The organism is Nocardiopsis sp. NPDC057823 (assembly GCF_042797335.1).
Classification (GTDB): Bacteria; Actinomycetota; Actinomycetes; order Streptosporangiales; family Streptosporangiaceae; genus Nocardiopsis; species Nocardiopsis changdeensis.
In genome coordinates, this window is the sequence record NZ_JBHVLR010000001.1 from 552,243 (window position 1) to 665,097 (window position 112,855).

At 73.5% G+C, this 112,855-nt stretch carries 107 protein-coding genes and 2 tRNA genes (1 of these 109 running past the window's edge); 67 read left to right on the top strand and 42 right to left on the bottom strand.

The genetic code is table 11. The features are described from left to right. Window positions 1-51: 51 nt before the first annotated feature. The 3 genes from ACFVNO_RS02580 to ACFVNO_RS02590 all read right to left on the bottom strand — a co-directional run bounded on the left by ACFVNO_RS02580 (window position 52) and on the right by ACFVNO_RS02590 (window position 3,785). Window positions 52-1,383 (bottom strand): UDP-glucose/GDP-mannose dehydrogenase family protein, encoded by a 1,332-nt coding sequence (locus ACFVNO_RS02580; protein WP_355256463.1) that lies wholly within the window; start codon window positions 1,381-1,383, stop codon window positions 52-54. 237 nt (window positions 1,384-1,620) lie between these two features. Continuing rightward, window positions 1,621-2,247 carry a YIP1 family protein gene (locus ACFVNO_RS02585; protein WP_378888644.1) on the bottom strand — a complete coding sequence of 209 codons (627 nt, stop codon included), beginning with the start codon at window positions 2,245-2,247 and terminating at the stop codon, window positions 1,621-1,623. A 23-nt stretch (window positions 2,248-2,270) separates the two neighbouring features. Continuing rightward, window positions 2,271-3,785 carry an LCP family protein gene (locus ACFVNO_RS02590; protein WP_378888647.1) on the bottom strand — a complete coding sequence of 505 codons (1,515 nt, stop codon included), beginning with the start codon at window positions 3,783-3,785 and terminating at the stop codon, window positions 2,271-2,273. 306 nt (window positions 3,786-4,091) lie between these two features. On the opposite strand from ACFVNO_RS02590, the gene ACFVNO_RS02595 reads away from it, so the two are divergent. The 3 genes from ACFVNO_RS02595 (at window position 4,092) to ACFVNO_RS02605 (ending at window position 6,485) form a co-directional block, all read left to right on the top strand. Next, window positions 4,092-4,319 carry a TM2 domain-containing protein gene (locus tag ACFVNO_RS02595; protein WP_220564952.1) on the top strand — a complete coding sequence of 76 codons (228 nt, stop codon included), beginning with the start codon at window positions 4,092-4,094 and terminating at the stop codon, window positions 4,317-4,319. 130 nt (window positions 4,320-4,449) lie between these two features. Further along, on the top strand, window positions 4,450-5,457 hold the full coding sequence (locus ACFVNO_RS02600; RefSeq protein WP_355256472.1) for a glycosyltransferase family 2 protein: 1,008 nt from the start codon (window positions 4,450-4,452) through the stop codon (window positions 5,455-5,457). A 29-nt stretch (window positions 5,458-5,486) separates the two neighbouring features. Further along, the gene (locus ACFVNO_RS02605; RefSeq protein ID WP_355256475.1) at window positions 5,487-6,485 is read left to right on the top strand and encodes a DUF4429 domain-containing protein; all 999 of its coding nucleotides are present in this window, start codon (window positions 5,487-5,489) and stop codon (window positions 6,483-6,485) included. Window positions 6,486-6,510: 25 nt separating this feature from the next. Here the strand turns inward: ACFVNO_RS02605 and ACFVNO_RS02610 are convergent, their stop codons facing one another. Both ACFVNO_RS02610 and ACFVNO_RS02615 read right to left on the bottom strand, forming a co-directional pair. Continuing rightward, window positions 6,511-7,290, bottom strand: coding sequence for a glycerophosphodiester phosphodiesterase (locus ACFVNO_RS02610; RefSeq protein ID WP_220564955.1), 780 nt, complete (start codon window positions 7,288-7,290; stop codon window positions 6,511-6,513). Beyond that, window positions 7,287-8,069 carry a 2-C-methyl-D-erythritol 4-phosphate cytidylyltransferase gene (locus ACFVNO_RS02615; protein WP_378888652.1) on the bottom strand — a complete coding sequence of 261 codons (783 nt, stop codon included), beginning with the start codon at window positions 8,067-8,069 and terminating at the stop codon, window positions 7,287-7,289. The genes ACFVNO_RS02610 and ACFVNO_RS02615 overlap by 4 nt, the downstream gene beginning before the upstream one ends. Before the next feature lie 469 nt (window positions 8,070-8,538). Between ACFVNO_RS02615 and ACFVNO_RS02620 the strand changes: the two genes are divergently transcribed. From ACFVNO_RS02620 to ACFVNO_RS02655, 8 genes are all read left to right on the top strand, one after another. After that, complete coding sequence (locus ACFVNO_RS02620; protein ID WP_355256481.1) at window positions 8,539-9,387, top strand: ABC transporter permease; 849 nt, start codon at window positions 8,539-8,541, stop codon at window positions 9,385-9,387. Beyond that, window positions 9,387-10,265, top strand: a complete 879-nt coding sequence (locus ACFVNO_RS02625) for an ABC transporter ATP-binding protein (RefSeq protein ID WP_355256484.1) — start codon at window positions 9,387-9,389, stop codon at window positions 10,263-10,265. The genes ACFVNO_RS02620 and ACFVNO_RS02625 overlap by 1 nt, the downstream gene beginning before the upstream one ends. Window positions 10,266-10,495: 230 nt before the next feature. Further along, on the top strand, window positions 10,496-11,323 hold the full coding sequence (locus tag ACFVNO_RS02630) for a hypothetical protein (RefSeq protein ID WP_378888657.1): 828 nt from the start codon (window positions 10,496-10,498) through the stop codon (window positions 11,321-11,323). Next, window positions 11,320-12,033: a DUF5941 domain-containing protein gene (locus ACFVNO_RS02635; protein ID WP_355256490.1), complete on the top strand. Its 714-nt coding sequence runs from the start codon at window positions 11,320-11,322 to the stop codon at window positions 12,031-12,033. The genes ACFVNO_RS02630 and ACFVNO_RS02635 overlap by 4 nt, the downstream gene beginning before the upstream one ends. Before the next feature lie 30 nt (window positions 12,034-12,063). Beyond that, the gene (locus tag ACFVNO_RS02640) at window positions 12,064-12,795 is read left to right on the top strand and encodes a phosphocholine cytidylyltransferase family protein (RefSeq protein ID WP_355256493.1); all 732 of its coding nucleotides are present in this window, start codon (window positions 12,064-12,066) and stop codon (window positions 12,793-12,795) included. Between the two features lie 5 nt (window positions 12,796-12,800). Further along, the gene (locus ACFVNO_RS02645) at window positions 12,801-13,850 is read left to right on the top strand and encodes an iron-containing alcohol dehydrogenase family protein (RefSeq protein WP_355256496.1); all 1,050 of its coding nucleotides are present in this window, start codon (window positions 12,801-12,803) and stop codon (window positions 13,848-13,850) included. Then, window positions 13,828-14,598 carry a CDP-alcohol phosphatidyltransferase family protein gene (locus ACFVNO_RS02650; RefSeq protein ID WP_355256499.1) on the top strand — a complete coding sequence of 257 codons (771 nt, stop codon included), beginning with the start codon at window positions 13,828-13,830 and terminating at the stop codon, window positions 14,596-14,598. The genes ACFVNO_RS02645 and ACFVNO_RS02650 overlap by 23 nt, the downstream gene beginning before the upstream one ends. A gap of 288 nt (window positions 14,599-14,886) precedes the next feature. Beyond that, entirely contained in the window at window positions 14,887-15,717 is an 831-nt protein-coding gene (locus ACFVNO_RS02655; RefSeq protein ID WP_355257091.1) for a glycosyltransferase, read from the top strand. A gap of 43 nt (window positions 15,718-15,760) precedes the next feature. On the opposite strand, the gene ACFVNO_RS02660 is transcribed toward ACFVNO_RS02655, so the two are convergent. Beyond that, window positions 15,761-16,021 (bottom strand): hypothetical protein, encoded by a 261-nt coding sequence (locus ACFVNO_RS02660; RefSeq protein WP_355256501.1) that lies wholly within the window; start codon window positions 16,019-16,021, stop codon window positions 15,761-15,763. Next, window positions 16,018-16,383, bottom strand: a complete 366-nt coding sequence (locus ACFVNO_RS02665; RefSeq protein ID WP_355256503.1) for a hypothetical protein — start codon at window positions 16,381-16,383, stop codon at window positions 16,018-16,020. The genes ACFVNO_RS02660 and ACFVNO_RS02665 overlap by 4 nt, the downstream gene beginning before the upstream one ends. Window positions 16,384-16,542: 159 nt before the next feature. Between ACFVNO_RS02665 and ACFVNO_RS02670 the strand changes: the two genes are divergently transcribed. Further along, on the top strand, window positions 16,543-16,782 hold the full coding sequence (locus tag ACFVNO_RS02670) for a hypothetical protein (protein ID WP_378888664.1): 240 nt from the start codon (window positions 16,543-16,545) through the stop codon (window positions 16,780-16,782). Between the two features lie 82 nt (window positions 16,783-16,864). On the opposite strand, the gene ACFVNO_RS02675 is transcribed toward ACFVNO_RS02670, so the two are convergent. The 4 genes from ACFVNO_RS02675 to ACFVNO_RS02690 form a co-directional block, all read right to left on the bottom strand. Next, window positions 16,865-17,467, bottom strand: a complete 603-nt coding sequence (locus ACFVNO_RS02675) for a malonic semialdehyde reductase (RefSeq protein ID WP_355256509.1) — start codon at window positions 17,465-17,467, stop codon at window positions 16,865-16,867. 93 nt (window positions 17,468-17,560) lie between these two features. Beyond that, window positions 17,561-18,733 carry a glycosyltransferase gene (locus ACFVNO_RS02680; protein ID WP_220564966.1) on the bottom strand — a complete coding sequence of 391 codons (1,173 nt, stop codon included), beginning with the start codon at window positions 18,731-18,733 and terminating at the stop codon, window positions 17,561-17,563. A gap of 365 nt (window positions 18,734-19,098) precedes the next feature. After that, window positions 19,099-20,463, bottom strand: a complete 1,365-nt coding sequence (locus tag ACFVNO_RS02685) for a nucleotide sugar dehydrogenase (RefSeq protein ID WP_378888669.1) — start codon at window positions 20,461-20,463, stop codon at window positions 19,099-19,101. A gap of 108 nt (window positions 20,464-20,571) precedes the next feature. Next, the gene (locus ACFVNO_RS02690) at window positions 20,572-22,320 is read right to left on the bottom strand and encodes a glycosyltransferase family 4 protein (protein ID WP_378888672.1); all 1,749 of its coding nucleotides are present in this window, start codon (window positions 22,318-22,320) and stop codon (window positions 20,572-20,574) included. A 206-nt stretch (window positions 22,321-22,526) separates the two neighbouring features. Between ACFVNO_RS02690 and wecB the strand changes: the two genes are divergently transcribed. The 3 genes from wecB to ACFVNO_RS02705 all read left to right on the top strand — a co-directional run bounded on the left by wecB (window position 22,527) and on the right by ACFVNO_RS02705 (window position 28,019). After that, complete coding sequence (wecB, locus tag ACFVNO_RS02695) at window positions 22,527-23,639, top strand: non-hydrolyzing UDP-N-acetylglucosamine 2-epimerase (protein WP_355256519.1); 1,113 nt, start codon at window positions 22,527-22,529, stop codon at window positions 23,637-23,639. 368 nt (window positions 23,640-24,007) lie between these two features. Then, complete coding sequence (locus ACFVNO_RS02700; RefSeq protein WP_355256522.1) at window positions 24,008-25,765, top strand: hypothetical protein; 1,758 nt, start codon at window positions 24,008-24,010, stop codon at window positions 25,763-25,765. Between the two features lie 58 nt (window positions 25,766-25,823). After that, entirely contained in the window at window positions 25,824-28,019 is a 2,196-nt protein-coding gene (locus ACFVNO_RS02705) for a glycosyltransferase (RefSeq protein WP_355256525.1), read from the top strand. 93 nt (window positions 28,020-28,112) lie between these two features. Here ACFVNO_RS02705 and ACFVNO_RS02710 read toward each other — a convergent pair whose 3' ends face one another. Together ACFVNO_RS02710 and ACFVNO_RS02715 are read right to left on the bottom strand one after the other, a co-directional pair. Then, a complete protein-coding gene (locus ACFVNO_RS02710) occupies window positions 28,113-29,399 on the bottom strand; it encodes a HAMP domain-containing sensor histidine kinase (RefSeq protein WP_220564970.1) in 1,287 nt (428 codons plus the stop codon). Between the two features lie 58 nt (window positions 29,400-29,457). Next, complete coding sequence (locus tag ACFVNO_RS02715; protein ID WP_017570862.1) at window positions 29,458-30,126, bottom strand: response regulator transcription factor; 669 nt, start codon at window positions 30,124-30,126, stop codon at window positions 29,458-29,460. A 451-nt stretch (window positions 30,127-30,577) separates the two neighbouring features. Here ACFVNO_RS02715 and ACFVNO_RS02720 point away from each other — a divergent pair, with 451 nt between their 5' ends. Beyond that, entirely contained in the window at window positions 30,578-30,985 is a 408-nt protein-coding gene (locus tag ACFVNO_RS02720) for a hypothetical protein (RefSeq protein ID WP_355256528.1), read from the top strand. Window positions 30,986-31,056: 71 nt separating this feature from the next. Here the strand turns inward: ACFVNO_RS02720 and ACFVNO_RS02725 are convergent, their stop codons facing one another. Then, a complete protein-coding gene (locus ACFVNO_RS02725) occupies window positions 31,057-33,177 on the bottom strand; it encodes a 5'-nucleotidase C-terminal domain-containing protein (protein WP_355256531.1) in 2,121 nt (706 codons plus the stop codon). Between the two features lie 252 nt (window positions 33,178-33,429). Between ACFVNO_RS02725 and ACFVNO_RS02730 the strand changes: the two genes are divergently transcribed. Then, a complete protein-coding gene (locus ACFVNO_RS02730) occupies window positions 33,430-33,963 on the top strand; it encodes a hypothetical protein (RefSeq protein ID WP_355256534.1) in 534 nt (177 codons plus the stop codon). Here ACFVNO_RS02730 and ACFVNO_RS02735 read toward each other — a convergent pair. Then, the gene (locus tag ACFVNO_RS02735) at window positions 33,948-34,973 is read right to left on the bottom strand and encodes a serine/threonine-protein kinase (RefSeq protein WP_355256536.1); all 1,026 of its coding nucleotides are present in this window, start codon (window positions 34,971-34,973) and stop codon (window positions 33,948-33,950) included. The genes ACFVNO_RS02730 and ACFVNO_RS02735 overlap by 16 nt on opposite strands. 123 nt (window positions 34,974-35,096) lie before the next feature. Here ACFVNO_RS02735 and ACFVNO_RS02740 point away from each other — a divergent pair, with 123 nt between their 5' ends. The 8 genes from ACFVNO_RS02740 (at window position 35,097) to ACFVNO_RS02775 (ending at window position 44,244) form a co-directional block, all read left to right on the top strand. Beyond that, a complete protein-coding gene (locus tag ACFVNO_RS02740; RefSeq protein ID WP_378888678.1) occupies window positions 35,097-36,146 on the top strand; it encodes a hypothetical protein in 1,050 nt (349 codons plus the stop codon). Window positions 36,147-36,237: 91 nt separating this feature from the next. Then, a complete protein-coding gene (locus ACFVNO_RS02745; RefSeq protein ID WP_355256542.1) occupies window positions 36,238-36,618 on the top strand; it encodes an MmcQ/YjbR family DNA-binding protein in 381 nt (126 codons plus the stop codon). Between the two features lie 15 nt (window positions 36,619-36,633). Continuing rightward, window positions 36,634-38,874, top strand: a complete 2,241-nt coding sequence (locus ACFVNO_RS02750; RefSeq protein WP_378888681.1) for an ATP-dependent RecD-like DNA helicase — start codon at window positions 36,634-36,636, stop codon at window positions 38,872-38,874. Next, a complete protein-coding gene (locus tag ACFVNO_RS02755) occupies window positions 38,856-39,308 on the top strand; it encodes a (deoxy)nucleoside triphosphate pyrophosphohydrolase (protein ID WP_355256548.1) in 453 nt (150 codons plus the stop codon). The genes ACFVNO_RS02750 and ACFVNO_RS02755 overlap by 19 nt, the downstream gene beginning before the upstream one ends. Before the next feature lie 168 nt (window positions 39,309-39,476). Further along, a complete protein-coding gene (typA, locus tag ACFVNO_RS02760) occupies window positions 39,477-41,369 on the top strand; it encodes a translational GTPase TypA (protein WP_378888684.1) in 1,893 nt (630 codons plus the stop codon). A gap of 101 nt (window positions 41,370-41,470) precedes the next feature. Then, on the top strand, window positions 41,471-42,130 hold the full coding sequence (locus ACFVNO_RS02765; protein ID WP_355256554.1) for a DUF6758 family protein: 660 nt from the start codon (window positions 41,471-41,473) through the stop codon (window positions 42,128-42,130). Window positions 42,131-42,215: 85 nt separating this feature from the next. After that, window positions 42,216-43,091, top strand: coding sequence for a PHP domain-containing protein (locus ACFVNO_RS02770; protein WP_355256557.1), 876 nt, complete (start codon window positions 42,216-42,218; stop codon window positions 43,089-43,091). Between the two features lie 109 nt (window positions 43,092-43,200). Beyond that, window positions 43,201-44,244, top strand: coding sequence for an MBL fold metallo-hydrolase (locus ACFVNO_RS02775; protein ID WP_378888688.1), 1,044 nt, complete (start codon window positions 43,201-43,203; stop codon window positions 44,242-44,244). Between the two features lie 81 nt (window positions 44,245-44,325). On the opposite strand, the gene ACFVNO_RS02780 is transcribed toward ACFVNO_RS02775, so the two are convergent. Together ACFVNO_RS02780 and ACFVNO_RS02785 are read right to left on the bottom strand one after the other, a co-directional pair. After that, complete coding sequence (locus tag ACFVNO_RS02780) at window positions 44,326-45,234, bottom strand: alpha/beta hydrolase (protein WP_355256563.1); 909 nt, start codon at window positions 45,232-45,234, stop codon at window positions 44,326-44,328. A 158-nt stretch (window positions 45,235-45,392) separates the two neighbouring features. After that, window positions 45,393-46,952: a DEAD/DEAH box helicase gene (locus ACFVNO_RS02785; RefSeq protein ID WP_378888691.1), complete on the bottom strand. Its 1,560-nt coding sequence runs from the start codon at window positions 46,950-46,952 to the stop codon at window positions 45,393-45,395. Window positions 46,953-47,528: 576 nt separating this feature from the next. On the opposite strand from ACFVNO_RS02785, the gene ACFVNO_RS02790 reads away from it, so the two are divergent. From ACFVNO_RS02790 to ACFVNO_RS02800, 3 genes are all read left to right on the top strand, one after another. Then, a complete protein-coding gene (locus ACFVNO_RS02790) occupies window positions 47,529-48,224 on the top strand; it encodes a ferritin-like fold-containing protein (protein WP_355256568.1) in 696 nt (231 codons plus the stop codon). Window positions 48,225-48,458: 234 nt separating this feature from the next. Next, the gene (locus ACFVNO_RS02795; protein ID WP_220564986.1) at window positions 48,459-48,770 is read left to right on the top strand and encodes a DUF6401 family natural product biosynthesis protein; all 312 of its coding nucleotides are present in this window, start codon (window positions 48,459-48,461) and stop codon (window positions 48,768-48,770) included. A 405-nt stretch (window positions 48,771-49,175) separates the two neighbouring features. Next, a complete protein-coding gene (locus ACFVNO_RS02800) occupies window positions 49,176-49,418 on the top strand; it encodes a hypothetical protein (RefSeq protein ID WP_220564987.1) in 243 nt (80 codons plus the stop codon). Window positions 49,419-49,547: 129 nt separating this feature from the next. On the opposite strand, the gene ACFVNO_RS02805 is transcribed toward ACFVNO_RS02800, so the two are convergent. From ACFVNO_RS02805 to ACFVNO_RS02815, 3 genes are all read right to left on the bottom strand, one after another. After that, window positions 49,548-50,360 (bottom strand): hypothetical protein, encoded by an 813-nt coding sequence (locus tag ACFVNO_RS02805; RefSeq protein ID WP_355256572.1) that lies wholly within the window; start codon window positions 50,358-50,360, stop codon window positions 49,548-49,550. A 280-nt stretch (window positions 50,361-50,640) separates the two neighbouring features. Beyond that, window positions 50,641-51,291: a TetR/AcrR family transcriptional regulator gene (locus ACFVNO_RS02810; RefSeq protein ID WP_355256575.1), complete on the bottom strand. Its 651-nt coding sequence runs from the start codon at window positions 51,289-51,291 to the stop codon at window positions 50,641-50,643. A gap of 193 nt (window positions 51,292-51,484) precedes the next feature. After that, complete coding sequence (locus tag ACFVNO_RS02815) at window positions 51,485-51,703, bottom strand: hypothetical protein (protein WP_355256578.1); 219 nt, start codon at window positions 51,701-51,703, stop codon at window positions 51,485-51,487. A gap of 302 nt (window positions 51,704-52,005) precedes the next feature. Here ACFVNO_RS02815 and moeZ point away from each other — a divergent pair, with 302 nt between their 5' ends. The 6 genes from moeZ (at window position 52,006) to ACFVNO_RS02845 (ending at window position 61,645) form a co-directional block, all read left to right on the top strand. Continuing rightward, window positions 52,006-53,169 carry an adenylyltransferase/sulfurtransferase MoeZ gene (moeZ, locus tag ACFVNO_RS02820; RefSeq protein ID WP_355256581.1) on the top strand — a complete coding sequence of 388 codons (1,164 nt, stop codon included), beginning with the start codon at window positions 52,006-52,008 and terminating at the stop codon, window positions 53,167-53,169. Window positions 53,170-53,310: 141 nt separating this feature from the next. Further along, window positions 53,311-53,697 carry an SPW repeat protein gene (locus ACFVNO_RS02825; RefSeq protein ID WP_378888700.1) on the top strand — a complete coding sequence of 129 codons (387 nt, stop codon included), beginning with the start codon at window positions 53,311-53,313 and terminating at the stop codon, window positions 53,695-53,697. Between the two features lie 92 nt (window positions 53,698-53,789). After that, a complete protein-coding gene (locus ACFVNO_RS02830) occupies window positions 53,790-54,116 on the top strand; it encodes an MGMT family protein (protein WP_220564993.1) in 327 nt (108 codons plus the stop codon). Window positions 54,117-54,202: 86 nt separating this feature from the next. After that, complete coding sequence (locus ACFVNO_RS02835; RefSeq protein WP_378889208.1) at window positions 54,203-57,343, top strand: ATP-dependent helicase; 3,141 nt, start codon at window positions 54,203-54,205, stop codon at window positions 57,341-57,343. Beyond that, window positions 57,336-60,719 carry an ATP-dependent DNA helicase gene (locus ACFVNO_RS02840; protein ID WP_355256588.1) on the top strand — a complete coding sequence of 1,128 codons (3,384 nt, stop codon included), beginning with the start codon at window positions 57,336-57,338 and terminating at the stop codon, window positions 60,717-60,719. The genes ACFVNO_RS02835 and ACFVNO_RS02840 overlap by 8 nt, the downstream gene beginning before the upstream one ends. Before the next feature lie 41 nt (window positions 60,720-60,760). Further along, the gene (locus tag ACFVNO_RS02845) at window positions 60,761-61,645 is read left to right on the top strand and encodes a phosphotransferase family protein (RefSeq protein ID WP_378888704.1); all 885 of its coding nucleotides are present in this window, start codon (window positions 60,761-60,763) and stop codon (window positions 61,643-61,645) included. Window positions 61,646-61,722: 77 nt separating this feature from the next. On the opposite strand, the gene ACFVNO_RS02850 is transcribed toward ACFVNO_RS02845, so the two are convergent. Beyond that, a complete protein-coding gene (locus ACFVNO_RS02850) occupies window positions 61,723-62,349 on the bottom strand; it encodes an NAD(P)H-binding protein (protein WP_355256594.1) in 627 nt (208 codons plus the stop codon). A 102-nt stretch (window positions 62,350-62,451) separates the two neighbouring features. On the opposite strand from ACFVNO_RS02850, the gene ACFVNO_RS02855 reads away from it, so the two are divergent. Next, complete coding sequence (locus ACFVNO_RS02855; protein WP_378888708.1) at window positions 62,452-62,811, top strand: winged helix-turn-helix transcriptional regulator; 360 nt, start codon at window positions 62,452-62,454, stop codon at window positions 62,809-62,811. 54 nt (window positions 62,812-62,865) lie between these two features. Here the strand turns inward: ACFVNO_RS02855 and ACFVNO_RS02860 are convergent, their stop codons facing one another. Beyond that, window positions 62,866-63,411, bottom strand: a complete 546-nt coding sequence (locus ACFVNO_RS02860) for an EF-hand domain-containing protein (protein ID WP_378888711.1) — start codon at window positions 63,409-63,411, stop codon at window positions 62,866-62,868. A 114-nt stretch (window positions 63,412-63,525) separates the two neighbouring features. Here ACFVNO_RS02860 and ACFVNO_RS02865 point away from each other — a divergent pair, with 114 nt between their 5' ends. From ACFVNO_RS02865 to nudC, 9 genes are all read left to right on the top strand, one after another. After that, entirely contained in the window at window positions 63,526-64,305 is a 780-nt protein-coding gene (locus tag ACFVNO_RS02865) for a GntR family transcriptional regulator (protein ID WP_220564997.1), read from the top strand. 138 nt (window positions 64,306-64,443) lie between these two features. Further along, entirely contained in the window at window positions 64,444-65,562 is a 1,119-nt protein-coding gene (locus ACFVNO_RS02870; RefSeq protein WP_355257097.1) for a TIGR03364 family FAD-dependent oxidoreductase, read from the top strand. Then, complete coding sequence (locus tag ACFVNO_RS02875) at window positions 65,559-66,230, top strand: phosphonatase-like hydrolase (protein WP_378888715.1); 672 nt, start codon at window positions 65,559-65,561, stop codon at window positions 66,228-66,230. Before ACFVNO_RS02870 ends, ACFVNO_RS02875 begins: the two co-directional genes overlap by 4 nt. 3 nt (window positions 66,231-66,233) lie before the next feature. Then, complete coding sequence (locus ACFVNO_RS02880) at window positions 66,234-67,298, top strand: ABC transporter ATP-binding protein (protein WP_378888718.1); 1,065 nt, start codon at window positions 66,234-66,236, stop codon at window positions 67,296-67,298. Further along, on the top strand, window positions 67,295-68,215 hold the full coding sequence (locus ACFVNO_RS02885; RefSeq protein ID WP_355256618.1) for a 2-aminoethylphosphonate ABC transporter permease subunit: 921 nt from the start codon (window positions 67,295-67,297) through the stop codon (window positions 68,213-68,215). Before ACFVNO_RS02880 ends, ACFVNO_RS02885 begins: the two co-directional genes overlap by 4 nt. Beyond that, window positions 68,202-68,999, top strand: coding sequence for an ABC transporter permease (locus ACFVNO_RS02890; protein ID WP_378888722.1), 798 nt, complete (start codon window positions 68,202-68,204; stop codon window positions 68,997-68,999). Before ACFVNO_RS02885 ends, ACFVNO_RS02890 begins: the two co-directional genes overlap by 14 nt. 40 nt (window positions 69,000-69,039) lie before the next feature. Next, complete coding sequence (locus ACFVNO_RS02895) at window positions 69,040-70,086, top strand: 2-aminoethylphosphonate ABC transporter substrate-binding protein (RefSeq protein ID WP_378888725.1); 1,047 nt, start codon at window positions 69,040-69,042, stop codon at window positions 70,084-70,086. Between the two features lie 163 nt (window positions 70,087-70,249). Next, on the top strand, window positions 70,250-71,626 hold the full coding sequence (locus ACFVNO_RS02900) for a dipeptidase (RefSeq protein ID WP_355256627.1): 1,377 nt from the start codon (window positions 70,250-70,252) through the stop codon (window positions 71,624-71,626). Between the two features lie 133 nt (window positions 71,627-71,759). Continuing rightward, window positions 71,760-72,740, top strand: a complete 981-nt coding sequence (nudC, locus tag ACFVNO_RS02905; protein ID WP_355256630.1) for an NAD(+) diphosphatase — start codon at window positions 71,760-71,762, stop codon at window positions 72,738-72,740. Window positions 72,741-72,818: 78 nt separating this feature from the next. On the opposite strand, the gene ACFVNO_RS02910 is transcribed toward nudC, so the two are convergent. After that, the gene (locus tag ACFVNO_RS02910; protein WP_255647067.1) at window positions 72,819-73,307 is read right to left on the bottom strand and encodes an ANTAR domain-containing protein; all 489 of its coding nucleotides are present in this window, start codon (window positions 73,305-73,307) and stop codon (window positions 72,819-72,821) included. 106 nt (window positions 73,308-73,413) lie between these two features. After that, window positions 73,414-73,674, bottom strand: coding sequence for a mycoredoxin (locus ACFVNO_RS02915; RefSeq protein ID WP_220565553.1), 261 nt, complete (start codon window positions 73,672-73,674; stop codon window positions 73,414-73,416). A gap of 295 nt (window positions 73,675-73,969) precedes the next feature. Between ACFVNO_RS02915 and ACFVNO_RS02920 the strand changes: the two genes are divergently transcribed. The 6 genes from ACFVNO_RS02920 (at window position 73,970) to ACFVNO_RS02945 (ending at window position 79,231) form a co-directional block, all read left to right on the top strand. Further along, window positions 73,970-76,096 carry an ATP-dependent DNA helicase UvrD2 gene (locus tag ACFVNO_RS02920; RefSeq protein ID WP_378889211.1) on the top strand — a complete coding sequence of 709 codons (2,127 nt, stop codon included), beginning with the start codon at window positions 73,970-73,972 and terminating at the stop codon, window positions 76,094-76,096. After that, window positions 76,093-77,007 (top strand): acyl-CoA thioesterase II, encoded by a 915-nt coding sequence (gene tesB, locus ACFVNO_RS02925; protein WP_355256633.1) that lies wholly within the window; start codon window positions 76,093-76,095, stop codon window positions 77,005-77,007. The genes ACFVNO_RS02920 and tesB overlap by 4 nt, the downstream gene beginning before the upstream one ends. Before the next feature lie 181 nt (window positions 77,008-77,188). Then, window positions 77,189-77,605, top strand: a complete 417-nt coding sequence (locus ACFVNO_RS02930; protein WP_355256636.1) for a hypothetical protein — start codon at window positions 77,189-77,191, stop codon at window positions 77,603-77,605. A gap of 206 nt (window positions 77,606-77,811) precedes the next feature. Next, window positions 77,812-78,090: a WhiB family transcriptional regulator gene (locus ACFVNO_RS02935; protein ID WP_220565007.1), complete on the top strand. Its 279-nt coding sequence runs from the start codon at window positions 77,812-77,814 to the stop codon at window positions 78,088-78,090. A 57-nt stretch (window positions 78,091-78,147) separates the two neighbouring features. Continuing rightward, window positions 78,148-78,309: a hypothetical protein gene (locus ACFVNO_RS02940; protein ID WP_355256639.1), complete on the top strand. Its 162-nt coding sequence runs from the start codon at window positions 78,148-78,150 to the stop codon at window positions 78,307-78,309. A 349-nt stretch (window positions 78,310-78,658) separates the two neighbouring features. Further along, the gene (locus tag ACFVNO_RS02945; protein ID WP_255647068.1) at window positions 78,659-79,231 is read left to right on the top strand and encodes a M48 family metallopeptidase; all 573 of its coding nucleotides are present in this window, start codon (window positions 78,659-78,661) and stop codon (window positions 79,229-79,231) included. 48 nt (window positions 79,232-79,279) lie between these two features. On the opposite strand, the gene ACFVNO_RS02950 is transcribed toward ACFVNO_RS02945, so the two are convergent. Both ACFVNO_RS02950 and ACFVNO_RS02955 read right to left on the bottom strand, forming a co-directional pair. Next, on the bottom strand, window positions 79,280-79,837 hold the full coding sequence (locus ACFVNO_RS02950) for an NUDIX hydrolase (protein WP_220565009.1): 558 nt from the start codon (window positions 79,835-79,837) through the stop codon (window positions 79,280-79,282). Further along, a complete protein-coding gene (locus ACFVNO_RS02955) occupies window positions 79,838-81,286 on the bottom strand; it encodes a zinc-dependent metalloprotease (protein ID WP_355256642.1) in 1,449 nt (482 codons plus the stop codon). A 123-nt stretch (window positions 81,287-81,409) separates the two neighbouring features. On the opposite strand from ACFVNO_RS02955, the gene ACFVNO_RS02960 reads away from it, so the two are divergent. From ACFVNO_RS02960 to ACFVNO_RS02970, 3 genes are all read left to right on the top strand, one after another. Beyond that, window positions 81,410-82,474 (top strand): NAD-dependent epimerase/dehydratase family protein, encoded by a 1,065-nt coding sequence (locus ACFVNO_RS02960; protein WP_220565011.1) that lies wholly within the window; start codon window positions 81,410-81,412, stop codon window positions 82,472-82,474. A 97-nt stretch (window positions 82,475-82,571) separates the two neighbouring features. Beyond that, complete coding sequence (locus ACFVNO_RS02965) at window positions 82,572-83,009, top strand: molybdenum cofactor biosynthesis protein MoaE (RefSeq protein WP_220565012.1); 438 nt, start codon at window positions 82,572-82,574, stop codon at window positions 83,007-83,009. Between the two features lie 51 nt (window positions 83,010-83,060). Then, entirely contained in the window at window positions 83,061-84,122 is a 1,062-nt protein-coding gene (locus ACFVNO_RS02970; RefSeq protein WP_355257103.1) for a PDZ domain-containing protein, read from the top strand. Between the two features lie 68 nt (window positions 84,123-84,190). Here ACFVNO_RS02970 and ACFVNO_RS02975 read toward each other — a convergent pair whose 3' ends face one another. Beyond that, window positions 84,191-84,697, bottom strand: a complete 507-nt coding sequence (locus ACFVNO_RS02975) for a PPA1309 family protein (RefSeq protein ID WP_255647069.1) — start codon at window positions 84,695-84,697, stop codon at window positions 84,191-84,193. A gap of 308 nt (window positions 84,698-85,005) precedes the next feature. On the opposite strand from ACFVNO_RS02975, the gene ACFVNO_RS02980 reads away from it, so the two are divergent. From ACFVNO_RS02980 to ACFVNO_RS02990, 3 genes are all read left to right on the top strand, one after another. Next, the gene (locus ACFVNO_RS02980; RefSeq protein WP_378889214.1) at window positions 85,006-87,951 is read left to right on the top strand and encodes a UPF0182 family protein; all 2,946 of its coding nucleotides are present in this window, start codon (window positions 85,006-85,008) and stop codon (window positions 87,949-87,951) included. A gap of 146 nt (window positions 87,952-88,097) precedes the next feature. Then, a tRNA-Met gene (locus ACFVNO_RS02985) sits at window positions 88,098-88,174 on the top strand. 202 nt (window positions 88,175-88,376) lie between these two features. Next, window positions 88,377-88,450: transfer RNA gene (locus ACFVNO_RS02990), tRNA-Met, on the top strand. Between the two features lie 210 nt (window positions 88,451-88,660). Here ACFVNO_RS02990 and ACFVNO_RS02995 read toward each other — a convergent pair. The 5 genes from ACFVNO_RS02995 to hisN form a co-directional block, all read right to left on the bottom strand. Beyond that, complete coding sequence (locus tag ACFVNO_RS02995) at window positions 88,661-89,290, bottom strand: ABC transporter ATP-binding protein (RefSeq protein WP_355257105.1); 630 nt, start codon at window positions 89,288-89,290, stop codon at window positions 88,661-88,663. A gap of 86 nt (window positions 89,291-89,376) precedes the next feature. Beyond that, entirely contained in the window at window positions 89,377-90,426 is a 1,050-nt protein-coding gene (locus ACFVNO_RS03000; RefSeq protein ID WP_355256649.1) for an efflux RND transporter periplasmic adaptor subunit, read from the bottom strand. 9 nt (window positions 90,427-90,435) lie between these two features. Further along, entirely contained in the window at window positions 90,436-91,686 is a 1,251-nt protein-coding gene (locus ACFVNO_RS03005) for an ABC transporter permease (protein ID WP_355256652.1), read from the bottom strand. A 191-nt stretch (window positions 91,687-91,877) separates the two neighbouring features. After that, window positions 91,878-92,399: a hypothetical protein gene (locus ACFVNO_RS03010; RefSeq protein WP_378888738.1), complete on the bottom strand. Its 522-nt coding sequence runs from the start codon at window positions 92,397-92,399 to the stop codon at window positions 91,878-91,880. An 81-nt stretch (window positions 92,400-92,480) separates the two neighbouring features. Beyond that, complete coding sequence (gene hisN, locus ACFVNO_RS03015) at window positions 92,481-93,287, bottom strand: histidinol-phosphatase (RefSeq protein ID WP_355256659.1); 807 nt, start codon at window positions 93,285-93,287, stop codon at window positions 92,481-92,483. A 136-nt stretch (window positions 93,288-93,423) separates the two neighbouring features. Between hisN and ACFVNO_RS03020 the strand changes: the two genes are divergently transcribed. Next, window positions 93,424-94,002, top strand: coding sequence for a TetR family transcriptional regulator (locus ACFVNO_RS03020; RefSeq protein ID WP_378888742.1), 579 nt, complete (start codon window positions 93,424-93,426; stop codon window positions 94,000-94,002). Next, entirely contained in the window at window positions 93,999-94,250 is a 252-nt protein-coding gene (locus tag ACFVNO_RS03025; RefSeq protein ID WP_355256665.1) for a DUF2087 domain-containing protein, read from the top strand. The genes ACFVNO_RS03020 and ACFVNO_RS03025 overlap by 4 nt, the downstream gene beginning before the upstream one ends. 6 nt (window positions 94,251-94,256) lie before the next feature. Here ACFVNO_RS03025 and ACFVNO_RS03030 read toward each other — a convergent pair whose 3' ends face one another. Beyond that, a complete protein-coding gene (locus ACFVNO_RS03030; RefSeq protein ID WP_378888746.1) occupies window positions 94,257-95,150 on the bottom strand; it encodes an NAD(P)-dependent oxidoreductase in 894 nt (297 codons plus the stop codon). 91 nt (window positions 95,151-95,241) lie between these two features. On the opposite strand from ACFVNO_RS03030, the gene ACFVNO_RS03035 reads away from it, so the two are divergent. Beyond that, a complete protein-coding gene (locus ACFVNO_RS03035; protein WP_355256670.1) occupies window positions 95,242-95,583 on the top strand; it encodes a helix-turn-helix domain-containing protein in 342 nt (113 codons plus the stop codon). On the opposite strand, the gene rsgA is transcribed toward ACFVNO_RS03035, so the two are convergent. Together rsgA and aroA are read right to left on the bottom strand one after the other, a co-directional pair. Further along, a complete protein-coding gene (rsgA, locus tag ACFVNO_RS03040; RefSeq protein ID WP_378888750.1) occupies window positions 95,580-96,596 on the bottom strand; it encodes a ribosome small subunit-dependent GTPase A in 1,017 nt (338 codons plus the stop codon). The genes ACFVNO_RS03035 and rsgA overlap by 4 nt on opposite strands. Beyond that, a complete protein-coding gene (gene aroA / locus ACFVNO_RS03045; protein ID WP_355256676.1) occupies window positions 96,593-97,867 on the bottom strand; it encodes a 3-phosphoshikimate 1-carboxyvinyltransferase in 1,275 nt (424 codons plus the stop codon). The genes rsgA and aroA overlap by 4 nt, the downstream gene beginning before the upstream one ends. Window positions 97,868-97,918: 51 nt before the next feature. On the opposite strand from aroA, the gene ACFVNO_RS03050 reads away from it, so the two are divergent. Then, complete coding sequence (locus ACFVNO_RS03050) at window positions 97,919-99,106, top strand: cysteine desulfurase family protein (protein ID WP_355256679.1); 1,188 nt, start codon at window positions 97,919-97,921, stop codon at window positions 99,104-99,106. Between the two features lie 16 nt (window positions 99,107-99,122). Here the strand turns inward: ACFVNO_RS03050 and ACFVNO_RS03055 are convergent, their stop codons facing one another. Beyond that, a complete protein-coding gene (locus tag ACFVNO_RS03055; RefSeq protein WP_355256682.1) occupies window positions 99,123-99,752 on the bottom strand; it encodes a peptidylprolyl isomerase in 630 nt (209 codons plus the stop codon). 84 nt (window positions 99,753-99,836) lie between these two features. Next, window positions 99,837-100,220 (bottom strand): PLD nuclease N-terminal domain-containing protein, encoded by a 384-nt coding sequence (locus ACFVNO_RS03060; RefSeq protein ID WP_378888759.1) that lies wholly within the window; start codon window positions 100,218-100,220, stop codon window positions 99,837-99,839. 187 nt (window positions 100,221-100,407) lie between these two features. Here ACFVNO_RS03060 and ACFVNO_RS03065 point away from each other — a divergent pair, with 187 nt between their 5' ends. The 3 genes from ACFVNO_RS03065 to ACFVNO_RS03075 all read left to right on the top strand — a co-directional run bounded on the left by ACFVNO_RS03065 (window position 100,408) and on the right by ACFVNO_RS03075 (window position 102,897). Next, on the top strand, window positions 100,408-101,226 hold the full coding sequence (locus ACFVNO_RS03065) for a helix-turn-helix transcriptional regulator (protein WP_220565025.1): 819 nt from the start codon (window positions 100,408-100,410) through the stop codon (window positions 101,224-101,226). A gap of 74 nt (window positions 101,227-101,300) precedes the next feature. Further along, window positions 101,301-102,515, top strand: coding sequence for an amidohydrolase (locus ACFVNO_RS03070; protein ID WP_355256689.1), 1,215 nt, complete (start codon window positions 101,301-101,303; stop codon window positions 102,513-102,515). A 196-nt stretch (window positions 102,516-102,711) separates the two neighbouring features. Next, window positions 102,712-102,897, top strand: a complete 186-nt coding sequence (locus ACFVNO_RS03075) for a hypothetical protein (protein ID WP_355256692.1) — start codon at window positions 102,712-102,714, stop codon at window positions 102,895-102,897. Between the two features lie 192 nt (window positions 102,898-103,089). On the opposite strand, the gene ACFVNO_RS03080 is transcribed toward ACFVNO_RS03075, so the two are convergent. Beyond that, window positions 103,090-103,908 carry a TIGR03089 family protein gene (locus ACFVNO_RS03080; RefSeq protein WP_355256695.1) on the bottom strand — a complete coding sequence of 273 codons (819 nt, stop codon included), beginning with the start codon at window positions 103,906-103,908 and terminating at the stop codon, window positions 103,090-103,092. A gap of 285 nt (window positions 103,909-104,193) precedes the next feature. Here ACFVNO_RS03080 and ACFVNO_RS03085 point away from each other — a divergent pair, with 285 nt between their 5' ends. From ACFVNO_RS03085 to ACFVNO_RS03095, 3 genes are read left to right on the top strand one after another with little or no spacing between them, the layout of a single operon-like run. Next, on the top strand, window positions 104,194-106,233 hold the full coding sequence (locus ACFVNO_RS03085; RefSeq protein ID WP_378888765.1) for a hypothetical protein: 2,040 nt from the start codon (window positions 104,194-104,196) through the stop codon (window positions 106,231-106,233). A 43-nt stretch (window positions 106,234-106,276) separates the two neighbouring features. Further along, complete coding sequence (locus tag ACFVNO_RS03090) at window positions 106,277-107,221, top strand: glycosyltransferase family 2 protein (RefSeq protein ID WP_355256700.1); 945 nt, start codon at window positions 106,277-106,279, stop codon at window positions 107,219-107,221. After that, window positions 107,218-108,330 (top strand): glycosyltransferase family 4 protein, encoded by a 1,113-nt coding sequence (locus ACFVNO_RS03095; protein ID WP_378888768.1) that lies wholly within the window; start codon window positions 107,218-107,220, stop codon window positions 108,328-108,330. The genes ACFVNO_RS03090 and ACFVNO_RS03095 overlap by 4 nt, the downstream gene beginning before the upstream one ends. A gap of 46 nt (window positions 108,331-108,376) precedes the next feature. Here the strand turns inward: ACFVNO_RS03095 and ACFVNO_RS03100 are convergent, their stop codons facing one another. The 4 genes from ACFVNO_RS03100 to ACFVNO_RS03115 all read right to left on the bottom strand — a co-directional run bounded on the left by ACFVNO_RS03100 (window position 108,377) and on the right by ACFVNO_RS03115 (window position 112,374). Continuing rightward, window positions 108,377-109,423, bottom strand: coding sequence for a hypothetical protein (locus tag ACFVNO_RS03100; protein WP_378888770.1), 1,047 nt, complete (start codon window positions 109,421-109,423; stop codon window positions 108,377-108,379). A 186-nt stretch (window positions 109,424-109,609) separates the two neighbouring features. Next, entirely contained in the window at window positions 109,610-110,740 is a 1,131-nt protein-coding gene (locus tag ACFVNO_RS03105; protein ID WP_378888772.1) for a CU044_5270 family protein, read from the bottom strand. Beyond that, window positions 110,737-111,342: a sigma-70 family RNA polymerase sigma factor gene (locus tag ACFVNO_RS03110; protein ID WP_355256711.1), complete on the bottom strand. Its 606-nt coding sequence runs from the start codon at window positions 111,340-111,342 to the stop codon at window positions 110,737-110,739. Before ACFVNO_RS03110 ends, ACFVNO_RS03105 begins: the two co-directional genes overlap by 4 nt. A 69-nt stretch (window positions 111,343-111,411) precedes the next feature. After that, a complete protein-coding gene (locus tag ACFVNO_RS03115) occupies window positions 111,412-112,374 on the bottom strand; it encodes a lysylphosphatidylglycerol synthase domain-containing protein (RefSeq protein ID WP_355256714.1) in 963 nt (320 codons plus the stop codon). A 157-nt stretch (window positions 112,375-112,531) separates the two neighbouring features. Between ACFVNO_RS03115 and ACFVNO_RS03120 the strand changes: the two genes are divergently transcribed. Continuing rightward, window positions 112,532-112,855 carry the 5' end (the start) of a bifunctional FO biosynthesis protein CofGH gene (locus ACFVNO_RS03120; RefSeq protein ID WP_355256717.1) on the top strand. It continues 2,292 nt past the right edge of the window, so only the first 324 of its 2,616 coding nucleotides appear in the window; its start codon is at window positions 112,532-112,534; the stop codon falls past the right edge of the window.

Consider the following 112,855-nt stretch of genomic DNA (forward strand, 5'->3'; position numbering starts at 1 on the left):
GGCCGGGACCCCGCGGGGTCCCGGCCGTCGCCGTTCGAAGAAGGGGATGGGCTACTGGCGGCCCAGCGCCCGGTAGGTCCAGCCCGAGGCCCGCCAGAAGGTCGGGTCCAGGGCGTTGCGCCCGTCCACGATCCGCTTGCGCGCCACCAGGCCGCCCAGCTCGTCCGGGTCGGCCTCGCGGAACTCCGCCCACTCGGTGAGCAGCAGCACCACGTCGGCGTCGGTGACCGCCCCGCGCATGGAGTCGGCGTAGTTCAGCTCCGGGTGCGCCGCGCGGGCCCGCTCCAGCGCCGCAGGGTCGTACACCGTCACCTGCGCGCCCAGCGAGGCGATGGTGGCGGCCACGTCCAGGGCGGGCGAGTCGCGGATGTCGTCGGAGTTGGGCTTGAAGGCCGCGCCCAGCACCGCCACGCGGCTGCCCGCGAAACCGCCGCCGATGAGCTGGCGGGCGATGTCGATGGTGCGCGCCCGGCGCCGCTGGTTGATGGCGTCCACCTCGCGCAGGAACGACAGCGCGGGCTCCACGCCCAGCTCGTCGGCGCGGGCCATGAACGCGCGGATGTCCTTGGGCAGGCAGCCACCGCCGAAGCCCAGGCCCGGGCCCAGGAACTTGCCGCCGATGCGGTCGTCGTAGGACAGCGCCTGCGCCAACTGGATGACGTCGGCCCCGGCCACCTCCGACACCTCCGCCATCGCGTTGATGAAGGAGATCTTGGTCGCCAGGAAGGCGTTGGCCGCCACCTTGACCAGCTCGGCGGTCTGGAGGTCGGTCACCAGGAACGGGACGCCGCCGTCGATCTGCTTGTGCCACAGCGCCCGCACGGCCTTCTCGACCCGCGGCGAGTCGGTGCCCAGCACGATCCGATCGGGCTTCAGGGTGTCCTCCACGCCGAAGCCCTCGCGCAGGAACTCCGGGCTCCAGCCCAGCTCGGCCTCCTCGCCCGCGGGCGCCAGCGCCGCCAGCCGGGCGGCCAGGGTCGCGGCCGTGCCCACCGGCACCGTCGAGCGGCCCACCACCACGGCGGGGCGGCTCAGGTGCGGCGCCAGCCGGTCCACGGCGGAGTTCACGTAGCTCAGGTCCGCGGCGCCCGACTCGTCCTTCTGCGGCGTGCCCACGCAGATCAGGTGCAGGTCCGCGAACTCGGCGACCTCGGCGAACGAGGTCGTGAAGCGCAGTCTCCCGGACTCCAGACCCGAGACCACCAGGTCCTCCAGCCCGGGCTCGAAGAAGGGCACACGACCGGAGCGGAGCATCTCGATCTTGGCCTCGTCGACGTCCAGGCCCAGCACCTCGAACCCCAGTTCGGCCAGGCAGGCCGCTGTGGTGGCGCCCAGGTAACCGGTACCGATGACGGAGACGCGCATACGGTCCGCTTCGATCACTGGTTGAGTCCTTCCTCGCTTTCGTCCGCGCCCGTATCCCATGGTTGTTCCCGCTCGTGGCGGTGAGCACCCGGGGGAGGGCGGAAAGGCGGACATGAGTCGGCGTCGGGGGAGACCCGCACGCGGAGCCTCACCCTACGCTCCGGGACATGGCCCGTACCCGAACAGGGCGTGAACACATCAGGCGCTCAGGTTACCGGTGCGCACCCGGTACCGGACACAGGGCCCCGGAGCGCCTCAATCCCGGCGTCCGGACTCCCCGTCCAGCGGTGTCCACCCGCCCTCGCCCCGGGAGAACGGCGTGGTCGTCCTGGCCGGATCGCCCTCCCGCGGCTCCCAGACCTCGGTCGCGGTCCGGCGGCCGGGGACCTCGGGCACGGTGTCGCCGACCGGCGGTTCCGGCAGCTCCTCCCGGGGCCCGTGCACGCGTTCCCAGGGGGCGGCCATCATGGCGGGCCCGGCCTCCGCGGGGGAGCGCCAGCGGCCCGGCAGGGCCGCCGAGAACAGCAGCAGCGCGCCCAGCGGCAGCGCCACGGACACCCCGGGCCCGCCCGGGTACACGAAGCTCTCCGGATTGAGCCATGACAGCGCCGACCCGAGCGACGCCGGGTGCACCGCAGGCCACAGCGCCAGTGCGGCCAGCGGCAGCCCGGCGGCCCCGGCGGTGAGCGGCGAGACCCGGGCCGCGGCCAGGTACGCGCAGGCGAAGCCGACGAGGACCAGCAGCACCGCGGCCGCGACCGGGGCGACCGACACACCGCCCTCCAGGAGCCCCGGGAGTTCGCCCGCCGACCAGGACACGGAGATCCACAGCAGGGGGGCCAGGGCGATGCCGACCAGCAGGCCGAGCAGGTGGCGGAGCACGGGAGCACCTTCCTTCGCGGGGATCACCCGCAGATGTTGTCCCGGGCGGTCGAGGTGGTCAGCGGGGCGTCCCCGGCCGAGGGGGACTCCTCCGGCTCGGGGGCCTCGACCTCCGGAGCGTTGAACGTCGTGTAGTTGAAGCCGATCACGATCTGGATCTCGCCGTCCAGGGTGGTGTCCTCCACCACCTCGGCGCCCGGGATCGTTCCGGCCACGTACTCGGCGGCCGCGGCGTCGCCGGCGCCGTGCCGGACCTGGGTGGCGGGCACGTCCCTGCTGCTCCAGTCGGAGGCGGGGTCGGGCACCTGGAACCCGGCACCGGCCAGGGAGCCGTCCAGGGAGGCGCCCAGCCCGGGGGTGCCGGTGCCGTTGAACACCCGCACCCGGATGTCGGCCGGGACGGGCTCCGCCGCTTCCTCCTCCTGCGCGGAGGGCTCGTCGGAGGGCCCGGTGATCGGGCGGTCGGCGTTGATGTCGGCGAACAGGTCGCGGGCGGCGGGCTCGTCCCACAGCAGGGCGACGTCGCCGCGCGGGGTCCAGAAGTCCATGTCGGCGATGGGCACCTGCGCGAAGGTCACCGCCGCCATGTCCAGGTCGCGCATCTGGTAGGCGAGCTCGTTGATGGTGGAGGTGTCCAGCCCCTCGTCGACGGTCACCGACGACAGGGCGCTGTCCAGGAACGCGGTGAGCTTGCCGGGGTCGGACAGGGTCTCGCTGCTCAGCGCCTGGTCCAGCATGGCCGCCAGCACCTGCTGCTGCCGGTCGATGCGGTCCAGGTCGCCGCGCGGGGTGGCCCGGGTGCGGGCGAAGGCCAGGGCCTCGGTGCCGTCCACCCGGTGGGTGCCCGCCGCCATGTCCAGGTGGGCCTTGGGGTCGTCGATCGCCTCGGGCAGGCACACCTCGATGCCGCCCAGCGCGTCGACCACGCCGACGAACCCCGAGAAGTCGACCTCCACGTAGTGGTCGATGCGCACGTCCGTGACCGTTTCCACGGTGCGCACGGCCAGCTGCGGGCCGCCGTAGGCGTAGGCGGCGTTGATCTTGTCCTCGCCCTCGCCGGGGATGTCCACCCACAGGTCGCGGGGGATGCCGACGACGGTGATCCGGTCGCGCTCGTGGTTGAGCCGGACCAGCATCATCGTGTCGGAGCGGCGCCCGGGCGTGGAGCCCACGCTCAGCGCGCTGCGGTCCTCCTCGGCCAGGGTCTCGCGGCTGTCGGAGCCGATGACCAGGAACGTCAGCCCGCCGGTCTCCTCGGGGCGGTCCCCGTCGGCCAGGCCGCCGAAGACGTCGAAGCGGTTGAGGGCGCCCGACATCCACCCGGTGATCGCCCAGGAGGTCCCCGAGGCGAGCAGGACCAGCACGGACAGGACCGACATCACGACCAGGCCCGCGCGGCGGCGGCGGACGGCGGGGGAGGGCACGGTGATCCGGCCGGACCGGGAGGAGCGCCGGTCCCCGGGCGGGATCGGCCGGGACCGCTCACGGCGGAACTCGCCGCCGCCCGGTCGATTCCGTCCCCCGTTGTCGTCGTTCATCGGTTTCCCCGTCCCGCCCCGGTCAACGGTGTCCTCAACCCTTAGGTTGTCACCCGATCCCCCGCATCGTGTGAGATGTCGATCCTCGGCGTGTTGTTCTCGGCTTGGGGCGTCACCGTCGGGATGGGGGAGAAAAGGGGCGGGGTCTCCACTGCAGGTCGAAGACCCGGCTCTGTGGTACTTTGTCGCCGATCTGACCGGTACCCGGCGCCGCCCCGCACGGCGCGGGACTCCCCGCCACCGGTTCCCTTCCCGGACACGGACGCCTTCATGTCCGCCGTTCCCCCTGATATTCCGGAGAAACCGATGACGCATCCCCCCGTTTCCCCCAAGAACTGGCTCGTCACCGTTCTGCTGTCCTTCTTCCTGGGCTACCTCGGCGTCCACCGCTTCTACGCGGGCAAGATCGGCACGGGCGTCCTGATGCTCGTCACCTGCGGCGGTGTGGGCGTGTGGGCCCTCATCGACTTCATCATGGTGCTGCTCGGCAGGTTCCAGGACTCCGACGGCCTCCCGATCAAGAACCAGGCCTGAGACCCCGCCGGCCGCGCCGGGAGACCGGCGCGGCCGCCGCCCGCGGTGCAGTACCTTGGACGCGCGCGGGCGTCGATGCCCCCACGCATCCGCCGCGCAGTCCGACACGTCTCGATCTTGGGAAGTGCCCGTGTCCTGGCCGCCGGTCTCCGTCGTCATGCCCGTCCTCAACGAAGAGCGCCACCTCGCCGCCGCGGTGGAGCACGTCCTCGCCCAGGAGTACCCGGGCGAGCTGGAGGTCGTGCTCGGCGTGGGGCCCTCCGAGGACCGCACCCGCGAGGTCGCCGACGGCCTGGCCGCCGCCGACCCCCGGGTCAAGGTGGTGGACAACCCCACCGGCAGGACCCCCTCGGGCCTGAACGCCGCCATCGGCGCCTCCTCCCACGACATCGTGGCCCGCATCGACGGCCACGCGATGATGCCCTCCGACTACCTCCGCGTGGCCGTGGAGACCCTGGAGGAGACCGGGGCCGACAACGTCGGCGGCATCATGGCCGCCGAGGGCACCACCCCCTGGGAGAAGGCGGTCGCCGCCGCCATGACCTCCAAGGTCGGCGTGGGCAACGCCCGCTTCCACACCGGCGGCGAGGGCGGCCCGGCCGACACCGTCTACCTGGGCGTCTTCCGGCGCTCGGCGCTGGAGCGCGTGGGCGGCTACGACGAGGCCTTCCTGCGCGCCCAGGACTGGGAGATGAACCACCGCATCCGCGAGAGCGGCGGAGTGGTGTGGTTCCAGCCGCGCATGCGCGTCTCCTACCGCCCGCGGCGCAATGTCAGGCTGCTGGCCAAGCAGTACTTCCACTACGGCCGCTGGCGGCGCGTGGTGGCCCGCCAGCACAAGGGCACCATCAACCTGCGCTACCTGGCGCCGCCCGTCGCCCTGACCGGGGTGGTCCTGGGCCTGCTCGGCGGCCTCCTGTGGTGGCCGCTGTGGCTGGTGCCCGCCGCCTACCTGGCCCTCGTGGTCGCCGCGTCGCTGCCGCTGGGCCGCGGCCTGCCCGCCGCCTCGCTGCCGCTCATCCCGGTCGCCCTGGCCACCATGCACATGTCGTGGGGCGCGGGCTTCATCACCAGCCCGCCCGGTCTGGGCTCGGACTCCCGTACCGCACGGGCCTCCCGGGGCGCCCAGGCCTCCTGAACCGGGCCCGGTTCCGGCATGATGTCCCCATGGACGAATTGCGCGGAGACCAAGCGGATTGGGGCTTCGACGGGGAGACCGTCGACATCGTCTACAAGAAGTCCTGGACCGGCAGCGCGCTCCTGAAGGAGCTCGGCCGCCTGAGCGTCCCGGTGGGAGCGATCGCCGAGGTCGAGTTCACGCCGGGCGGCGGCCGCCGCAAGGGGTGGCTGCTCCGGCTCTCGCTGCGCGAGCGCATGGACCCCTACGCCGCCGTCGGCGCCATGCTCCGGGACGACCTCCAGCCCTTTCGGCTCACCGGTCCCGCCAAGACCGAGCTGGTCGCCGAGTACCTCGCCGACCAGATCCGGTTCGCCGCCGAGCAGGCCGAGGGCGACCCGGCCCCGGAGACCGTGACCCGGCTGGTCCCCGCCGTCCCCCTGCACATCAAGACGCGGGAGGGCACCGCCACCCTGGACGGCTCCACCCTGCGCCTGGTGTGGTCCGGCGACTACGCGAGCGCGGCCAAGCGCCGCGCGGGCCGCCGCGAGTACGACCTGTCGGAGATCTCCAGCGTGGACTGGGGGCCGCCGGACGGCTGGGGGTGGGGCTTCCTGCGCGTGGTCCCCGCCGGCGAGCCGACACGGGACGGGCGGCCCAAGCACGACCTCGGCATGCTGCGCTCGGCCGACGACGGCGGCGAGATCTACAAGGTGTTCCTCATGGCCGCCACGGTCACCGCGCACGTGTGGGCCCGGGGCGGCCCGGCCCCGGCGGGCCCCGGCGGCCGCTGGCGGGAGATCGCCCGCGGCACCGTCCGCGCGCTGACCGGGGCGCCCGCGCTCCTCGGCGCCGACACCGGCCGGGACGCTCGGCCGGACCCGGACGCGCGGGCGGAGGAGGCCCCGGACGGGGCCGAGGGGGAGCGCGGCCCCGACACCGCGTGGATCTTCGCCCAGATCGAACGGCTGGGGGAGCTGCACGCCAAGGGACTGCTCACCGACGAGGAGTTCGCCGCCAAGAAGGCCGAGCTCCTCGACCGGATCTGACCCTCGGCCGGCCCCGGCCGGCGCCTCAGGCGGCGCCGTTGAGCTCCGCCTCGCGCAGCGCGGCCACCGCGCCGGGCACGTCGTCCACCACCACCGCGTCCATCCCGGCGGCCGCGAACATCGCCGCGTCCTCCGGGGCCGGGCACCAGGAGGCCACCTCCAGGCCCGCCTGGTGGGCCAGGTCCACGGTGTACTCCACCGAACGCCGACCGGGCAGCGGGCCGTCGTCGGTGAGGCCGAACGACCGCACGTCCACGGCCACGATCGGGCAGCCCAGCCCCACCGCGCCCGCGACCGCCTGGTCCAGCGGGTTGCGCACGAACGGCATCCACGCCGTGGGCACCTCCGGGGCGCCCTCGTGGACGGCCAGCAGCACACCGGGGTCGAACGAGCACACGAACACCCGGCGGCGCTCGGCCTCCCGCCGCAGGTACGGCATCAGCAGCGAGGCGGTCCTGCGGGCGGGGGCGTCCACGGCGTCCTCCATCACCGTCTTGACGTCCACGTCCAGGCCCACCTGCGGGGGGATGGCGGCCAGGCCCTCCTCCAGGCCCACCAGCCCGGCCCGGGCGCACTCGGCCGCGGTCAGGTCCACCACCGCGCGCCCGTCGTCCAGCGCCGCGTTGTGGTAGAGCACCAGCTCGTCGTCGGCGGTGCGCCGCACGTCGATCTCGATCCAGTCGGCCCCGGCCGCGACCGCGGCGCTGAAGGACTCCGGTGTGTTCTCGCGGGCCTGGTCGACCACTCCGCGGCCCACGCCGCGGTGGCCGATGACCTCCGTCGTCCCGCCGAAGACCCCGCTCACGGCGCCGCCTCGTGTAGGGGGGCGTCCCCCCGGGACCGGCGCAGCAGCGCTTCGGCCACCTCCACGTCGCCGGGGTTGGTCACCTTGATGTTCGTCTCTTCGCCCGACACGATCCGGACCTCCTTCTCGGGCAGGTAGCGGAGCACGACCCCGCAGTCGTCGGTGGCGACCAGGCCGGGGTCGGCGGTCGCCAGGGCGTAGGCGCGGCGCACCGTCCCCAGCCGGAAGCCCTGCGGGGTCTGCATGCGGCGCAGCGAGGAGCGCGCGGGGACCTCGGCGACCGCCTCGCCGCCGGGGCCCTCGACCACGCGCACCACCGTGTCCGCGCTGGGCACCGCCACGCCCACGGCGTCCGCTCGGGCCAGGGCGGCCACACAGGCGGAGACGGTCGCGGGGGAGACGAGCGGCCGGGCGGCGTCGTGCAGCAGCACGAGGTCGTCGTCGGCGGCGCCGGACACCGCGGCCAGGGCCGCCACGGAGGTGTCGGTGCGGGTCGCGCCGCCCGGCAGGACCCGGGTCAGCTTGGCGAACCCGGCGTCGGCCAGCAGCTTCTCCGCCCGGGGAACGTACTCGTCCACCATGAGCACGATGATCTCGTCCACGTCGGGGCACGCCTCGAACGCGGCCACGGCGTGTTCCAGGATCGTCCGGCCGGCCAGCGGCAGGAACTGCTTGGGGGTGTCCGCGCCCATGCGCGCCCCGACCCCGCCGGCCAGGACCGCCGCGATCACCCGCGGGCGCCCGGCGCCGTCCACCTCGTCCACCGATCTCCTCCTCATGGCGGTCTCCCCGCCGGCGGCGAACCGGCGGGGCCCGTACGCGGAACGGAGGGTGACGCGGCGCGGACGCGACGGTTCCGGCTCCCGGCGGGGACGCCCGCGGCCGCGGCGGCCCGGATGTTGCGCGCGTGTTTCCGTTCCCTAGGAGCCGAGGCTAGTCGACCGGCCCCGGGCACGCATGGTCACGGTCCGGACACGGATGTGCGGCAGGTTGGTGGGCGCGCCCCGTCCGTCGCAGCGGTAATCTATGCACGCCTGTTCAATGTGCCCGGTCCGACCGCGACCCACAGCGGTCGTCGAGCCGGGCGCGGTCCGTGACAATCCCCCGGTCGCCCGGACACGTCCCCCCGTTTCCCCGGTCGTCGTCCGACCGGGGCCGTGGACCGCGCGTGTCGACCGGTGCGCGCAGGCACGAGCACCCACCTGTCCGGTGGCGCGAGCGTGGACCGGACGGCAATTCTTTCGATCCTTGGAGGTGGCGGTGGCGTCAAGGGCGCTGGCCGTCTGGGAGCACCGGAAGGTCGTCGGCCTCCTGGTCCGACGCGACCTGAAGGTCAAGTACCAGCAGTCGATTCTCGGATACGCCTGGACGATGTTGGAGCCGCTGGCTCTGACCCTGGTCTACTTCTTCGTCTTCGGGGTCATCCTGGGGGCCGACCGCGGGATGCCCGCGAACGCGATGGAGTACGGCGGTTTCCTGCTCTTCCTGGTGGCCGGGATCCTGCCGTGGAACACCTTCGGCGCGATCCTCAGCGAGGCCCCGCGCGCGATGATCACGCACTCCAAGCTGATCACCACGATGAAGGTGCCCCGGGAGATCTTCCCCACGGCCACGGTGGGCACCAAGTTCATCGAGTACCTGCTCACCTGGCCGGTGCTGATCCTCTTCGTGATCTTCCTGGGCGGCCGCCCCTCCTGGGAGGGCGTGCTGGTCTGGCTGCCGCTGGCCATCCTGCTCCAGTTCACCATCGGCCTGGGCCTGACCCTGCTGCTGTCCTCGATCAACGTGCTGGTGCGCGACGTCGAGCGACTCGTGCGCATCGCCTCCCGCATCCTGTTCTACGGATCGGCGATCCTGTACCCGGCGTCCATGGTCCTGGAGTCGGCCCGGGTGCCGGAGTGGCTCAAGGTCGCCTACCAGTTGAACCCGCTGCTGGGTATCTTCGAAATGCACCGCGCGGTGTGGTTCGCCGGGTTCGAGCAGCTGACCCCGGGGCCGATCGCGATCACCTCTGCGGTCGTCGGTTCGCTGCTGATGCTGGTCATCGGATACTGGACGTTCCGCCGCCTGGAGATGTCCGTCCTGAAGGAGTTGTGATGGCCCAGACCGACTACGGCACCGACCTGGCGAGCGGCCCGGTCATCGAGGCCAAGGGCCTCGGTGTCAAGTTCGCGGTCAACCGCCGTCGCAAGCGCAGCCTGCGCGAGATGTTCATCCACGGCACCAAGCGCGACCCCAACGCCGAGGGGGACGAGTTCTGGCCGCTGCGCGACGTGTCCTTCGAGGTCGCCCGCGGCGACTGCGTCGGCATCGTCGGCAAGAACGGCACCGGCAAGTCCACCCTGCTCAAGATGATCGCCGGGGTGCTCATCCCCGACGAGGGCGAGGTGCACGTGCGGGGCAAGGTCGCGCCGCTGCTGGAGCTGCGCGCGGGCTTCAACGACAACCTCACCGGCCGCGAGAACGTGTACCTGGTGGGCTCGCTGCACGGGATGACCGAGAAGCAGATCGACGAGCGCTTCGAGGAGATCATCGACTTCGCCGAGATCAAGCAGAAGTTCGTGGACACCCCGGTGCGCCACTACTCCAGCGGCATGAAGGTGCGGCTGGGCTTCGCCCTGATCTCCCAGCTGGAGCACCCGATCATGCTGGTCGACGAGGTGCTGGCGGTGGGCGACAAGGCCTTCAAGCGCAAGTGCTACGAGGCCATCGAGCGGATGCTGGCCAACCACCGGACCATGGTGCTGGTCTCCCACAACGAGGGCGACCTGCGCCGGTTCTGCAACCGCGGCCTGTACATCAAGGGCGGGGCGCTGGCGCTGGACACCGACATCGACGCCGCGCTGGCCGCCTACAACGAGGACACCAAGGCCGAGATCGCCAAGCGCAAGAAGGCCGAGGAGGCCAAGAAGAAGCGCGCGGAGGAGGCCGAGAAGAAGGCCGGCGGCGACAAGGACGGCGGCCAGGCCGCCTGACCCCCGTCGCGCCCCGAGGGCGCCCCAGGGGGCTCTCAGGGCTCGGAGAGGACACACGGTGCGCACTGCCGGAGGATTCCGGCGGTGCGCACTTTGTCATCTGACCCGACCGAAATGGCGCCACGCCGCTCTGAACAGGCCAAACGGACACCTGTGGCGTGTCAGTGATTGATTGACCACAGAGCGTGGGTGACGGTTGCTCTCACCGAGAACTCGAGAGGGACACGCCCATGGCCAACGGCACCGTGGCGCGCTCGACCGCGCGCCTCCTCGAACGCAGGCACGTCACCCGGGCGGGGATGAGCCGGATCGCCGTGATGGTCTCCGTCGGCGCCGCCGTCTGGTTCACCCGCCCGGACACCGTCGGCGGGCTGGCCGGCTCGGCCTTCCTGGTGGCGGTGCTGTTCTGCGACTCCGTCCGCGAGCGCATGCGCGCCGGGCGCTACGACGCCCTCACCCTGTGGCTGTCCGCCATGCTCTCCCAGCTGCGCGAGTACATCGTCTACCTGGGCCTGGCCGTGGGCGCGGTGCTGGCCGGGGCCGGCGGGGCCTGGGGGTGGGCCGCCGGGGCCCTGGTGGCCCTGGCGCTGCGCGACGCGCTCCTGGTGGCCCGGGAGGCGCCTCCCGCGCCCCCGGTGCCGTCCCGGCGCGTCCGGGGCGCGGGGACGGCGGCCGGGGAGGCGGCGGTGGCGCCCGCGGCGGCCGGACTCGTCCCGCGCCCGGCCACCGGGGGCCACGACCGGGACGGGGCCGCCGCGCCGTCCGGCCACCGGACCTCACGGCCGGGCCCCCGGCCCGCGTCCGGGGCGGTCCCCGGGGGCGCCCCGCGGCCCCGCCCCGCCGCGTCGCCGGGGCAGGGGGCGCGGCGGCGGGCGCCCGCCGCCGACCTCGCCCGGCGGCTGCTCGCCTTCCCCCAGCCGGTCCGCTTCCTGGCGATCGCCGTCACGGCCACGCTGTGGGACCCGCGGATCTCCTTCGTCACCCTGATCGTCGGCTGCGCCATCGCCATCACCACCGCGCTCGTCGACCCCGCTGCGGCCCACGGGGGGCGGCGGTGAACGGGGCGCAGAGGGCCGCGGGCACCGCCGGGACCGTCCCGGACCTGCGCGCGCTCCGTGATGACGGTCACTTCTGCCGCCTGGTGGGGCGCGTGGCCCCGGGCCTGATCCCGCCGCTCCCGACCGCGGCGGCGGCCGCGATGGTCGTCCTCGTCCTCCTGGCGGCGGACCGCGGGCTTCCGGCAGGCATTACCCTGTTCGCACCGGTCGCTGCCCTGCTACTGTCCGGAACGGCCTCGGGCCACCCCCACGACGGACGGTTCGACCGACTCGTTCCGCCCGTTCTGCGCGTCATGGAGTACGCGTACCTGATGGTCGTGGGGCTCGCGTCCGGTGTACCCGGTCCCCTGGTGTTCGTACTCTTGATGACGGTGGCCTGTCACCACCGCGACGACGCCGTCCGCCCCCCGGTCGGTGTGGCGAGGTCGCCGCGGACGCGCGCGGCCGCCCTCGGCTGGGACGGGCGCATGCTCGTCGTCGCGGCGGGGAGCGCGCTGCACGCGCCCGTTCCGGTCTACGGCATACTCGCCGGATACCTGGCGGTGCTGCTCGTCACCGAGGCGGTGCGCACCTGGAGCGCCACGCCGGTGGCCGACGTGCTCCCGGCCGGCACCGTCCCCGAGGACGGCGCCGGGCCCGGACACCCCCGGCCCGGGTACGGCCAGGAGGGCGACCCTGCACCGGTCGCCGAAACGTTCGGGGAGGCGTAGGACCTCCCCGCTAAGGAGGAACACGCCCGCATGCTCGGAATGGTTCTCGCCGCAGGCGCGGGGCGGCGTCTGCGCCCCTACACCGACACGCTGCCCAAGGCCCTGGTGCCCGTCGACGGTGAGACGACCATCATGGACATCTCGCTGCGCAACCTGGCCGCGGCCGGCCTGACCGACGTGGTCGTCGTCGTGGGCTACCGCGCCGAGGCCGTGGAGGCCCGCAAGGAGGCGCTCGAGGAGCGCCACGGCGTGAAGCTCACCCTCAGCTACAACGACAAGGCCGAGGAGTGGAACAACGCCTACTCCCTGTGGACCGCGCGCGAGTTCTTCTCCGAGGGCGTCCTCCTCGTCAACGGCGACACCGTGCACCCGGTGAGCGTCGAGGAAACGCTACTCGCCGCCAGGGGTCCGGAACTCCTCCTCGCGGTGGACAACGTGAAAAGCCTCGCCGACGAGGAGATGAAGGTGACCCTCGACGACGACGGCCACCTCGCCACCATCACCAAGCTCATGGACCCGGCCACCGCCGCCGGCGAGTACATCGGCGCCACCCTGTTCGAGGGCTCCCTGGACGCCCGCCTCGCCGACGCCCTCAAGGCCACCTGGGAGCGGGACCCGCAGCTCTACTACGAGGACGGCTACCAGGAGCTCGTCCGCCGCGGCGAGAAGGTCTCGGTCGCCCCCATCGGCCGGGTGGAGTGGGTCGAGGTCGACAACCACGACGACCTGGCCAAGGCTCGGGAGATCGCGTGCCGCTACTAGCCCGAATGCTGCCCTCGCCGGTGGCCATCGACGTCCGGCGCGGGGCCATCGCCTCGCTCGGCTCGGTGCTCGCCGACCGGCGCATCGCCACCGAGGGCCGGATCGCCGTCGCGGTCGGCCCCGGCCAGGGCGAGCAGATCGCCGCCGACCTCGACCTGCCGCACTGCGAGGTGTTCCGGGTCGAGGAGGGCACCGTCGACGCCGCCAACGAGCTGGGCAGGAAGCTCCGCTCGGGCGCCTACGAGGCGGTCGCCGGGATCGGCGGCGGCAAGACCATCGACGTCACCAAGTTCGCCGCCACCATGGCCGGCATCCCGATGGTGGCGGTCGCCACCAACCTGGCGCACGACGGCATCGCCTCCCCGGTCAGCTCCCTGGAGCACGAGGGCGGCAAGCCCTCCATCGGGGTCACCATGCCCATCGCCGTGGTCATCGACGTGGACTACGTCCGGGCCGCGCCCTCCCACCTGGTGCGCTCGGGCGTCGGCGACGTGGTCAGCAACATCTCGGCCATCGAGGACTGGGAGCTGTCCGGGCGGATCAACGGCGAGCCGGTCGACGGCATGGCCGTCACCTTCGCCCGGGTCGCGGCCGAGGCGGTCCTGCACCGGCCCGACTCGATCGAGTCCGACGCCTTCCTCACGGTCCTGGCCGAGGGCCTGGTCCTGTCCGGGATGGCCATGTCGGTCGCCGGGTCCAGCCGGCCCGCCAGCGGCGCCTGCCACGAGATCCTGCACGCCGTCACCCAGCTCCACCCGGGCAAGGGCAACCACGGCGAGCTCGCCGGCCTGGGCGCGCTGTACGCGTCCTTCCTGCGGGTCCGCCACCTGGGCTGGTCCGAGGCGCGGATGGGCGAGATCCGGGACTGCCTGGTCCGCCACGGGCTGCCCGTGGTGCCCTCCGACGTCGGCCTGGACGATGAGGCGTTCGCGCGGGCCGTGGTGCACGCGCCGGACACCCGTCCCGGCCGGTTCACCATCCTGGAGCACCTCGGCCTGTCCGAGAGCGAGATCGGACGGAGCGTCGCGGACTATGTCAAGACCGTCGGTCGCTGAGGTCCGCGCGGGTGGCCAGCCCGCGGGGATCAAGGAGCGCACGAACGAGGAGCACTGGGCGGGCCGCCTCTACATGAGGGACCTCTCGCCCTACGTCAGCACCTTCTTCGTCCGGCTGGGCGTGCCGCCGAACCCCATCACCTACCTGATGATGGCGTTCGGCGTCCTGGCCGGCGTGGTGGTCGCCTTCGGCGGGCTGTGGTCGGCCCTGGCGGCCGCCCTGCTGATCCAGGTCTACCTGCTGCTGGACTGCTCCGACGGCGAGGTCGCCCGGTACACCGGCCGCACCAGCGTCACCGGGATCTACCTGGACCGGATCGGGCACTACGTGGCCGAGATCGCCCTGCTCATCGGCCTGGGCGTGCGCGCCCAGGGCGGGCTGGAGCCGGGCGGCTGGGTGATCCTGGGCATGGTCGGCGCGATCGGCGTGGCCCTCATCAAGGCCGAGACCGACAACGTCGTGGTGGCCCGAGCCAAGGCGGGGCTGCCCGAGAAGGTGACCGACGAGGCGATGCGCCCGCGCTCGTCCGGGCTGAGCCTGGCCCGGCGGCTGGCCTCCGCCCTCAAGGTGCACCGGCTGATCCAGGCCGTCGAGCTGTCCCTGATCGTCGTGGTGGCCGCGGTGGCGGACCTGTTCCTGGGCGACCTGCTGGCCACCCGGGTCCTCGTCGCCGCCTGCGCGGCGGTGGCGGCGCTGATGAGCGTCGCGCACTTCGTGAGCGTGGTGGCCTCGCGCCGCCTCGAATAACGCGTCGATGACGTTCGCGTCACATACGGGGCCGCGGCCCATACCCCGCCCGCGGCCCCGTACACCGGGCTTTTATTCTTTCGTTAGCCTGTTCCTGCGAATGTCGGTCTTCGTCAACCTGCAAGAAGCCTGTCGTCCACTGATACGGTCCCGAACATGACCACACCCGTGATTCCGCCCCGGACCGAGGGGTCCGCGACGGAGGTCTCCCGAGGGCCCAGAGCCGAACGGAGCCGTCCCCAGGTGTCCGGTGCCAGCAAGCCCACCCTCTCCTGCGTTCTGCTCACCATGGGCAACCGCCCGGCCGAGCTGCGCCGCGCCATCACCAGCGTGTTCGAGCAGGAGGGCGCCGACGTCGAGGTCGTCGTCGTGGGCAACGGCGCCGACCTGCCCGAGCTTCCCGAAGGCGTGGTCACCGTCCGCCTGCCGGAGAACGTGGGCATCCCCGAGGGCCGCAACCACGGGGTGCGCGCCACGAAGGGCGACGTGATCCTCTTCCTGGACGACGACGGCTGGTACCGCTCCACCGACCTGGCCCGGCACGTGCGCGAGCGGTTCGCCGCCGATCCGTCCCTGGGCGCCCTGTCCTTCCGTATCGCCGACCCGGACGGCGGCCCCGACCAGCGCCGCCACGTGCCGCGGCTGCGGGTGGGCGACTCCCGCCGCTCCAGCGTGGTCACCACGTTCCTGGGCGGTGCCAGCGCGGTCCGCCGCACCGCGTTCGAGGCGGGCGGCGGCCTGCCGGGCGACTTCTTCTACGCCCACGAGGAGACCGACCTCGCCTGGCGGATCATGGACGCCGGGTACACCATCGAGTACGACGCCGACGCGGTCATGTACCACCCGGCGGTCGCCCCGACCCGGCACGAGAACTTCTACCGGCTCAACGCCCGCAACCGGGTGTGGCTGGCCCGCCGCAACCTGCCCTGGCCGCTGGCCTTCGCCTACCTGGGCACCTGGGTGGCCCTGACCGTGCTCCGCGAGCGCGACCGCGCCTCCCTCAAGGCCTGGTTCGCCGGCTTCCGCGAGGGCTGGCGCGAGGACGCCGGCCCGCGCACCCCGATCCGCTGGTCGACCGCCTGGCGCATGACCCGCGCCGGCCGCCCCCCGATCATCTGAGCCGCCTGAGAGCGGCGGGCCGACCGGAAGGGGCCCGCCACTCTCAGACGTGCGGCCACAGGGTGACTTGCACGATCACGATCTCTCGCAGGTGCCGGGCCACGATGAACTTGAAGAATCCCACATCGTCGCCGAGTGGGAACTCGCGTAGACCCCCCGACCGGTCGTGCGGTCTACCCGCCTGCTCGGCGTCGGGGCCGAGGGCGGACAACTCGGTGGCGAGGCGTTCGATCTCGGCCACCGCCCCGACGGGCAGCCCTGAGGAGAGGTCGGGCGGCTCGAAGCACCAGGTCCAGTCGTTCACTCGTCAAGCCTGGCATCAGCCCAGGCTTGGATACGGGAGATCTCCGAAACAGCCTCTTTGGTCTCGGGGGAGCCGGAGTCGACCAGGGCGAGGAGTTCGCTCCGACGGCGCGCCACCGCCGGATGGCGTTCGACCTCGATGAACTGGGCCCAGGAACGGCAGAAAAGCCACAGCGGGCCGATGCTCTCACTGGTCTGGGCTCGGGTGCTGGCCTCCAGGAGCCTGCGGTCGAACTCGGGAACCTGCGATGGTGCGATCCTGGTCAGGGCATCCCGGAGCGCCGCCGGTGTCGGCTCGGGCCTGCGGATCGTCGGTTCCTCGGAGTTCCAGACCACGGGCTGCTCGGACATCACTGCTCCCACCCAGGTGGCGACCCCTGTATATACAGGATTCCTGATGTTCTGTAGCTACAGATTATCCCTTGGGGCGCCGTCGAGGAGGCGCTCTGAGAAGTGGCCGGGCGTGCCATGATGGGCGTCCCCGCCCCGTGAGCCTCGGGGCCGTACCCCCTGGGAGGCAGTGTGGCTTCCAGCCTGCTCGGTCTCATCATCCTGGTCGTGGTCGCCCTGGGCGGCCTCGCACTGGTCGGCGGACTGGTCTTCTTCATCGTCCGGGCGGCCAGGCCCAAGACGCCGCCCGCGCGGCAGTACCACCCGGGCGCCCCGCAGCGGCCCCATCCGGGACAGGGCGGGCCGCAGTACCCGCAGGGCCCTCCCGGACAGGGGTGGGGGCCGCCGCCGGGCGGCCCCGGACCGCGCTGAACACGGCGACGGGCCCCTCGCGGTGCGAGGGGCCCGTCCCGTTCCCTCCCCGGCCGGGTGGCGGTCCGGTCGGGGACGGGGATCAGACCTCGGTGACGACGGCGTCCCGCTCCAGGCGCGGCAGGCGGTCGAACCAGGCGTCCGGCCCGGGGCGGCCGATGTTCATCACCACGACCGGGCGCAGCGGCGAGTCCTCGCCGAAGAACTCCTTGCGCACGCCCTCGGCGTCGAAGCCGGTCATCGGCCCGGCGGCCAGCCCGGCCGCGCGCACGCCGATGATCAGGTAGGCGATCTGCAGGAACGCGTTCTTGACGGCCATGTCCTCGCGGGCCCCGACCGGCATCTGCGCGAAGTTCTCGCGGGCGTCGGGGGCGACCGGGAAGGTCGTCGGGAAGTTCTCGTGGAAGTCGGTGTCCGCGGACAGGATGAGCGTCAGCGGGGCCGCCGCGGTCTTGGGCGCGTTGTTGCCCGCCATGTGCGGGACCAGGCGCTCGCGGGCCTGCTCGGAGCGGACCGCGGTCACCCGCAGCGACTGCAGGTTCATCGCGGTGGGGCCGTACTTGACCAGTTCGTAGATCTCTCCGAGCTGCTCCTCCGTCACCGGCTCGTCGGTGAAGGAGTTGGCGGTGCGGGCGGCCCGGAACAGAAGGTCCTGGGCGTCCTTGTCGAGCAGCAACTGGGTCATGGTCGTACCTCGGTCGGTCGTGGGGTGTGACCGGCACGAACGTGCGCCGGTCGGTACACCCGCACCCAACCTGCTTGACCAGGAAGATATTTCCTATGCCAAGTAAGTGTGGTCGCCCTCACTCGCCGGAGCCCGCTCGTCACTGCGCTGACGCGGTATCCGCGGCGTCGGACCGCCCGCCTCGTCCACCCACTCCTCGAGCTGCTTGACGAACGCCCGGGCCTGGACCGGCCAGTGGTACGAGGTCTGCGCGATGCGGTGGCCGGTCCGCGCCAGCCGGCCGCGCAGGCCCTCCTCCGCGCGCAGGCGCAGCACCGCGTCGGCCGCCGCGGCCGGGTCCTGGAACGGCACCACCAGGCCCGCGGGCCCCTCGGGCCGCTCGGTCACCAGCCGGACCGCCACCGGGCTCGGCGAGGTGACCACCGGCAGCCCGTGCGCCATGTACTCCACGACCTTGGTCGGCATCGAGTGCCGGTAGTTGGGGGTGTCGTGCAGCAGGCTGATGCCCGCCATCGCCCCCGCGCACATCCGCAGCGCCCGGTCGTTGGGCACGAACCCGTACCAGGTCAGCGCGTCCTCCTGCTGCGCCTCGCGCAGCAGCGGCCGCACGCCCGCGTCGGCGCCGCCGATGATCTCCAGGCGGACCCCGTGCGGCTGGAGCAGGCGCCCCAGCTCGACCATCTCCCGGGCGCCCCGGGCCAGGGACACGTGCCCCAGGTAGACGACCCGGTCGTCGCCCGGAAGGCGGGTCGGGGAGTCGGGGACGTCGGTGGTGTTGGGCACCACCGGGTGCGGCCGCCGGAACCGGTCCCGGTACCCCTCCTCGGCGAGCAGCAGCTTCATCCGCCGCTCCGCCCGCCGCTCGAAGGAGCGCACCAGCATCCCCAGCGGGCGTCGCGCCGGCCGGGGCACCCACGGCTTGGTGAGGACCGCCGCGGCGGTGTCCTCGTGCACGTCCCACACCGTCACCGGGCGCTCGGCCGGCAGCGCCAGCAGCAGCTCGGGGTCGTGGAAGAGCAGCAGGTCGGCCTTGGGCGCGTGCTCGGCCAGCACCGCCCGGGCGGCGCGCAGGGCGGACAGCCGCTCGCGCCCGGAGGCGCGCGGGACGTCCACGGAGCGCAGCTCGCTCCACGGGGTCACGCCGCACTCGCGGAACGGCGCGACGTAGGTCACCGTGTGTCCTGCGTCCAGCAGGGCGCGGATCTGCCGGTGCAGGATCCGGGCGTCCTCCGGGTGGTGGACCACTGTGGCCACAAGCGCGTGCATCACATCACCTACCTGTGTCGCCGGTAAGGCGCATCTGAGAAGATGATCCGCTTTTGGGCAGCGGTACCGGCTGTGCGACACGGTATTCATCTGCGGAAACACGCAAAGGTCGGCGGGGTGGACGCCCGGGGGGCAACCGGTGAACCTTGGTGCGACGGCGAGTGAACACGCGAGGGCACGCCGTCGGACACCGGGTGTCCGGGACGGCGCGCCCCCGTTCGTCGGGCCCGTGTACGGGCTCTCGGGCGTGTTCGGTGGATGCTTTCGTGAGCCTCGGCGCTCGCGCCGAGTGCCGGGAGCGGTCGTCGGGCGATCTCTCGCGAGCCGCCCGGCGGCCGCGACCCGGGATGATCCGCCGAACAGCCCTAGAGGACCTGGATACCCTCGCGCTGGACGTAGCGGCGGGCCTGCGCGGGCACCACCGTCGGGTCCTCGTCCTTCGGGGTGCGGCGCAGCACGCCGCGGGTGTCCAGCAGCAGCCGCGCGTACTCCTCCAGCAGCTTGGGCCGGTACTCGCTGTGGTCGGTGAGCAGGATCACCAGGTCGGCCTCGGCCAGCGCCCGGTCCAGATCGGTGGACCGCTCGATGTCCTGCCCGTCCACCTGCCAGGACTCCACGTGCGGGTCGTGGTAGGTGAGGGTCGCGCCCTTGGCGAGCAGCTTGCGCGCCACCGGGCGGGCCGGCGACTCGCGCTGGTCGGCGATGTCGGCCTTGTAGGTCACGCCGAGGAGCAGCACCTTGGACCGCGACAGCGCCAGCCCGGACTCGTTGAGCAGCTCCTGGGCGCGCTGGATGACGTAGGACGGCATCCGGCTGTTGATCTCCTGGGCCAGCTCCACGAACCGGAACGGGTAGCCCAGGGTCTTGACCTTGTACGACAGGTAGTTCGGGTCGATCGGGATGCAGTGCCCGCCCACGCCCGGACCCGGGTAGAAGGCCTGGAAGCCGAACGGCTTGGTGGCCGCCGCCGCGATCGAGTCCCACAGGTCGACGCCCAGCTCCTGGCAGAAGATGGCCATCTCGTTGACCAGGGCGATGTTGACGTGCCGGTAGGTGTTCTCCAGCAGCTTGGCCATCTCGGCCTCGCGGGTGCCCCGCGCCCGGACCACGGTGTTCACGAACCGGCCGTAGAACGCGGCCGCCGCCTCCCCGCACTCGGGCGTGAGCCCGCCCACGACCTTGGGGGTGTTGGCCACGCCGAAGGTCGGGTTGCCCGGGTCGATCCGCTCCGGCGAGAACGCCAGGTGGAAGTCGGCGCCCGCGACCAGCCCGGACTCCTCCAGGATGGGGCGCACGACCTCCTCGGTGGTGCCCGGGTAGGTGGTCGACTCCAGGATCACCAGGGTGCCGGGGCTCAGGTGCGCGGCGATCGACTTGGCCGCGGAGGTGACCGCGCCCAGGTCGGGGCCGCCCTCCGGCGACAGCGGGGTCGGCACGCAGATGACGATGGTGCGGGCGGTGGCCAGGACCGACGGGTCGGTGCTCGCCGTGAACCCGCGGTCCAGCATGGCGCGCACGTCCTCTTCGGACAGGTCGTCCACGTGCGACACACTGCTGTTGAGGCCGCGGACGACGCGCTCGTTCACGTCGAGTCCGGTGACCTTGAGACCGGCGGAGCAGGCTTCGGCGGCCAAGGGCAGACCGACGTAACCGAGACCGATGATGACAAGGTCGCCGGTCACCGCGGACTGCTCGGCTGCAAGGGCTGGGTTGGAGGCTGCGGCATCCACTTCGTGGTCACACTCGCATTCGTTTCGTGAACGGGCGCACTTCATCGAGGACAGCCGGGAACGTCACTGCAAGCGGGACGTTCGAGTGTAGATAGCCGTTGTCCGCGATCACGGGATCTGGCCTGGTTCGGACATTCTCCGGATAAGGGCCCGGTACGCGTGGTTGTAGCGGTATACGGCCCCGGTCCATGTTCGGTTCGCCCCGATAAGGCTGCGACCTGCGAGACCGTAGGCCTCTCGCCTTTCCCGACTGTAAGCGAGTTTTGTCAGGACATCAGCGAGACCTGCCGATTCGCCTGGAGGAATTAACTCACCGGTCACCCCAGGTTCCACGATCTCTCGCAGAGCCGGAAGGTCACTGGCCACAACCGGCAATCTTCCGGCCATGGCCTCCACGGGTTTGAGCGGTGTCACCACCCGGCACACGCGGTCGTCGCGCCGCGGCACGGCGAACACGTCCATCGCGGCGTGGTGCTCGCGCACCCGGTCCGCGGGGACCCGGCCGGGGAAGTGGGCGGCGCCGGCCAGCCCCAGCTCCTCGGCGCGGGCGCGCAGCGCCGCCAGCTCGGGGCCGTCGCCGACGATCAGGGCGTGCGCCCGCTCGCCGGCCCCGCGCATCCGCGCCACGGCCTCCAGCAGGGTGTCCAGGCCCTCGTAGCCGTAGCAGCTGGTGGTGGTGCCGACCACGAACTCCTCGGGGCCGATGCCCCATTCCGCCCGCACCGCGGTGCCCGGCGGCAGCGGCTCCAGGAACGACTCGTCCACCGCGTTGGGCACCACGAGCAGCCGCTCGGGCGGCACCCCGCGCGCCTCGATGTCGGCGCGCATCGCCTCGCCCAGCGTCACCACCAGGTCGGCGGCGAGCATGCACTCGGTCTCCTGTGCCCGCTCGTGGCGGTAGAAGGCGTCGTCCACGCTCCGCGAGGGGTCGCGGGACAGCCACGACTCCTCCAGGAAGCCCCGCACCTCGTACACCACGGGCAGGCCGAACCGCTGCCCCAGGGCCAGCGCCAGCCGGGCGTTGCGGTGGTTGCTGGCGGCGTGCAGCACGTCCGGCCGCACCTTCTCCACCAGCTCGGACGCCAGCTTCAGCCCGGACGCCAGCTCCTGCCCGGGGTCGGCCGGGGCGGTCCACGGCAGCAGCCGGTGGTAGGGGATCCCGTCCACGCGCACCAGGGTGCGCGCGTCCCTGCTCCCCTTGTCCAGGGGGTGCCCGACCCGGCTCACCACGTGCACGTCCATGCCCGCCTCGCGCTGGGCGACGGCGATGCGGTGGGTGCGCTGGGTGTACCCGGCGTTGGTGTGCGGCAGTGCGTTGGTGACCAGATGCAGCACCCGCACACCCGACCCGTCCACCGGACCCTCCGGAGGCGATGCGAGACGTTCACCTGCGGGGCTTTCCGGTCGCCGAGCGTTCACCGTGTCTTCGGGCCGCGTTGGGGCATCGCGGGTTAACGTGATCCCGTGGTGGACGGGCGACGGGGACGGGGACGCGGCGACGGCCCGCCCCGTGGCCAGGTCCGTCCGGTGGACGGCCCGGTCGCGGACCGGCCCCGGAGGAAGGCGTTCGAGCAGTTCGCGCGCCGTCCGGGTGTCCCCGGCGGCCAGGCAGGCCGCCACCAGGCGCCCCACCCTGCGGGGCCCGGCACCGGACGCGGCGGCGAGCACCGCCTCGCGCGCCTCGGCCCGGCGCCCCTCGTCCCACAGGGCGTAGGCGCGGGCCTGACCGCCCACCCGGGCGGCCGCGCCGCGCGCCGCGCGCCGGGCCGGCCCCGGCATCAGCCGCAGCGCGAGCAGCGGCGTCCGGGCGGGGTCGGAGCGCAGGTGGCGCCAGGCCGTCGACGCGGTGAACGTCACCGCCCGCAGCCTGCGGGTCCGGGGACGGGGCGCTTCGGAAACAGGGATGTCATGCACGGTCAGTCACCCAACCACGCGGATGTGGCCGGATGGTGACACCACGGCGACACGGACGGGACGTCCCGGCGAGGAACGCCCCACCGGACCGCCACGGCCCCACCGGAACCGGTGGGGCCGAACGACGAACAGAAGGAGACCAGAGAGCCGTGGCAGCGAGCGCCCCCCTGGGCAGCCGGGACACCGCGATCGTTCACGTGGTCGGTGCCCGCCCCAACTTCGTCAAGGCCGCCCCCGTCGTCTCCGCCCTGCGCGACCGCGGAGCCCACCAGGCGGTGGTGCACACCGGCCAGCACTACGACGACCGCATGTCCGCGGTGTTCTTCCGCGACCTGGGCCTGCCCACCCCCGACGTCGACCTGGGCGTGGGCTCGGGCTCGCACGCCGCGCAGACGGCGGCGCTCATGGTCGGACTGGAGCAGGAGTTCACCGCCCGCGAACCCGGGATCGTCGTCGTGTACGGCGACGTGAACTCCACGGTCGCCGCGGCCCTGGTCTCCGCCAAGCTGCACATCCCGGTGGCGCACGTCGAGGCGGGCCTGCGCTCCTTCGACAACACGATGCCGGAGGAGGTCAACCGCCGGGTCACCGACCAGCTCAGCGACCTGTGCTTCGCCACCTCGCCGGAGGCGATCGGCCACCTGGCCGCCGAGGGAATCTCCCCGGACCGGGTCCACCTGGTCGGCAACCCCATGATCGACACCCTGCTGGCCAACCTCGACCGGTTCGACGCCGAGGCCCTGCGCGCCCGCCTGGGCCTGCCCGAGCGCTACGTCGCCGCCACCCTGCACCGCCCGGCCAACGTCGACGACCCCGACACGGTGGCGCTGCTGGTCGCCCGCCTGCACGAGATCGCCGACCTCGTGGACGTGGTCATGCCGGTGCACCCGCGCGGCAAGGCGGCCTTCGACCGCGCCGGGCTGGGCGACCACCCCCGCGTCCACCTCCTGGAGCCCCTCGGCTACCTCGACTTCGTCGCCCTGGTCCGCGGCTCCGAGGCCGTCGTCACCGACTCGGGCGGCGTGCAGGAGGAGACCACCGTCCTGGGGGTCCCCTGCCTGACCCTGCGCCCCAACACCGAACGGCCCATCACCATCACCCACGGTACCAACCGCCTCGTCACCGAGGCCGACCTGCTCCAGGCCGTCACCAAGGTCCTGCACGGCCACGGCTCCGAGGCACTGCTCGACACGACCCCGCCCCTGTGGGACGGCCGCGCCGGTGAGCGCATCGCCGCCGTCCTGACCCAGTGGTCCAGGTGATCCCATGCCCCGTCCCCTTCCTTCCCGAAGAGCCCCCGGCCCCCGTCCCCCGGCGGACGACGCCGGGTCCGGCGGTGCGCCGCGGCGGTACCCGGCAGGGCACCCGGCCCAGGGCCCGACACGACACAAGGCGGGCGAATCCACCGTTCCGCCCTCTTCCGGCGGTACCGTTCCCCGACAGAGGGGCAGGTGAGCCGCCGTGTCGTACCAGCACACACCACCGACCGCGCCCCGCGAGCCCGCGACACGGCTCACCAAGGGCATCCGGACCCGTCCCGGGACCCGGCGCGGACCCCACCCGACGGGGTGCTCCCGCACGGTGACCCCGGCGGTTCCGCCGATCCGATCCGAACACAAGGTGGCAGACCGTGAAACGGCGTGAACAGAGCCAGACCGAACAGCTCAGGCAGGCCCTGGCCGAACGCGAGGCCCAGCTCCAGGAGGCCCGCGCCCGCCTTGCGGCGCTGGAGGACTCCACGTCGCTGCAGGTGGGGCGCGCGCTCACCGCCGCGGCCAAGAAGCCCGGCCGTTCCCTGGTCCGCCTCCCGCGCGACCTCTACCGCCTGTGGCGGCGCAGCGGCACCACCCGCCACTCCCAGCAGCAGCGGCGCCCCGGCGCAGAGCCGGTGCGCTCCTTCGACGCCGACCGCCAGGAGGCCCGCCTGCTGGCCGGGGCCGCCGGTGGGGCCTCCGACCTGCTCATCGCCGCCACCGCCCTGGGGCCGCAGGTCCAGCGCGCCCTGGACCCCTACATCCGCTCGATCCCGCTGCGCCCCCACGACGCGCAGATCGTCATGGACGGCGTCGACGTCGACCTCGTCCTGGTCTCCGCCTCCGCCGCGGCACCCGGCTCGCCGTGGGCGCACGTGGGCGACCCCGCCGCGGCGGACCGCACCCGCGCGCTGCACTGGGTACTGGAGTCCGCGGCCGCCCGCGGCATCCCCACCCTGCTCCTGGACGACGCGCCCACCGCACCGGGCCTGCGCGCCCTGGGCTTCACCCGCGTCCACCGGGGCGACGCGGGGGTGCCCCTGCACCTGTTCAACCCGGTCGCGGCCGAGCTGGCCGAGGGCCCCGAGACCGTGTTCGTCCGCGACACCCCGGCCGAGCCGGTCCCCGACATCCTCACCGGGCTGGGCGCCGGGGCGGTCGACGCCGACGCCCCCGGCCTGGCCGACGCCCTGCGGGCCGCACGCGTCGCCGTGGTCCCCGCCCGGGGCCCGCGCGCCGAGGCGCTGGGCCGCCGCGCCCAGGCCTGCGGTACCCGGCCCGTCCCGCACGACCCGGTCGCCGAGGAGACCGGCGAGACCGAGGGACTGGCCGTCACCGTGCCCCGGCTGCGCGCCGCCGCGCCCACAGCCTCCGAGCAGCGCACCATGCTCCGCGAGGTCTTCCTCGCCGACGCCACCCCGGTCCGGCTCGCCGAGATCCTCGCCGGGCTGGACTTCCCGCCCGGCACGCCCGGCCCCGAGCTGCCCCTGCGCGGCCGCGCCGTCGCCGTCCTGGCCGACCCGGCGGGGGAGTCCGAGGCCGAGGACCTGGCCGACTCCCTGCTGGCCTCGCGCCTGCGTCCGGCCGAGGTCGTCGTCCCCGACACCGCCGGCCGCCTGCCCGGCGTCCAGCGCCTGCGCTCCGAGGGCGTCACCGTCCGCACGGCCCGGTTCAGCACCCCGGACACCCCCGAGGAGCTGACCCGGGGCGACGACCGCACCGTCCACCTGGGCGGGCTGGGCCCCGAGCGGTGGGCCGTCCTGGCCGACCGCGCCACCGCGCCCTGGGCCCACCTGTGGACCGGTCCGGTGGGTCCGGACCGCCTGGTGGACCTGGTCTGCGCCGTGGAGTGCTCCGACGCCGACGCCGTGGGCACGGTCGCCGCCCCGGCCGCCGCGGCGGGGGACCGCGGCCTCTTCGACCGCCCCACCGGCGAGCAGTACGTCTTCGTCAGCTCCCTGACCCCGGAGCTGGCCCGCACCGCCCTGGTGCGGCGGGGCTGGAACCCGGCGGAGTGGAACCGCCGCGGCACCCGCCTCCTGGCCCTGGGCCCCGACCACGGCCCCGGGACCGACCGGGACGCCAGGGGACCCGCCCACACCGCGGCGGACGCCCCGACCGGCGCCGTCGGATGACCCCCGGCCGCCTCGACCGCCCGGTACGGGCCATCCGCAAGCATCCGAAGGGAAGAACGTGAGCACACCTCCTCCGCGCGCACTCTTGTACGGGGACGTGGACCTGAACATCATCGACGGTTCAGCGATCTGGGCGCAGTCGATGGCGCAGGCCCTGGCCGCCGCCGGATGCGAGGTCACCCTGCTGTTGAAGGCCCCCGTGCGCACCGACCGCCTCATCGCGCCGCTGGCGGGGGCGCCCGGCATCCGCCTGCTGCGCCCCTACGAGGACAAGCTGGTCCCCGACGCCGGGCCGCGCGGCCTCACCCCCGAGCAGGCCGTGTCCCTGCTGGTCTCCCGGCACGAGCGGACCCCGTTCGACCTCGTGGTCGTGCGCGGCAAGCGGCTGGCCGGGCTGGCCGCCCAGGAGGAGTCCCTGGCCGGACGGCTGTGGACCTACCTCACCGACTTCCCGCACGCCGTGGACGGGCTCACCGCCACCGCGGTCGCCGAGCTCACCGAGATCGCCCTGGCCTCCCGGTTCCTGCTCTGCCAGACCGAGGAGCTGCGCGCCTTCCTGGAGTCGTCGGTGCCCGCCGCCTGCGGCCGCTCGGTGCTGTTCCCGCCGGTGGTCGTGGTCCCCGAGGACGCCCGCGCCGACGGGCAGGTGCACGCCCGCGCCCGCCTGGCCTACACCGGCAAGTTCGCCCCGGCCTGGAACACCCTGGAGATGACCGGGCTCCCGGCCGCCCTGGAACGCCGCGGTGTGGACGCCGAGCTGGTGATGATCGGCGACAAGGTCCACGCGGACCCCGCCGACTGGTCCAAGCGCATGCGCAAGGCCCTGGAGAACACCCCGGGCGTGGACTGGCGGGGCGGCATGCCGCGCGCCGACGCGCTGCGCGCCTCCGCCGAGTGCGACTTCGGCCTGTCCTGGCGCGACCCCTCCATGGACGCCAGCCTGGAGCTGTCCACCAAGGTCCTCGAACTGGGCGCGCTGGGCCTGCCGGTGATCCTCAACCGCACCCCCATGCACGAGGCCATGCTGGGCGCCGACTACCCGCTGTTCGCCGGGGCCGACCTGGACTCGGTGGCCGAGGCGGTCGCCCGCGCCTACCACGACCGCTCCGTGTACGCCGACGCGGCCGCCCGCTGCCGGGCCGCCGCCGAGGACCACACGCTGGAGCGCGCCGCCGAGCGCCTGCGCGGCCACCTCGCCGAGGCGCTGCCGCCCGCCCCCGCCGGCGCGGACACCGAGCGCCCGCTCAAGGTGGTCGTGGCCGGGCACGACATGAAGTTCTTCACCCGGCTCGCCGAGTACCTGTCCTCGCTGCCCGGCCTGGACGTGCGCATGGACGAGTGGGAGGGGCTGGGCACCCACGACCAGTACCGGTCCCGGGAGCTGGCCGGATGGGCCGACGTGGTCATCTGCGAGTGGTGCGGGCCCAACGCCCTGTTCTACGCCAAGTGGAAGCGGCCCGACCAGCGGCTCATCGTCCGCCTGCACCGGTTCGAGCTGTACGCGGAGTGGCCGCGCAAGCTCGACATCGACAAGGTCGACGCGGTGGTGTGCGTCAGCCCGCACTACGCCGACCTCACCCGGGAGATCACCGGCTGGCCCGCCGACAAGGTCGTGGTGGTCCCCAACTGGGTCGACGACGAGCAGCTGGCCCGGCCCAAGCTCCCGGGGGCGGAGTACTCCCTGGGCATGATCGGCATCGCGCCCTCCCGCAAGCGGCTGGACCGGGGCCTGGACGTGCTGGCGGAGCTGCGCCGCATGGACCCGCGCTACACGATGTCGGTCAAGACCAAGCAGCCCTGGGACTACTGGTGGATCTGGAACCGCCCGGAGGAGCGCGCCTACTTCGAGCGCGTCTACCGGCGGATCCAGCGCGACGAGAACCTGGCCGGGGCGGTGGTGTTCGACCCGTTCGGCCCCGATGTGGCCACCTGGCTGCGCCGGGTCGGGTTCATGCTCTCCACCAGCGACGACGAGTCGTTCCACCTGGCTCCGGCCGAGTGCGCCGCCTCGGGCGGCGTGCCCGCCCTGCTGCCCTGGCCCGGGTCCGACACCATCTACGACCCGCACTGGATCCACGGCGACGCGGTGGCGATGGCCGAGGCCATCCACGCGACGGTGCGGGAGGGGCGGTTCGCGGCCGAGGCCGAGCGGGCCCGCGCCGAGGTGGTCAAGGCGTACGGCCTGGGCCGGGTCCGGTCGCTGTGGACCGACCTGGTGGTGCGGGGCAAGGTCCCGGTCCCGGCCGGAGCCTGAGCACGCCGTCCGCCGCCGCACGCCACCGCTCCCGGCGGGTCCCGCGGCCCGCGGGACCCGCCGGGAGCGGGCCGTCCGCGGCCGCGGGGCGGGTCATACGGGGCCGGTCATCTTGGACAGGCCGCCGGCCCCGGCGGGCAGGAACAGCGCGAAGGTGGTCGGCCGGGCCTGCACCAGCTCGATCCGGGCGCCCTCGGACTCGGCGATGTGCCGGGCCAGGGCCAGCCCCAGCCCGGTGCCGCCGCCCCCGCTGACCTCCCGTTCGAAGATCCGGCCGGACAGGTGCTCGGGCACGCCCTCGCCCTCGTCGCTGACCTCGATGCGCACCGACTGCCCGGTGTCGATGCGGCGGATCGTCACCGTGCCCGCCCCGTGCTTGTAGGCGTTCTCCACCAGGGTCGCCAGGATCTGGGCCAGGTCGGTGGGCACGGTCATCGCGGTCAGCCCCGGCGACCCGGTCACCAGGAGCTTGCGGTTCTCCTGCTGGAAGACCGGGGCCCACTCGGCCTGGAGGTGGTTGAGGACCGGGTCCAGCTGGACCGCCTCCACCTCCGGGTTCTGGCTCTTGCGGGCCCGGCCCAGCAGGCTCTCGACGGTCTCCACCAGCCGCTCGGTCTGGGCGAGGGCGGCCTCGCCCTCCTCCCGGACCACGTCGGGGTCGTCGGCCTCGGCGACGATCTCCTCCAGGCGCATGGTCAGCGCCGTGAGCGGGGTGCGCAGCTGGTGGGAGGCATCGGTGGCGAAGTGGCGCTCGGTCGCGATCAGCCCGGCGATGCGCTCGGCGCTGCGGTCCAGCACCTCGGCGACCCGGTCGGCCTCCGGGATGCCGTAGCGGTGGCCCCACGGCGTGGTCACCCCCGACCCCAGGCGCTCGGCGGTGGCCGCCAGGTCGACCAGCGGCAGCGTGAGCCTCCGGGCCTGGAACATCGACAGGCCCACCGCCACGCCGATCGCCAGCAGGGACAGCGAGGCGATGCCCAGCCAGGCGCGCACCACGCTCTGCTGGACCACCTCGCCGCTCATCCACACCTCGACCACCGTGCCCCGCCCGGTCGTGGCCGTGGCCCGCAGCAGGGGCGGGGCCTCCGGCGCGTTCGGGTCCAGGGCGGGGTTCCCGGCCGTCACGGTGCTCGAACCGTCCGCCGTCGTGATCCGGATGAACCGTTCGGGGTGGTCCCGGTCGAACTCGGCGAGGTTGATCTCGCCGTGGATCTCCAACATGGTGTCGCTCTCGGCGCCGATCAGCTCGGCCTCGCCCAACAGGGCGCGACTGCTCTCGTCGTGCACCAGCTTGTAGGTGAGCGCACCCAGGGGCAGGCCGAGCAGCATGACGGCGATGACGGTCACCACCAGGGTGGAGAAAACCATCCGCCTGCGCATGTCACCTCATGTTCGTCCGACCGGGAGACGGCCGAGGCGCGTCGGACACACGGTCCGATCAGTCCCGCTCGAAGCGGAAGCCGACGCCCCGGACGGTCGTGATGTACGACGGCTGGTTGGCGTCGTCGCCGAGCTTGCGCCGCAGCCAGGAGATGTGCATGTCGAGGGTCTTGGTCGAGCCCCACCAGTTGGTGTCCCACACCTCGCGCATGATCTGCTCGCGTGTGACGACCTTGCCCGCGTCGCGCACCAGCACGCGCAGCAGGTCGAACTCCTTGGTGGTGAGCTGGAGCTCGCGCTCGCCCAGCCAGGCCCGGCGGGAGTCGTTGTCGATGCGCACGCCGTGGACGACGGGCACCTCCGCCCCGCCCCGGCGCAGCAGCGCGCGCACCCGGGCCAGCAGCTCGGCCAGCCGGAAGGGCTTGGTGACGTAGTCGTCGGCGCCGGCGTCGAGGCCGACCACGGTGTCGACCTCGTCGGCGCGGGCGGTCAGGATGAGGATCGGCGTTCCGTGGCCCTCGGCTCGCAGCCGACGCGCCACTTCGAGCCCGTCCATCTCGGGCAGACCCAGGTCGAGGACCATCAGATCGATGTCCCCCGCACGGGCACGGTCGAGTGTCTCAATGCCGTTGACGGTCACGTCCACCGTGTAGCCCTCGCGTCGGAGTGCGCGCGCGAGAGGCTCGGAGATCGAGACATCGTCTTCGGCCAGCAAAACGCAGGTCATGATGTCGATCGTAGGTCCGGGGTCACGCATTTCCCTATTATGCGCGCCGGATGGCCCAAGGTTGGCCGAAAATACGGTATTCGCATACCGGACAAATAGTTCAGTTGCTCAATTCGTGTGCTTTCTTTGCCCTTGCTTGGTGAAAACCCGGTTCTTGGTGAAGTGGTGTGCGTTCGGTGGCCGGTGTGCGCCGTGGGGTCACCGTTTCCCGGAGTCGGCGGTCGTTTCCTGGGGCAAGGGGTGATCCGGAAGGAAAAGCGGCGCCATCCCGGCGGCCCGGGTTCACGGGGAGAACGCGCGGGCCGAAGTCGTGCACGTGTCGCGACGGGGGAATTGTTCACTCTGAGTGACAATATGGTGATGGATGGTTATCGCCGTCCGTCGTCCCATTCCAGCAGGATCATCCGCCCCGCGCCGGCGACCGGTGCCCGGGGAGCCGAGGAGCATTCCGATGACCCGAGCAGGCACTCTGCGCGCCGCGGCCGCCGCCGTCGCCCTGGCCCTGCCCCTGACCCTGGCGGCCCCGGCCACCGCCGCACAGGACGCCCGGGAGCCGGCCGGCACGGCCGCCGCGGAGCGCGGCGCCCTCTCCGTCCGCCACTACTACACGACCTGGCGCGACGCCCGCTCCTACTGGTCGGCGGACACCCGCTACGCCACCAGCGGCTGGCTGTGGGCCGGCCGGCACTACTTCTTCTGCCAGACCGAGGGCACCGCCCACTCCGACGGCGAGGGCGCGTTCTCCACCTGGTGGGTGCTCACCGACGACGACACCGGCAACCGCGACGTGTTCGTCAGCGCCACCGCCCTGCGCGTCGCCGAGCCGTGGAAGCCCGTCGAGGGCCTGCCCCGCTGCTGACCCGGGGCACCGGCCCCGGAACGCGGAAGGGCCCCGCCGGACGGATCCGGCGGGGCCCTCGGCTCACGGGGTCAGGCGTCCGGAGCGGTGTCGTCCGCCGGCGCCGCCTTGCGCTTGCGGCCCAGGTACAGGGCCGCGCCGCCCGCACCGGCCGCGACCACGGCCGCCGCGACCAGGCCGAGGACCGCGGTGCCGGTCCTGGGCAGCGAGCCGTTGCCGTTCCCCGGCTTGGGGCTCTGGCTCGCCGGGTCGGAGGGCTTGCCGCTCGGCCCGTCGGTCGGTCCGGCCGTGGGGCCGTCCGTGGGGGAGGGCGACGGGGACGGGGAGGGGGACGGGCTCGGCCCGGTGCCCGGCTCGGGGACGGTCGCCTCCTCGCCCACGATGATGCGGCCGGAACCGCCCTCGGGGTAGGCGGCCTCGGTGATCCGGCCGTCCAGGGTGCCGGTGACCAGGCGCTCCAGAGCACCCTGGTAGGTGGAGCCCACCACGGTGTAGTCCGCCCCGCGGAAGGGGTACAGGTCGCCGCCCCGGGCGGAGAAGTCGTTGGTCACCACGGTGACCGGGTCGCCGTCCACGACCTCGCCGTCCTCCACGATCACCGTTCCGTCGTGCAGGATCACGTTGCGGACCCGCTCGCCCGGTGTCGTGATGGTGCCGTCCGCCGCCGCCACCTGGGCGGTCCGCTCCGGGTCGTAGGCGAAGTTCACGCCCGCCACCTGCATGAAGGCGCCGCTGGCCGTCGGGGCGGCGGCCACGCCCTGCTCCAGCAGCTCCTTGATCTGGGAGCGCGGGAGGTCGGGCACCACGGCCACCTGGTTGGCGAACGGGGCGATGGCGTAGGTGTCCAGCGCGGTCAGCGGCCCGGCCGGGATCACCGAGGCGTTGCGGATGCCGCCGCCGTTCTGGATGCCGATCTGCGGCTCGGGCACCCCGTACTGCGCGGCGTTGCGGACGCCGGTGTCCAGCAGCCCGTCGGCCACCAGGTTCCCCAGGTTGGTCTCCTGGGTCCGGACGCCCGGGTTCTGGACGCCGTTGAGGTCCACCTCGCTCTGGGCGACCACGGTCTCGGCCAGCTCGGCCACGTGGTCGGAGACCGGCTTGGTGACCTGCGCCTCGACCTCGGGGTGCGGGGCGACCGCGTCGTCGCCGGTGCCCGAGACGCGGACGGCGCCGGAGCGGTCCGACACCGACGTCACGTTGCCCTCGGCGTCGAAGTTCAGGACCAGCAGGCCCACGTACTTGTAGTTGGAGCCCGCGGTGACGATCGGCACGGTCTCGCCGTCCGGGTTCGTGGCGAGCAGCGGGTAGGACAGCGGCTGCCCGGTGTCCGGGTGGACGGTGACCTCGTCACCGGGGACCAGGGCGTCGTCCGCGTTGGCCATGACCTCGTGGCCGCCGCCCGAGACGATCGCGTCGATCCCGGTCAGCTCCCGGGCGACCCGCTCCTCGTAGGTGATGTTCTGCAGGTGCGAGATCATGATGATCTTGTCCACGCCCGCCGCGTCGAGGCGGTCGACCTCGGCCTGGACCGGGGCGACGAGGTCCTCGACCACCACGCCGCGCGGGCTGGTGATGGTGGCCAGCGGCGGGTACAGCGCACCGACGATGCCGACCTGCTCCCCGCCCGTCTCGACGACGGTGCTGGGCGCGATCCGCCCGGCCTCCTCCAGGGCGGCCAGCGACGGCTCCTTGGAGACGTCCACGTTGGCGGCCACCACCGGGACGTCCGGCAGCTGCTCGATGAACTCGGCGTACACGTCCGGGCCGAAGTCGAACTCGTGGTTGCCCATGGAGACCGCGTCGTAGCCCGCGTACCGCGCGGCCACCGCGTCGTAGAACGGGGCGCCGTCCTCGCGGGAGGCGGCGAACTCCGGGCCGGGCAGGTACATGTCGCCGGAGTTGACGGTCACCACACCGCGGTCCTCGGCCTCGTCCGCACCGGCCAGGGCCCCCGACTCCTCCGCCGCGCGCAGCTCGTTGACGAGGGTGGTGAACCGGGCGGCGCCGCCGAAGTCCTCCTGTCCGGAGGCGGCCAGCAGCTGAGACTCCGGGTCGTTGGCGTGCAGGAGCGACAGCGTGAACGCGGTGTCGCCCGCGGGCTCCATCGGGGCGGCTCCCGCCGCGGGGGCCAACGGCACCGTGAAAGCGCCGGTCAGCATCAGTGCGGCCGAGGCGCGCACGAGTCTGGACATGGGTTCCGTGCTCCTTCGTGGGGGATCGGGGGATCGTCGTGATGTGCCGCTCGGGGTGGAAGCGGGCCCAGAGACGCAACCCTAGATGTGATCGCTCCGGGGGTCATGGGCCCCAGGGTTACGATTTGTAGAATCTGTCGGACTGAAGCAGATTTTTCGACCCGTCCGTATCACCGGGTCCTGCACCTCGTCCCACCCCCGGCCCCTACCATGAGGGGTGCCGGTGACCCCGAAACCCCTTGGAGGACGGTCGTGGCTCCCCCTGGCAAGGACCCCTACGAGCCCGAGCATGGGGGCCTTCCCGACTTCGAGGCGAGCTTCGCCGCCCTGCGCCCGGACGCGCCCCTGCCCCGGCGGGTGGCGGTCGTGCGCATCCTCATGTTCATCGGCGGGGCCTGCGGCATCGCGATGGCGCTGCTCTTCCTCCAGGGTCTGGTCCTGCCCCAGGAGCAGATGGAGGAGGCGCTGGCCGTCCAGGCCGAGGCGCTCGCCCAGCAGGGCGTGCGACTGGAGCTGGGTGTGGAGGCCATGCGGGCCATGATCCTCGTCCTGGCCCTCGTCACCGGCGTCTACGGGGTGCTGTCCACCCTGCTGGCCGCCCGCATCAGGCGGCGCACGGTCGGCGTCTTCTGGGGCGTGGTGCTCTTCCACGGCGCCGCGGGGGCGCTGCTCGCCTGGAACCTGTTCGCCGGCGCCTGGGAGGCCGTCGTGCCGCTGGGCTTCGCGGTGTACATGATCGCCGTCATGTTCGGGCGCGACGCCCGCGCCCACTACGGCCTGCTCTGACCGAAGAGGCGCAGCCCCTGCCGGGGCGGCTCCGGCGGGCGCACCGCCACCTCCGTCCAGGACCGCTCCAGCAGCTCGCGCACCGTCGCCGCACCGTCCAGGGCCAGCACCCCGCGCAGCAGCCCGCCCGCGTCCGGCCGCTCCCCGGGGTCCTTGGCCACGGCCGCCTCGACCACCTTCTTCAGCCCCGGCGGCAGGTACTCCAGGTCGGGCTCCTCGAACAGCACCCGCCGGGCCATCTCCCTGGCGTCGGCCCGGCCGAACGGGTCGTGGCCCAGCGCGGCGAACGCCACCGTCGCCCCCCACAGGAACACGTCCGAGCCCTGCGTGGTGGGCTGGCGGGAGTACTGCTCGGGGCTGATCCACCCGGGGGTGCCCAGCTTGTCCACCCAGGCGGCGACCCGCCGGTCGGGCAGGGTCTCGGGCGAGGGCAGCCCGAGGTCGCGGTAGGCGCGGCGCATCCGCCGCAGCCGGATCCACTTGGTGGGGTCGGGGTCCTCCACCGGGTGCGCGATCCCGAAGTCCACCAGCTTGGGGCCCTTCGCCGACAGCACCACGTTGCTCGGCTTGAGGTCCCGGTGGACCACCCCGGCGGCGTGGATGGCGCGCAGGGCCTCGGCGGTGCCCGCGGCGACCCCGAGCAGCATCCCCTTCTTCAGCCGGCCGAACCGCTCCACGTGGTGGCGCAGCGTCGGGCCGGGCACGTACTCGGTGATCATCCACGGCAGGTCGGCCTGCACGTCGGCGCGCACGAACCGCGCCACCGAGGGGCTGTTCACCCGCGCCAGCAGCCGCGCCTCCAGGGCGAACCGGTCCCGGAACCGGTGGTCGGACGCCTGCTCGGGGTGGATCACCTTGACCGCCATGTAGCCGCCGCTCCCGGGGGAGGCCGCGGCGTAGACGGTGCCCATGCCCCCGGAGCCGACCCGGCCCACGATCCGGTGGCCGCCGACCTCCTCCGGGTCGCCGGGTTCCAGGGGGTGGAGCCTGCGGATGCCGCGCGCCTTCATGGGGACTCCGATCACGGGGGACGTGGCGGGAGTCTATCCGCGGGGCCCCGTCCGAAACCGGGACCGCGGACCGCCCGTTCGATATAAAGGAGGACGGAATCCCCCTTCCCCCAGAGGAACCGCTTGGACGTCACACTCGCCGACGGTCGCACGATCCCCCTGAGCCGCGGGCTGGCCGAGGCGGTGCTGGGAGCCTCCCCGCTGCCGGACGCCCCGCACGTGTGGTCGCCGGTGTACCTGGGGGCGCCCGGCAACGCGGCGCTCATCGACCTGGGCCTCGCGGAGCGCACCCGCCAGGGGTTCCTGGGGCTGACCCCCCTCGGCCACGAGGTCCGCGCGCGCCTCCAGGACCCGCGCCCGGAACGGGTGACCCTGGACCCCGGGCTGTCGGGCGACCGGAAACGGGCACTGCTGGTGGCGCTGGCCGACCCCGGAGCGGGGCCCGGACCCCGGGGGAGGCGCTGGACCGCCCCGCGGGTGGTCTACGCGGCGGCCATCGCATTCCTGGCCGTTCTGCTCCCTTCGGCGGATCCGCCCCTTATCGCGTACATCCCCGTGGCCGCGGTCCTGCTCGCCGTCATCACGGTCTCCTCGCACCTGGCCGACCGGGAACGCGAGCGCCGCGATCCCCGTCGTGTCCTGGAGTCCCTGGCCGACCACTACGTCCTCCAGGAGCAGGTGGAGGGGGAGTACCGGGTGCTGCTGGAGCGCACCCGCGCCGCCGTGGACGCCGTCCTGGAGTCGGCGCCGCACCGCGAAGGGCTGCTCCTCGACACCGTTCGCAACCGGGTGGTGCTGGCCGAGACCGAGTGGACCATCGCCCGCGGCCTGGCCCGCCTGTCCGGCGAGGCGGCCCGCGCCGACGGCACCCCGATCGCGGGCGAGCGCTCCCGGGCCGCGGCCGAGCGGGCCCGCGCCGCCCTGGCCGAGGAGCGCGGCCACCTCGAAAGGCGGATCGGGCTCCTGGAGGAGTACGCGGCGGGTGTGCGCTCCTTCGAGGCCGAACGCGCCGACGCTGCCTCGGCGCGCGAGTTCGACGCGATCACCGACCGGGTCCTGGAGTCCGGCGCCGCCCACGGCCTCCACGACGAGGCACTGGCCTCCCTGGTCCGCGCCCAGGAACTCGCCCTGCGCCTGTCCGACCTCACCGGCCCCGAACGGCCCCGCCCCTGACCGCGGCGGCACCCGCCCCGGCCCGGGGGTCGGGAGGCGTTCCCGAACGTCGGCGGGGTCTGGCAGGCTCGGGGGAGGAGAGGAGGCCGCCGTGAAACCCGCCCGTTTCGTCGACGCCGCCCTGTGGTTCCCCGAGGCCGTGGAGACCGAGCCCTTCGGTCCCGGCATCCTCGTCCACAAGGTGTGCGACCGGATGTTCACCCTGCTGTGGGAGGGGGAGGACCCCCGTGTCAACCTCAAGTGCGACCCCCTGCACGCCCTGGAGCTGCGCGACCGCTTCCCCGGCGTCACGCCCGGCTACCACATGAACAAGGACCACTGGAACACCGTCACCCTGGACGGCACCGTCCCCGAGGACGAGATCCTGGAGATGCTGCGCGACTCCTACGTGCTGGTCGCCCGCGGGCTGCGCAGGGCCGACCGGGAGCGCGTGCTGGCCGCGCTCGGCGACGGCCTGCCCGAGGCCGGCTGACGGAGAGGAGCCCGGGTGCCCGAGGAGAAGCGCGCCCCCGCCGTCGTCCAGGGCGTCCTGGAGCGCATCACCTACGCCAACGAGGAGACCGGCTACACCGTCGCCCGCGTCGACACCGGGCGCGGCTCCGCCGACCTGCTCACCGTGGTCGGCGCCCTCATGGGCGTGCAGCCGGGCGAGGCCCTGCGCATGCACGGCCGGTGGGGCTCCCACCCCCAGTACGGCCGCCAGTTCCACGTGGACGACTACACCACCGTGCTCCCCGCCACCGTCCAGGGCATCCGCCGCTACCTGGGCTCGGGCCTGATCAAGGGCATCGGCCCCAAGATGGCCGAGCGCATCGTCGGGCACTTCGGGACCGACGCCCTCGACGTCATCGAGCAGGAGCCCGGGCGCCTCATCGAGGTGCCCGGACTGGGTCCGAAGCGGACGAGGCTCATCGCCGAGGCGTGGGAGGAGCAGAAGGCCATCAAGGAGGTCATGGTCTTCCTCCAGGGCGTCCAGGTCAGCACCTCGCTCGCGGTGCGCATCTTCAAGAAGTACGGCGAGGCCTCCATCGAGGTCGTCCAGAAGGAGCCCTACCGCCTGGCCACCGACGTGTGGGGCATCGGCTTCAAGACCGCCGACACCATCGCGCAGGCCGTCGGCATCCCCCACGACAGCCCCCAGCGCGTCATGGCGGGCATCCAGTTCACCCTCTCGGAGTCCACCGGCGACGGGCACTGCCACCTGCCGGAGGAGAAGCTCATCTCCGCCGCCGTCAAGATCCTGGGCGTCGACTCCGGCCTGGTCATCGAGTGCCTGTCCCGGCTGGTGGAGGAGGAGGGCGTGGTCCGGGAGGAGGTCCCCGGCCCCGACGGGGAGCCGGTGCGGGCGATCCACCTGGTGCCCTTCCACCGCGCCGAGGTCGGCGCCGCCGCCGGACTGCTCACCCTGCTGAACCACCCGCACGACCGCATGCCCGCCTTCGCGGACGTGGACTGGGACGTCGCCCTGGACTGGCTGCACAGGCGCACCGGAACCGAGCTCGCCGAGGAGCAGCGCGCCGCCGTGATCCAGGCGCTCACCCGCAAGGTCGGCGTCCTCACCGGCGGCCCCGGCTGCGGCAAGTCCTTCACGGTCGCCTCCATCGTCACCCTCGCCGCCGTCAAGGGCGCCAAGGTGGTGCTGGCCGCCCCCACGGGCCGGGCGGCCAAGCGCCTCACCGAGCTGACCGGGCACGAGGCCGCCACCGTCCACCGCCTGCTGGAGCTGCGCCCGGGCGGCGACGCCTCCTACGACCGCGACAACCCCCTGGACTGCGACCTGCTCGTGGTGGACGAGGCGTCGATGCTGGACCTCATCCTCGCCAACAAGCTCATCAAGGCCGTCCCGCCCGGCGCCCACCTGGTGCTGGTGGGCGACGTCGACCAGCTGCCGTCGGTGGGCGCCGGGCAGGTGCTGCGCGACCTGCTCGCCGAGGACTCGCCCCTCCCCAGCGTCCGCCTCACCCGGGTGTTCCGGCAGGCGCAGCAGTCCGGGGTGGTCACCAACGCCCACCGGATCAACCGCGGCGAGCCCCTGCTCTTCGAGGGCATGCGCGACTTCTTCCTCTTCCCCTGCGAGGAGTCCGAGGACGCCGCGGCCATGGCCGTCGACGTGGTCGCCCGCCGCATACCGCGCACCTTCGGCCTGGACCCGCGCCGCGACGTGCAGGTCCTCACCCCCATGAAGGGCGGGCCCGCCGGGGCCGGCAACCTCAACACCGCGCTCCAGGAGGCCCTCACACCGGCGGGGGAGGGGGTGCCCGAGCGCCGCTTCGGCGGCCGCGTCTTCCGGGTCGGCGACAAGGTCACCCAGATCCGCAACAACTACGACAAGGGGGCCAACGGCGTCTTCAACGGCACCCTCGGCGTCGTCACCGGCCTGGACCCGGTCGCCCAGGAGCTGACCGTGCGCACCGACGAGGACGAGGAGATCGCCTACGACTTCGCCGAGCTCGACGAGCTCGCCCACGCCTACGCCATCACCGTGCACCGGTCCCAGGGCAGCGAGTACCCGGCCGTGGTGATCCCGGTCACCACCAGCTCGTGGATGATGCTCCAGCGCAACCTGCTCTACACCGCCGTCACCCGCGCCAAACGCCTGGTCGTGCTGGTCGGCTCGCGCCGCGCCCTGGCCCAGGCGGTCCGCAACGCCTCCTCCGGGCGCCGCCACACCGCACTGGCGCACCGGCTGCGCGGATACGCTCAGGGATCGTGGACCGAGACACCCTGATCGTCGTGGGCGCGGCCATCATCCGAGATGGCCGCATCCTGGCCGCCCAGCGCGCCGAACCCGCCGCCCTGCGCGGCCGCTGGGAGTTCCCCGGCGGCAAGGTCGACCCCGGCGAGAGCCCGGCCGACGCCCTGGTGCGCGAGTGCCGGGAGGAGCTGGGGGTCACGGTCCGAGCCCGGGAGGCGGTCGGCGCCGACGTCCCCTTCCCGGCGACCCCGGGGCGCACCAGGCCCGCCGTGCTGCGGCTGCTGCGCGCCGACCTCGTCGAGGGCGAGCCCCGGGCCCTGGAGCACCTGTCCCTGCGCTGGCTCGCCGCCGCCGACCTGGACGGCCTCGACTGGCTCCCGGCGGACGTGCCGTTCCTGGGGACGATCGGGGACCTGCTCGCCCCCCGCGACACACCCCGCGGCGAACCTCCGTCCGCCGCCGGGTGAACTCTCGGCGTCCGCGGGATGATTCGGCCCCGCGCCGCCGTTGACCCTGTGGGCGTGAGTCGGGGTGACCTGTGCGTTTCCCGACCAGCCCCCCATGACCGCATAAACTGGCAACGGGCCGTGGCATCCTGCGGTCTCTACCCGGTATCAGGAGATCGAGACTTTTCCATGTCCACCGTCACGCCCGTCCAGGGCTCCGCCCGCCGTAGCGACCTTCGCAACGTCGCCATCGTGGCCCACGTCGACCACGGTAAGACGACCCTCGTGGACGCCATGCTCTGGCAGTCCGGTGTCTTCCGCGAGAACCAGGACGTGGACGACCGCGTGATGGACTCCAACGACCTGGAGCGCGAGAAGGGCATCACCATTCTCGCCAAGAACACGGCCGTCCACTACACCACGCCCGAGGGCGAGGACGTGGTCATCAACATCATCGACACCCCGGGCCACGCCGACTTCGGCGGCGAGGTCGAGCGCGGCCTGTCGATGGTCGACGGCGTGGTCCTGCTCGTGGACGCCAGCGAGGGCCCGCTCCCGCAGACCCGCTTCGTGCTCCGCAAGGCCCTCAAGGCCAAGCTCCCCGTCATCCTCGTCATCAACAAGGTGGACCGGCCCGACAGCCGCATCGCCGAGGTCGTGGACGACACCTACGAGCTGTTCATGGACCTGGACGCCGACGAGTCCCAGATCGAGTTCCCGATCGTCTACGCCTGCGCCCGCGACGGCAAGGCCTCCCTGGAGCGCCCGGCCAACGGCACCGTTCCGGACAACGACAACCTGGTGCCGCTGTTCTCCACCATCCTGGACACCATCCCGGCGCCCGAGTACGTCCCGGACGCGCCGCTCCAGGCCCACGTCACCAACCTCGACGCCTCCCCGTTCCTGGGCCGCCTGGCGCTGTGCCGCGTCCAGCAGGGCGAACTGCGCAAGGGCCAGCAGGTCGCGTGGATCCGCACCGACGGCACCACCCAGCAGGTCAAGATCACCGAGCTGCTCATGACCGACGGCCTGGAGCGCAAGCCCGCCGAGAAGGCCGGCCCCGGCGACATCGTCGCCATCGCGGGCATCGAGGACATCATGATCGGCGAGACCCTCGCCGACCTGGAGAACCCGGTCCCGCTGCCGCTCATCACGGTGGACGAGCCGGCCATCTCCATGACCATCGGCACCAACACCTCGCCGCTGGTCGGCAAGGTCAAGGGCGCCAAGGTCACCGCCCGCCTGGTCAAGGACCGCCTCGACAAGGAACTGGTCGGCAACGTCTCCCTGCGCGTGCTGCCCACCGAGCGCCCCGACGCCTGGGAGGTGCAGGGCCGCGGCGAGCTGGCGCTGGCCATCCTCGTCGAGCAGATGCGCCGCGAGGGCTACGAGCTGACCGTCGGCAAGCCGCAGGTGGTCACCAAGGTCATCGACGGCAAGGTCCACGAGCCGGTGGAGCGCCTGACCGTGGACGCCCCCGAGGAGTACATGGGCGCCATCACCCAGCTCCTCAGCGTCCGCAAGGGCCGCATGGAGAACATGGTCAACCACGGCACCGGCTGGGTGCGCATGGACTGGCTGGTGCCCTCCCGCGGCCTCATCGGCTTCCGCACCGAGTTCCTCACCGAGACCCGCGGCACCGGTATCGCCCACCACGTGTTCGAGAAGTTCGAGCCGTGGTTCGGCGAGCTGCGCACCCGCCCCAACGGCTCCCTGGTGGCCGACCGGGCCGGCGCCGCCGTGGCGTTCGCGATGTTCAACCTCCAGGAGCGCGGCACGCTGTTCGTCGAGCCGGGCACCGAGGTGTACGAGGGCATGATCGTCGGCGAGAACGCCCGCGCCGACGACATGGACGTCAACATCACCAAGGAGAAGAAGCTCACCAACATGCGCTCGGCCACGGGCGACGAGCTGGTGCGCCTGGTGCCGCCGCGCAAGCTGTCCCTGGAGCAGGCCCTGGAGTTCTGCCGCGAGGACGAGTGCGTGGAGGTCACCCCCGAGCACGTGCGCATCCGCAAGGTCATCCTGGACCAGAAGGAGCGCGGGCGCATCACCGCCAACAAGAAGCGCCAGCAGCAGTAGCCGCGGCCTTCCGGGGGCTCCTCCCCGACGGGTGGGCGGGTCGCGTCGCGGCCCGCCCACCGGCGTTTTCCGGCCAGGTCACACGGGTAGACCGCTATGACATGAAGACCGATCCCTCGTGTCCCAGGTGCGGGCGCGCGGTCCGGCCTCCGGGGTTGTGGACCAGCGCGTGGCAGTGCGACGCACACGGCCCGGTCACACCTCTGCAACCGGTCCGCCAGCCCGGCCCCGCCGTCCTGGAGGCCCTCCTGCCCCAGGCCCGCGTCCCGGTGTGGATCCCCTGGCCGCTGCCCACCGGGTGGGTGGTCACCGGGTTCGCAGAGGCGGGCGACGACCGCAGCGGGGCGCTGGCGACCGCCGTGGCCCTGTCCGGACCCGACCCGCTGGGCGGTGTCGGCGAGGCCGTCGTCGTCGCGGAGGCCCCCGGGATCGGCCTGGGCGCCCGCCTGGCCGGACTGGAGGGGCCCGACGCCGGCGACGGGTTCGACACCCGGGCGCCCGACGCCAAGGTGCGCTTCGAGGGCCACGAGATCCCGCTGTGGAACCTCGACCTGGGCCGCGAGCGCGCCGGCTACACCGGGGAGGCGCTCTCCCAGTGGCTGTGGGTGGTGTTCGCCACCGCCGACACCGCCCTGCTGATGTGCGAGATCGGCTCCCTGCGGGACCTGCGCGACATCAAGGACGGCGGGGTCGCGCTGGAGCCGCCCTTCGGCGCGCCCAGCCCGTTCCTGGCGTCGGCGCTGGCGCCTCGCTCCGCCTGAGCGGGGCGGCCCCGGCCGCCGGACCGGTGCCCGGCCGGCCCGGCGCGGTGGCCCGATCCGGGCCGGGGCTTAGTACGATCAGCCGGTGACACGTATCGACCTGCACTCCCACAGTTCCGTCTCCGACGGCGGCGATGCTCCGGAGGAGGTCATCGGGTACGCCGTCGCCGCGGGCCTGGACGTCCTCGCCCTCACCGACCACGACACCGTCGGCGGCGTCGAGGCGGCCGCCGCCGTCCTGCCGCCCGGCTTCACCCTGGTCCCGGGCATGGAGCTGTCCTGCGCCTACCGGGGCTCCAGCGTCCACCTGGTGTCGTACCTGTTCGACCCGGACGACGCCGACCTCAACGAGGAGCTGCGCCGGGTCCGCTCCGACCGCGCCTCGCGCGCGGAGGAGATGGTCCGCAAGCTCCAGGCGAACGGGGTGGACGTCACCTGGGAACGGGTGCTGGAGATCGCGGGCGCCGGACACGCCGAGTACGCCGACGCCAACACCATCGGCCGCCCCCACCTGGCCCGCGCGATCGTGGAGGCCGGGGCCGCCCGCGACGTACAGGACGCCTTCGACCGGTGGATCGGCTCCGGCGGACCCGCCTACGCCTCCCGGTACGCCATCGACCCGGTGCGCGCCGTCCGGCTCGTGCGGGCGGCGGGCGGGGTGTGCTCCCTGGCCCACCCGGCCCGGGCCGAGGGCGCCCTCAACGGGTCCGTGCCCCTGGAGCTGGTCGAGCGCATGGCCGCCGCCGGCCTGGGCGGCATCGAGGCCGACCACCCCTCGCACAACAGCGCGCAGACCCGCCACTGGCGCGGTGTCGCCGCCGACCTGGGAGTGGTGGTCACCGGCTCCAGCGACGACCACGGCTCCCTCACCGGGCACCGCCTGGGCGTCCGGACCACCGCGCCGGAGGCGTTCGAGGAGCTGGTGGCGCCGGCCACGGGGGTCCCCCTGATCAGGGGCTGAGGGTGTCGGTTCACCCTGTGGGTTCGGTACGGTACGGACCACCGTGCGCGGGCGCGACAATGGTCGCAGCGCAATCACCCATATCGGACTAAGTGAGAGGTCTGACGCCGTGTTCTGGAAGCGGAAGTCGAAGAAGCAGGACGGCCCGGAGGCCACCGATTCCGCTGCGGAGGCCGCGGTGGACGACACGGCGGAGGACGCCGAAGAGGCCGGGGAGGCCGAGGGGGCGGCCGGAGCCGCGCAGGCCACCGAGGACGGGAAGGCCGACAAGGGCGAGAAGGACGAGAAGTCCGAGAAGGACCGGAAGGCCGAGGAGGACACGGAGGCGGAGGCCGGCGACGCCGACGCGGACGACGACTCCGAGGACACGGGCTCCGAGGACACGGGCTCCCGGGACGACGCCGAGGCGGAGGCCGACCGGGACACCGGCGAGGACTCCGACGACGACTCCGAGGCCGAGGACGACGAGGCCGGGACCTCAGACGACATCTTCGCCGACGACACCGAGGAGGCCGGTGTCACCGGTCCCGACTCCGAGGGCATCACCCGGGTCCGCGCCGCGGTCACCTTCGAGTTCGACGACGAGAAGTTCGAGTACATCGGCAACACCTGGATCGTCCAGGCCGACGACGACGGCGTCATCGTCATCGACCCGGGCCCCGACGCCGAGGCCGTCCTGGAGGCCGTGGGCGAGCGCGAGGTCTACCTCGTGGCCTGCACCAACGCCTACGCCCCGCACATCGAGTCCGCGGTGAAGATCGTCGAGGAGACCGAGGCCCCGGTCGCCCTGCACCCCCGCGAGATGCGCCTGTGGCGCCGTCAGCACGGCGCCGAGCACCGCCCCGACTACGAGGTCGAGGGCGGCGGTTCCATGACCATCGGCGACCTCCAGATCGACGTCGTGGCCCTGCCCGGCACCTCCCCGGGCACCGTCGGCTACTCCATCAGCCAGCTCGGCGTCGTCTTCTCCGGCGACACCCTGCGCAAGGGCGAGCCCGGCATGGTGGGCAACACCTACATCGACTACACGACCCAGCTCGCCTCCATCGGCGAATCGCTGCTGTCGCTGCCCCCGGACACCCGCATCCTGCCCGACCGCGGCCCGGCCACCAACGTGGTCGCCGAGAGCAAGAACTTCGACTCCTGGGTCTGACCCCGCCCGGGGTCCGCACCCGTCCGGACACCACGGCGCCCCGGCCCCCTCGCGGGGACCGGGGCGCCGCGGCGTGCGCGGTCAGCGGCGGCCGACCGACTCCACCTCGTTCCAGAACGCGGTGAACGCGCTGGCCGTGGTCTCGGGGGCCTCCACGTTGGGGGAGTGGCCCGCGCCGGGCACCACGATCCGCCTGGCGTCCAACCGCTTGGCCATGTCCTCCTGGAGGGAGGGCTCCCACGCGTCGTCGTTCTCGCCGTACATCACCAGGGCGGGCAGCCGCAGCGCGGCCAGCTCCTCGACCCGGTCGCGGGCTCCCAGCAGGTCCTCGGCGCAGCGCAGCAGGCCCAGGGCGCTGCTGTGCACCAGCCGGTCGCGCAGGAAGGAGCGGACGCCCTCGTCGGGGGTGCGCTGACGCGCCTCGGCGTCGAACCGCTCCTCCCACAGCTCCTCCAGGCGTTCCCGGGAGGGGTCCATGGACAGCGCGGCGATCAGGGCGCGGGTGCGCATCGCCGCCTGGCCCGGCAGGGCGGCGGGGCCGCTGCACAGCAGCGTCAGCGAGGCCAGGTCGGCCATGCCGCTCAGCGCGGTCTCGCGCACCACCAGGCCGCCGAAGGAGTGGCCCACCAGGTGGACGGGCATCCGCCCGCCGACCTGCTCGACGACCTCGGCGACGACCTCGCCCAGCGAGGCCAGCCGGTAGTCGGGGGCCCGCACGCCGGGCGGCGGGGTGAGGGTCTCCGGGCCCGGCGACCCGTAGGTCCCCGGAAGGTCGATCGCGACCACCTCCCGACCGCCCTGGGCCAGGGTCTGGAGGATCGCGATGAAGTCCTCCTTGCTGCCGGTGTAGCCGTGCACGAGCACGGCGGGCGCCAGCTCGGCGCCCCCGGAGACGGGCAGCGCCCGCAGGGCCGCCACCGGGCCGTAGGACAGGTCGAGGTCGACCCGCCGCACGCCCGGCGGCAGGTCGAGGAACTTAGGTGTACTCACGTCCGGTCACCCTAGACGATGGCGGCCCGCTCCGGGGCGGAGCGGGACCGTGATCTCCCACGTCGGCGCGGCACCGGCCGGTACCGCGCCGCCTGTGCGCCGCGGCCCCCGTCCGGGTGCCGCGGCCGTGCCCTCTCCGGCCCGGCGGGCCGGACCGGTCAGGTGTTCTCGGGGTCGCGGCGGACGGCCGAGCCGCTGCGGGTGCGGCGGCGACGGCGGACCGTGCGGGTGCCCTCGCCCCCCTCGCCCTTGTCGGCCACGGGGGCGGCCGGGGCCGCCGCGGGCGCCTCGGCCCGCTTCTCCGCGCGCTTGTCGGCTGCGGGCGCCTCGGCGCCCGCGGCCACGCTCTCACCGCCGCGGGTGCGCCGGCGCGAGCGCCCGCTCCTGCCGCCGCGGCGGCGGCCCTCGCCGCGCTCCTGGTCGCCCGAGCGGTCCCGGTCCCGGTCGCGGCCGCCGCGGCCGCGCTGGGTGCGGGGCCCGCCGGTGTCACCGATGTCCTCGATCTCCTCGGCCTCCAGGCCGGCGTGCTCGGCGCGCTTGTCGGCGGCCAGCCGCCCCTTGGTGCCCGCGGGGATGTTGAGCGCCTCGAAGAAGTGCTTCGAGGTGGAGTAGGTCTCCTCCGGCTCGGTGAACCCCAGGTCCAGCGCGGCGTTGATGAGCTTCCACCGCGGCATCTCCTGCCAGTCCACGAACGTGACGGCGGTGCCGGTGCGCCCGGCCCGGCCGGTGCGGCCGATCCGGTGCGTGTAGGTCTTCTCGTCCTCGGGCGTCTCGTAGTTGACGACGTGGGTGACGTCGTCCACGTCGAGCCCGCGGGCGGCCACGTCGGTGGCGACCAGGATGTTGATCTTGCCGTTGCGGAAGGCGCGCAGCGCCCGCTCGCGCTGGCTCTGGCCCAGGTCGCCGTGGACGGCCGCGACCGCGAACCCGCGGTCCTTCAGCTCGCCCGCGACCCGGTCGCACGCCCGCTTGGTCTGGCAGAAGACCATGCTCTGCCCGTGGTCCTCCGCCTGGAGGAGACGGGCCAGCATCTCGATCTTGTCCATCTGGTGGGTGCGGAACGCGTGCTGCGCGATCCGGCTGGTGATCGCCGACCCGTCGATCTCGTTGTCGTCGCCGGCCCGCACGTGGGTGGGCCGCCGCAGGTACTTGCGGGACAGGGAGACGATCTCGCTCGGCATGGTCGCCGAGAAGAGCATGACCTGGCGCTCGGCCGGGATCTTGGTGAGGATGCGCTCGATGTCCGGCAGGAAGCCGAGGTCGAGCATCTTGTCGGCCTCGTCCAGGACCACCGCGGCGACCCCGTCCAGCCGCAGGTGCTTCTGGTTCTCCAGGTCGAGCAGGCGGCCCGGGGTGCCGACGACGACGTCGACGCCCTCCTTGAGGCCGTTGATCTGCGGCTCGTAGGAGCGGCCGCCGTAGACGGTCAGGATCCGGGCGCCGCTGCGCTTGCCGGCGGTGGTCAGGTCGGCCGCGACCTGGATGGCCAGCTCACGGGTGGGGACCACGATCAGGGCACGGGGGCTCTTGGAGGTCCCGGGGGCCTCCTGGGCCCGCTGGAGCAGGGGGAGCCCGAAGGCCAGCGTCTTGCCGGTACCGGTCCGGGCCTGTCCGATGATGTCGCTGCCGCCGAGGGCGATCGGCAGGGCCAGCTCCTGGATGGGGAAGGGCTCGATGATCCCCTCGGCCTCCAGGGCGTCGGCGATCTCGGTGCTCACGCCGAGGTCGCGGAAGGTGATGCGGGGCTGTTGTGTCTCGTCTGTGCTGCTCAGGGCTCAGGCCTCCATCTTGGCGGTACACGAACTGCGTGTCCGCGTCGGGATGCGGTCGCGTGCGGCTTCGGGGGCCGCCGCGGAAGGCGCGGCTCGCCGTCCGTTCCGGTCGGAACGGGGCGGCGGCGCTGCCGTCGGATCCGCGGCCCGGGGGCTCCCGGCCGGAGATCGGATCCATCCGCTCGGCGCGCTCCCGTTCTCCTTCGGGGGCCCGCCGTGGTTCGTCGGGTTCGTCCGCGCGGTCGTCGGTCGCCCTGGGGCGGCCGGATCGCGCGGCGGGGCGCGGCATCCGTGGGACACCGCTGCGTGCGGGAACGTACCCGCGGGTGTGAGAAGGGGTCCGTGTCGGTCCGCACGCGCAGGTCGTCACGGAGAGTCTAGCCGGTGACCCGCCCGGCGGACGTGGCCGCCATCCGTAGCGGGACGGCATGGACCTACCCGTTCCCAGCTGGTGCAACCGTGCCGTTCGGACGTTTAGTCCCCGGTTCGGTGTGAGAACGGCCGGGCGATACCCTGGCGCCCATGACCAAAGGCCCCTCTGTGAACCCCGGTGTGATCGATCTCCTCGGCCTGCTGGCCTACGCCGAGCTGGGTTCCTTCTTCCGTCTCGCCGGTGACGCGGTGCTGGCCCCCACCCTGCGCGGCAAGGGCCGCCTGGCGGCGCTGGCCGCCACGGAGCAGGCCCACTACCAGGTGCTCCGCGACCGCCTGGAGGAGCTGGGGGTCGACCCGGAGGAGGCGATGGCCCCGTTCGTGGAGCCGCTGGACGCCTGGCACGAGCGCACCGAGCCCAAGACCTGGCTGGAGAGCCTGGTCAAGACCTATGTCGCGGACGGGATCGCGGGCGACTTCTACCGCAGGGTGGCCGAACTGGCCGACGACGAGACCCGCACCCTGGTCGAGGGCGTCCTCGCGGAGACCGGCCGCGCCGAGTTCGTCGCCGAGACCGTGCGCGAGGCCCTGGCCGAGGACCCGGTCCTGGCCGGCCGGCTGTCGCTGTGGGCCCGCCGCCTGGTCGGCGAGGCGCTGGGCCAGGCCCAGTCCGTGGCCGTGCGCCGGCCCCGCCTGGCGGCCCTGCTCGCCGAGGGCGTCGACCGGCCGGAGACCGGCGGGGAGGACACCACCGGCCTGGGCGACCTGGCCGCGGTGAGCCGCATGTTCGCCTCCCTCACCGACCGGCACGCGGGCCGCCTGGAGGCCATGGGCCTGAGCGCCTGAACCCCGTCCGCGGGCGCCGTCCGGGGCCGTCCGGCCCGCCCGGCCCGCCCGGCCGCGCCGGGTTACCCGCGCGGGCCCGTTCCGATTCCCCCTCGTACCCGTTCTTGACCCGCGCTTGGGGACACTCTGGTCAAGGGCGGGTAATTTCCAACACTTTCGTGACGATCGGTTGGGGCGCGGACGTAAACTCGATGAAGTTTCCCGTGTCTCGACCACCCCTGAGTAGGTACTTCCATGCCCCGTGGGACCTCAGTGCGCCACCCGTTGGCCGGACTCACCCGTGACTTCCACAAGATCGGCCCCCTCGCCGGTCCGATCGACCCCTGGATGTGCGCTGAGCTGGACCAGCACGCCGCGCAGGTGTGCGACGGCATCGCCTCCTCCGGCGGCGAGGTGACCGCCCGGACCCTGGGCACCTACCTCCACGGGTTCCTCGACGGCTGCCTCGAGCGGGGCTGGGACTCCGCGGCCGTCGAGTACGACTGGGAGACACTCCGCGTCCTCGCGATCTGCCGCTTGGCCAAGGAGCGCGGTTTCGTCCGCTAGGTTGTTGCCAACCGCAGGCACCGTTGTGACCGACGACGCGCCGTCCCCGAGGACGCGTTCGGTGGATGCTTCCGCGCGGTCGGCGCGGCGAGCGGCGGCCCGGCCGTTCCGCGGAGGCATCGCGCCGGAGGCGTTCCCGAGGCCGGCGGCGGTCGACGGGCGGACCCGGAACGGTATGCCGGACACGCCCTCGGTCACCCGCCCTGCCCGTTCACCGGCGAAAACCCCTTCACGGGCCTAGGCTGGGGACATCGGCGACCCCACGGCGGCCGGACACGCGCCCCGACGAACCGGGCGCGGACCTGCGGAATGCAACGTGGGATGCACGGTGTTATGCCGGTCCGGGACGGACCGGACGCCGTGACTGGCGGAGCGGCCCGCAGGAGCCGCGAGAAAGGAATGCGAATGAGGAGCGGTCGGCACGGGGCGGCGCGCCCACCGGTCGGCGTCCTGATCCAGCAGGATCGCGTCGACTTCGCGCTTTTCGCACTGATCTTCGTCGTCGCGGTGGCCTCGATGGTCTTCACCGGGCCGGGCAGCGTCGTCTTCTGGCTGGCGCTGCTGCCCATGATCGCCACCGTGGTGCTGGCCGTCCGGCGGATCGAGCACCTGTCCCGCCTCGAGCTGCGGGACTCGGAGTTCCTGTAGCCGGCGACGGCGCACGACAGCGGGAGGGCGGGGCCTCGAGGCCCCGCCCTCCCTTGTCTCCTTCGTCTTGTACCTCTGCGATCCCGAGCCCCCTTTCCCTCGACTGCACGCCTGTGGCGTCCGTACCCGTCAGACGCCGCCCTCGGGGCGCTCGCCCGTGCCCGGCGCACCCGGGCCGGTGCGCACTCCGGCGGTGCGGGCGTCCTCGGCACCGGCCGGTCCGGTGGTCGCGGGACGGTCCATGGCGGCCTTGCGGCCCGCCTCGTAGCTGCTCTTGTCGGCCAGGCGGCCGGTCTCCTCCTCCGCGCGGTCCAGCCAGCGGTCCCAGCGCGACTGCATCGGCCGGATCAGGCCGCCGCCGACGCCCACCACGATGACGCCGCCGACGGTGGCCAGCACGGCGACGAGCACCGGCGTGGTCACGGTCGTGGCGATGCCCATCTGGTTGAGCGCCGCGATGACACCGAGGGCCAGGATGGCCACGGCGGCGATGTTGGCCAGTAGCCGGCCGTACGAGAGGCCGCCCAGTGCGTTGCTGACGATGTCGCGGACCGCCTTGGCGATCATCGCGGTCACCACCACGATGACCAGCGCGACGATGCCGCGCGGCATCCAGGCGATGACCTCGTTCAGGAGGGTGCTCACCGGGTTCGGTCCGAAGACGTTGAACGCGAGGGTGAACACGAACAGCAGGGCGACGTAGTAGATGATCTTGCCGCACAGCTCACTGGCGCTCCAGTTGCTGCGCTCGAAGTACTCGCCCACCCCGCCGCGGTGGAGGGCGCGGTCCAGCCCGACCCCGTGCAGCGCCTTGCCGACCGCCTTGCCCACGAGCCAGGCGATGATCCAGCCCACTACGAGGACGACCAGGAAGCCGGCCAGCAGTGGTACGAAGCTCGCCACCATCTGCCAGGCCGTCATCAGACCCTGACCCACATCCATGACGTCTTCACCCCCAAGTCGCTCCGTTCGGTCGTACCGAATGGTCGCCGTTCGGAACGGCGAAAAGAGGCGCGGTGCCTCTCACCCCGCCGATACCCGGAGTGCCCGGTTCAAATCCTTTATCGGAGCAGGTCGGAAGGTATTGCCTTTTCTTGGGAATTCTCTGGCCGGAAAAAGGGGCGCGGATCATTGCCGGTAGTGGACAATGCGCCGGCCCGGGGCGGCCGCGCACGGCGGAGGGCCCCGGTCGCCCGGGGCCCTCCGTGGTGGTGTGCGGGGGTCAGGAGTCCTGGCCGGCCGGCTGCCCCTCGCCGCGGTGCAGGTCCCAGCCGCTGATACCGCGCCAGGCCAGCCGGGCCACCAGCAGTTCGGCGGCGTCCTTGGGAACCGAGCCCTGGGTGTTGATCCAGTAGCGGGCGCTGGTCTCGGCCATGCCGACCAGCCCTATGCTCAGCAGGTGCGCCTCCTCGTCGGAGATGCTGGTGTCCTGTCGGATGACCTCGCCGATCAGCTCGGCGCAGCGCTGGAAGGTCTGCTCGCTCTTCTCGCGCACCGCCGGGAGATTGCGCAGGTCCGATTCGAAGACCAGGCGGAACGCCTCGCCGTCGCCGGCCACGAAGTCGAAATACGCGCGGAAACTCGCGATGACCCGCTGGCGGTTGTCATCGGTGCTCTCCAGCGCCTCGCGCTGCTTTTCGACCAGCGCCTCGGAATGCTCTTCCAGGAGGGCGAGGTACAGCTCCAGCTTCCCCGGGAAGTGCTGGTAGAGGACCGGCTTGCTCACCCCCGCGCGCTCGGCGATCTCGTCCATCGCGGCCGCGTGGTACCCGCGGGCGACGAAGATCTCCTGCGCGGCGGCGAGGAGCTGTCGGCGGCGCCTGACCCGGGGCAGACGGGTGCCCCGGGAGCGGGCGTCTGAAGGAGCTGTCACACCCACACCCTCCGAACTCGGCATGGCAGATGCACGCCATCATCGGACATCTGCGTGGCTGGCGCCGTCGTGCGCGCGTCCCCGTCACAGGGTGCGCTCCACGGCGTTTTCCGCCATCTTACTCCTGCGTAAGTTACCTGTGACATAGGGATTCGTCCCGCGGAACGAGACGGCGCGGGCCGGTGGCCGCCGATCAGCGCCGATCGTCGTCGTCGGCCCCGGCCTCGCGCAGCTGCTCCACGACGTCGGCCTCGTTCGCGTCCGGGAGCTCCCCGCCCCCGGCGCGCTCCAGCCAGTGCTCGTCGTCCTCCGCGTCGGAGGCGGACAGCCGCTGTTCGGCGGCGTCGGCCTCGGGGACCGCTGCGTCCGGGTCCTCCGCGGGTGCGGGACGTGTCCTCGGGTCCTCGGTCACGGGTGCCTCCCCCAGTCGACGGACGTACCACCGACACTACTCTCCGCCGCGCCGCGGGGGGCGGAGGGGAATGGATCGGCGGGTCAGGGCGGTTGCCGACGAGAGGGGGCGGCCGAGGTCCGGCGGCTCGGGCGGGTGTCCGCCACTGTGCCCGTCGACACCGCCCCGGGGGTGGGAATGGAAAACCCCACCCGTTAGGTTGGGTATAAGAGCAAGCACGCTTCGCGCCCCGCGACCCCTGCGCCCGTGGTCCTCCTGCTTCGGGCGGTGTGAAGCATCACGAACAGACATGAGGAGTCACCGTGTCGCTGCCGCCGCTGGTGGAACCAGCTGACGAGCTGACCGTGGACGAGGTGCGCCGCTATTCGCGACACCTGATCATCCCCGACGTGGGCATGGACGGGCAGAAGCGCCTGAAGAACGCCAAGGTGCTCGTCGTCGGTGCGGGCGGGCTGGGTTCCCCGGCGCTGCTCTACCTCGCCGCCGCGGGTGTGGGCACCCTCGGCATCATCGACTTCGACGTCGTGGACGAGTCCAACCTCCAGCGCCAGGTCATCCACGGCCAGAGCGACGTGGGCCGCCCCAAGGCCGAGTCGGCCCGCGACAGCATCAAGGAGGTGAACCCCAATGTGACGGTGATCCTCCACCAGGACCGCCTGGACTCCGACAACGCGCTGGAGATCTTCGCGGACTACGACCTGATCCTGGACGGGACCGACAACTTCGCGACCCGCTACCTGGTCAACGACGCCGCGGTCATCCTGAACAAGCCGTACGTGTGGGGTTCCATCTACCGCTTCGACGGCCAGGTCAGCGTCTTCTGGAACGAGTACGGGCCGCAGTACCGCGACCTGTACCCCGAGCCCCCGCCGCCCGGCATGGTCCCCTCCTGCGCCGAGGGCGGTGTCCTGGGCGTGCTGTGCGCCTCCATCGGGTCCGTCATGGTGAACGAGGCCATCAAGCTGATCACCGGGATCGGTGAGCCGCTGGTGGGCCGCCTGCTCATCTTCGACGCCCTGGAGATGTCCTGGCGCGAGGTGAAGGTCCGCAAGGACCCCGACACCCAGCCGGTGACCGAGCTCATCGACTACGAGGCGTTCTGCGGCGTCGTCTCCGACGAGGCCAGCGAGGCCGCGGCCGGGTCGACGATCACCGCGGGCGAGCTCAAGGACCTCCTCGACAACAAGCCCGACGAGATCTTCCTCGTGGACGTCCGCGAGAAGAACGAGTACGAGATCGTCAGCATCCCGGGCGCCACGCTCATCCCCAAGGGCGAGTTCCTCAACGGCAAGGCCTTCGAGAAGCTCCCCCAGGACAAGCGCGTGGTCCTGCACTGCAAGTCGGGCGTGCGCTCGGCCGAGGCGCTGGCCGCGGTCAAGGCCGCGGGCTTCTCCGACGCGGTGCACGTCGGCGGCGGCGTCCTGGCCTGGGTCAACCAGATCGACCCCAGCCTGCCCAGCTACTGAGCGGCCTGTCATAGCGCGTCGCGGACGGCGCCGGGGCGATCCCGGCGCCGTCCGCCGTATGCGGGCGCCCGATTGGGTACAAGACCTCCCAGGGGCCGCCGATCGAACGTCGGGGCGGCCCCGCCGCAGGGAGGTGGCACCATGCGTGAAAAGGGACGCCGGGCCGACTGGATGGCGATCGCCGCCGGTCTGGCGCTGGGGATCAGCTTCGTCTGGCACGGGATGTACGGGTTCAGCGGCGGAGTGCTGTTCGTGCTCGGGCTGGGGGTCATCATGGCCGCCGTCGTCTCCCTCACCCGCCCCGGCGCGCTCTCCGGGGAGATCGCGGTGCTGGCGATCGGCGTGCTCGTGTTCGCGATGCCCTGGCTGCTGGGCTACACGCACCTGGCCCCGGCCGCGTGGACGGCCTGGATCATCGGCGCCGCCATCGCCGTGCTCGGCGCCTACGGCCTGGTCCGGGCCCGCCAGACGCGGCGGCGCGACCCCGACTCCGTCTGGAGCGCCCACGTCAACGAGATCCCGACCTGACCGGGAGCGCGACGCGGGGCCGGTGCCGTGCGGCACCGGCCCCGCGTGTTCCCGGCGTCGCGTCCGTCGGCGGCCCTCGCTAGGGTGTGGCCGTGTTCACCGATGAGGACGGCGGGCCCGACGAGTACGCCGACGAGGTCCTGGCCGTGGTCGAGCGGATCCCGCCGGGGAGGGTGATGTCCTACGGGGACATCGCCGAGTACGTGGGCCGGGGAGGCCCCCGGCAGGTCGGCTCCGTCATGTCCACCTGGGGCGGCGGCGTCCCCTGGTGGCGGGTGGTCCGGGCCGACGGCAGCCCCGCCTCCGGACACGAGGTGAGAGCCTTGTCGCACTATGCCGCGGAGGCCACTCCGCTGCGGCCCGGAAGCGACCGTGTGGACATGCGCAAGGCCCGGTGGGACGGGGAAAGCGGAGGCTGAGGGCACCTCGCGGGCTCCCCGGGCCGTCCGGGACGGTCGGCACCCTCTGGTGAACTGGTGGGGTGAACACATCCCCGTACCGTCTCGTGCGGCGCCCCCACCGGGTGCAGCCGCCGCCGGTGCTGGACGAGAACCAACGCAAGGTCGTCGACCACGAGGGCGGCCCCCTCCTGGTGCTCGCCGGTCCCGGCACCGGCAAGACCACCACCATCGTCGAGGCCGTCGTCGACCGCATCGACAACAGGGGCGTGGACCCCTCCCGCATCCTGGTCCTCACCTTCGGCCGCAAGGCCGCGCAGGAGCTGCGGGAGCGCATCACCGGGCGGCTGCGCCGCACCACCCGGGAGCCCCTCGCCCTGACCTTCCACGGCTACGCCTACGCGCTCATCCGCCGCGAGTTCCAGCGCATGGGCGACCTGCCGCCCCGCCTGCTGTCCGGCCCCGAGCAGCTGATGGAGATACGCGAGCTCCTGCGCTGGGAGGCCGCGGACGGCGGTTCCGCCTGGCCCGAACGCCTGCGCCCGGCCCTGGAGACCCGCGGCTTCGCCGAGGAGCTGCGCGACTTCCTGATGCGCGCGGAGGAGCGCGGCCTGGGCCCCGACGCCCTGGCCCGGCTGGGCCGCGAGCGCGGCCGCGACGACTGGGAGGCCGCGGCCGGGTTCCTGGCGCGGATGAACGGCCGGTTCGACATCGCCCCCGTGCCCACCCTCAACTACGCCGAGCTGGTGCGGATCGCCGCCGGACTGCTCTCCGACCCCGCGGTGCAGGAGCGCGAGCGCTCGGCGCACGAGACCGTGTTCGTCGACGAGTACCAGGACACCGACCCGGCCCAGGAGGAACTCCTCCAGGCCCTGGCGGGCGACGGTCGCGACCTCATCGCCGTCGGCGACCCCGACCAGTCCATCTACGGGTTCCGCGGCGCCGAGGTGCGCGGCATCCTGGAGTTCCCCGACCGCTTCCGCACGGTCCGCCGCACGCCCGCCCCCGTGGTGGCGCTGCGCACCTCCCGCCGCAGCGGCTCCGGCCTGCTGGCCGCCTCGCGGGCGGTCACCCGCCGCCTGCCCGCCGTCGCCTCCGCGCCCGGCCGCGTCAACGAGCACCGCGAACTGGTCCCCGCCGCCGGGGTGCCCGCCGGGAGCGTGCGGCTGCTCATGGCCGAGAGCCCCACCCAGGAGGCGGCGGTCATCGCCGACACCCTGCGCCGCGCCCACCTGGTGGACGGCGTCCCCTGGTCGGACATGGCCGTCCTGGTGCGCTCGGCCACCCGCCAGCTGCCGGTGCTGCGCCGCGCCCTGGTCGCCGCGTCGGTGCCGGTCGCCGTCGGCGCCGATGAGCTGCCGGTGGCCGCCGAGCCCATCGTGCGGCCGCTGCTGTCCCTCATCCGGTTCGGGCTGCACCCGGCCGAACTCGACGACGAGGCCGCCCGCGACCTGCTCACCGGCCCCTTCGGCGACGCCGACGCCATCGGCCTGCGCCGCCTCACCCGCGCCCTGCGCCGCCTGGACCTGGACCGGGCCGCCGCCGAGCGCGAGAACGGCGGGGGCGACGGGACCTACCGGCCCGCCTCCCAGCTGCTGGTGGACGCCCTGCGCGAGTCGGCCGACCTCACCCTGGTCGAGCCGGAGGTGGCCGCGCCCGCCCTGCGCATCGCCACCGCCCTGGCCACCGTCCGCGAACTCGACGCCCGCGGCGCCGACGCCGAACAGGTGCTGTGGCGGCTGTGGCGCGACAGCGGCCTGGCCGACCGGCTGCTGCGCGCCAGCCTCGCCGGCGGCCGCCGCGGCGCCGCCGCCGACCGCGACCTCGACGCGGTGGTCGCCCTGTTCGAGAGCGCCGCCCGCTACTGCGACCGGCTGCCCCCCGGCACCCCGGAGGGGTTCCTCGCCGACCTGGCCGCCCAGGAGATCCCCGGCGACAGCCTCGCCGAGCGCGCCCCCGACGGCGAGTCCGTGCGCATCCTCACCGCCCACCGCTCCAAGGGGCTGGAATGGGGCCTGGTGGTGGTCGCCGGGGTCCAGGAGGGCGACTGGCCCGACCTGCGCCTGCGCGGTTCCCTGCTGGGCGTGGAGGAGCTGGTGGACGCCGACGTGCACGGCGCCGACTCCTCCGGGGCCGCCCTGGCCTCCAAGCTGCTCGCCGAGGAGCGCCGCCTGTTCTACGTGGCCCTCACCCGCGCCCGGCACACCCTCGTGGTCACCGCCGTGGGCGGCGACGACGCCGAGCAGCGGCCCTCCCGGTTCCTCAACGAGATGGGCGCGGGCGACCCCGAGCCCGTCGGCACCGGGGTGCGCTGGCTGTCGCTGCCGTCCCTGGTCGCCGACCTGCGCTCGGTGGTCACCGACCGGAACGCGCCCGGCGCCCTGCGCGACGCCGCCGCCGTCCACCTGGCCCGCCTGGCCGAGGAGGGGGTGCGCGGGGCGGACCCCGCCGAGTGGTACGCCCTGACACCCTTCTCCGACGACCGGCCGCTGGCCGGGGAGGGCGACACCATCCGGGTGTCGCCCTCCCAGGTGGAGAGCTTCACCAACTGCCAGCTGCGCTGGCTGCTGGAGCGCGCCGCCGGGGCCTCCTCCGGCGACTCGGCGTCCGCCCTGGGCACCGTCGTGCACGCCGTCGCGGTCCTGGTCGCCCAGGGCACCCCGCCGCAGGACATCTCCCGGCGGATGGACGAGATCTGGGCCGACCTCGACTTCGGCGGCCCCTGGCAGGCCGACAAGCAGCGCGAGCGCGCCGACACCATGGTCCGCAAGCTCCTCACCTGGGACGCCGCCAACGACCGCGAGCTCGTCGTCACCGAGGAGGGGTTCAAGGTCGACGTCGGGGGCATCGAGATCACCGGCCGGGTCGACCGGCTCGAGCGCGACGACCAGGGCCGCGCCGTCGTCGTCGACATCAAGACCGGCGCCGCCAAGGCCGAGGACCTGGACCGCCACCCCCAGCTCGGCGTCTACCAGATGGCCGTCCTCAAGGGGGCCTTCGCCGAACTCGGCCTGGCGCAGCCCGGCGGGGCGATGCTCGTCCAGCTCGGCGAGAAGCTCAAGAACGCCCGAGAGCAGGTCCAGCGCCCCCTCGGCGAGGACCCCGACCCCCGCTGGGCCCAGGACCTCGTCACCGAGGTCGCCGCCGGTATGGGCGGCTCCCGGTTCACCGCCACCCGCAACAAGGGATGCAGGTCGTGCGCCGTGCGCGCCTGCTGCCCGGTCCAAGACGAGGGCAGACATGTCTGAAGCCCACCCCCGTTTCACCCCCGCCGAACTCGCCCGCGTCCTCGGGCAGCCCGAACCCACCGCCGAGCAGTCCGAGGTGATCTCCGCCCCCCTCGAACCCGCGGTGGTCATCGCGGGCGCCGGTTCGGGCAAGAGCGAGACCATGGCCTCCCGCGTGGTGTGGCTGGTCGCCAACGGGTACGTGCGGCCCGAGCAGGTCCTCGGCCTCACCTTCACCCGCAAGGCCACCGCCGAGCTGGCCGAGCGCGTGCGCAAACGCCTGGACCAGGTGCGCGACAGGCTCGGTGAGGAGGTCGTCGGCGAGGGCGTGCTGGACGGCGAGCCCACCGTGTCCACCTACAACGCCTACGCGGGGCGCATCGTCGCCGACCACGCCCTGCGCGAGGCCGTCGAGCCCACCGCCCGGCTGCTCAGCGAGGGCCAGTCCTGGCAGCTCGCCGCCCGGGTGGTCGGCGAGTACGACGGTCCGATGGACCTGGTCAACGTGGGCGCGGACACCGTCATCGAACGCGTGCTGCACCTGTCCGGCGAGATCGCCGACCACCTCACCACGGTCGAGCGGGTGCGCGGCATCGGGCGGTGGATCCAGTCCCAGGTGGACGCCCTGCCCAAGAGGCCCACCGCCGACACCCGGGACCTGGTCGGCACCCAGCGCCGCCGGGAGCAGCTGCTGCCCCTGGTGGAGCGCTACGACCACGCCAAGCACTCCCGCGAGGCCATGGACTTCGGCGACCAGATGGCCCTGGCCGCGCGCATCGCCGAGAACCACCCCGAGGTGGGGCTGGTGGAGCGCAGCAGGTTCCGGGTCGTGCTGCTGGACGAGTACCAGGACACCAGCCACGCCCAGCTGGTGCTGCTGCGCTCCCTGTTCGGCGACGGCCACGCCGTGACCGCGGTCGGCGACCCCTGCCAGTCCATCTACGGGTGGCGGGGGGCGATCGCCGCCAACCTCACCCGGTTCCCCACCGACTTCCCGGCCGCGCCGGGGCGGCCCGCGGCCGTGCGCAGGCTGTCCACCAGCTTCCGCAACGGCGAGCGCATCCTGGGCGTGGCCGGATGGATCTCCGAGGAGCTGCGCGCCGAGGCCGCCGAGGTGCCGGTGCTGTACCCGGGGCCGGCCCGGCGCGGGCGCGGGCGGGCCGACGTCGCCCTGTTCCGCACCGAGTCCGAGGAGGCGGCCTGGATCGCCTCGCGCATCGCCGAACTGGTCAAGGGGGTGCGCCGCGACCCGGAGACCGCGCCGGACGGGATGCCCTGGCCGCCGGGCGAGTCCGGCGGCGCCCAGGACGGGGGAGTGTCCCCGGGCGACGTCGCCGTGCTGTGCCGCCGCCGAGCCCAGTTCCCGGCCCTGCGCGAGGAACTGGAGGCGCGTGGCGTCCCGGTCGAGGTCGTGGGCCTGGGCGGGCTGATGCTCGTCCCGGAGGTGCGCGACATCATCGCCACCCTGCGCGTGGTGCACGACGCCGCCGCGGGCAACGAGCTGGCCCGCCTGCTCACCGGGCCGCGCTGGCGGTTCGGGCCCCGCGACCTGGCCTCCCTGGGGGCGCGCGCCACCGAACTGGCCCGCCACTCCCGCCGCGACCTCACGGGGGACGGGCCGGACGGGGCGGGGGACGACGTGCTGCGCCGCACCGTCCTGGACCTCACCGCGGAGAGCGGCAGCCTCGTGGACGCGGTCGACGACCCGGGGGACGCCGAGAACTACTCCGAGACCGGGTACGCGCGCCTGCTGCGCCTGTCCGAGGAGCTGCGCGGCCTGCGCAAGCTGGTCGGGCAGCCGCTGCCGGACCTCATCACCGAGGTCGAGCGCGTTCTGGGCCTGGACATCGAGGTGGCGGCCCGCAGCGGGCGCGACCCGCTGTCGGCCCGCGCCGATCTGGACGCGTTCGTGGACCACGCCGTCCGGTTCGTCGGCAACAGCGACGATCCCTCATTGGGCAGCTTCCTGAGCTACCTGCGCGCCGCGGAGGAGAACGAGAGCGGCCTGGCGCCGGGGGAGCGGGTCGGCGGGTCGGACAGCGTCAAGCTCATGACCATGCACGGGGCCAAGGGGCTCCAGTGGCCGGTGGTGTTCGTGCCGGGCATCAGCGGCGGGCGCAACCCGGTGTTCCCGGCGTCGCCGCGCCACGCCAAGGCGTGGGTCGCGGCCGACCACCTGCTGCCGTACCCGCTGCGCGGCGACCGGGCGAGCCTGCCCGAGCTGACCGGTGTGGACAAGCAGGCCATCGCCGCGTTCAAGGAGGAGGAGGCGGCCCGCCACCTCACGGAGGAGCGCCGCCTCGCCTACGTGGCGGTCACCCGGGCGTCCTTCCTCCTCGTGTGCACCGGGCACTGGTGGGGGCGCACCGGCACCACGCCGCGCGGCCCGTCGGTCTTCCTGGAGGAGATACGCGAGGCCTGCGAGCAGGGGGCGGGGCGGGTGGTCGACTGGGCCGACCCGCCCGAACTCGACGAGACCAACCCGCACGACGAGGAGGAGGGCGAGGCCGTGTGGCCGCCCCTCCAGGGCGACCCGCAGAGCGACGGCGAGGCCACCCCGGACACGCTCGCCCAGGTGGAGGGCGCGGTGACCCGCCGGACGGAGATCGAGGCGGGCGCCGCGCTGGTGGAGCGGGCCCGCGCGGCGCTGCGCGAGGGCAGGGCGGTGCCGCCGGACCCGGCGCGCTACGAGAAGCTGGGGCGCCGGCTCCAGGGGTGGGAGCGCGACACGGGGCTGCTGCTGGCCCACCGCGCCCGCGAGGCCCGGCGGGCCGAGGACGGCACGGTGCCGGTGGAGCTGCCCGACCACCTGTCCGTGTCCTCCATGGTGTGGCTGGCCCGCGACCCGTCGGGGCTGGCCCGCCAGATCCGGCGGCCGCTGCCCCGGCCCCCGGCCCCCCACACCCGGCGGGGGACCGCGTTCCACACCTGGCTGGAGCGCCGCTTCGGGCTGGGCACGGCCACCCTCCTGGACGAGCTGCCGGGGGCGGCCGACGAGACGGCGGGGGAGGACGACGACCTGGCCGAGCTCCAGACGCTCTTCGAGGAGAGCGAATGGGGCGGGCGGATCCCGGTCGAGGTGGAGGTGCCGTTCGAGACGGTGATCGGGGACCGGCTCATCCGCGGGCGGATGGACGCGGTGTTCCACGACCCGGAGAAGGGCTACGACGTCGTGGACTGGAAGACGGGGCGGCCGCCGCGGGGCGCGGCGGAGCGGCGGGCGGTCGGCGTGCAGCTGGCGGCGTACCGGCTGGCGTGGGCGGACCTCCAGGGGGTGCCGCTCGACGAGGTGCGCGCGGCCTTCCACTACGTCCGCGCCAACGAGACGGTCCGTCCCACCGACCTGCTCGACGCCGACGGCCTGGCGGCCCTCATCGCCTCCGTCCCCGAGCCCTGACCGGGGCGCGGGGACGGGCGGGCGTGCGAGGATCGGCGGCGATGGAGACGATCGCGGCCGCCGTCGCCGCCCGCCACGGGATACCGCCCGCCGACGTGCGCCCGCTCCCCGCGGGTGCGGCCAACCACGTCCTGGCCCTGGGGGAGTCCCTCGTGCTGCGCGTCCCCCGGGGGCCGGACCACGAGGCCGACCTGCGCAAGGAGGCGGCGCTCATCCCGGTGGTGCGCGCCGCGGGGGTCCTCACCCCGGAGCTGGTCGAGTACCGCGAGGGCGAGCCGCCGACGATGCTGCTGGAACGCCTCCCGGGCACCGACCTGGTCGGCCGCGCCCCGGGCCGGGACGTGCTGCTCGACCTGGGCCGCCGGCTCGCCGCGCTGCACGCGGTCCCGGCCGACGCCCTGCCCGGCCTGCCCCGGGAGACCGGGGACCCCGACCCGGCCGCGCTGGTCGGAAGGGTGCACGCCGCGGGGTACATCGACGCCGACACGGCCGGCCTGCTGCGCGCCTGGTGCGCCGGACTCGCACCGCTGGTCCCCGCCGCGGCGGCCTCCGCGCCGGTCCACGGGGACATAGCCCCGCAGAACCTGATCGTGACCCCCGAAGGCGCCCTCGCCGGGATCGTGGACTGGGGCGACGCCGCCGTCGCCGACCCGGCCACCGACTTCGCGAAGCTCCCTCCGGCCTGGCTGCCCGCCGTCCTGGAGGGCTACGGCGTCCCGGGCATGGAGGCCCGGGTGCTGTGGCACCACCTCGCCTGGGCGCTCGGCCGCCTGCTGCGGCCCGACCCTGTCCTGGGGCGGCGCCACTGGACCGCGCCGCCCCTGAGCCGGATCCTCGCCCTGCTGCTGTTCTTCGCCTCCGACCCGCCGGACCCCTGGCCCCGCCTCGGCCCGGGAGCCCTCCCGTCCGCGCCCGCCGCCGGGTGACGCCCGCCGGGGTCGAGGCCGGGGCCGGGTGCGGCCGGCGGACTACGGGGCCGCGCTGTCGGCCGGTGTCCCCGGCGTCACCGGACGCCCTCCACGCCGATGTGGACGCGGTGGTGCCGGGGGTCCTCGATCTCGTCCAGCACCGCCAGGGCGAAGTCCTCCGCGGTGATCGTGCTGTCCGCCGCTCCGGGGGCGACCCGGTAGCGGCCGGTCGGAGCGGACTCCCGGTCGAAGTCCCCCGCCGGGCTCAGCGCCACCCAGTCCGCCGCGCCGCTCCCGGACAGGACCTCCAGGGCCGCGGCGTGCGCCGCGAAGAACGCCCGGTGGTCCGGGTACCCCGGCTCGTCCATCAGCGGGGTCCCCGCCGCCGTCGGCAGCAGGGGGGCCAGCCCCACGTGGACGAGGCGGACCGCCCCGGCGGCCCCCTCGACCAGCGCGCGGGCGTTGGCGGGGAAGAACACCGACGGGTCGGAGCCCTGGTCGTACACGGTGCTCACCAGCGCCCCCCGCCCGCGGGCGGCCTCCCGCACCGACGCCGGGTCCACCGCGTCGACCCGGAGCACCCGCACCCCCTCGCCCGCCAGGTCGGTGTGCCGCTCCGGGGAGCGCACCCCCGCCGTCACCTCGTGGCCGCGGCGCACCGCCTCCGCCACGACCGCGCGCCCCACCCTGCCGCCCGCACCGACGACCACGATCCCGGACATGCCGTACCTCCGATTCCCCGTCGGCCCCGGGTCGGGACCGATCGACCGGGACGCTACCGGGGACCCTGGTTCCCTCCGGGATACCTCGCCTAGACTCACGGCGTGCCCGAACCCCTGGAACCCGACATGTTCGACCCCGTGTGCCCCTCGGCGCTCACCCCGATCCGGGTGTCCGGGAGCAAGTGGTCGGCCCTGGTCCTGCGCTGCCTGGAGGACGGCCCGCGCCGCTTCCACGAGCTGCGCGTCCCGATCCGCACCACCGCCAAGGTGCTCACCCGGACGCTGCGCGCCCTGGAGCGCGACGGGTTCGTCTCCCGCTCGGCGGCCTCCGACCGCGGTGTCGAGTACTCCCTGACCGGCCTGGGCCGGGGGATGCTCGACGCGATGGCGCCGGTGTGCGAGTGGACGAGCGAGCACTGGGACGAGCTGGTGGACGCCCACGAGGCGGGTGCCGGCCGCTGAACGCGCGGGGGCGCCGCCGCCCCGTCCCGGACGGCGGCGCCCCCGCGTACGCGCTCAGACCACGCCGAAGACGAAACCGCCGGGGGAGTCGCTGTCCTCGCCGAACAGGAACTGCCGCGCCGACAGCACGAACTCCTCCCGGCTCATGTCCCCGTCCCCGTCCGTGTCCACGTGCGCGAACCGGGTGCGGGCGTCGGCCTCGCCGGCGCCCAGCGCGGCGGCGTACACGAGGAACTCCTCCAGGCTGATCCGCCCGTCGCCGTCCTCGTCCAGCAGGTCGAACACCGCCTCGGCCACCGCCTCGGCCGCGTTGGACCGGCTGCGGTCCTCCGACGCCGCGTGCATGGCCGCGATGAACTCCTGCCGCTCCAGGCGGTCCCCGGCCCCGGAGTACCGCACAAGGCGGTCCCACAGCGACTGGTAGGCCGTCTCGATCGCGTGCGCCTTGGGCTCGGTCGGGTCCAGCGTGTACCCGGTGATGTACCGGTCCACCAGCCGCTGGTAGTCCGCCCAGGTGGCGTACTTGTCCCCGTCGGTGTCGAGTACGTCGAACAGCTCGTTGAACCGGGCGACGATCGCCTCGGAGGGGGTGATGCTCACGTGGTTCCTCCCATCGGTGGGGCGGGTGGTTCCCTCCCCGTCCTGTGAGTCCCATCGTGCCGAAAAGGTTCCCTCCGTGCGCTGTTGGCGGCCCGTTCATCCCGATCGTGGACAATGTCCTGTGTGCCGAGCCCAGGAATCCCCCAGGACAGCGGCGCCCCCGTCCGGGCCGGTGTGCCCGAGCACGGCCGGGTGCCCAAGTACTACGCCGTCCGCATCCGCCTGACGGAGCTGGTCGACGGGCTGGAGGTGGGGCGGACCCTGCCCACCGAGCGGGAGCTCGCCGAACGCTTCGGCGCCGCCCGCGAGACCGTGCGCCAGGCGCTGCGCGACCTCCTCCTGGAGGGGAGGCTGCGCCGCCGCGGCCGGGGCACGGTGGTGGCCGGGCCCAAGCTGGAGCAGCCGCTCTCCCTGGCCAGTTACACCGAGGGCGTCCGCCGCCAGGGGCTGCGCCCGGGGCGGACCCTGGTGGACCTGCGCAGCTGGCCCTGTCCGGAGGGGCTGGCCCGGGAGCTGGACGTCGCCGCGGGCGAACCCGTCTGGCACATGGAGCGCGTGCTGCTCGCCGACGACGAGCGCGTCGGCCTGGAGTCCACCTACATCCCGGTGGCCCGCGTGCCCGGACTGGACAGCGAGTTCGACCCCGACTCCACCTTCTACGGCTACCTGGCGGACAAGGTCGGCATCGTGTTCGCCGACGCGGACGAACGCCTGGAGACGGTGCTGGCCACCCCGCGCGAGGCGCTGCTCATCGGCACTCCGCCGGCCCTGCCGATGCTGCTCATCCACCGGGTGTCGCGGGACGGGGAGGGCCGCCCCTTCGAGCGGGTGCGCTCGCTGTACCGGGGGGACCGGTTCAGCTTCAGCGCCCATCTGTCCGGCGACGGCCGCTGACGCGCACGGGGCCTCCGCCCCGCTTTTTTATCACGAGAAGATAACGGGTCTAGTCCAAAGTTTCGCGCCGGTTCACCGGGACGCCTCTGCGCTGCTCGGTGCGCTCCACCTGCGCCGACCACGCTCGTGGCCATGCGAGTGATCATCGTCGGTGCCGGAGTCCTGGGCACCATGCACGCCTGGCAGGCCGTCTCCCGAGGCCACGAGGTCGTCCACATCGAACGCGAGGACGCCGCCCGCGGCGCCTCGGTCCGCAACTTCGGCCTGGTCTGGGTCGGCGGCCGCGCCCCCGGCGCGGAACTGGCCGCGGCGCAGCGCTCCCGCGTGCTGTGGGAGGAGATCGCCGAACGGGTGCCCGCCCTGGGCTTCCGCCCCTCCGGCTCCCTGACCGTCGCCGCCACCGAGCGCGAACTGGCCGTGGCCGAGGCCGCCGCCCGGAGCCCGGAGGCGGCCGAACGCGGCTACGAGCTCCTCGGCCCCGACCGGGTCCGCGAGGTCAACCCCGCCCTGCGCGGCGACCTGCTGGGCGCCCTGTGGTGCCGCCGCGACGCCCAGGTCGAACCCCGCACCGCCCAGGCCGCGCTCCAGGCCGAGCTGGCCCGCAGCGGACGCTACACCCTGCTGACCGGCCGGGAGGTCCGCGACCTCGCCGGACCGGCCGCCGTGCGCGACGACCGCGACGAGGTCCACCGCGGCGACACCGTCGTCCTGTGCACCGGCGCCTGGCTGGGCGGGCTGGTGCGCGAACTGGTCCCGGACCTGCCGGTGCGCCGGGTCCGGCTCCAGATGGCGCAGACCGCGCCGCTGGGGGAGGCCCTCACCACCTCCGTGGCCGACGGCGACAGCTTCCGCTACTACCCCGCCTACCGGGGCCCGGAGCTGGACGCCCTCAACGCCGCCCAGCCCCAGGGCCCGGTCCCGGCCGGGCACGCGATGCAGCTGCTGATGGTCCAGCGCGCCGACGGCTCGCTCACCATCGGCGACACCCACGAGTACGACGCCCCCTTCTCCTTCGACACCTCCGAGGACCCCTACGACCACCTCGCCGGGGTCGTCACCCGCCTGCTCGGCCGCCCGATGCCGCCGATCCGCCGCCGTTGGGCGGGGGTCTACGCCCAGTGCCTGGACCCCGCCGCCGTCGTCCACCGCGCCGCCGTCGCCGACGGCGTCCACCTCGTCACCGGCCCCGGGGGGCGCGGCATGACCTGCTCCCCGGCGATCGCCGAGACCACCGCCGAAGAACTGGGATGGTCATGACCTCCTCCACCGACATCGAACTCGTCACCCTCGACATGGCGGGCACCACCGTCGCCGACGACGGCCTGGTGGAGCGCGCCTTCGCCGCCGCCCTGCCCGAGCGCACCGCCGCCGACCTGGAGTACGTGCGCGCCACCATGGGCGAATCCAAGATCACCGTGTTCCGCCACCTCACCGGCGGGGACGAGGACCGCGCCCAGGAGGCCAACCGCGCCTTCGAGGACGCCTACGCCCGCCTGGTCGACGACGGCCTGTGCGCGCCCCTGCCCGGCGCCGAGGACACCCTGCGCCGCCTGCGCGCCCAGGGCCGCACCGTCGCCCTGACCACAGGGTTCGGCCGCGACACCCAGGACCGCATCCTGCGTGCCCTGGGCTGGACCGGCCTGCCCGACCTGGTGCTGTGCCCGGCCGACGCGGGCGGCCGCGGCCGCCCCCACCCGGACATGGTCCTCACCGCGGCCCTGCGCGCGAAGGTCTCCGCGATGGCTGCGGTCGCCGTCGTCGGCGACACCGCATCGGACGTGCGCAGCGGGATCAACGCCGGGGCGGGCCTGGTCGCCGGGGTGCTCACCGGCGCCCACGGCGCCGAGGCCCTGCGCGCCGCCGGCGCCGCCCACGTCCTGCCCGGGGTGTCCGGGCTGCCCGCCCTCCTGGACGGGGAGGGCTGACCCGTGGGCATCCGCTTCGACCGCGTCAGCGTCGCCTACGGCGACACCGTCGTCCTGGACGGCCTGGACCTGACCGTCGAGCCCGGGGAGTTCACGGCCCTGCTGGGGCCCTCCGGGTCGGGCAAGACCACCGCCCTGCGCGCCGTCGCCGGGTTCGTCCGCCCCGCCTCGGGCCGGGTGCTGCTCAACGGCCGCGACGTCACGGACCTGCCGCCCCACGCCCGGGGCGTGGGCATGGTGGTGCAGAGCTACGCCCTGTTCCCGCACATGCGCGTCGACCAGAACGTGGCGTTCGGGCTCCGCGCGCAGGGCACCCCGCGCAGGGAGATCCCGGGCCGGGTCGCCCGGGCCCTGGAGATGACCGGCATGGCCGGCTACGCCCGCCGCCACCCGCGCGAGCTCTCCGGCGGCCAGCAGCAGCGGGTGGCGATCGCCCGCGCCCTGGCCATCCGCCCCAAGGTGCTGCTGCTGGACGAGCCGCTGTCGGCGCTGGACGCCCGGCTGCGCTCGGACATGCTCGGCGAGCTGGCCCGCCTGCACCGCGAGCTGCCCGACGTCACCGTCCTCTACGTCACCCACGACCAGAGCGAGGCGCTGACCCTCGCCGACCGGGTGGCGGTGCTGGACCGGGCCCGGCTGCGGGAGTACGACACCCCGCGGGCCCTGTACGCACGGCCGCGCACCGCGTTCACCGCACGGTTCGTCGGCGGCGCCAACCTGCTGCCCGCCCGCCTGGAGGGCGGCCGGGTCCACTGCCTGGGCACGGCCTGGGAACCCGCGCCGGAGGAGCTGCCGGCGGGCGCGGGGGAGGGCGCCGAGCTTCGGGTGTGCCTGCGCCCGCACCGGGTGGTGCCGGGCGGGGCCGAGTACACGCTGCGCGGGGAGGTCTCCGAGGTGCAGTGGCGCGGCTCCGTGCACCGGATCACCGCCCTGGTGGGCGGCCACCCGGTCACCGCCGAAGTCCGGGAAGCGGCCGAGCCGCCCGCCCCGGGCGAGCCCATCTCCCTGGGCTTCACCCGCGCCGACGCCGTCCTGCTGGAGCCGGAGCCGGAGGAGGTGGCCACGTGACCGCCGCGACGGACACGGCCCGGGCCCCGGAGCGCGCCGCCGCCCCGCCGCCGGCCCCGCGGTCCCGGCCGCCCCGGCGCTCCCCCGCCGCGCTGTGGGCGGTGCCCCCGGTGGTGCTGCTGGCCGCGGTCTTCCTGTACCCCCTGCTGCTGGTGGCGGCCGAGTCGGTCACCGACCCCGCGGGCGGCCTCACCCTCGCCCACCACGCCGAGGTGCTGGCCTCCGACCGCTTCCGCTCGGCGCTGGGCACCACCGTGTTCATCGCGGTGACGGCCACCGCCGGATGCCTGGTCCTGGGGTTCCTGCTCGCCCTGGTGGTGGCGTTCGTGCCGTTCCCCGGCAGCGGGGCGACCGCCCGGTTCATCGAGACCTACCTCTCCTTCCCGTCCTTCCTCATCACCCTGGCCCTGCTGTTCGTCTACGGCACCGTCGGCATGGCCAACGGCCTGTGGACCGACGTCACCGGGGCGGACCAGGGGCCCTTCCGGTTCCTGGCCACCCCCTGGGGCGTGATCCTCGCCGAGGTCACCTACTTCACGCCGTTCGTCATGCGCCCGCTGCTGGCCGCGTTCGGGCAGATCGACACCGCCCGCCTGGAGGTCGCCTCCTCCCTGGGCGCCCGCCCGCTGCGGGTGGTGCGGTCGGTGATCCTGCCCGAGGCGCTGCCCGCGCTGGCCGCCGGGGGAGCGCTGGTCCTGGTGCTGTGCCTGAACGAGTTCGCGATCGTGCTCTTCACCGGCGCCAAGGACGTCGTCACCCTGCCGATGCTCGTCTACAGCTCGGCGATCCTGCGGGCCGACTACACCACCGCCTGCGTCGTCGCCGTGGTCAACGCGGCCCTGTCGGTCACCCTCTACCTCGTCTACCGGGCCCTCACCGCCCGCCTGGGAGGAGGCGCCGACCGTGCTCGTGCATAGCCGCGCCGCCCGCCTGACCGTGTGGGCGCTGTTCGCCCTGGTCGTCGTGCCGCTGTTCCTGCTGCCGCTCGGGGTCATCGCCGTCGCCGCGTTCTCCACCTCCTGGAGCGGCGTGCTGCCCTCGGGGCCGACCCTGGACAACGTCTCCGGCGCTCTGGGCGGGCCGAACCTGGAGGCGCTGCGGGTCAGCCTGGCCACCGCCGCCACGGCGAGCGTGCTGGCCCTGGTGCTGGGCACCTGGGCGGCACTGGCCGCCGACGGGCTGCGCCGCCGCGGCCGCGCCCTGATGGATGCCCTGTTCATGACGCCCGTCGCGGTGCCGACCGTGGTGGTGGGCCTGGCCCTGCTGGTGGCGTTCAGCCGCCCGCCGCTGCTGCTCAACGGCACGCAGACGATCGTCATCGCCGCCCACACCGTGCTGGTCACCGCGTTCGCCTACCAGTCGGTGTCGGCCGCGCTCACCCGGCTGGACCCCGTGTACGCGCAGATGGCCGCCTCACTGGGCGCCCGTCCGCTGCGGGTCCTGCTGCGGGTGCGCCTGCCCCTGCTGCTGCCCTCGCTGAGCGCCGCCGCCGGGCTCTGCTTCGCCCTGTCCATGGGCGAGCTGAGCGCCACGATGATGCTCTACCCGCCGTCCTGGCTGCCGCTCCCGGTGCGGATCTTCGCGGCCACGGACCGCGGCGCGCTCTTCGCCGGGGCCGCCTCCGCCCTCGTCCTGATGGCCGCCACCCTGGCCGTCCTCCTGCTGCTGTCCCGGGTCCGCACCCGGGCGGCGTTCCGCTGAGCCCCCCGCCACCGTGCGCCTTCACCGAGAGGTTCCCACCATGACCACCAGATCCGGGGCCGCCGCGGCCGGCACCGCCGCGCTGGCCCTCGTCGCGGGCCTGACCGCCTGCGGCCCCGCCGAGACCGGCCCCACCGTCACCGTCTACTCCGCCGACGGCCTGCGCAACGAAGAGGGGACGGGCTGGTACGACGAGCTCTTCGCCGAGTTCGAGGCCGAGACCGGCATCTCCGTCCAGTACGTGGAGGGCGGCTCCGGGGAGATGGTGCAGCGCGCCGCCCGGGAGAGGTCCAACCCGCAGGCGGACGTCATCGTCACCCTGCCGCCGTTCATCCAGCAGGCCGACGGCCTGGACCTGCTCCAGGAGTACGTGCCCGAGGGCGCCGAACACGTTGAGACCAAGGACCCGAACGGCAGGTGGACGTCCATCGTGGACAACTACTTCTGCCTCATCCACAACACCGAGGAGCTGCCGGAGCCGCCCGCCACCTGGGAGGACCTGCTCGACCCGCGGTTCGAGGGCCGGCTCCAGTACTCCACGCCCGGGGTGGCCGGCGACGGCACCGCGGTGGTCATCCAGGCGGTCCACGACTTCGGGGGGCTGGAGCCCGCCATGGACTACCTCGGCGAACTCCAGACCAACAACGTCGGCCCGTCCTCCTCCACCGGAGCGCTGGGCCCCAAGGTCGACAAGGGCGAGCTGCTGGTGGCCAACGGCGACGTGCAGATGAACTACGCGCAGTCCCGCACCATGCCCAACATCGGCATCTGGTTCCCGGCCGTGGAGGAGGGCGGGGACCCCGCCACGTTCGCCCTGCCCTACACGGCGGGCCTGCTCACGGGGGCGCCCAACGCCGACAACGGCCGCGCCCTCATCGACTTCCTGCTCAGCGAGAGCGCCCAGAGCCGGGTGGCCCCGGTGGCGGGCGGCTTCCCGGCGCGCGGGGACGTCGAGCCGGAGGGCGAGGAGGCCGAGGAGCTGGCGGCGCTGCTGGAGGGGGTCACGGTCTTCGAGCCCGACTGGGAGGTCGTCGAGGCCGAGCTGCCGACCTACCTCGACGCCTGGGAGCAGGCCACCGGCGGCTGACCGCGCACGGCGGGGCCCGCCCGGTCCGCCCCGGGCGGGCCCCGCCGCGCCGTGCCCGGACGCCCCGCCGGCGGGCTCCCCGGTCCGGGTCCCTGCGGACTCCGACGTATCCGACCAGGTCTAAGGTCGGAAGCGACAAGGACGTCGGAACGAGGACACGAACATGGACGTACGCACCTACATCGAGGACCACCGGGACGAGTTCCTCTCCTCCCTCAAGGAGTGGCTGGCGATCCCCTCGATCTCCGCGGACCCCGGGCACCACGAGGACGTGCGCCGCTCCGCCCGCTGGCTGGCCGACCACCTCTCCGCCACCGGCTTCCCCACCGTCGAGGTCTGGGAGACCCCGGGCCTGCCCGCCGTGTTCGCCCAGTGGCCCGCCGCCGACCCCGGCGCCCCCACCGTCCTCGTCTACGGCCACCACGACGTGCAGCCCGTCGACCCCGTCGAGGAGTGGGACACCCCGCCCTTCGTCCCCACCGAGCGCGGCACCTCCCTGTACGGCCGCGGCGCCTCCGACGACAAGGGCCAGATCCTCTTCCACACCCTGGGCCTGCGCGCCGCCCTGGCCGCCTCCGGGGCCGACGCCCCGCCGGTCACGATCAAGCTCCTGATCGAGGGCGAGGAGGAGTCGGGCTCCGTCCACTTCGCCGAGCTCATGAAGGCCAACCGCGCCCGCCTGGACTGCGACGTCGCCGTCATCTCCGACACCACCATGTGGGCGGCCGACACCCCGTCCATGTGCGTGGGCATGCGCGGCCTCACCGACGTCGAGATCTCCCTGTACGGCCCCGGCCGCGACCTGCACAGCGGCTCCTTCGGCGGCGCCGTCCCCAACCCGCTCAAGGCCATGAGCGACCTGCTCTCCGCCCTGCACGACGAGGACGACCGGGTCGCGATCCCCGGCTTCTACGACGGGGTCGTCGAGGCCGGGGCCGAGGAGCGCGAGCTCATCGCCCGCCTGCCCTTCGACGAGGGGGAGTGGCTGGCCACCGCCGCCTCCACCGCCACGTGGGGCGAGCGGGGGTACAGCACCCTGGAGCGCATCTGGCTGCGGCCCACCGCCGAGATCAACGGCATGTGGGGCGGGCACACCGGCGCCGGCGGCAAGACCATCGTGCCCCGGTCCGCCCACGCCAAGGTCAGCTTCCGCCTGGTCCCCGGACAGGAGCCCCTGAAGATCCAGGAGCGCGTCCGCGACTTCGTCGACTCCCGCGTCCCCGACGGCCTGCGCGCCGAACTGGAGTTCGGCGGCCCCGGCGTGCGGGCCTGCGCCTCCGACCTGTCCTCCACCGCCCTGAAGGCGGCCCGCCGCGCCATGGAGCGCGCCTTCGGCACCCCGGTGCTCTTCACCCGCGAGGGCGGCAGCGGCCCCGAGGCCGACATCGCCGACATCCTCGGGGCGCCGCTGGTGTTCGTCGCCGTGGGCCTGGACGAGGACAACATCCACGCGCCCAACGAGAAGGTCGAGACGCCGCTCCTGCTCAAGGGGGCCGAGAGCGTCGCCTACCTGTGGGAGGAGCTGGGCGCCACGGCCTGACCCGGCCCGCGACGACCCGAGGGGCGCTCCCGCGGGCCCGGGCATGCGACGGGCCCCGACGGCGTTGTCCCTGTCAGCCGGCGGCCGCACCCCCGGGTGCGGCCCCGCTCCCGCACACTTCCCGGAAGGACCCATGCACGTCGACACCACCGCCTCCCGGCCCGGCCCCGCCGCGTCCCGCCCCATGCTCTCCCGCGCCGCCGTGGACGCCGCCGCACACCGGCGCACCGACCAGGCCTGGCTGGAGCGGGCGTGGCAGGACCCCGACACCCGGGTCCTCGTCCTGGAGGGCGGCGACCCCACGAGCTACGGGTGGAAGGCCCTGATGGCCAAGCAGTCACGGGCGCTGGTCACCACCGACGGGGACCCCGAGCTGGTCCTCACCGCGCCGGAGGCCGCACCCGAGGGCGAGCGCTACCTGCTGGGGGTCGACGGCGGCCGAGCCTACTTCGCGGTCCGCTCCCCGGCCGGACTCGTCGAGCGCGACGGCGCCCGGCCCGCGTCCCTGCGCGAGCTCGGCCCGCTGCTCGGCGACCGCGACACCGGACTGCTCACCCGCGCCGTGGCCCTGGCCAACTGGCACGCCACCCACGGGTTCTGCCCGGCCTGCGGCGCGCCCACGGTCATCTCCGCCGCCGGCCACCTGCGCCTGTGCGAACGCGAGGGGCGCGAGCAGTTCCCGCGCACCGACCCGGCCGTCATCATGCTGGTCCACCGCGGAGAGGGCGGGGACGAGCAGGTCCTGCTCGGCAACAACCCGAACTGGGACGCGCGCCGCTACTCCGTGCTGGCCGGGTTCGTCGACGCCGGAGAGTCCCTGGAGCAGGCGGTCGTCCGCGAGGTCGCGGAGGAGGCGGGGATCGTGGTCGAGGAGCCCCGCTACCTGGCGTCGCAGCCGTGGCCGTTCCCGCGCAGCCTCATGGTGGGCTACACCGCGCGGGCCGTCGGCGAGACCGAGCGCACCGACGACGAGATCGGCTCCCTGCGCTGGTTCACCCGGGCCGCGCTGGCCGAGGCGGCGGCCACCGGGGAGATCGTGCTCCCCGGTCCCGTCTCGATCGCCCGCACCCTCATCGAGCACTGGCAGGGGGAGGCCCTCCCCGGTCAGTGGTGACCGAGGGGGCGTCGCGGGGGCGGGCCCGTCCGCCGACCCTCCCGACAGGGTCGGTGGCCGTCGTGCCGCGGAGCCGGGTCAGTTGGTACCGGGGGAGACGCCCAGCTCGTCCGGCAGCACCGTCAACGGGCTGGTGCTGCTCTCCACCACGTCGCTCGCCAGGTCGGCGACCTTGCGGCCGCGCGAGCGCGCCGAGGAGCGCAGCCGCTCGAACGCCTCGCGCGGCGGCATGGTGTGCCGTTCCGCGAGGACGCCGATCGCCTGCTCCACCACCACGCGCGAGTGCAGCGCGTGCTCCAACTGGGCGATGGTGTGGCGCAGGCGCTCCACCTCGGTCGCCCCTTCCGGCGCCCGTCCGGGCGCCTGCGCCCGCCGGCGCTCCCCGCCCGCCTCCGCGGTGAGCAGGTCGGCGAGGACCATCGCGCTCACCAGGTCGGGCAGCTCGTGCCCGTTCCCCACGCGCCACCCCGTCGGGGTGCGGCGCACCACACCGACGTCGACCGCGTCGGCGACCGCTATGTCATGAGAACTCACGTCGTCCCCCAACTCAACACTCCCCGTCGTCATACGTCCGAGCCGTCCATGGCCGAGAGCGGCCGCACCGGGGAGAGGGCCCCTCGGGGTCACGGGGCGGTCGGCCCGCGGGCGGGACCCGCGGGCCGGCTTCTCCGGGCTACGACAGCTCGGCCAGCTTCTGCTTCACCTGAGCGAGCGACGGGTTGGTCATCGCCGCTCCGTCACTGAAGACCACCGTCGGGACGGTTTGGTTCCCGTTGTTGACCTTCATCACGAGTTCCGCGGCCTCCGGGTGCTCCTCGATGTTCACCTCACGCCCGGTGATCCCCTCGCGTGCGAGCTGGCTCTTGAGCCGCTTGCAGTACCCGCACCAGGGGGTGGTGTACATCGTGAACTGTTCGGTGGCCGTGTTCGTCATCTCGCTCACGTTTCTTCTCGTCCTACGGTCGGCGTTCTCGCCCGGTCCCACATCCCAACACCGCGGGGCCCGGTCCGCTTCCCCCGACCGTGTGACACAACGTGGGACGCCTCACAGGCCGGGCTGGTTCTGAAATGTGTCGGTCGGCTCCGTGGCCGCAACCGGCCGCGGTCCGCCCGCCCGGTCCCCGCGAGGGCCGCCTGTGGACGGGTGCGGTTCCGTCCCCGGCGCGGCCGATACTTGAGAGACTGACCCACAGAACCGCACAACCGTCTCGACCATGTTCAGGAGCACCATGGACCCCGACCGCGTCCTGGAGGGACTGGACCCCGAGCAGACCCTGGCGGCGCGCGCCCTGCGCGGCCCCGTGTGCATCCTGGCCGGTGCCGGAACGGGCAAGACCCGGGCGATCACCCACCGCATCGCCCACGCGGTCGCCAGCGGGGTCGTCTCCGAGCAGCAGATCCTCGCGGTCACCTTCACCACCCGCGCCGCCGGGGAGATGCGCGGACGGCTGCGCGCCCTGGGCGCCCCCCGCGTGCAGGCCCGCACCTTCCACGCCGCCGCGCTGCGCCAGCTCTCGTTCTTCTGGCCGCAGGTGATCGGCGGCGAGAAGCCCACCCTCATCGAGAGCAAGATCCAGGCGGTGGCCCGCGCGGCCCACTCCGTGGGCGTGCAGCCCGACCGCACCGGCCTGCGCGACCTCGCCTCCGAGATCGAATGGGCCAAGGTCACCCAGGTCCGCCCCACCGACTACGAGAGCGCCGTCGCCAAGGCGTCCCGGCAGGCGCCGCTGCCCGCGGGCGAGGTCGCCCGGGTCTTCGAGGCGTACGAGGAGCTGCGCCGCGAGCACAACCTGCTCGACTTCGAGTCCATGCTCGAACTCACCGCCGGCATGATCAACGAGTACCCGGCCATCGCCCAGCGGGTCCGCGAGCAGTACCGCTACTTCGTCGTGGACGAGTTCCAGGACGTCAACCCGCTGCAGAAGCTCCTGCTCGACGCCTGGCTCGGCGACCGCGACGACCTGTGCGTGGTCGGCGACCCCAGCCAGACCATCTACTCCTTCGCCGGGGCCACCCCCTCCTACCTCACCGGCTTCGCCGCCCGCTACCCGCACGCCACCGTCGTGGAACTGGTCCGCGACTACCGCTCCACCCCCCAGGTGGTGCGGGTCGCCAACCACGTCATCTCCCAGGCCCGGGGCACCACCTCCGCCGGGCACCTCACCCTCCGGGCCCAGCGCCCCGACGGCCCCGACCCCGTCTACCAGGAGTACGACGACGAGCCCGCCGAGGCCACCGGGGTCGCCCGCAAGATCCGCGCCCTGATGGAGGAGGGCGTCCCGGCCGGGGAGATCGCCGTCCTGGTGCGCATCAACGCCCAGTCCGCCGCCTACGAGCAGGCCCTCACCGACCAGGGCATCCCGTTCAGCGTGCGCGGCACCACCAGGTTCTTCGAGCGCCCCGAGATCAAGCAGGCCGTGCACCTGCTGCGCGGCGCCCGCCACGAGGCGGCCGGGGAGGAGCCCGCGCCGCTCATCGCCACCGTCCGCCAGCTGCTGGGGCAGATCGGCCTCACCGACACCGCGCCCGAGGGCCGCCAGGCCCGCGAGCGCTGGGAGTCGCTGGCCGCGCTGGCCCAGCTGGCCGAGGACATGGCCGCCGCGCCGCGCCCCGGGGGCGCCCCGGTCACCATGAACGACCTGGTCGAAGAACTCGACGTGCGCATCTCCACCGAGCACGCGCCCGGCTTCGAGGGCGTCACCATCGCCTCCCTGCACGCCGCCAAGGGCCTGGAGTGGGACGCGGTGTTCCTGGTCGGCCTCACCGAGGGCATGATGCCGATCATCTACGCCGAGACCGACGAGCAGGTCGAGGAGGAGCGCCGCCTCTTCTACGTCGGCGTCACCCGCGCCCGCGAGCACCTGGCGATGTCGTGGTCCCTGGCCCGCTCCCCGGGCGGGCGCAAGACCCGCAAGCCCTCCCGGTTCCTGGACGGCCTGCGCCCGGCGTCCCCCAGCACCGCCGCCCGCCGGGCCGAGCGCCGCCGCGGGCCCGCCCGCTGCCGGGTGTGCGGGAACACCCTGACCGACGCGGCCGAGCGCAAGCTGGGCCGCTGCCTGGACTGCCCCTCCAGTTACGATGAGGCGCTGCTGGAGCGCCTGCGCGACTGGCGGCGCGCGGTCTCCCAGGAGCAGAAGGTCCCCGCCTACGTGATCTTCACCGACGCGACCCTCCAGGCGATCGCCGAACAGGAGCCCTCCGGGGTCCCGCAGCTGTCGGCGGTGTCCGGTGTCGGTCCGGCGAAACTCGACCGCTACGGGGAGGCGGTACTCGCGCTGGTCGCGGGCGCCGAGCCCGCCGAGGTCATGGAAGGTCGGGACGCCCCCGACGGCGAAGAGGAGGATGTGGCCGGATGAGCGACAGAGCCGACGAGACCCGGCGGGACCAGTCGTTGGCCGACCTGCTGGCGGTTCTGGACCTGGAGCGGATCGAGGTCAACATCTTCCGGGGCAACAGCCCCCAGGAGGGCCCCCAGCGGGTCTTCGGCGGGCTGGTCGCGGGCCAGGCCCTGGTTGCCGCGGGCCGGACCGCGCCCGAGGACCGGTACGTCCACTCCCTGCACGCCTACTTCATCCGCCCCGGCGACCCGGCGGTGCCGATCGTCTACGAGGTGGACCGGGTCCGCGACGGCCGGTCGTTCACCACCCGCAGGGTGGTCGCCGTCCAGCACGGCAAGCCGATCTTCACCCTGTCGGCCTCCTTCCACAAGGAGGAGCCGGGGCTGGACCACCAGATCCCGATGCCCGACGTCCCCCCGCCCGAGGAGCTGCCCAGCACCCGCGAGCGGCTGCGCGCCGAGTTCGGCCGGGTCCCGGGGTTCGTGCGCTGGCACCCCATCGAGCTGCGCCCGGTGGGGCCGCTGTCCTACGAGGCCGAGCGCGACCCCCGGCTGCGCACGGCGGTCAACCCGGTGTGGCTCAAGGTCGACGGGAAGCTGCCCGACGACCGGCTCACCCAGGTGTGCCTGATGACCTACGCCTCCGACCTCACCCTGCTGGACACGGTGCTGCTGCGCCACGGGCGGTCCTTCGCCGGGATCTCCATGGCGAGCCTGGACCACGCCATGTGGTTCCACCGCCCGTTCCGCGCCGACGAGTGGCTCCTGTACGCGCAGGAGACCCCCAGCGCCCAGGGCGCCCGGGGGCTGGCCCGCGGCCTGGTCTACACCCGCGACGGGCAGCTGGTGTGCTCGGTGGTGCAGGAGGGCCTGATCCGGGTGGTGGACGCCGAGGGCTGGTCCGACGCCCTGCGCCCCGGCCCGGTGTGACCGCTACCGGCCACGGGGCCCGGCAACAACGCGGGGATCCCGCGGATTCCCTGGAACCCGTGGCCGGATGAGGACGTTTTCCCAGGTCAAAAATAGGTTGCTAGTTTTCGCGGGCGACCCTTAGTCTGTACATCGTCGCCAAGACCGCTCTATGGCGCGGGAGGGATCCCGCCGCCCGACCGTGAAGGAGGTGCCCGATCAAATGATGACCACGAGCTTCGCTTCGGCCGTGTCGTCCCGTCAGCAGTGGCTGAACGCCGTCCCGGGCACCGCCCTGTCCTGCGGTCTGTCCGGCGGCTCCGCCCTACGCGGTGAGCGCGCCATCGCCGGCGATGCCCTGAGGGGCATCGGCCTGGCCTCGGCCGAGGGTGCCCGGAAGGGCGTCTTCGTCGAGGGGACCGGTCCGGACTTCGGGGGCTTCGGCTTCCGTCCCGTCGCGACCGTGATCCTCGCCGCCGAGCACGAGTCCAACGGCAGTGGTGTGTCCACCGGCAACGAGAGCGCCCGTGACCGCGGCGAACTCATGACGGCTCGCACCGAAGGAACCCCGCGCCGCTATGGCGCACCGGGGAAGTGTCCACGGAGGAATCCGGCCTAGCCGACTAGGCCCAGGGTCTCCATCCGTGGCCGCGGTCCCCGAATTCGGGGCCGCGGCTTTCTTTGTATCCTCGTCCGCCCGATCTCCCCCGGGGAGGCAGGGCAGGCGTCGGCATCGCAAGTCAGGTCCCGCACCGGAACCGCATCCGGTGAACCGAGAACACCGACCGCGTTGTACGAGACGAACAAAGATCTTGGAGGGCACCGATGCTCGCGTCGGTCCTGGAAACGCCCTGGCTGGGCGAGACCGAAATCCCCTGCCGTATGCAGCCCGACCTGTTCTTCGCCGAGGCCCCCGCCGACGTCGAGGCGGCCAAGGCCCTCTGCGGCTCCTGCCCGGTCCGGGAGCAGTGCCTGTCCGACGCCCTGGACCGCAAGGAGCCCTGGGGTGTCTGGGGAGGCCAGCTGCTCGTCGCCGGCCAGGTCGTGGCGCGCAAGCGCCCGCGCGGACGCCCCCGCAAGAACCCGGCTCCGGTCGCCGCCTGACAGCTTCACCCGAACTCTCCACCGCAGTACTACAGACCCCGAAGGACTGAACGAGACATGATGATCCTGGAACTCCTGGACATGACCAACGAGCCGAGCGCCGAGACCCGCGAACGCCAGGGCATCCGCCTGACGGCACGGGAGATGCGCGCCCGCCAGCGGGAGCAGCGCCGTGCCGAAGACGCGCTCATGGAAATCGCGTGGTCACGCCTGTGTTGACGGGGTGACCGGGCGCGGTGGTGACCTGGGGTGACCAGCGCGCCGGACCCGGCCGACAACGGCGGACACATGCGGAACCGGTGCGGAACCGAGACGGGGCCGGACGGCGATCCTCGAAGGGGATCACCGTCCGGTCTCTTTTCTGTGTACGGACAATAAAGGAGTGCTTCGGAACAGGGTCCGGAAGGCCCTCCGAAGCGGGGTGGAATACCCCAGGTCAGGCCGGAATGCGCGACGGGGCCGGGATTTCCGCCCACCCGGTCCGTTCTCACCGAGGAGACGAAATCAAAGACATAACGGGACAACACACTCCTGTTCGAGAGCGCTGTCCTCGGCTACCGTAAAGTTCGTGCCCTCGAACACCAAAATCGAGGTGCGACGCAGTCCTCGCCGCCGGCGCACCGTGTCGGCCTACAGGGACGGGGACACGACCGTCGTCCTCGTGCCCGCGACGTTCTCCCGCGCAGAGGAAAAGCGCTGGGTGGGACGCATGCTGCAACGCCTGGAGGCACGCGAGGAACGCCGTCGCCCCGGTGACGGGGAGCTCCACGAACGCGCGGTCGAACTGGCCCGCCGTTATCTGGACGGCACCCGATTGCCGGACAGCGTCCGCTGGGTCGACAACCAGAATTCCCGCTGGGGTTCGTGCACCCCCGACACCCGCACGATCCGCATCTCCCGACGCGTCGCCGGAATGCCCTCCTGGGTGGTCGACTACGTCCTCATCCACGAGCTCGCGCACCTGTTCATCCCGCACCACGGCTCGGAGTTCTGGGAACTGGTGCACCGCTACCCCAAGGCCGAGCGCGCCCGCGGCTACCTGGAGGGGTTCAGCGCCGGATCGCGCTCCGAGCCCTGCGAGCCAGGCCTGGCCCCGGAGGAGCCGCTCACCGGCGCCGAGGTCGCCCTCGCGGAGGAGTGACCCCGGGCGGCGGAGCCGCCGGGGACAGCGGCCCGCGGCCGGTCCCCCTCACCGGGCGGCGAGGTGGGCGGCGACCGCGGCCGCGGCGGCCGACACCAGGGAACGGGTGACCTCGTCGGTGGGTTCGGGGAGCGCGTCGACCGGGAACCAGCCCAGGTCGGCGGACTCGTCCGGGTCCATCACCGGCTCCGCGCCGGCCGGTGCCAGCAGCGCGTACTGCACGTCCAGGTGGAAGCTGCCGCCGCCGCAGGGCACCGCGTGGCGGTCCAGCCGGATCGGTCCCGGTAGCAGCTCCAGTCCCGGGATGCCGGACTCCTCGGTCGCCTCCCGCAGCACGGCCTCCGCGAGCGTGGCGTCCTGCGGCTCGCAGTGGCCGCCGGTCTGGAGCCACATCCGGTGGACGCGGTGCAGGGTGAGCACCACCCGGTCGCCCTCGGCGGAGACGACCGCCGAGCTGGCGGTGATGTGCCCGGGCAGGCAGCCCCGCCACATCCCGTCCTCGTGGGCGTCCAGGTGCGCCACGTACGCGCGGCGCAGCTCCTCCTGGCGCGCGTCGGGCGCGGCCCAGGCGGACAGCACCGCCCGGGCGTCGGCGTGCAGCGACACCTAGGAGTCCCCTCCCGGCCGGTCCGGCTCCCCCTCGTCGGGCTTCCCGTCATCCGGCTTCTCCTGCTCCGGCCCCTCGCCGGCGGACGCCCCGGGGGCCTCGCCGGTGAGCGTGGAGATGTCGAAGTCGGCGTCGGCGAACGCCCCGCCGCTGACGAACGCCGTCGGGTCGTCCAGGTCCTCGCTGCCCGGCATCAGGTCCGGGTGCTGCCACACGGCGTCGCGCCCGTCGATGCCGCGCGCCTCCTCCAGCGCCTTCCACAGCGCCTGCGCCTCGCGCAGCCGCCGCGGACGCAGCTCCAGCCCGACCAGGGCCGCGAAGGTGTGCTCGGCCGGGCCGCCGGTGGCCCGGCGCCGCCGGGTCGCCTCGGCCAGGGCGTCCGCCTGCGGCAGCCGCCCGGTCACCGCGCCCGACACCACGGTCGCCACCCAGCCCTCGATGAGCGCCAGCGTGGTCTCCAGCCGGTTCAGCGCCGCCTTCTGCTGCGGCGTGTCCTCGGGCTGGAACATGCCCTGGCCGCCCAGCACCTCCTGGAGCGACTCCGGGTTGTTGATGTCGATCTCGCCGAGCCGGTCCTCCAGGCCGCTGATGTCGAAGGACATCCCGTCGGCGTACTCGGCGACCAGGCGGAACACGTGCGAGCGCAGCCACGGCACGTGCGAGTACAGCCGGTGCACGGCCGCCTCGCGCGCGGCCAGGTACAGCCGCACCTCGTCGTCGGGGATCTGCAGGCCCTCGCTGAACTTGGCGACGCCCAGCGGCAGCAGCGCCGCGCTGCCCTCGCCGGCCAGCGGCAGCCCGATGTCGGCGGTGCCCACGACCTCCTGGGAGAGCTCTCCCACGGCCTGGCCCGCCTGCTGGCCGACCATCATGCCGCCCATCTGCTGGATCATGCCGAGCAGGGGACCGGCGACCGACTGCATCTCCTCGGGCAGGCTCTGCCCCATGGACCTGACGGTCTTGCTGGTCAGCGGGTCGCACAGCTGCGCCCAGGAGTCCATGGTCTTCTCGACCCACTCCGAGCGGCTCCACGCCTGCGCCGTCTGCACGCCCGAGGGCAGCGAGGTGGACTGGTCCAGCCACAGGTCGCCCAGGCGCAGCGCCTCCTGGACCCTGGCGTAGTCGCCGGGCGGCACGCTGGGGTCGCCCTTCTGCGCGACGACCTGTCGCGCTATGTCCTTGGCCATACTCCAGTTGATGCCCGAGCCCGTGCCCTGTCCGGCGGGGGTGCCGCCGGGGGCGGGCTGGGCCGACATCATGTCGGCGAACCGGCGCAGCATGTCGGCCATCTGCTGCGGGTCGCCGAACGGGAATCCTTCGGGTGTTCCGGAGTCCCCTCCGCCCGGGCGGCCGCTGCCGGCACCACCCGAGCCGGAGTCGCCAGCGCGGCGTCCGGACTCGTCATCGGGATCGTTCGGCATGCTGAAACCGAAAGGCAGGTCGCTCACAATCAGACCTCAGGCAGGATTAGGTTTGGTCTCCACTGTCACGTTAGCTGGGAGTCGCCCGGAGTGAATACCGAAAGCAGCCAGGTTCGCCCAGAGCACAGCCGGTCCGGAGGGGCCGGGGCGGTGGTCGCGGTCACCGGCGCGGCCTCCGGGGTGGGCCGACTCCTCGTGCAACGCCTGGCGGCGCCGGAAGGTTCCGCCGCCCCGCGCGAGGTCGTGGCCATCGACGCCGAGTTCGCCGACCTGCGCGGCGTCACCTGGCGTATCGCCGACGTCTGCGACCCGGGGCTGGTCTCCCGCCTGGACGGGGTGGACGTGCTGGTGCACACCGCCGACGACCGCTCCCCGGACACGCGGCCCGCGGACCGGCGCGCCCACAACATCCGGGCGGCGCAGACGGTCCTGACCGCCGCGGCCGCCTCGGGGGTCCCGCGCGTGTTCCTGGTCACCAGCACCATGGTCTACGGGGCGGCCCCGGACAACCCGGTCCCGCTGCCGGAGAACGCCGTCCGCGTCTCGGACAACAGCGACGGCCTCATGGGCGACTTCGCCGAGATCGAGGCGCTGGCCGAACGCGCCCGCCGGGCCCACCCCGGCCTCACCGTCACCGTGGTGCGACCCGCCCCCCTGGTCGGCCCCGGCCTGGACACCCTGCTCAGCCGCCATTTCTCGGCGCCGCGCCTGCTCACCGTCAAGGGGCACGAGCAGCACTGGCAGTTCTGCCACATCGAGGACCTGGCCGGCGCGCTGGCGTTCTGCGCCCTGCACGGGGTGGACGGCCCCGACGGCGTGGTGGCGGTCGCCAGCGGCGGCTCCCTCACCCAGGGCCAGGTGGAGGAGATCGCCGGGATGAAGCACTTCGAGGTGCCCGCCAACCTCGCCTTCGGCACGGTCCGACGCCTGCACCAGGCCAGGATCACCCCCGCCGCGGAGGGGGAGCTGAAGTTCCTCGTCTACCCCTGCGTGGTGGACTGCGCGACGCTGCGCGAGGCCGGGTGGAAGCCCGACCACGACGGCGAGGCCGCCCTGGCGAGCCTGCTGGAGTCCCGCGGCGGCCCGGCCCTGGTGGGCCGCAGCATCGGCCGCAAGGAGGTCGCCGTCACCGCCGCCGGGGCCGCGGGCGCCGCCGCGGCCGCCATCGGGACCGCCGTCACCATCCGCCACCTGCGCAAGCGCAAGGGCGGCTGACCGGTCGGCCACCGGGACCCCGTGGCCTCCGCGCGGCCCGACACCCGGGGCGGAACACCTGTGAGGTGCCACAAGGGACGATTGGTACCTTCTAGGAGTGGAACAGATCACTCTCGCCTCGGTGCGCGACACCCCTCTCTCGGTGGACGAGGTCCTCGCGGCCGTCCAAGACCCCCGTGCCGGCGGCACCGCCGTCTTCATCGGCACCGTCCGCGACCACGACCACGGGCGCGACGTGGCCCGCCTGGGCTACTCGGCGCACCCCACCGTCGAGGCCATGCTGAGGACGGTCATGGAGAAGGTGCTCGCCGACACCGCCGTCCCGGGCCGCCCCGTCGTCAGGCTCGCCGCCGTCCACCGGGTCGGCGACCTGGAGATCGGCGACCTCGCGGTCGTCGTCGCGGCCTCCGCCGCGCACCGCGAGGAGGCGTTCGCCGCCTGCCGCAGGCTGATCGACGACCTCAAGGCCCAGGTGCCCATCTGGAAGCACCAGGCGTTCACCGACGGCGACCAGGAGTGGGTGGGGACTCCCTGACACGTCCCCTACCCGGGCCGCAATAAGGTGTGCAGCATGCTTCGTCGTGTCATGACCCTTGTCGTCGCCCTCGTCCTGCTCGTCGGGCTCGGGTTCGGCAGCCGTTTCCTGCCGATGCCGTACCTGGTGGCCGGGCCGGGCGTCACCCTGGACACGGTGGGCCGCACCGAGGAGGGGCCGGTCATCGAGATCGACGGCGCCGAGAGCTACGAGCACGAGGGCTCGCTGTCGATGGTCACCGTGCAGTACGCGGGCGGCCCCCAGCGCCGGCTCGACTTCTTCACGGTCGTGCGCGCCTGGCTCTCGCCGACCGAGGCGGTCATGCCCGAGGAACTGCTCTTCCCCGCCGGCCGCAGCCCCGAGGAGGTCAGCGAGCGGCAGGCCACCCAGATGAACGACTCCCAGACCGACGCCACGGCCGCCGCCCTCAACGAGATCGGCATGGGCTACGACGCGGTCCCGGTGGTCGCCGACGTGGTCGAGGACATGCCCGCCGAGGGCCTGGTCGAGCCGGGCGACGTCATCCTCGCCGTCGACGGCGAGGAGGTCGACACCCGCTCCGAGGGCGAGCCCGGCACCGCCGTCGGCAGCGCGGCGGTCGTGGAGCGCGTGGGCGCGCGCGAGCCCGGCGACCCCGTCTCCCTGACCCTGGACCGCGGCGGCGAGGAGGTCGAGGTCGAGCTGGTCGCCGCCGAGGGCGAACAGGGCCGCGCCGCGGTCGGCGTCCTGATCGCCGACGAGATGGACTTCCCCATCGAGGTCGACATCACCGTCGGCGACATCGGCGGCCCCAGCGCCGGGATGATGTTCGCCCTGGGCATCATCGACCGGCTCAGCGAGGAGGGCCTCACCGGCGGCGCCTCCGTCGCCGGGTCGGGCACCATCGACTCCGCGGGCCGGGTGGGCGGGGTCAGCGGCATCCCGCAGAAGATGGTCAGCGCCCAGCGGGACGGGGCCCGGTACTTCCTGGTCGCCGCCGACAGCTGCTCCCAGGTCGCCCAGTCCGCCGCCTACGGCGAACTGGAGGTCGTCCGCGTCGAGACCCTCTCCGACGCGGTGGAGGCCCTGGAGACCATCCGCACCGGCGAGGGCGAGCTGCCCCGCTGCGAGTAGGCGGCCCGCACGGCCGCCCCGCCCCCGCGGGATCCGCGGGCGGGACCGGGGCCCCGCGGGGACGCCGCTCAGCCCTCCAGGTCGAGGGTGAGGGCCAGCGCCGAGGTGAGCGCCGGGACGAGGTCGGCGCCGTTGAGGACCGCCTCCTCGCTGTCGTGGCTGCGCATGCGCAGCGCGCAGTGCCGCGAGCCGTCCCGCAGGACCCCCGCGACCATGCGGATCTCCTCCGTCTCCCTGCCCTGGGCGGAGGCGTCCTCGCCGGGGGAGAGGGTCTCGTCGGAGCCCTTCACCACCAGCCGCTCCATGACCAGGGCGCAGCCGGCCACCCCCTCCGGCCACATGATGCGGCCCAGCGCCTCCTCCAGCGGCAGGTCCGCCGGCAGCGGGTCCTGCTCGACCGGGGTCAGCTCCAGGGGGTCCGGCGCGCCGGAGACGCCCAGCATCTCGGCGAGGGCGGGCTCGGCGGCCAGCAGTTCGGCCGTCGGCACCAGGGCGTACAGGCCCAGCGGCCGGTCCCATCCCTGAGCGGCGGCGTGGCGTTCGAGGTCCATGACGGCTTCGCGAATGTTCGACACGTTCCCATAGTGGCCGATGGGGGAACCTCGCCGCTCCCGTTCGCGGACAGTAGGGTCACAAAGGGACCACAGGAAACCACGGGGTTGCCGGGCCGATACACCAACGATGCGACCTTGTCACCCCCACGGAACGGGTTCCGGGAACTCCGAAGGGTCGAAGTGAAGTTCTCCGTAAACAAGGCGCTGCACGCGCACCGAACGCACCTAACAAGCCATAACGAGGGGGAGGCGTGAGCTTCCGATCGCCCGGCGCACCACCTGCGCGCATGCCTCGTCGATCAAGGTTGCTCGCGCCAGTCGCGGCGACCGTGGTCGTCATCATCGCGGGGTTGATGTTCGCCGCGAACTTCTGGACCGACTTCATGTGGTTCCAGTCCGTCGGCTTCACCTCGGTCTTCCTGACCGAACTCTGGACACGGGTGCTGCTGTTCGCCGTGGCCGCGGTGGTGATGGCCGTCATCGTCGGCGCCAGCATCTTCTTCGCCTACCGGGCGCGCCCCGGAATCCGGCCGATGAGCCTCGAACAGCAGGGCCTGGACCGCTACCGGCAGTCCATCGACCCGCACCGCAAGCTGTTCTTCTGGATCGCCGTGGGCGCCCTCGCCCTGCTCTCCGGCGCCGCGGCCAGCGGTGACTGGCGGTCCTACCTGCAGTTCGTCAACGGTGTGGACTTCGGGGTGACCGACCCCGAGTTCGGGATGGACGTCGCGTTCTTCGCGTTCGTCTACCCCTTCCTGAGGATCCTGCTCGGCTACCTCTACGCCGCCGTGATCCTGGCCTTCATCGCCGCGGTCATCGTCCACTACCTGTACGGCGGCGTCCGCCTCCAGAACGACACCGGTCAGCGCGCCACCCCCGCGGCCCGGGTGCACCTGTCGGTGCTGCTCGGCCTCTTCGTGCTGCTGCGCGCCGGGTCGTACTGGCTGGACCGGTACGGGCTGGTGTTCTCCGAGCGCGGCTACACCTTCGGCGCCTCCTACACCGACGTGAACGCGGTCAAGACCGCCCTGACGATCCTCACCGTCATCTCGGTCATCTGCGCCCTGCTGTTCTTCGCGAACATCTACTTCAAGAACACCATGGTCCCGGTGGCCAGCCTCGGCCTGCTGGTGCTGTCCGCCGTGATCGTCGGCGTCGCCTACCCCGAGATCGTCCAGCGCTTCCAGGTCAACCCCAACGAGCAGCGCCTGGAGAGCGATTACATCCAGCGCAACATCGACTCCACGCGGGCGGCGTACGACATCGAGGACGCCGAGGTGGAGCCCTACGACGCCACCACCGAGCTGAGCGCCGAGGACCTGGTCCAGGAGGCGCAGGGCACCACGGTCCGGCTGGCCGACCCCGCCGTGGTCTCGCAGACCTTCCAGCAGATGCAGCAGGTCCGCGGCTTCTACCAGTTCCCCGAGGTGCTGGAGGTCGACCGCTACCCGGACAGCGAGGGCAACCTGATCGACACGATCGTCGCCGTCCGCGAGCTCGACGGTCCCCCCTCGGACCAGGACAACTGGCTCAACCGGCACCTGATCTACACCCACGGCTTCGGCTTCGTCGCGGCCGCGGGCACCCAGATCGACGCCGAGGGCCGCCCGGTCTTCACCGAGTACAACATCCCGCCGCGGGGCGAGCTCAGCGACGTCGTCGGCGACTACCAGGAGCGCATCTACTACGGCCGGGAGGGCGCCGAGTACGTCATCGTCCAGGCCGAGGAGGAGTACGACTACCCCCTCGACGAGGAGGGCGCGACCCCCGAGGTCTCCACCCCGGAGGACGCGGTCGAGCCCGAGGTGAGCCCGAGCCCGGACGACGCCCAGGCGCCGGCCGACGCGGACGCCGAGGCCGCCGACGAGGAGGCCCCGGCCGAGGAGGGGACCACCGAGGAGGAGGCCGGCTCCTCCGCCGGCTCGCAGCAGTACAACCGCTACGACGGCAGCGGCGGCGTGCAGCTGGACTCGTTCTTCGAGCGGATCCTGTACGCGATCAAGTACCAGGAGCCCAACATCCTGCTCAACAGCGCGATCACCGGCGACTCGCGCATCCTGTACGAGCGGGACCCGCTGGACCGGGTCGAGAAGGTCGCGCCGTTCCTCACCGTGGACAGCCGCCCCTACCCGGCGGTCGTCGACGGCAAGATCGTGTGGATCGTGGACGCCTACACCACGTCCAACAACTACCCGTACGCGAACCGGATCGACTTCACCCAGGCGGTGACCGACACGTTCACGGACGGGTCGCTCACCCAGGTCAGCGCGCTCCCGGGCAACCAGGTCAACTACATCCGCAACTCGGTCAAGGCCACCGTGGACGCCTACGACGGCACGGTCACGCTGTACGCCTGGGACGAGGAGGACCCGGTCCTGCAGACGTGGATGGGCGCCTTCCCCGGCACCATCCAGAGCCGGGACGACATGAGCGAAGAGCTCGTCGACCACCTCCGCTACCCGGACGACCTGTTCAAGGTGCAGCGCGAGATCATGCGCGAGTACCACGTGACCGACCCGGCGGCCTACTACGGCGGCCAGGACTTCTGGGCGGTGCCCAACGACCCGACCGGCGCCACCGAGCGTCCCGAGTCGCCCTACCGCCAGACCATCCAGTACCCGGGCGAGGAGGAGGCCAGCTTCTCGCTGACCAGCACCTTCGTGCCCCGGGGCCGGGAGAACCTGGCGGCGTTCATGGCCGTCAACAGCGACCCGCGCTCGGAGGACTACGGGCAGCTGAAGCTGCTGGAGCTGCCGCGCAGCACCGTCATCTTCGGCCCCGGGCAGGTCCAGAACGCGTTCGATGCCGACGCCAACGTCCGCGAGGTGCTGCTCCCGCTGGAGCAGTCCAACGCCGAGGTGACCAGGGGCAACCTGCTCACCCTGCCGTTCGCGGGCGGTCTGCTCTACGTCGAGCCGCTGTACGTGCAGGCGGGCGGCGGCGGTGCCGCGTCCTTCCCGCTGCTGCAGCAGGTCATGGTCGGCTTCGGCGAGGAGGTCGCCATCGGGAGCAACCTCCCCGACGCGCTGAGCAACCTGTTCGACGGGGCGGAGGCCCCGCCGCCGGCCGAGGGCGAGGAGGAGGCCCCGCAGGAGGAGGCACCCGACTCCGAGGCCGGCTCCGGCGGCGGCGACCAGGACCTCACCGAGTCCCTCAACGAGGCGGTGGAGGCCTGGGAGGAGGCCCAGGACAACCAGGAGGAGGCGAACGACCGCCTGCGCGAGGCCCTGGAGGCCATCGAGGAGGCGCTCGCCGAGCAGGAGGGCGGCAACTAGCCGTCCGGACGGGGCGGGGCGCCGTGCCCCGCCCCATCCGCCCTCCCGGACCGCGGCCGGGGCGGGGACCGCAGGGTTCCCGCCCCGGCCGCGGCGTATCGATTCGCTTTCCCGTCCCGGGCGCGCTACTGTAGAGAACACAACGACGCGGGGTGGAGCAGTTCGGTAGCTCGCTGGGCTCATAACCCAGAGGTCGCAGGTTCAAATCCTGTCCCCGCTACCAAGGCCCGGACCCGGGATGAATTCCCGGGTCCGGTGCTTTTCCCGGTCCATTCCCCCGTGGAATGGACCGGGAGGGTGACGGTCTTCACGGCCGCCGCCGGTCCGGGCCCCGAGCCCGGGCGAACAGGGCCGATCTCACCGTTCTCCCTCACCGGAAACGATTTGCGGCCCGGGGGGAAACCCTCTAAAGTAGAGATCAACGACGCGGGGTGGAGCAGTTCGGTAGCTCGCTGGGCTCATAACCCAGAGGTCGCAGGTTCAAATCCTGTCCCCGCTACTGAAACCGGGCCCGGAAATCCAATGGATTTCCGGGCCCGAGTCTTTTCCCGACCGCTCCCGTTCTTCCCGCTTCCCGCCGGGGAGCCGCCCCGGGCGGGTGCCGCCGCCCGGAGCGACACGGCCCGCCCGGTCCGGTACCCGGGAGGCGGAGCCTCCCGGGGGTCCGGGCGCCGTCGGGCGAGGGGACGCGGCGACGGCGCCCGGGGTCTCAGCGGGTGCGGCCCTCCACGAGCTCCACCACGCGGTCGGCGCGCTCGGCGACCTTGGGGTCGTGGGTCACCACGACCACCGCCGAGTCGCGGATCCGGGCCTGCTCCAGCAGCTGGTCCATGATCATCCGGCTGCTGGCGGCGTCCAGGGCGCCCGTGGGCTCGTCGGCGAGGATCAGGGCGGGGTCGCGGCTGAGCGCCCGCGCCAGGGCCACACGCTGCTGCTCGCCGCCGGAGAGCTGGTGCGGCTTGGAGTGGAGGCGGTGCCCCAGCCCCACCGCCTCCAGCAGCTCGCGGGCCCGGCCCCGGCGGCGCAGCGCGGGCATCCCCGCCAGCACCAGGGGCACGCCCACGTTGGCCATCGCGGTCCGCCGCTCCAGCAGGTGGAACTGCTGGAACACGAACCCGATGCCCTCGCCGCGCAGCCGCGAGCGCGGGCCCTCGCCCAGCCGGCTGGTCGCCCGCCCGTCGAACGTGTACTCGCCGCCGCTCGGCTTGTCCAGCAGCCCGAGCAGGCTGAGCAGGGTCGACTTGCCCGAACCGGACTGGCCGATGATCGCGACGACCTCGCCCCGGTACACGTCGAACGTGCAGTCGTGCAGGACGTCGATCCGGGTCCCCGACACCATGAAGTGCCGAGTCAGCCCCTCCACCCGCAGCAGCGGGGCCTGGGGCGGGGGAGCCTGCGGGGCCAGGGGGGACGGAGCGGTGGACACTACATCCCCTCCCCTTCGACCATGAACTCCTCTTCGACCCCGTCGTCGGCGCCGGGCACGTCGAAGCGCGGGTCGAGCGGGATCGGGTCCATGACCTGCTCGCCGACCTCCAGGCCGGAGACGACCTCGATGAACGAGCCGTCGGAGATGCCCAGCTCCACCGGGCGGGCCTCCTCGGTGCCGTCCTCGGCGACGACGATGACCTCGCCCTCGCCGGTGGTGCCGCGCACCGCCGTCATGGGCACGACCACGACGTCCTCGACCTTGCCGGTGCTGATCGACAGCTTGCCCTGGACGCCCTCGAACACCTGGACGTCGGCGGGCACCCGGCAGGCCAGCTCGCCGCCGGAGCCGCCGCCGGTGTCGCCGCCCTCCATCGGGAAGCCGAACTCGTCGGTCTCGGGCTGCTCCTCACCGCCGCCGCCGGCCTCGGCGGCGCCCAGCGACAGGAAGTCGCACTGGGTGGGCGGCGGGCCGTTCGTGATCTCCAGGAGGATGTCGTCGGGCTCCTCGTAGAACCGGTACAGGTCGTTGGCGGGGATCGTGGCGACCGCCCGGTAGATGTCCGGGGCGACGGTGGCGACCACGGCTCCCGGCTCCAGGACGTCGCCGACCTGCACGTCGGCCAGACCGGTCACCTTGCCGTCGACCGGCGCGTAGAGGCTGACCTCGCGGGTCACCGGCTCGGCCGGGGCCTCGCCCTCACCGGTGCCGGTGCCCGGGGCGGGCTCCTCGGTGTACTTCACGTTGAGGATGGGCGCGCCCTCCTCCACCGTGGCGCCGTCGGTCACCCACAGGTGGACGACCTGGCCGCCCTTCTGGGCCTTGACGCTCCTGCCGGGCTCGGCCTGCACGGTGGCGTCCAGCACCATGACGGAGTCGATGGTGCCCAGCTCGACGGGGTAGGGGACGCCCCCCACGTCGACGGCGCCCTCCATCGGGAGCTCCTCGCCGGAACCGCCCAGCCGGTTCAGCAGGAAGTACCCGCCGCCGGCGACCGCGACCACGAGCAGCAGCGCCACCGAGCCGATGATGATCCACTTCTTCACGTGTGTCTCCTATTCCCGCAGTCCGGCGACGACGGACGAGCGCAGTGCCCGCAGGGCGGGGATGACTCCGGCGAGCAGGCCGACACCGGCGGCGCTGCCCAGGCCGACCAGGACGGCGGTCGGCGGGATGGCGATGGGTACGTCGGGGGGCAGTTCGATGAACGAGGCGGCGATCGCGCCGCCCGCGGCGACCAGGGCCCAGCAGCCGAGCAGGGCGATGACGCCGGCGACCAGCGACACCACGACGGATTCCATCACGACGGCGACGAACAGGGTGAACCTGGTCGCGCCCAGGGCCCGGTAGGTGGCCAGTTCGCGCCTGCGCTCGCGCACGGTGACCAGGCCGACGTTGAGGACGCCGAGCAGGCCCGTGGTGAGCGTGATGGCGGCGATGCCGATGAGCCCGATCGACAGGTACCCGATCATCTGGTTGACCTCTTCGGCGTAGTCCGCCCGGTAGGCCATGAGCGAGTCCTGGCGCACCTCGCCCCAGCGGTCGGAGGCCGACAGCAGGCGTTCGGTGAAGACCTCGCCCCAGGGGTCGGTCGCGGCCGGGTCGGAGGGGTCGATCCGGACGCTGTACTCGGGGTCCCGGATCGAGATCGGCGCGGTGGCGCCGTCCTCGGAGGTCTCGACGGGCTCGCCGTAGATCAGCTCCTCGCTGGCGGGCGCGCGCAGCAGGAAGGCGGTGTACCAGCCGCCGTCCAGGGCCGAGCTGGAGGAGACGCCGACCACGCGGACGTCCATCCAGTGGTCGGTGCCGATCTGCACCCGGGTGATGTCCTCCATGTCCGCGGCCAGGCTCTCGTTGACCACCAGCACGGGGGCCAGGGACTCGGCGTCGGCCTCGGTGAACCAGCGGCCCTGGGACATGGTCATCCGGCGGATGTCGCCGAGGGAGACGTCCACGGCCCGGATCTCCACGTCGGGGATGCCCTGGTCCCCGGAGCGCATGGAGACGCCCTCGACCATCTTGTAGATCGACACGTCCACGCCGCCGGCCCGGACCAGGTCCTCCTCGAAGGCCCGCACGTCGGTGATCTCGGTGTCCCAGCTGGAGACGCTCAGGGTCGCGGCGCGTCCGGCGTTGGCCTCGCTGTAGGCGGTGGCGAACCGCTGCCCGAAGTCGCCCGCGGTGACCACGGCGATCAGCGAGCCGACGCCGACGACGATGCCGGCGCAGGACAGGATCGTCCTGGCGATGTTGGCGCGGGAACCGGCGAAGGCGAGCAGTATCCCGGCCACGAGGGAACGCAGCATACGGTCCCTTCCCAGTGAATGTGTGTGGGGTGGCGCCGCCTCGCGGGCGGCGCCGTGCAGGCCCGCGGGGGCGGGGCCTCACCCCAGATCATCGCGGATGTCGCAGGTTTCGGTTCATGATCACCGGGGGATTTTTGTTTTTTTCGGGACCGGAATGGGGACGGCTTGGCGGACCGGGTCGGCGGCGGGGGTCAGACCTCGAAGCCGTCGCAGGTCAGCGGGGTTCCCGTGGCGGTGTCGGACCAGAGGACGGTGTACACCCCGGCGGCGAGGTCGGAACCGCCTTTCTCGGGATAACGGACATGCGACCACTCCCCGGGGGCGGTGTCCGTTTCCAGGGTGTGGAGGTCGTCGCCGGGGGTCCGGACCGTGACGGTCACCGCGGTCGGTTCGACGTCTTCGGGCGGCAGCAGGCCCAGTTCGACCGGGCCCTCCCCGACGGCGGTGCGCGGCGCCTCGGTGCGCCAGGCGTCCCCGCCCGGGACCCCCGCGGTGTCCACGGCGGGCGTGCACAGCAGGAGGTCCGGGTCGAAGACGGTGTCGCCCGCGTCGACGGCGGGCCCGGAGCCGGGCCCGCCGTCGCGCACCGAGTCGGCGATCATCGCGTCGAGTTCGTCGGGGGTGTGCCCGTGGCCGCCGCCGCAGGCGGTGGCGGTGAGCAGGAGCAGCACGGCGGCGCCCAGGCGTACGGGCGCGGGGATGTGGGTCGGCACGGTCGCCACGCTACTACTCTCCGTGTCCACTCCGCTGCGCAATGTCGAAGAGCGGGGTCCGCGACCCGGGGGCCTCCCGACTCAGACGGAGCGCAGCGGCGTCGGCCCGCCGTTCAGCCAGGTCAGCGCCTGGTCGTGCAGGATCCCGTTGGTGCACACCAGCGGCCCGCCGTCGGCGAACGCGTCGCCGCGCAGGCTCGTGGCCCGCCCGCCGGCCTCCTCCAGGATGATCGGCAGGGGGGCGGCGTCCCACAGCGACAGCTCTGGCTCGGCGGCGATGTCCACCACGCCCTCGGCCACCATCACGTGCGACCAGAAGTCGCCGTAGGCGCGGGTCCGCCACACCGACCGGGTCAGGCCCAGGAACGACTCCAGCCGCCCCTGCTCCTCCCAGCCGCTCAGGGACGAGAAGCTCAGGGAGGCGTCGGACAGCTCCGACACCTTCGACACGTGGCAGCGCGAGGCCTTGGACAGGCTCCGGCCCTGCCACGCGCCCCCGCCCAGGGACGCCCACCAGCGCCGGAACAGCGCCGGGGCCGAGACCACGCCGACCACCGGACGGTCGCCCTCCAGCAGGGCGATGAGCGTCGCCCACACCGGGACGCCGCGCACGTAGTTCTTGGTGCCGTCGATGGGGTCGATCACCCACACGCGGTTGCTGTTGCCGCTCTTGCCGTACTCCTCGCCCACCACGGCGTCCCGGGGGCGGGCGCGCGACAGGACACCGCGGAGCGTCTCCTCGACCAGCCGGTCGGCCTCGGTCACCGGGGTCAGGTCGGGTTTGGTGTCGACCACCAGGTCCAACGCACGGAAACGCTTCAGCGCGATGTCGTCGGCAGCGTCGGCGAGCACGTGGGCCAGCCGCAGATCATCGTCAAAGGACGCCATGGGCGGTAACGCTACCCTCCCGGGCACGAACATGGCCAAAGGGCCCCACACGCGTGACCAGAGTGTTAGTCGCCGACGCCTCCGGGTCACCGAACCGGGGGTGGGAGTCCGGGCGTCCGGATGCCACCATGGGGGGATGGATACCAGACAGGGCGGATCGGTCCGCGAGCGGCTGATGGACGCCGCCTACGCCGAGGTCGTCTCCGGCGGGTGGGGCGAGCGGCGGATGGCCGACATCGCGGCCGCGGCCCAGGTGTCCCGCCAGACCCTGTACAACGTGTTCGGCAGCAAGGAGGGGCTGCTCCAGGACGTCGTGGTGCGCGAGGTCAACGCCCTGCTGGACGAGGTGATGCGGGTCCTGGCCGCCGAGCACGGCGATCCGGCCCACACCGTGAGCCGGACCGCCCGCCTGATCCTCGACACCGCGCGCGGCAACCCCCTGCTGCACGCGGTGGTCACCGGAGACCGCGAACTGCTCCCGGTGCTGACCACGCGCTCGGAGCCGCTGCTGGAGGTGCTCGGCGAGCGCATCGCCGCCTCCCTGCGCGAGCACCGCCCCGACCTCGATCGGGCCCTGGCCGAGGCGGTCGCCGACGTCGGCGTGCGGCTCACCGTGTCGTACGCGCTCCAGCCCATCGACCCCGCCGAGGCGGCCCGCCGGATCGAGACGGTGACCCACGGGATGCTGCTGGTCGGCCACCGGGAGGAGTGTTGACCGGGGAGGAGCCCGCCCGGGCCCGGATCACGGCCATCCCGGTGCGCAGACCCGAGCGGCTGGCCGTGCTGGACCGGGTGGCCCGCGCGTTCGAACCCGGCGTGCGCTACACCGAGTCGCAGGTCAACGACGTCATCGGCGGTTTCAGCGCCGACGTCCCCGCGCTGCGCCGCGGCCTGGTGGACGAGGGCTTCCTGGAGCACGACCGCGTCCACTACTGGCGCTGCGGCGGCACCGTCGACCTGTGACCCGGCTCAGGCCGGGTCCTCCAGGAGGCGGTCGACCAGCCCGGCGCCGTCCTGGTCCCCGCCCCCGTCGGCGACGTGCCGTTCCATGAGTTCGGCGTAGGGGCGCAGCAGTTCGGTGCTCACCCCGGCCTCCCGCGCGGTCCGCAGCAGGGTGTCCAGGCCCCGGGACTGCATGGCCAGGTTGGAGACCACCCCGGTCGTGAGGTCTCCGCTCTCCAGGCGTTCGGCGAACCCGCCGGCGGCGTCGGACAGCATCGCCCCCACCCAGCCCTCCAGGAGCCCGGCGGCCTCCTTGGGCGGGACCCCGGACCGGCGGGCCAGGGCGAAGGCGTGCGTGAGCCCGCCGAACATGCCGTTCATGGCGCTGAGAAGCGCCACGTCCAGCAGCGCGGCCAGCCCCGGGTCCCCGCCCTGGAACCGGGCGCCGGTGGGGACCGACAGCGCCTCCCGGTGCTCGGCGAACGCCTCCTCCGAACCGCTGTAGAACGTGTACGCGCCCGTCTCCAGGGCGCCCACCATCGGCGGTACGGCCATGATCCCGCCGCTGACGAAGCGGGCCCCGCGCGCGGCCGCCCACTCCGCGCGGGCGCGCGCCTCGCCGGGGGTGCCGGTGGTGATGTCGACCAGGTCCCTGCCGGCCAGGTCCACCCCCTCCAGGACGGCGCCGACGGAGGCGTCGTCGAACAGGCAGGTGACGACGAGCCGCCCGGCGGCCACCGCCGAGGCGGGGTCGGCGGCGACGTCGGCGCCCTCGGCGGCCAGGGGCTCGGCGCGGGAAGCGGTGCGGTTCCAGACGGTGAGGGGGTGCCCGGCGGCGAGCCAGGCGCGGGCGAACGCGGTGCCCATGTCGCCCAGCCCGAGCAGGACGATACGGGACGGATCGGTGGTGTTCTCTGTCATGTGGACTAGGCTCGTGGCGGGCGGCGACGCCCACAAGTACGCACTTTGAAGTGGGTGCTCACCCCGAGGTGAGCATGCAGGCAGGGGGAACATGAGGTCTCTTCGCCGCCCGGAGTCGTATCACTGCGGGACCGCCGCCGCGATGGACGTCATCGACGGGAAGTGGAAGATCGTCATCCTGTGGGCGCTGGGCGAGCGCCCGCACCGGTTCGGCGAGCTGCGCCGCACCCTGGACGGCGTCTCGGAGAAGGTCCTCGCCTCGCACCTGCGCGAGATGGAGGAGGACGGGCTCGTCCACCGCGAGGTCTTCGACGAGGTCCCGCCCCGGGTCGAGTACTCGCTGACCCCGCTCGGCGTCTCCCTCAACCAGGCCCTGGAGCCGCTGGCCGACTGGGGGGAGCGGCACGTCATCGGCCGCCTCCCCACCGCCTAGGGCTCGCGTTCCTCGTCGGGCTCGGCGTCGCCCTCGCGGCCGGCGAGCAGCCTGCGCAGGGACGCCACCCGGGCCGGGTCGGCCCCGCCGCGCGCCAGGGCGCCGCCGATGGCGCAGCCCTCGGCGCCGTCCTGGTGGGTGCAGCCCGCCGGGCAGTCCAGGGCGAGGTCGGCCAGGTCCGGGAAGCCCTCCACGATGTCCTCCGGGGCGATGTGCGCCAGGCCGAAGCTGCGCACCCCCGGGGTGTCGATCAGCCAGCCGCCCTCGAACGGCAGCGCCACCGCGGACGTCGAGGTGTGGCGCCCCCGGCCGGTGACCGCGTTGACGTGGCCCACCGCCCGGTCGGTGCCGGGGATGAGCCGGTTGAACAGGGTGGACTTGCCCACGCCCGAGGACCCCACCAGCACGGTGGTGCGTCCCGCCAGCCGCCCTTCGAGGCCGGTGAGGTCGCCCTCGGGGCTGAGCACCTCGTAGGGCACGCCCAGCGGCTCGTACATCCGCAGCAGTTCGCCGGGGTCGGCGAGGTCGGCCTTGGTCAGGCACAGCAGCGGGGACAGCCCCGCGTCGTAGGCGGCCACCAGGCAGCGGTCCACGAACCGCGGCTGCGGGGCCGGGTCGGCCAGGGCGCACACGATCGCCAGCTGGTCGGCGTTGGCTACGATGATCCGCTCCACCGGGTCGGTGTCGTCGGCGGTGCGGCGCAGCACCGAGCTGCGGTCCCTGACCCGGACGATCCGCGCCAGGGTGTCCGGGAGCCCGGACAGGTCGCCGACCACGTCCACCCGGTCGCCCACCACGATCGACCCGCGGCCCAGCTCGCGGGCCTTCATCGCCACCACCCGGGTGCCCTCGACCAGGCACCGGTACCGGCCCCGGTCCACGGCGGTGACCAGGCCCTCCACCGCGTTCTCGTGCTTGGGCCGGTTGCGGGTGCGGGGCCGCGACCCGCCCCGGGCGCGGACCCGGATGTCGTCCTCGTCGAGGTGGCGCCCCCCGCCCCGGGTGCGGCTCATGCCAGCGCCTCCGCCCACAGGCCGGGGAAGTCCGGCAGGGTCTTGCGCGTGGTGGCGATGTTCTCCACCTCCACCCCGGGCACCGCGAGCCCGATGACGGCGCCGGAGGTGGCCATCCGGTGGTCGTCGTAGGAGTGGAAGACACCGCCGTGCAGCGGCCGGGGCTCGATGACCAGCCCGTCGGGCAGCTCCTCGGCGTTCCCGCCCAGGCGGTTGATCTCGGCGGCCAGGGCGGCGATGCGGTCGGTCTCGTGGCGGCGCAGGTGCGCGATGCCGGTGAGCCGGGAGGGGGTCGAGGCCAGGGCGGCCACCGCGGCGATGGTGGGGGTGAGCTCGCCCACTTCGCGCAGGTCGGCCTCCAGGCCCAGGATCCGCCCGGTGCCGCGCAGGGTCAGCGCCCCGCCGTTCCGGGACACCTCGCCGCCCATCCGGGTGAACAGCGACCGCAGGTGGTCGCCGGGCTGGGTGGTGTGCTCGGGCCAGCCCTCGACGGTGACCTCGCCGCCGGTGACCAGCGCGGCCGCCAGGAAGGGGGCGGCGTTGGACAGGTCCGGCTCCACGGTGATCTCGGTGACCTTGACCGGCCCCGGCTCGACCGTCCAGACGTCGTCGCCCACCAGCACCGTCACCCCGGCGGCGCGCAGCATCTCCACGGTCATGTCCAGGTGCGGCCGGGAGGGCACGGGGGCGCCCTCGTGGCGCACCCGCACGCCCTGTTCGAACCGGGCACCGGCCAGCAGCAGCGCGGACACGAACTGGGAGGAGCCCGAGGCGTCCAGGACGACGTCGCCGCCGCGCACCCGGCCGGTGCCGTGCACGGTCATCGGCAGGGCGCCGGCGGAGTCGTCGATGTCGGCGCCCAGGGCGCGCAGCGCCGCCAGCAGCTCGCCCACCGGCCGCTCCCGCGCCCGCGGGTCGCCGTCGAAGTCCACGTCCCCGGCGGCCAGCGCGGCCACCGGCGGCACGAACCGCATCACCGTTCCGGCGTTGCCCACGTCGACCGAGGCGGGGCCGCGCAGCGGACCCGGGGTGACGAACAGGTCCTCGCCGCGCTCCTCCACGGTCGTGCCCAGGGCGCGCAGCGCCCCCACCATCAGCTCGCTGTCCCGGCTGACCAGGGGACGGCGCACCAGGCACGGCGTCTGCGACAGGGCGGCCAGGATCAGCGCCCGGTTGGTGACCGACTTGGAACCGGGCAGGGAGAGTCGGGCGCGGACGGGGCCCTCGGCGACGGGAGCGGGCCAGTGCGGTGCTGCTGTGGGCTCAGGCATGCCCCCAAGGTTATCGGGAGCCCTCCCCGGACGCTTATTCTTGGTAACGCCATGGTGTATCTGGATCACGCAGCCACGACCGAGGTCCGCCCCGAGGTGATCGCCGAGGTCGCGGCCGGGCTCGGCTCCCTCGGCAACCCCTCCTCCCTGCACGGGCACGGGCGCGCCGCCCGCCGCGCCGTCGAGGAGTCGCGCGAGCGCGTCGCCGAAGCCCTGGGGTGCACACCGCACGAGGTGGTCTTCACCGCGGGCGGCACCGAGTCGGACAACATCGCCATCAAGGGCCTGTACTGGTCCCGCCGCGCCGAGGACCCGCGCCGCCGCCGGGTCATCACCAGCGCCGTCGAGCACCACGCCGCCCTGGACCCCGCGCACTGGACGGCCGAGCACCAAGGCGCGGTCCACGAGACGCTGCCGGTGGACCCCCTGGGCCGGGTGGAGCCGCGGGTCCTGCGCGAGGCGATCGAGCGCGACCCGGAGTCCGTGGCCGTGGTGTCGGTGATGTGGGCCAACAACGAGGTCGGCACGGTGCAGCCGGTGGCCGAGCTGGCCGCCGTCGCCGCGGAGTACGGGATCCCCTTCCACACCGACGCGGTGCAGGCCGTGGGCGTGGAGCCGGTGGACTTCGCCGCCTCCGGGGTGAGCGCCCTGACGGTCAGCGGGCACAAGCTCGGCGGCCCGGTGGGCACCGGGGCGCTGCTGCTGGCGCGCGGGCTGAGCCCGGTCCCGGTGCTGCACGGGGGCGGCCAGGAGCGCGACGTCCGCTCGGGCACCCTGGCCACGCCGCTGGTGCGCGGGCTGGCCACCGCGGTGCACCTCGCGGTCGCCGAGCGCGAGAAGCACGCCGCCCACCTGTCCGGGCTGCGCGACACCCTGGAGGAGCGGGTGCGCGGGGTGGTCCCCGACGTCGTCGTCAACGGGGACCCGGACCGGCGGCTGCCGGGCATCGCGCACCTGTCCTTCCCCGGCTGCGAGGGCGACGCCCTGCTCATGCTGCTGGACGCCAGGGGCGTCTCCTGCTCCACCGGCTCGGCCTGCTCCGCGGGGGTGGCCCAGCCCAGCCACGTGCTGCTGGCGATGGGGGCCGACCCCGACACGGCCTCCAGCAGCCTGCGCCTGTCGCTGGGGCGGACCTCCACCGAGGCCGACGTGGACGCGCTGGTCGAGGCGATCGGGCCCGCGGTGGAGCGTTCGCGGGCGGCCCTGGCCAAGCGCCGCGGGAACGCGAGGCGGCCGTAGGCCGTCCGCGGAGGGCTCAGCCCGCGCGGTGGACGGTGACGGACTCGATCACCACGTCCTCGACCGGGCGGTCCTGGCCCTCGGTGGCGATCTGGGAGATCTCCACGGCCACGTCCATCGAGGCGTCGTCGGCGACGTGCCCGAAGATCGTGTGCTTGTTCTGCAGGTGCGGGGTCGGCGCCACGGTGATGAAGAACTGCGAGCCGTTGGTGCCCGGGCCGGAGTTGGCCATCGCCAGCACCCCCGGCTCGTCGAAGGTCTCCTCGTCGCTGAACTCGTCCTGGAACTGGTAGCCCGGCCCGCCGGTGCCCGTGCCCTGGGGGTCGCCGCCCTGGATCATGAAGTCGGGGATGACCCGGTGGAAGAGCGTGCCGTCGTAGAACTCGGCCTCGCCGGTCACCGGGTTGGCCACTCCCGCGCCCTCGGCCAGGCCGACGAAGTTGGCGACCGTGACCGGCGCGATCTCGGGCAGCAGGTCCACGGTGATGTCCCCGTGGTTCGTGTGCAGGGTCGCGCCCTCCACGTCGCTGACGTCCACGTCCGGGACCTCGGTCGAGGCCGGCGCTTCTTCGTCGTTGCCGCAGGCGGCGGTCGTGGCGAGCAGTGCTCCGGCCAGCAGGCCGGCGGACAGGGTGGTCAGGCGCATGGAACACTCTTCGGGGTCGGTGGGGACGGTGGACGCCACTGAAGGGTACCGACCCCGTCGGCCCGTCCCGCCACGCGGGACCCGTCAGTCCCGCGTCTCCTCCGGGCCGTCCTGGTCCCGGCGTTCGGCCTGCTCACGGGCGCGGCGGCGCTGCTCCTCGGCGCGTTCGCGGCAGCGGCGCAGGAACTCCTCGTCCTCCTGCGGCGTCGCGGCCCGGGCCCGGTTGGGATGGTCGTATTCGGGGAAGGGGGAGGGCGGGCGCACGGGGCCGGCGGCCCGGGCCCGCCGCGGCCGGCCCAGGGCGAACCACGCCAGCGCGCCCAGCTTGGGCAGCAGCAGGACGATCACCACCCAGGCGGGCTTGGGCAGCAGGCGCACCGCGTCGGCGTCCGAGCCGACGGCGTCGAACAGCGCGTACACCCACACGGCCAGCGCCACGACGAAGAACAGCAGGTAGAGGTAGGCCACGGGTTCTTCCTGTTGATCGGGGGAACACCCGGAGCGCCGGGTGGCATTGTCAGACCTTGTACTGACTTATCACGGATCGCCGCACTCATCGGTCGCTTGACCGGGCACCCCGCTCCGGGAGAGGGTCGGACCACGGGGCCGCCCGGCGTCGATCCAGGTCCGGCCCCACGGGCGACGGAGGAGGATGATGGGCGTGAACACGGTGTTGCCCTCGGCGGTATGGCTCCCCTTCGGCGCGCGGATCCTGCGCGCCCGCTCGGACAAGGGGCTCTCCCGCGCCGAACTCGCCGCCACGGTCGGGGTGAGCGACGACAAGCTCGGCGAGGTGGAGAGCGCCCGTTGCAGGCCGGCCCGCTCCCTGGTCGAGCGGGTGGACAACGCGCTGGGCACCGAGCACCAGCTGGTCGACGCCTGGGCGGTCGCGCTCCAGGCGGAGGCGTTCCCCAACGAGTTCGGGGACCTGCGCGAACTCACCGTGCACGCCCCCGAGGTGTGGGAGACCCAGCCGGTGGTCATCCCGCCGTTCCTGCGCACCCGGGAGTACTCCTGGGCGGTGCTGCGGCCCAGCTACTTCGACCTGTCCGACGACGAGGTCGAGGCCATGGTCGAGGAGGAGATGTCCCTGCGGGCCGCGATGACCGGACCCGACGGGCCGTCGCTGCGGGTGGTCCTCAACGAGACCGTGCTCCGGCGGCCCCAGGGCGGCGCCGAGGTGCTCAACGCCCAGCGCGGCTTCCTCGCCGACCTGGTGGCGGCCGGGATCGTGCGGCTGGGGATGATCCCGGAGAAGTCGCCCCGCCACCCCGAGCTGGGCGGGCCCTTCCGGCTCATGGAGTACGGCGACCGGTCGCCCATCGTGTACGCGTTCGCCGCCCAGGGCGGGGAGCTCATCACCGACGCCGAGCAGGTCCTGCGGTGCTCCATGGTCCGCGACGCCATCGAGGAGGTCACGGTGGAGCTGACCCCCGAATCGGAGATCCTCAGCGCGCGCTGGCCCGAGGGCTGAACGCGGGCGGGCCGGGGAAGCGCTCCCACGAAAGGTCTTGGGGCGGGGTCCCATGATGGGCTAGGTTGCCCGCCATGGATATCGCGATCACATCCGGATACGTCGTGCCCGTCGACGGGGACCCCATCGACGGCGGCACGGTCCTCATCTCCGACGGCAGGATCACCGCCGTCGGCCCCGACTCCGAGGTGGCCGTCCCCGAGGGCGCCACCGTCGTCGACGCCTCCGGCAAGTGGGTCCTCCCCGGCTTCGTCGAGGCCCACGGCCACATCGGCATCGACGAGGAGGGCATCGGCTGGGCCGGTGACGACACCAACGAGATGACCGACCCCAACGGGGCGCGGATGCGCGCCCTGGACGCCATCAACCCCGCCGACCGCGGCTTCGTCGACGCCCTGTCCGGAGGCGTCACCAGCTCGGTGGTCAAGCCCGGGTCGGGCAACCCCATCGGCGGGCAGACCGTGGCGGTCAAGTCCTGGGGCCGCAGCATGGAGGACCGGCTCATCAAGCACCCCGCCAGCGTCAAGAGCGCGCTCGGCGAGAACCCCAAGCGGGTCTACGGCAACAAGGACAAGCTGCCCTCCACCCGCCAGGGCGTGGCCGCGGTCATCCGCGACGCCTTCACCAAGGCCCAGGACTACAAGGCCAAGAAGGAGCACGCCGAGGCCGAGGGCAAGCCCTTCGACCGGGACAACACGCTGGAGGTGCTGGTCCGGGTCCTGGACCGGGAGCTGCCCTGGTGCCAGCACACCCACCGGGCCGACGACATCCACACCGCCATCCGCCTGTCGGACGAGTTCGGCTACCGGCTCATCGTCAACCACTGCACCGAGGGCCACCTGCTGGCCGACGAGCTGGCCGCCCGGAACATCCCCGTGATCACCGGCCCGCTGATGACCAGCCGCTCCAAGGTCGAGGTCAACAACAAGACCCTGGCCAACCCGGGCATCCTGGACCGCGCCGGGGTGAAGGTGGCCCTCACCACCGACCACCCGGTCGTGCCCATCGAGTTCCTGGTCCTCCAGGCCGCCCTGTGCGTCAAGGAGGGCATGGACCCGGACTCGGCCATCCGCGCCCTGACCGTGAACCCGGCCCAGATCATGGGCCTGGACGACCGGATCGGCTCCCTGAAGCCGGGGCTGGACGGCGACGTCGTGCTCTGGTCGGGCGACCCGCTGGACCTGCGCAGCCGCGCCGAGCGCGTGTTCATCGAGGGCCGCGAGGTGTACACCTACGACTACGGTGCCCGCCGCGGCACGGCCGCGGACGCCTACTACCGCGAGTCCTGAGGCGGTGGTCCCGGGCCGCTCCGGCCGGCCCGGGCCCCGCCCCCCTCAGGCCCCCCTCAGACCGCGGTGGGCGGGATATGAGGCGGCCGTGGCCTGCGATATACGCCGATATGCCGATGTGCGGGCAGGGTCCTTAGCGGGAGTCTGAGGTCATCCGGGACGACGGAGCCCGGGACGGGACCTCCGGGAGGACGCCATGAACCACCACGACCCCGCGGCAGAGGCCGCCGAGTTCCACCGCCTGGAGCGGGAGCGGGAGGCCGCCCGCGAACGCGAGCTGCGGCGCATCCGCGAGGAGCGCCTCCGGGACGGCGACCGGCGCCGGTTCGGGCGGCCCCGCGGCCGGGGCGGGCCTACGGACGACTACGACCTCGCCGTCTAGACCCGGCCGATCCGACGCCCCGGGTCGGGCCGGGGAGAAGGGGGCGGTGCGCCGCGCGGGGTGCGGCGCACCGCCCCCGTGTCCGTCCGGGGAGGGGCGTCGGCGGTGAGGGCGGGCGGTGGCCTCTTCACCGCCCCGTGTCCGTCCGGGGCGGGGCGGGCGCGACCGGCCGGCGGGACCCGCCCCGCGGGCTCAGCCGGCCGTGGAGATCCGCCGCAGGGGGGACCCGCCGGGCGGGTCCGCGTCGTCCGCGGTCGCGAACACGGTGGCGCGCTCCGCCTCCAGCCGCTTCCAGGTGTCCCGGGGGTCGGCGCCGGGGCCGGGGAACGGCGCCAGGATGATCGGAGCCCCCGCCGCCATCGGTCCCAGCAGCAGCTCCGCGCTCCGGCCCAGCACCTCCAGCGGGGCCGCGGGGTCCAGGAGCAGCGCCACCCGGTCGGCCTCGGTCAGCTCCCAGCGCCGCGCACCCTCGCGGCCGTGGACGACCAGGGCCTCGCCCGTGCGGGTCTCCGACAGGCGCAGGGCCGGGGCCAGCGGGTCCACAGGGTAGGGGGAGAAGCGGTCGCCGTACCCGCGCACCTCCACCGAGTAGTCCAGCACCATCGGCGGGACCTCCCGCAGCGGCAGGCCCAGCGGGTGCAGCGAGGTGCCCACGACCTCCTCGGCCCCGCTGTCCAGGGCCGCCTCCAGGCGGGCCTCGTCGGCCACCGCCACCTGGGCGTCCGCGGGCAGGCCGGACCCCGCGGCCGCCTCGGCGACCGCGCCCACCGACCAGCACGCCGTCAGCCACACCAGCGCCTGCCAGTGCACGGGCAGGGCCGCCACCACCCGGTCGCCCGGCTGGGTGCCGAAGCCGTCCACGAGCATGTTCGCGGTCTTGGACACCCAGTTGTCGAAGGTGGCCCGGGACAGTTCCACCCGGCCGCCCGAGGCGTCGTAGGAGGTGACGAACGGGCGGGAGGGGTCGGCGGCGACCAGGTCGCGCCACAGCTGCGCGGGAGTTTCGGACATGGCCACCACTCTAGGGCGTGTTCGGTGGATGCTTTCGAGCGTTTCGGCGCTTGCGCCGAATGCCGGGAGCGGCCGCGAGGCGATCTCTCGCAAGACGGCCGGCGCGGGTCAGCCCGGGGTCGGCTGTCCGAGCGCAGGCGGCGCGGCGAGAGGAGGCCTCGCGGCCGCGACCCGGAATGATCCGCCGAACACGCCCTAGAACCCGCCGGGAGCGGGAGGCGGCGGGTCCGTAACAAAGCGCCGCACGGTGTGCGAGGGGGTGACGGGAAGTGTCAGAGTTACCCCATGCGCTTGCTCCCCGGACGATTCCTCGCCCGTGTCACCGCGCTGCCCGCGATCGCCGTGTCCGCCTGGCTCCTGGTGGCCTTCCCCCTCCTGGCACTCGGTCTGTTCACTCCCTGGATCGCCCTGATCCTCGGGGTGCCCGCCGTGATCGCGGCCGGCGCCCTGGTGCCGCGGCTCATCCCCGACCCGGAGGAGGACGTGCCCTGGTGGCCCGTCGTCCTGGTCCTGGTGGTCGCGGCCGCGTTCGCGATCGTGCAGATCGCCTACCACGCCGAGGCCCTGGTCATCCGCCGCGACCCGGCCTCCTACGCCATGTACACGGTGTGGATCGCCGAGAACGGCCACCTGCCGATCCCGCAGCAGCGCGAGCTCATCGCCGGGGACGACCCCGCGCTGAGCTACCAGAGCCTGGCGCACTACGAGCGCGGCGACGTCATCTGGCCCCAGTTCATGGCGGGCGCCCCCCTGGTCACCGCCATCGGGTACTGGCTGGGCGGGCTCGACGGCATGCTCGTCGCCACGCCGGTCCTGGGCGCCCTGGGCGTCCTGACCTTTGCCGGACTCGCCGCCCGCCTGGTCGGCGCCCGCTGGGCGCCCCTGGCCGCCCTGGTCCTGGCCCTGTGCCTGCCCCAGCAGTGGGTCAGCCGGTTCACCTACAGCGAGCCCGTCACCCAGATCCTCCTCCTCGGCGGGCTGGTCCTGGCCTACGACTCCCTGGTCAGGCGCACCCACATCACCGACAGGTGGTCGCGGACCCAGACCCTGGCCGCCGTCGCCGGACTGGTGCTCGGCCTGGCCCTGGTCGTGCGCATCGACGCCATCCGCGACCTGCTGCCCGTCATCGGGTTCGTCGCCCTGCTCCTGCTCGCCCGGCGCGGCCAGGCCCTCCCGCTGCTCGGCGGCCTGGCGCTCGGCACCGGTCTGGGCTTCTACGCGGGGTACGGGCTGTCCCTGCCCTACCTGGAGTACCTGTCGGACTCCCTGGACCCGCTGCTGATGATCAGCGGCGGGGTGGTCCTGGCCGCGGCCGCGGGCACCGCGGTCCTGTGGCGGCACGGCCTGCCGCGCACCGACCGGGTGCGGTGGCTGCCCGGCGCCGTCGCCGCCCTGGCCCTGGTCACCATGGCCGGCTTCGCCGTCCGTCCGCTGCTGTGGCCCGACTACGGCCACGGCAGCGACTTCACCGACGGCTGGGTCGCCTACGTCCAGTCCCAGGAGGGGCTGCCGATCGAGGGCAGCCGCACCTACTACGACATGAGCCTGTACTGGGTGGGCTGGTACGTGGGCCTGGGCACCGTCCTGTTCGCGTCCCTGGGCGTGGCCATGGTCCTGCGCCGCCTCACGCAGTGGCGCGACCCCCAGTGGCTGCTGCCCGCCATGCTGCTGGTGTGGTCGGTGGCCACCACCCTCATGCGCCCCGCCATCACCCCCGACCACCCCTGGGCCAGCCGCCGCCTCATCGTCCTGGTCATCCCCGCGTTCGTGCTGTTCGCGGTCTGGTTCCTGGCCTGGCTCACCCGCTACTGCGCCGTCGCCGTACAGGCGGAGAAGCAGGGCTCGGCCCTGCGCATGCTGCCGGTGGTGGTCGCCGCCGGCGCGGCCGTGGCGATGGTCGCCCCCACCGCCGTCACCTCCTTCGCCGGCATCATGGGGTACCGGCAGGACGTGGGGACGGTGGCGGCCACCGAGCGATTGTGCGCGGCCCTGCCCGACGACGCCTCGGTGGTCGTGGTCGACCCCGGCATGGCGGGCAACTACATGCCGCTGCTGCGCAACGTCTGCGGGGTGCCCACCGCCGCGCTCGACGACGCCTCGCCGGAGAACACCGACCGTGTCATCGCCGCGATCCTGGAGCGCGACCGCACACCCGTGCTCGCCTCCGAGGACTGGGCGCAGCTGGCCGACCTCGTCCCCGAGGTGGAGCCGGAGCGGCCCTTCCACGTGGTGGCGCAGATGGACCCGAGTACCCTCATGGAACCGCCCACCGGCCATTGGAGCTTCGTCGGGAGCGTGTGGATCACGGTCGTCCCCCGACCCTGACCCGCGCCCCGCGCAGCCCGCCCGCACCCTCTGAGAAGAACGCATGAGCCAGACACACGACGACGCCAGCCCCCGCCCCGAAGCCGGGTCCGAGGACCCGCCGGTGCGGGTCACCATCGTCCTGCCCTGCTACAACGAGGAGGACCACGTCGTCGACGAGGTCAAGCGGATCTGCTCGGCCATGGACGCGTCCGGGTACGGGTACGAGCTGCTGGCCGTCGACGACGCCTCCACCGACTCCACCCTGGAGCGGCTGCGCGAGGTCGCCCCCGTGTTCCCGAGCATGCGGATCATCGCGTTCGGGCACAACGGCGGCTCCGGCACGGTCCGCCGCATCGGCAGCCAGCGCGCCCGCGGCGAGTACGTGGTGTGGACCGACGCGGACATGAGCTACCCCAACGAGCGCATCCCCGAGCTGGTCGCCATGCTCGACGAGGACCCCGAGATCGACCAGGTCGTGGGCGCCCGCACCCAGGAGATGGGCAGCCACAAGGCGCTGCGGGTGCCCGCCAAGTGGGTCATCCGCAAGATCGCGGAGAAGCTCACCAACACGCGCATCCCCGACCTCAACTCCGGGCTGCGCGTGTTCCGCCGGGACGTGGCCCGCCCCTACCTGCGGCTGCTGCCGCCCGGGTTCTCCTGCGTCACCACCATCACCCTGGCGTTCCTGTCCAACCAGCACCCGGTGCGGTACGTGCCGATCGAGTACGCCAAGCGCGCCGGGAAGTCGAAGTTCCACTTCGTCACCGACGCGTACCGGTACATCCTCCAGGTGCTGCGCATGGTCATGTACTTCAACCCGCTCAAGGTGCTGATGCCGCCCGCGCTCGCCCTGCTGGGCGTGGGCGCCGCCAAGTTCGTGTTCGACCAGGTGCGCAACCCGCTGTACATCCCCAACAACACCGTCATGATCCTCATGACGGGGCTGATCATCGCCGCGATCGCCCTGCTGGCCGACCTGATCGTGCGCTCCCGGGACGGGGCGTGAGCCCCGAGCGGGTGGCGCTGGTCGGTCCGGTCCACCCCTACAAGGGCGGCGGCGCCCGGCACACCACCGAGCTGGCGCACCGGCTGCGGGCCGCCGGGCACCCCACCGCGGTCGAGTCGTGGCGGGCCCAGTACCCCGCGGCCCTCTACCCGGGGACGCAGACCGTCGACGAGCCCGAGGGGGAGCCCTACCCCGACACCAGGCGCGAGCTGGCCTGGTACCGGCCCGACGGGTGGTGGCGGGCCGGGCGGCGGCTGGCCCGGGAGGCCGACCTGGTGGTCCTCACCCTGTTCTCGCCCGTGCAGGTGCCCGCCTACCTCGGCGTCCTGGCCGGGGTGCGGTCGGTGCGGGGCGACCGCACGCGGGTGGTCGCCCTGTGCCACAACGTGCTGCCGCACGAGCGGCGGGCCGTGGACGTGTCGCTGGTCCGGTCGCTGCTGCGGAGGGTGGACGGGGTGCTCGCGCACTCCGCCGACCAGGCCCTGCTGGCGCGGGGCATGCGCGGCGCCGGGGCCGGCGCCCCGGTCACGGCCGTGCTGCCCCCGCACCTGCCCGACACCGGCGCGGCCGTCCCCCCGGAGCCGGGGGAGCGCCGCCACCTGCTGTTCCTGGGCATCGTCCGCCCCTACAAGGGCGTGGACGTGCTGTTGCGCGCCCTGGCCGCGGGGGCGCCCGGCGACGTCTCGCTGACCGTCGCAGGGGAGTTCTGGGGCGGCACCGCCGAGCTGGAGGCGCTCACCGCGGAACTGGGGCTCGGGGACCGGGTGCGGCTGCGGGACGGGTACGTGCCCGCCGAGGAGCTGCCGGACCTGTACGCCGGCGCCGACGCGGTGGTGCTGCCCTACCGGACCGCCACCGCCAGCCAGAACGTGTGGCTGGCCCACGAGCACGGCCTGCCGGTGATCGCCACCCGCGCCGGGGCGCTGGCCGACCACGTCCGCGAGGGTGTGGACGGGCTGCTGTGCGCCCCGGGCGACGTTGACGACCTGGCCCGGGCGCTCGAGGAGTTCTACACTCCGGGCACCCCCGAGCGCCTGCGCGCCGGCGTCCGCCCGGTCGACCCCGCGCCCTGGTGGGCCGACTACATCGAGCGCCTCCTGTCCGCCTGAGCGCCGGGACCCGCGCCGTCCACCGCGGATCCCGGCGGGCGGCGGCCTACAGCGGCGGTCCGTCGATCCACATGGAGAACTCGTAGAGCGTGTACTTCACCACGTCTCCGGGCTCGCACCAGTCGGCCGCCGACGCGGCGGGCTCGACCACCACGTGTTCCTGGGAGAGCGGCCAGCCGGTGGCGGGGTCGAAGAGGACCCGGTGCTCGACGGTGCCGATGTCGGTCGGGTCGAGGGTGTAGGCCACACCCACGGCCGGTCGGCCGGACACGTCCCGCACCGCCTCCAGCGGCCGGACGCCGGGCAGCCCGGCCAGGAGGGTGTACATGCCGGCTCTGACCTCGGGCGGGAAGGGCAGGTGCAGCGACCGGCTGACGTAGGAGAACCGCCGCGCCTCCTCGCCCTCGTGTCCGCCTCCCGTCGTCGACGGGTGCCTGATGCCGTCAGGACCCTGCGCCACCGGGTCGTCAGGCATGGGCTCCGAGGCGGGGAACAGCATCTCCTCGAGGTCTTCGGGGTCGGGGGACGCCTCCTGGAGACCCCGGTGGTCCACGGTGCCGAGTCCGAAGTCCCAGCCCCCGGGATGGGGGCCGGACATCTCCCCGAAGTCCTCCTCCTGCGTGGGGATGTCGCTGCGCTCCCCCTCGGGTCCGGGCTCCCACCGGACGGGGGAGCCGTCACGCTCCCACGCGGCCCAGGCGTCCTCGTTCAGCAGCCTCCACGTCGTCGCATCGGTCCGCTGGGCGTGCAGCCCCCACTCCTCGCCCCCCTCGCTCCGGCCGGTCCCGATGTCGTACTCGTCCACCCAGCTCCAGGTCTCGGAGTGGTAGATGTCGTACACCCCGTACCTGTCGTCCTCCGGGCCCACCCCCCACGCCTCCGCCGAGTCGGTGCGCAGGTTCCAGACGTCGCCCCTGACGGGCATGTTCCGGGCCTCCTCGATGACCGGGGCCATCACCTCCAGGGCGGTGGGCACCTCCTCCGCGGGCTCCGCGGACGTCTCGGCGGCGGGCGCCGCGGCGCCCTGGGTACAGGCGGTCAGGGTGAGGACCACGGCCGCGGTGGCCGGGAGCAGGGAACGGACGGTGCGCATGGGGCTCCTGTTTCGGGGGGCGGATTCTCAGGGGCGGAACGCCCCTGTCGGGACGCCCGCCCCGGGTGTGCGGTTCACCTCCCGGGGCGCGCGCGGTCCCTCGTGCGCACCCCGGGCAGGCCGTGGACGCCCCGCCGCGTCCTTCCCGGAGGGCCTCCGGACGGCCTGCGGCGGGGCGCGGGACCGCTACAGCGGCGGCTCGGCGATCCAGGCGGTCTCGTAGATGGTGTAGTCGACCACGTCTCCGGGCTCGCACCAGTCGGCCGCCGACGCGGCGGGCTCGACCACCACCTGTTCCCGGGAGAGCAGCAGGCCGGTGACGGGGTCGAAGAGGAGACGGTACTCGACGGTGCCGAAATCCCCGGGGTCGGCGGGGGTGTAGGCCACGCCCACGGCCTCCCGGCCGGCCAGGTCCGTCACCTCCCCGAGCGGTCGCAGGCCGGAGAGTCCGGCCAGGACGGTGTACATGCCGGCCATCGTCTCGGGGGGAAGGGGGATGGCCAGGTTGTGGCCGATCTCCGAGAAGAGCCGGTCCTCCTCGCTCGAAGGCGCATCCGGGTCGTCGTGCGCGAGGATCATCTCCCGCAACGCCTCCGGGGAGGGGGACAGCTCCTGGAGGTCCCGGTGCTCCTGCTGCCCGCCCCCCAGACTCCACGTGGCGCCGCCGGGGCCGATGAGTTCACCCTCGACGTTCGAGGCGGAGGCGTAGGGGACCGGTCCATCACCGGTCTGGTCGTTCGTCCAGGACTCGGGGGAGCCGTCGCGCTCCCAGGCGGCCCGATGCCTGTCGTCCACCAGGGCCCAGCCGCCGAAACCGTAGCGCAGGGCGTTCAGGCTCTCCTCCTCGCCCGGGGAGCCGCCCCTCTCGACGGGGAGCTCGCCCATCCAGCTCCACTGCTCGTTGGAACGGATGTCGTAGACCCCGTACCTGTCGTCCTCGGGGCCCACCGCAAGGGCCCGCCCCCCGGTGGTGCGCTGGTACCAGACCTCGCCCTCGACGGGCTGGTTCCGGACCGCCTCGATGACCGGGGCCATCGCGTCCCAGGCGGGGGCGTCCGCCTCCGTCGCCTCCCCGGAAGGCTCGGTGGCCGGTCCCACACCGACGGTGAGCGAGCCGGGGAACACCACCAGCGCCAGGAACACCGCGGCCGCCGCGACGACCGCGGCCCCGCTCAGCGCCAGTGACAGCAGGCGTGGTCGGCGCACCGGCCGGAAGTCCCTCCCGCCCGGCCGCCAGCCGGTGAGGAGCGCCAGCTCCTCGGGGGAGCGCTCGGGGACGCGGGACCTCAGGTCCCTCAGGTGGTCGAGCTCGTTCACCGGGTCACCTCCTGGTGGTCGGCGGCGGATGCGGGCAGGTCGGCGCGCAGGCGCCTGCGCGCGCGGTGCAGCCGGGAGCGCACGGTGCCCACGGGGATGCCCAGCACCGAGGCGGTCTCCTCGTAGGTCAGCTCGCCCCAGGCGATGAGCAGCAGGACGTCGCGGTCGCCCTTGGACAGCCCCGCCAGGGAGCCGGCCAGGGAGGCCGACACCGAGGCGGCGTCCACCCGCTCGCCGACCCGGTCGGCGTGCCCCTCCATGACCGGGTCGACGCCGGTCCGCGCCAGGGCGCGGTAGTGGCGGGTCTCGGTGCGGTGGTGCCTGCGGATGAGGTTGGCGGCGATCCGCCACAGCCACGGGCGCGCGTCGGGGTACGCCGGGTCGTAGCGGTGCCGCTTGCGGAAGGCGATGTGGAAGGTCTCGGCGACCACGTCGTCGGCTTCGGCGGAGCCGAGCCTTCGGGCCGCGTAGCGGTGCAGTGCGGGCGCGTGCCGGCGGAAGATCTCACCGAAGTCGGTGGGCTCGTGCAGTGACCGGCGGACGACCGACGCGTCGCTCTCCGCTTCTTCGGGCGGGAACGCCCTGGAGGCGGTGGGGGACATGGGGGTCCAATCCGTGGGGACGTCGGGAACGTGCTTCTACCCGTGTTAGCCCGATCCCCCCGAGGGGGTTCACGCCGGTCCGGACCGCGGCCCGTCCGCGTCCGCCGAGCGGTCCCCGAGCCGGGACAGCGGCACCGACAGCCCCGCCCACGCGACGTCGGCGGCCGTCATGACCAGCCGCGACAGCACCGCCGCGACCAGCGCCGCCCCGGCGTCCACGACCGGGGCCAGGGCCACCACCAGCACCGCCTCGCGCACCCCCAGCCCGGCCGGGGCGAACACCACCAGCAGGCCCAGCGTCCACGCCAGCGCGTACGCCCCCACGGCCGGGGCCAGCGCCCCCCGGGGGTCGCCGCCCACCGCCCACACGAGCACCCACAGGTGCAGGCCCAGCGGCACCCACGCCGCCAGGGTCCACCCCAGCGCCGCCGCCATCGCCCGGCCGCCGATGTCCAGCGGGCCGGCCTCGGCGACCTCCCGGAACCGGGCGAACGGGCGCGCCGCCAGGCGCACCCCCCACCGCACCACGCGCGGGTGCAGTCCGGCCAGCAGCAGCGGGGCCAGGGCCAGCGCCCACCACCACGTCCGGGCGGCCTCCGCCGAGGACAGCGGCAGCGCCACCGCGGCCACCGCGAGCCCCGCGGCCACCGTCACCCCCACCGCCAGCAGGGTCGCCGCCGTGCCCCGGACCCGGGGCACCTCGCGGTCGCGGGCCAGCTCCACCTGGGCCACGAACGCCCACACCGAGCCCGGCAGGTACTTGCCCAGCTGGCCCACGAACATCACCCGCGCCGCCACCGGCACCGGCAGCGGCGAGCCCAGCCCGGCCAGCAGCGCGCGCCAGGCCATCATCTGCGCGGTCAGCCCGGCCATCCCGGCCAGTACCGCCAGCGGCAGCGTCCACAGCGGAAGGGACAGCGCGGCGTCGCGCGCCTGCTCCCAGTGCCCGTGCAGCGCCCACGCGGCGCACGCGCACAACAGGACCACCAGCGCCGATCGCACCCAGGGGTCGCGGCGCAGTCGAGCGAGCACGCGGTCCCTCCTCATCTCCGTCCTGCGCCGACCCTACGCCCCGGGCGGTGCCCGCCGGACCACGGCGCCCTCCGCTCCCGCCCTCCGGCCGCGCGGCCCCCGCCAGGGGCCGGTGCGGTTCACCGGGGCGGAACCGCCGGGGCGTAGGGTGCGGCTTATGACCGGTGCGAACGAACCCGCCCCCACGCCGTCCGCCGTGCGCCGCGCCCTGGCCCGCGCCCGCGACGGCAAGACCCTGGACGCCGCCGAGGCGGAGGTCCTGCTGCACGCGCGCGGCGAGGACCTGGAGACCCTCCTGGGATACGCCTCCCGGGTGCGCGACGCGGGCCTGGAGGCGGCCGGCCGGCCCGGTGTGGTGACCTACAGCCGCAAGGTGTTCGTCCCCCTCACCCGCCTGTGCCGGGACCGCTGCCACTACTGCACCTTCGCGACCGTGCCCGGCCGCCTGGAATCGCCGTTCATGTCCCCCGACGAGGTCCTC

What these genes read in the sequence shown, in the direction of transcription:
- ACFVNO_RS02850 (WP_355256594.1), bottom strand. Translation starts at nt 62,349, where the DNA reads ATGTCCGGGATCGTGGTCGTCGGTGCGGGCGGCAGGGTGGGGCGCGCG.
- ACFVNO_RS03075 (WP_355256692.1), top strand. Translation starts at nt 102,712, where the DNA reads ATGAACCACCACGACCCCGCGGCAGAGGCCGCCGAGTTCCACCGCCTG.
- ACFVNO_RS03100 (WP_378888770.1), bottom strand. Translation starts at nt 109,423, where the DNA reads ATGCGCACCGTCCGTTCCCTGCTCCCGGCCACCGCGGCCGTGGTCCTC.
- ACFVNO_RS02710 (WP_220564970.1), bottom strand. Translation starts at nt 29,399, where the DNA reads ATGCGCAGGCGGATGGTTTTCTCCACCCTGGTGGTGACCGTCATCGCC.
- ACFVNO_RS02800 (WP_220564987.1), top strand. Translation starts at nt 49,176, where the DNA reads ATGAGGAGCGGTCGGCACGGGGCGGCGCGCCCACCGGTCGGCGTCCTG.
- ACFVNO_RS02715 (WP_017570862.1), bottom strand. Translation starts at nt 30,126, where the DNA reads ATGACCTGCGTTTTGCTGGCCGAAGACGATGTCTCGATCTCCGAGCCT.
- ACFVNO_RS02875 (WP_378888715.1), top strand. Translation starts at nt 65,559, where the DNA reads ATGACCTCCTCCACCGACATCGAACTCGTCACCCTCGACATGGCGGGC.
- ACFVNO_RS03005 (WP_355256652.1), bottom strand. Translation starts at nt 91,686, where the DNA reads ATGCTGCGTTCCCTCGTGGCCGGGATACTGCTCGCCTTCGCCGGTTCC.
- hisN (WP_355256659.1), bottom strand. Translation starts at nt 93,287, where the DNA reads ATGGCGTCCTTTGACGATGATCTGCGGCTGGCCCACGTGCTCGCCGAC.
- ACFVNO_RS03055 (WP_355256682.1), bottom strand. Translation starts at nt 99,752, where the DNA reads ATGCGCCTGACCACCCTGTCCGCCGGCCTGCTGGCCGGAGCACTGCTC.
- ACFVNO_RS02805 (WP_355256572.1), bottom strand. Translation starts at nt 50,360, where the DNA reads ATGGATGTGGGTCAGGGTCTGATGACGGCCTGGCAGATGGTGGCGAGC.
- ACFVNO_RS02625 (WP_355256484.1), top strand. Translation starts at nt 9,387, where the DNA reads ATGGCCCAGACCGACTACGGCACCGACCTGGCGAGCGGCCCGGTCATC.
- ACFVNO_RS03065 (WP_220565025.1), top strand. Translation starts at nt 100,408, where the DNA reads ATGGGCGTGAACACGGTGTTGCCCTCGGCGGTATGGCTCCCCTTCGGC.
- ACFVNO_RS02935 (WP_220565007.1), top strand. Translation starts at nt 77,812, where the DNA reads ATGCTCGCGTCGGTCCTGGAAACGCCCTGGCTGGGCGAGACCGAAATC.
- ACFVNO_RS03070 (WP_355256689.1), top strand. Translation starts at nt 101,301, where the DNA reads ATGGATATCGCGATCACATCCGGATACGTCGTGCCCGTCGACGGGGAC.
- ACFVNO_RS03050 (WP_355256679.1), top strand. Translation starts at nt 97,919, where the DNA reads ATGGTGTATCTGGATCACGCAGCCACGACCGAGGTCCGCCCCGAGGTG.
- ACFVNO_RS02630 (WP_378888657.1), top strand. Translation starts at nt 10,496, where the DNA reads ATGGCCAACGGCACCGTGGCGCGCTCGACCGCGCGCCTCCTCGAACGC.
- ACFVNO_RS02720 (WP_355256528.1), top strand. Translation starts at nt 30,578, where the DNA reads ATGACCCGAGCAGGCACTCTGCGCGCCGCGGCCGCCGCCGTCGCCCTG.
- tesB (WP_355256633.1), top strand. Translation starts at nt 76,093, where the DNA reads ATGAGCGACAGAGCCGACGAGACCCGGCGGGACCAGTCGTTGGCCGAC.
- ACFVNO_RS02795 (WP_220564986.1), top strand. Translation starts at nt 48,459, where the DNA reads ATGCCCCGTGGGACCTCAGTGCGCCACCCGTTGGCCGGACTCACCCGT.
- ACFVNO_RS02605 (WP_355256475.1), top strand. Translation starts at nt 5,487, where the DNA reads ATGGACGAATTGCGCGGAGACCAAGCGGATTGGGGCTTCGACGGGGAG.
- ACFVNO_RS02640 (WP_355256493.1), top strand. Translation starts at nt 12,064, where the DNA reads ATGCTCGGAATGGTTCTCGCCGCAGGCGCGGGGCGGCGTCTGCGCCCC.
- ACFVNO_RS02825 (WP_378888700.1), top strand. Translation starts at nt 53,311, where the DNA reads ATGCGTGAAAAGGGACGCCGGGCCGACTGGATGGCGATCGCCGCCGGT.
- ACFVNO_RS02675 (WP_355256509.1), bottom strand. Translation starts at nt 17,467, where the DNA reads ATGACCCAGTTGCTGCTCGACAAGGACGCCCAGGACCTTCTGTTCCGG.
- ACFVNO_RS02595 (WP_220564952.1), top strand. Translation starts at nt 4,092, where the DNA reads ATGACGCATCCCCCCGTTTCCCCCAAGAACTGGCTCGTCACCGTTCTG.
- ACFVNO_RS02845 (WP_378888704.1), top strand. Translation starts at nt 60,761, where the DNA reads ATGGAGACGATCGCGGCCGCCGTCGCCGCCCGCCACGGGATACCGCCC.
- ACFVNO_RS02655 (WP_355257091.1), top strand. Translation starts at nt 14,887, where the DNA reads ATGGGCAACCGCCCGGCCGAGCTGCGCCGCGCCATCACCAGCGTGTTC.
- ACFVNO_RS02650 (WP_355256499.1), top strand. Translation starts at nt 13,828, where the DNA reads ATGTCAAGACCGTCGGTCGCTGAGGTCCGCGCGGGTGGCCAGCCCGCG.
- ACFVNO_RS02725 (WP_355256531.1), bottom strand. Translation starts at nt 33,177, where the DNA reads ATGTCCAGACTCGTGCGCGCCTCGGCCGCACTGATGCTGACCGGCGCT.
- ACFVNO_RS02915 (WP_220565553.1), bottom strand. Translation starts at nt 73,674, where the DNA reads ATGACGAACACGGCCACCGAACAGTTCACGATGTACACCACCCCCTGG.
- ACFVNO_RS02865 (WP_220564997.1), top strand. Translation starts at nt 63,526, where the DNA reads ATGTCCTGTGTGCCGAGCCCAGGAATCCCCCAGGACAGCGGCGCCCCC.
- ACFVNO_RS02765 (WP_355256554.1), top strand. Translation starts at nt 41,471, where the DNA reads ATGAAGACCGATCCCTCGTGTCCCAGGTGCGGGCGCGCGGTCCGGCCT.
- ACFVNO_RS02900 (WP_355256627.1), top strand. Translation starts at nt 70,250, where the DNA reads ATGGACGTACGCACCTACATCGAGGACCACCGGGACGAGTTCCTCTCC.
- typA (WP_378888684.1), top strand. Translation starts at nt 39,477, where the DNA reads ATGTCCACCGTCACGCCCGTCCAGGGCTCCGCCCGCCGTAGCGACCTT.
- ACFVNO_RS02910 (WP_255647067.1), bottom strand. Translation starts at nt 73,307, where the DNA reads ATGACGACGGGGAGTGTTGAGTTGGGGGACGACGTGAGTTCTCATGAC.
- ACFVNO_RS02995 (WP_355257105.1), bottom strand. Translation starts at nt 89,290, where the DNA reads ATGGTGTCGGGGACCCGGATCGACGTCCTGCACGACTGCACGTTCGAC.
- ACFVNO_RS03090 (WP_355256700.1), top strand. Translation starts at nt 106,277, where the DNA reads ATGAGCCAGACACACGACGACGCCAGCCCCCGCCCCGAAGCCGGGTCC.
- ACFVNO_RS03030 (WP_378888746.1), bottom strand. Translation starts at nt 95,150, where the DNA reads ATGACAGAGAACACCACCGATCCGTCCCGTATCGTCCTGCTCGGGCTG.
- ACFVNO_RS03110 (WP_355256711.1), bottom strand. Translation starts at nt 111,342, where the DNA reads ATGTCCCCCACCGCCTCCAGGGCGTTCCCGCCCGAAGAAGCGGAGAGC.
- ACFVNO_RS02970 (WP_355257103.1), top strand. Translation starts at nt 83,061, where the DNA reads ATGACCCTTGTCGTCGCCCTCGTCCTGCTCGTCGGGCTCGGGTTCGGC.
- ACFVNO_RS03085 (WP_378888765.1), top strand. Translation starts at nt 104,194, where the DNA reads ATGCGCTTGCTCCCCGGACGATTCCTCGCCCGTGTCACCGCGCTGCCC.
- rsgA (WP_378888750.1), bottom strand. Translation starts at nt 96,596, where the DNA reads ATGAGCCGCACCCGGGGCGGGGGGCGCCACCTCGACGAGGACGACATC.
- ACFVNO_RS02920 (WP_378889211.1), top strand. Translation starts at nt 73,970, where the DNA reads ATGGACCCCGACCGCGTCCTGGAGGGACTGGACCCCGAGCAGACCCTG.
- ACFVNO_RS03035 (WP_355256670.1), top strand. Translation starts at nt 95,242, where the DNA reads ATGAGGTCTCTTCGCCGCCCGGAGTCGTATCACTGCGGGACCGCCGCC.
- ACFVNO_RS02840 (WP_355256588.1), top strand. Translation starts at nt 57,336, where the DNA reads ATGTCTGAAGCCCACCCCCGTTTCACCCCCGCCGAACTCGCCCGCGTC.
- ACFVNO_RS03080 (WP_355256695.1), bottom strand. Translation starts at nt 103,908, where the DNA reads ATGTCCGAAACTCCCGCGCAGCTGTGGCGCGACCTGGTCGCCGCCGAC.
- ACFVNO_RS02895 (WP_378888725.1), top strand. Translation starts at nt 69,040, where the DNA reads ATGACCACCAGATCCGGGGCCGCCGCGGCCGGCACCGCCGCGCTGGCC.
- ACFVNO_RS02645 (WP_355256496.1), top strand. Translation starts at nt 12,801, where the DNA reads ATGCTGCCCTCGCCGGTGGCCATCGACGTCCGGCGCGGGGCCATCGCC.
- nudC (WP_355256630.1), top strand. Translation starts at nt 71,760, where the DNA reads ATGCACGTCGACACCACCGCCTCCCGGCCCGGCCCCGCCGCGTCCCGC.
- aroA (WP_355256676.1), bottom strand. Translation starts at nt 97,867, where the DNA reads ATGCCTGAGCCCACAGCAGCACCGCACTGGCCCGCTCCCGTCGCCGAG.
- ACFVNO_RS03020 (WP_378888742.1), top strand. Translation starts at nt 93,424, where the DNA reads ATGGATACCAGACAGGGCGGATCGGTCCGCGAGCGGCTGATGGACGCC.
- ACFVNO_RS02790 (WP_355256568.1), top strand. Translation starts at nt 47,529, where the DNA reads ATGACCAAAGGCCCCTCTGTGAACCCCGGTGTGATCGATCTCCTCGGC.
- ACFVNO_RS02615 (WP_378888652.1), bottom strand. Translation starts at nt 8,069, where the DNA reads ATGAGGAGGAGATCGGTGGACGAGGTGGACGGCGCCGGGCGCCCGCGG.
- ACFVNO_RS02735 (WP_355256536.1), bottom strand. Translation starts at nt 34,973, where the DNA reads ATGAAGGCGCGCGGCATCCGCAGGCTCCACCCCCTGGAACCCGGCGAC.
- ACFVNO_RS02940 (WP_355256639.1), top strand. Translation starts at nt 78,148, where the DNA reads ATGATGATCCTGGAACTCCTGGACATGACCAACGAGCCGAGCGCCGAG.
- ACFVNO_RS02680 (WP_220564966.1), bottom strand. Translation starts at nt 18,733, where the DNA reads ATGCACGCGCTTGTGGCCACAGTGGTCCACCACCCGGAGGACGCCCGG.
- ACFVNO_RS02590 (WP_378888647.1), bottom strand. Translation starts at nt 3,785, where the DNA reads ATGAACGACGACAACGGGGGACGGAATCGACCGGGCGGCGGCGAGTTC.